The sequence below is a fragment of the Planctomycetota bacterium genome (assembly GCA_016235865.1).
GTDB lineage: Bacteria > Planctomycetota > MHYJ01 > JACQXL01 > JACQXL01 > JACRIK01.
On sequence record JACRIK010000026.1, the window covers coordinates 57,672 to 173,014 of the forward strand.

105 protein-coding genes (2 of these 105 cut by a window edge) are annotated in these 115,343 nt (G+C 49.4%); 54 read left to right on the forward strand and 51 right to left on the reverse strand.

The features are described 5' to 3' along the window. The 13 genes from recO to HZA49_07590 form a co-directional block, all read left to right on the forward strand. Positions 1-469, forward strand: the 3' portion of a protein-coding gene (recO, locus tag HZA49_07530) for a DNA repair protein RecO (GenBank protein ID MBI5779290.1). It extends 314 nt beyond the left edge of the window; the window shows 469 of its 783 coding nt (coding positions 315-783); its start codon lies off the left edge, out of view; it ends in the stop codon at positions 467-469. A gap of 1 nt (position 470) precedes the next feature. After that, positions 471-1,406 (forward strand): outer membrane protein assembly factor BamD, encoded by a 936-nt coding sequence (gene bamD / locus HZA49_07535; protein MBI5779291.1) that lies wholly within the window; start codon positions 471-473, stop codon positions 1,404-1,406. A gap of 37 nt (positions 1,407-1,443) precedes the next feature. Continuing rightward, the gene (locus HZA49_07540; GenBank protein MBI5779292.1) at positions 1,444-1,911 is read left to right on the forward strand and encodes a hypothetical protein; all 468 of its coding nucleotides are present in this window, start codon (positions 1,444-1,446) and stop codon (positions 1,909-1,911) included. Continuing rightward, a complete protein-coding gene (gene hflB, locus HZA49_07545; protein ID MBI5779293.1) occupies positions 1,908-3,809 on the forward strand; it encodes an ATP-dependent zinc metalloprotease FtsH in 1,902 nt (633 codons plus the stop codon). Before HZA49_07540 ends, hflB begins: the two co-directional genes overlap by 4 nt. Continuing rightward, positions 3,763-4,653: a dihydropteroate synthase gene (folP, locus tag HZA49_07550; protein ID MBI5779294.1), complete on the forward strand. Its 891-nt coding sequence runs from the start codon at positions 3,763-3,765 to the stop codon at positions 4,651-4,653. Before hflB ends, folP begins: the two co-directional genes overlap by 47 nt. Further along, positions 4,646-5,404, forward strand: coding sequence for a TIGR00159 family protein (locus HZA49_07555; GenBank protein MBI5779295.1), 759 nt, complete (start codon positions 4,646-4,648; stop codon positions 5,402-5,404). The genes folP and HZA49_07555 overlap by 8 nt, the downstream gene beginning before the upstream one ends. Before the next feature lie 3 nt (positions 5,405-5,407). Then, a complete protein-coding gene (locus HZA49_07560) occupies positions 5,408-6,448 on the forward strand; it encodes a YbbR-like domain-containing protein (protein MBI5779296.1) in 1,041 nt (346 codons plus the stop codon). A gap of 17 nt (positions 6,449-6,465) precedes the next feature. After that, entirely contained in the window at positions 6,466-7,329 is an 864-nt protein-coding gene (locus tag HZA49_07565) for an ABC transporter ATP-binding protein (protein MBI5779297.1), read from the forward strand. Next, positions 7,326-8,657 carry an ABC transporter permease gene (locus tag HZA49_07570; protein ID MBI5779298.1) on the forward strand — a complete coding sequence of 444 codons (1,332 nt, stop codon included), beginning with the start codon at positions 7,326-7,328 and terminating at the stop codon, positions 8,655-8,657. Before HZA49_07565 ends, HZA49_07570 begins: the two co-directional genes overlap by 4 nt. After that, positions 8,654-9,922 carry a hypothetical protein gene (locus tag HZA49_07575; protein MBI5779299.1) on the forward strand — a complete coding sequence of 423 codons (1,269 nt, stop codon included), beginning with the start codon at positions 8,654-8,656 and terminating at the stop codon, positions 9,920-9,922. Before HZA49_07570 ends, HZA49_07575 begins: the two co-directional genes overlap by 4 nt. Before the next feature lie 93 nt (positions 9,923-10,015). Continuing rightward, a complete protein-coding gene (locus HZA49_07580) occupies positions 10,016-12,271 on the forward strand; it encodes a sodium-translocating pyrophosphatase (protein MBI5779300.1) in 2,256 nt (751 codons plus the stop codon). 130 nt (positions 12,272-12,401) lie between these two features. Then, entirely contained in the window at positions 12,402-12,857 is a 456-nt protein-coding gene (gene rsfS / locus HZA49_07585) for a ribosome silencing factor (protein ID MBI5779301.1), read from the forward strand. Positions 12,858-13,068: 211 nt separating this feature from the next. Next, positions 13,069-13,428 carry a hypothetical protein gene (locus HZA49_07590; protein ID MBI5779302.1) on the forward strand — a complete coding sequence of 120 codons (360 nt, stop codon included), beginning with the start codon at positions 13,069-13,071 and terminating at the stop codon, positions 13,426-13,428. Positions 13,429-13,470: 42 nt separating this feature from the next. On the opposite strand, the gene fusA is transcribed toward HZA49_07590, so the two are convergent. Continuing rightward, positions 13,471-15,585, reverse strand: a complete 2,115-nt coding sequence (fusA, locus tag HZA49_07595; GenBank protein MBI5779303.1) for an elongation factor G — start codon at positions 15,583-15,585, stop codon at positions 13,471-13,473. Between the two features lie 673 nt (positions 15,586-16,258). Between fusA and HZA49_07600 the strand changes: the two genes are divergently transcribed. Next, entirely contained in the window at positions 16,259-17,650 is a 1,392-nt protein-coding gene (locus HZA49_07600; GenBank protein MBI5779304.1) for a hypothetical protein, read from the forward strand. Positions 17,651-17,769: 119 nt separating this feature from the next. Here the strand turns inward: HZA49_07600 and HZA49_07605 are convergent, their stop codons facing one another. The 9 genes from HZA49_07605 to preA form a co-directional block, all read right to left on the reverse strand. Continuing rightward, the gene (locus tag HZA49_07605) at positions 17,770-18,126 is read right to left on the reverse strand and encodes a hypothetical protein (protein ID MBI5779305.1); all 357 of its coding nucleotides are present in this window, start codon (positions 18,124-18,126) and stop codon (positions 17,770-17,772) included. A gap of 830 nt (positions 18,127-18,956) precedes the next feature. Next, on the reverse strand, positions 18,957-20,588 hold the full coding sequence (locus HZA49_07610; protein ID MBI5779306.1) for a hypothetical protein: 1,632 nt from the start codon (positions 20,586-20,588) through the stop codon (positions 18,957-18,959). A gap of 8 nt (positions 20,589-20,596) precedes the next feature. After that, a complete protein-coding gene (locus HZA49_07615) occupies positions 20,597-22,180 on the reverse strand; it encodes a hypothetical protein (GenBank protein MBI5779307.1) in 1,584 nt (527 codons plus the stop codon). 236 nt (positions 22,181-22,416) lie between these two features. Next, positions 22,417-23,283, reverse strand: coding sequence for an acyltransferase (locus HZA49_07620; GenBank protein MBI5779308.1), 867 nt, complete (start codon positions 23,281-23,283; stop codon positions 22,417-22,419). 139 nt (positions 23,284-23,422) lie between these two features. Next, the gene (gene cdd, locus HZA49_07625; GenBank protein ID MBI5779309.1) at positions 23,423-23,839 is read right to left on the reverse strand and encodes a cytidine deaminase; all 417 of its coding nucleotides are present in this window, start codon (positions 23,837-23,839) and stop codon (positions 23,423-23,425) included. 2 nt (positions 23,840-23,841) lie between these two features. Beyond that, positions 23,842-24,777 carry a cation transporter gene (locus HZA49_07630; GenBank protein MBI5779310.1) on the reverse strand — a complete coding sequence of 312 codons (936 nt, stop codon included), beginning with the start codon at positions 24,775-24,777 and terminating at the stop codon, positions 23,842-23,844. Positions 24,778-24,806: 29 nt separating this feature from the next. Continuing rightward, a complete protein-coding gene (locus HZA49_07635; GenBank protein MBI5779311.1) occupies positions 24,807-27,170 on the reverse strand; it encodes a fused MFS/spermidine synthase in 2,364 nt (787 codons plus the stop codon). After that, complete coding sequence (locus HZA49_07640) at positions 27,167-27,844, reverse strand: NAD(P)H-hydrate epimerase (protein ID MBI5779312.1); 678 nt, start codon at positions 27,842-27,844, stop codon at positions 27,167-27,169. The genes HZA49_07635 and HZA49_07640 overlap by 4 nt, the downstream gene beginning before the upstream one ends. After that, positions 27,825-29,021, reverse strand: a complete 1,197-nt coding sequence (gene preA / locus HZA49_07645) for an NAD-dependent dihydropyrimidine dehydrogenase subunit PreA (GenBank protein MBI5779313.1) — start codon at positions 29,019-29,021, stop codon at positions 27,825-27,827. Before preA ends, HZA49_07640 begins: the two co-directional genes overlap by 20 nt. Positions 29,022-29,064: 43 nt before the next feature. On the opposite strand from preA, the gene HZA49_07650 reads away from it, so the two are divergent. The 4 genes from HZA49_07650 (at position 29,065) to rho (ending at position 33,774) form a co-directional block, all read left to right on the forward strand. Next, positions 29,065-30,339 carry a hypothetical protein gene (locus HZA49_07650; GenBank protein MBI5779314.1) on the forward strand — a complete coding sequence of 425 codons (1,275 nt, stop codon included), beginning with the start codon at positions 29,065-29,067 and terminating at the stop codon, positions 30,337-30,339. Positions 30,340-30,396: 57 nt separating this feature from the next. Then, entirely contained in the window at positions 30,397-31,482 is a 1,086-nt protein-coding gene (locus tag HZA49_07655) for an ABC transporter substrate-binding protein (protein ID MBI5779315.1), read from the forward strand. A gap of 185 nt (positions 31,483-31,667) precedes the next feature. Then, complete coding sequence (locus tag HZA49_07660; protein MBI5779316.1) at positions 31,668-32,267, forward strand: dephospho-CoA kinase; 600 nt, start codon at positions 31,668-31,670, stop codon at positions 32,265-32,267. Between the two features lie 109 nt (positions 32,268-32,376). After that, a complete protein-coding gene (gene rho / locus HZA49_07665; GenBank protein MBI5779317.1) occupies positions 32,377-33,774 on the forward strand; it encodes a transcription termination factor Rho in 1,398 nt (465 codons plus the stop codon). Positions 33,775-33,806: 32 nt separating this feature from the next. Here the strand turns inward: rho and HZA49_07670 are convergent, their stop codons facing one another. Beyond that, entirely contained in the window at positions 33,807-35,312 is a 1,506-nt protein-coding gene (locus HZA49_07670) for a HEAT repeat domain-containing protein (GenBank protein MBI5779318.1), read from the reverse strand. Between the two features lie 107 nt (positions 35,313-35,419). On the opposite strand from HZA49_07670, the gene pyrR reads away from it, so the two are divergent. From pyrR to HZA49_07700, 6 genes are all read left to right on the forward strand, one after another. Continuing rightward, positions 35,420-35,992: a bifunctional pyr operon transcriptional regulator/uracil phosphoribosyltransferase PyrR gene (pyrR, locus tag HZA49_07675; protein ID MBI5779319.1), complete on the forward strand. Its 573-nt coding sequence runs from the start codon at positions 35,420-35,422 to the stop codon at positions 35,990-35,992. A gap of 5 nt (positions 35,993-35,997) precedes the next feature. Further along, positions 35,998-36,954, forward strand: a complete 957-nt coding sequence (locus HZA49_07680) for an aspartate carbamoyltransferase catalytic subunit (protein ID MBI5779320.1) — start codon at positions 35,998-36,000, stop codon at positions 36,952-36,954. Positions 36,955-36,959: 5 nt separating this feature from the next. Next, complete coding sequence (locus HZA49_07685; GenBank protein MBI5779321.1) at positions 36,960-38,231, forward strand: dihydroorotase; 1,272 nt, start codon at positions 36,960-36,962, stop codon at positions 38,229-38,231. Between the two features lie 42 nt (positions 38,232-38,273). Then, positions 38,274-39,173, forward strand: coding sequence for a hypothetical protein (locus tag HZA49_07690; protein ID MBI5779322.1), 900 nt, complete (start codon positions 38,274-38,276; stop codon positions 39,171-39,173). A 67-nt stretch (positions 39,174-39,240) separates the two neighbouring features. Beyond that, complete coding sequence (locus HZA49_07695; GenBank protein MBI5779323.1) at positions 39,241-40,020, forward strand: rRNA pseudouridine synthase; 780 nt, start codon at positions 39,241-39,243, stop codon at positions 40,018-40,020. Between the two features lie 450 nt (positions 40,021-40,470). After that, positions 40,471-42,033 (forward strand): hypothetical protein, encoded by a 1,563-nt coding sequence (locus tag HZA49_07700; protein ID MBI5779324.1) that lies wholly within the window; start codon positions 40,471-40,473, stop codon positions 42,031-42,033. A 56-nt stretch (positions 42,034-42,089) separates the two neighbouring features. Here HZA49_07700 and HZA49_07705 read toward each other — a convergent pair whose 3' ends face one another. The 5 genes from HZA49_07705 to HZA49_07725 form a co-directional block, all read right to left on the reverse strand. Then, on the reverse strand, positions 42,090-42,755 hold the full coding sequence (locus HZA49_07705; protein MBI5779325.1) for a M48 family metallopeptidase: 666 nt from the start codon (positions 42,753-42,755) through the stop codon (positions 42,090-42,092). A 129-nt stretch (positions 42,756-42,884) separates the two neighbouring features. Further along, positions 42,885-43,640 (reverse strand): YIP1 family protein, encoded by a 756-nt coding sequence (locus HZA49_07710; GenBank protein MBI5779326.1) that lies wholly within the window; start codon positions 43,638-43,640, stop codon positions 42,885-42,887. A 23-nt stretch (positions 43,641-43,663) separates the two neighbouring features. Then, positions 43,664-44,977, reverse strand: a complete 1,314-nt coding sequence (locus HZA49_07715) for a B12-binding domain-containing radical SAM protein (protein MBI5779327.1) — start codon at positions 44,975-44,977, stop codon at positions 43,664-43,666. A 12-nt stretch (positions 44,978-44,989) separates the two neighbouring features. Then, positions 44,990-47,728: a DNA mismatch repair protein MutS gene (gene mutS / locus HZA49_07720; GenBank protein MBI5779328.1), complete on the reverse strand. Its 2,739-nt coding sequence runs from the start codon at positions 47,726-47,728 to the stop codon at positions 44,990-44,992. An 83-nt stretch (positions 47,729-47,811) separates the two neighbouring features. Beyond that, positions 47,812-48,627 carry an SPOR domain-containing protein gene (locus HZA49_07725; GenBank protein MBI5779329.1) on the reverse strand — a complete coding sequence of 272 codons (816 nt, stop codon included), beginning with the start codon at positions 48,625-48,627 and terminating at the stop codon, positions 47,812-47,814. Positions 48,628-48,716: 89 nt separating this feature from the next. On the opposite strand from HZA49_07725, the gene secA reads away from it, so the two are divergent. From secA to HZA49_07740, 3 genes are all read left to right on the forward strand, one after another. Then, on the forward strand, positions 48,717-51,317 hold the full coding sequence (gene secA, locus HZA49_07730) for a preprotein translocase subunit SecA (protein ID MBI5779330.1): 2,601 nt from the start codon (positions 48,717-48,719) through the stop codon (positions 51,315-51,317). Between the two features lie 107 nt (positions 51,318-51,424). Then, positions 51,425-51,979, forward strand: a complete 555-nt coding sequence (locus HZA49_07735; protein ID MBI5779331.1) for a hypothetical protein — start codon at positions 51,425-51,427, stop codon at positions 51,977-51,979. 251 nt (positions 51,980-52,230) lie between these two features. After that, positions 52,231-52,491, forward strand: coding sequence for a transposase (locus tag HZA49_07740; protein ID MBI5779332.1), 261 nt, complete (start codon positions 52,231-52,233; stop codon positions 52,489-52,491). Between the two features lie 54 nt (positions 52,492-52,545). Here the strand turns inward: HZA49_07740 and HZA49_07745 are convergent, their stop codons facing one another. Beyond that, positions 52,546-52,800, reverse strand: a complete 255-nt coding sequence (locus HZA49_07745) for a hypothetical protein (protein MBI5779333.1) — start codon at positions 52,798-52,800, stop codon at positions 52,546-52,548. Between the two features lie 40 nt (positions 52,801-52,840). On the opposite strand from HZA49_07745, the gene HZA49_07750 reads away from it, so the two are divergent. Beyond that, on the forward strand, positions 52,841-52,978 hold the full coding sequence (locus HZA49_07750; GenBank protein ID MBI5779334.1) for a hypothetical protein: 138 nt from the start codon (positions 52,841-52,843) through the stop codon (positions 52,976-52,978). A gap of 303 nt (positions 52,979-53,281) precedes the next feature. Here the strand turns inward: HZA49_07750 and ruvC are convergent, their stop codons facing one another. The 11 genes from ruvC to HZA49_07805 form a co-directional block, all read right to left on the reverse strand. After that, positions 53,282-53,776: a crossover junction endodeoxyribonuclease RuvC gene (gene ruvC, locus HZA49_07755; GenBank protein MBI5779335.1), complete on the reverse strand. Its 495-nt coding sequence runs from the start codon at positions 53,774-53,776 to the stop codon at positions 53,282-53,284. A gap of 91 nt (positions 53,777-53,867) precedes the next feature. Further along, positions 53,868-54,701, reverse strand: a complete 834-nt coding sequence (locus HZA49_07760) for an FAD/NAD(P)-binding protein (GenBank protein MBI5779336.1) — start codon at positions 54,699-54,701, stop codon at positions 53,868-53,870. A gap of 6 nt (positions 54,702-54,707) precedes the next feature. Beyond that, entirely contained in the window at positions 54,708-55,730 is a 1,023-nt protein-coding gene (locus HZA49_07765; GenBank protein MBI5779337.1) for a HEAT repeat domain-containing protein, read from the reverse strand. Then, a complete protein-coding gene (locus HZA49_07770) occupies positions 55,730-56,752 on the reverse strand; it encodes a 4Fe-4S dicluster domain-containing protein (protein MBI5779338.1) in 1,023 nt (340 codons plus the stop codon). Before HZA49_07770 ends, HZA49_07765 begins: the two co-directional genes overlap by 1 nt. A gap of 6 nt (positions 56,753-56,758) precedes the next feature. After that, entirely contained in the window at positions 56,759-57,274 is a 516-nt protein-coding gene (locus HZA49_07775; protein ID MBI5779339.1) for a hypothetical protein, read from the reverse strand. After that, the gene (locus tag HZA49_07780; protein MBI5779340.1) at positions 57,271-58,068 is read right to left on the reverse strand and encodes a 4Fe-4S dicluster domain-containing protein; all 798 of its coding nucleotides are present in this window, start codon (positions 58,066-58,068) and stop codon (positions 57,271-57,273) included. Before HZA49_07780 ends, HZA49_07775 begins: the two co-directional genes overlap by 4 nt. 4 nt (positions 58,069-58,072) lie before the next feature. Continuing rightward, on the reverse strand, positions 58,073-58,489 hold the full coding sequence (locus tag HZA49_07785; GenBank protein MBI5779341.1) for a hydrogenase iron-sulfur subunit: 417 nt from the start codon (positions 58,487-58,489) through the stop codon (positions 58,073-58,075). A gap of 42 nt (positions 58,490-58,531) precedes the next feature. Beyond that, the gene (locus HZA49_07790) at positions 58,532-59,344 is read right to left on the reverse strand and encodes a WYL domain-containing protein (GenBank protein ID MBI5779342.1); all 813 of its coding nucleotides are present in this window, start codon (positions 59,342-59,344) and stop codon (positions 58,532-58,534) included. Continuing rightward, positions 59,341-61,314, reverse strand: a complete 1,974-nt coding sequence (locus HZA49_07795; protein ID MBI5779343.1) for a CoB--CoM heterodisulfide reductase iron-sulfur subunit A family protein — start codon at positions 61,312-61,314, stop codon at positions 59,341-59,343. The genes HZA49_07790 and HZA49_07795 overlap by 4 nt, the downstream gene beginning before the upstream one ends. A gap of 9 nt (positions 61,315-61,323) precedes the next feature. Continuing rightward, entirely contained in the window at positions 61,324-62,181 is an 858-nt protein-coding gene (locus tag HZA49_07800; protein ID MBI5779344.1) for a CoB--CoM heterodisulfide reductase iron-sulfur subunit B family protein, read from the reverse strand. Continuing rightward, a complete protein-coding gene (locus tag HZA49_07805; protein ID MBI5779345.1) occupies positions 62,178-62,729 on the reverse strand; it encodes a 4Fe-4S dicluster domain-containing protein in 552 nt (183 codons plus the stop codon). The genes HZA49_07800 and HZA49_07805 overlap by 4 nt, the downstream gene beginning before the upstream one ends. A 128-nt stretch (positions 62,730-62,857) precedes the next feature. Here HZA49_07805 and HZA49_07810 point away from each other — a divergent pair, with 128 nt between their 5' ends. The 14 genes from HZA49_07810 to HZA49_07875 all read left to right on the forward strand — a co-directional run bounded on the left by HZA49_07810 (position 62,858) and on the right by HZA49_07875 (position 76,328). Next, the gene (locus HZA49_07810; protein MBI5779346.1) at positions 62,858-63,646 is read left to right on the forward strand and encodes an electron transfer flavoprotein subunit beta/FixA family protein; all 789 of its coding nucleotides are present in this window, start codon (positions 62,858-62,860) and stop codon (positions 63,644-63,646) included. Positions 63,647-63,666: 20 nt separating this feature from the next. Next, complete coding sequence (locus HZA49_07815; GenBank protein ID MBI5779347.1) at positions 63,667-64,638, forward strand: electron transfer flavoprotein subunit alpha/FixB family protein; 972 nt, start codon at positions 63,667-63,669, stop codon at positions 64,636-64,638. Positions 64,639-64,660: 22 nt separating this feature from the next. Then, positions 64,661-64,990 (forward strand): DMT family protein, encoded by a 330-nt coding sequence (locus HZA49_07820; protein ID MBI5779348.1) that lies wholly within the window; start codon positions 64,661-64,663, stop codon positions 64,988-64,990. Between the two features lie 98 nt (positions 64,991-65,088). Next, positions 65,089-65,319, forward strand: coding sequence for a type II toxin-antitoxin system HicB family antitoxin (locus HZA49_07825; GenBank protein MBI5779349.1), 231 nt, complete (start codon positions 65,089-65,091; stop codon positions 65,317-65,319). Next, entirely contained in the window at positions 65,312-65,527 is a 216-nt protein-coding gene (locus tag HZA49_07830; protein MBI5779350.1) for a type II toxin-antitoxin system HicA family toxin, read from the forward strand. The genes HZA49_07825 and HZA49_07830 overlap by 8 nt, the downstream gene beginning before the upstream one ends. A 62-nt stretch (positions 65,528-65,589) precedes the next feature. Continuing rightward, the gene (locus tag HZA49_07835; GenBank protein MBI5779351.1) at positions 65,590-66,309 is read left to right on the forward strand and encodes a L,D-transpeptidase family protein; all 720 of its coding nucleotides are present in this window, start codon (positions 65,590-65,592) and stop codon (positions 66,307-66,309) included. 117 nt (positions 66,310-66,426) lie between these two features. Next, positions 66,427-66,828: a response regulator gene (locus tag HZA49_07840; protein ID MBI5779352.1), complete on the forward strand. Its 402-nt coding sequence runs from the start codon at positions 66,427-66,429 to the stop codon at positions 66,826-66,828. Positions 66,829-67,100: 272 nt separating this feature from the next. Further along, positions 67,101-68,333 (forward strand): tetratricopeptide repeat protein, encoded by a 1,233-nt coding sequence (locus HZA49_07845; GenBank protein ID MBI5779353.1) that lies wholly within the window; start codon positions 67,101-67,103, stop codon positions 68,331-68,333. Positions 68,334-68,934: 601 nt separating this feature from the next. Then, complete coding sequence (locus HZA49_07850; GenBank protein MBI5779354.1) at positions 68,935-69,909, forward strand: hypothetical protein; 975 nt, start codon at positions 68,935-68,937, stop codon at positions 69,907-69,909. Between the two features lie 287 nt (positions 69,910-70,196). After that, positions 70,197-71,987, forward strand: a complete 1,791-nt coding sequence (locus HZA49_07855) for a DNA primase (protein MBI5779355.1) — start codon at positions 70,197-70,199, stop codon at positions 71,985-71,987. Beyond that, positions 71,987-73,639: a sigma-70 family RNA polymerase sigma factor gene (locus HZA49_07860; GenBank protein ID MBI5779356.1), complete on the forward strand. Its 1,653-nt coding sequence runs from the start codon at positions 71,987-71,989 to the stop codon at positions 73,637-73,639. The genes HZA49_07855 and HZA49_07860 overlap by 1 nt, the downstream gene beginning before the upstream one ends. Further along, positions 73,639-74,385 (forward strand): hypothetical protein, encoded by a 747-nt coding sequence (locus HZA49_07865; protein MBI5779357.1) that lies wholly within the window; start codon positions 73,639-73,641, stop codon positions 74,383-74,385. The genes HZA49_07860 and HZA49_07865 overlap by 1 nt, the downstream gene beginning before the upstream one ends. A 14-nt stretch (positions 74,386-74,399) precedes the next feature. Continuing rightward, complete coding sequence (locus tag HZA49_07870) at positions 74,400-75,707, forward strand: hypothetical protein (GenBank protein ID MBI5779358.1); 1,308 nt, start codon at positions 74,400-74,402, stop codon at positions 75,705-75,707. A 3-nt stretch (positions 75,708-75,710) separates the two neighbouring features. Further along, a complete protein-coding gene (locus tag HZA49_07875) occupies positions 75,711-76,328 on the forward strand; it encodes a hypothetical protein (protein MBI5779359.1) in 618 nt (205 codons plus the stop codon). On the opposite strand, the gene HZA49_07880 is transcribed toward HZA49_07875, so the two are convergent. Then, a complete protein-coding gene (locus HZA49_07880) occupies positions 76,312-77,856 on the reverse strand; it encodes a 2,3-bisphosphoglycerate-independent phosphoglycerate mutase (GenBank protein MBI5779360.1) in 1,545 nt (514 codons plus the stop codon). The two genes, HZA49_07875 and HZA49_07880, sit on opposite strands and share 17 nt — an antisense overlap. Before the next feature lie 109 nt (positions 77,857-77,965). Here HZA49_07880 and HZA49_07885 point away from each other — a divergent pair, with 109 nt between their 5' ends. Beyond that, positions 77,966-78,709: a hypothetical protein gene (locus HZA49_07885; protein ID MBI5779361.1), complete on the forward strand. Its 744-nt coding sequence runs from the start codon at positions 77,966-77,968 to the stop codon at positions 78,707-78,709. A gap of 38 nt (positions 78,710-78,747) precedes the next feature. Here the strand turns inward: HZA49_07885 and HZA49_07890 are convergent, their stop codons facing one another. The 12 genes from HZA49_07890 to HZA49_07945 form a co-directional block, all read right to left on the reverse strand. Further along, entirely contained in the window at positions 78,748-80,748 is a 2,001-nt protein-coding gene (locus tag HZA49_07890; GenBank protein MBI5779362.1) for a PAS domain S-box protein, read from the reverse strand. Positions 80,749-80,825: 77 nt separating this feature from the next. Further along, positions 80,826-83,669, reverse strand: a complete 2,844-nt coding sequence (gene fdhF, locus HZA49_07895; GenBank protein MBI5779363.1) for a formate dehydrogenase subunit alpha — start codon at positions 83,667-83,669, stop codon at positions 80,826-80,828. Positions 83,670-83,851: 182 nt separating this feature from the next. After that, positions 83,852-85,720 (reverse strand): NADH-quinone oxidoreductase subunit NuoF, encoded by a 1,869-nt coding sequence (locus HZA49_07900; protein ID MBI5779364.1) that lies wholly within the window; start codon positions 85,718-85,720, stop codon positions 83,852-83,854. 21 nt (positions 85,721-85,741) lie between these two features. Further along, on the reverse strand, positions 85,742-86,206 hold the full coding sequence (gene nuoE, locus HZA49_07905; GenBank protein ID MBI5779365.1) for an NADH-quinone oxidoreductase subunit NuoE: 465 nt from the start codon (positions 86,204-86,206) through the stop codon (positions 85,742-85,744). Positions 86,207-86,228: 22 nt separating this feature from the next. Beyond that, positions 86,229-86,648: a bifunctional nuclease family protein gene (locus HZA49_07910; GenBank protein MBI5779366.1), complete on the reverse strand. Its 420-nt coding sequence runs from the start codon at positions 86,646-86,648 to the stop codon at positions 86,229-86,231. A 15-nt stretch (positions 86,649-86,663) separates the two neighbouring features. Further along, entirely contained in the window at positions 86,664-87,233 is a 570-nt protein-coding gene (locus tag HZA49_07915) for a hypothetical protein (GenBank protein MBI5779367.1), read from the reverse strand. Positions 87,234-87,239: 6 nt separating this feature from the next. Next, entirely contained in the window at positions 87,240-87,428 is a 189-nt protein-coding gene (locus HZA49_07920) for a hypothetical protein (GenBank protein MBI5779368.1), read from the reverse strand. Further along, positions 87,421-87,858, reverse strand: coding sequence for a hypothetical protein (locus HZA49_07925; GenBank protein ID MBI5779369.1), 438 nt, complete (start codon positions 87,856-87,858; stop codon positions 87,421-87,423). Before HZA49_07925 ends, HZA49_07920 begins: the two co-directional genes overlap by 8 nt. Continuing rightward, entirely contained in the window at positions 87,855-88,598 is a 744-nt protein-coding gene (lptB, locus tag HZA49_07930) for an LPS export ABC transporter ATP-binding protein (protein ID MBI5779370.1), read from the reverse strand. The genes HZA49_07925 and lptB overlap by 4 nt, the downstream gene beginning before the upstream one ends. A gap of 292 nt (positions 88,599-88,890) precedes the next feature. After that, entirely contained in the window at positions 88,891-90,450 is a 1,560-nt protein-coding gene (lepB, locus tag HZA49_07935) for a signal peptidase I (protein MBI5779371.1), read from the reverse strand. A gap of 3 nt (positions 90,451-90,453) precedes the next feature. Continuing rightward, complete coding sequence (gene lepA, locus HZA49_07940) at positions 90,454-92,259, reverse strand: elongation factor 4 (GenBank protein ID MBI5779372.1); 1,806 nt, start codon at positions 92,257-92,259, stop codon at positions 90,454-90,456. Between the two features lie 167 nt (positions 92,260-92,426). After that, entirely contained in the window at positions 92,427-95,069 is a 2,643-nt protein-coding gene (locus HZA49_07945) for a hypothetical protein (GenBank protein ID MBI5779373.1), read from the reverse strand. Between the two features lie 178 nt (positions 95,070-95,247). Here HZA49_07945 and HZA49_07950 point away from each other — a divergent pair, with 178 nt between their 5' ends. After that, positions 95,248-96,147 carry a zinc ribbon domain-containing protein gene (locus tag HZA49_07950; protein MBI5779374.1) on the forward strand — a complete coding sequence of 300 codons (900 nt, stop codon included), beginning with the start codon at positions 95,248-95,250 and terminating at the stop codon, positions 96,145-96,147. 815 nt (positions 96,148-96,962) lie between these two features. Here the strand turns inward: HZA49_07950 and HZA49_07955 are convergent. The 6 genes from HZA49_07955 to rny form a co-directional block, all read right to left on the reverse strand. Beyond that, positions 96,963-97,268 carry a zinc ribbon domain-containing protein gene (locus HZA49_07955; GenBank protein ID MBI5779375.1) on the reverse strand — a complete coding sequence of 102 codons (306 nt, stop codon included), beginning with the start codon at positions 97,266-97,268 and terminating at the stop codon, positions 96,963-96,965. A gap of 76 nt (positions 97,269-97,344) precedes the next feature. After that, the gene (locus HZA49_07960) at positions 97,345-98,004 is read right to left on the reverse strand and encodes a HEAT repeat domain-containing protein (GenBank protein MBI5779376.1); all 660 of its coding nucleotides are present in this window, start codon (positions 98,002-98,004) and stop codon (positions 97,345-97,347) included. Positions 98,005-98,093: 89 nt separating this feature from the next. Beyond that, on the reverse strand, positions 98,094-98,321 hold the full coding sequence (xseB, locus tag HZA49_07965) for an exodeoxyribonuclease VII small subunit (protein MBI5779377.1): 228 nt from the start codon (positions 98,319-98,321) through the stop codon (positions 98,094-98,096). Between the two features lie 94 nt (positions 98,322-98,415). Continuing rightward, positions 98,416-99,669, reverse strand: coding sequence for an exodeoxyribonuclease VII large subunit (gene xseA, locus HZA49_07970; GenBank protein MBI5779378.1), 1,254 nt, complete (start codon positions 99,667-99,669; stop codon positions 98,416-98,418). A 3-nt stretch (positions 99,670-99,672) separates the two neighbouring features. After that, positions 99,673-100,494 carry a TIGR00282 family metallophosphoesterase gene (locus HZA49_07975; protein MBI5779379.1) on the reverse strand — a complete coding sequence of 274 codons (822 nt, stop codon included), beginning with the start codon at positions 100,492-100,494 and terminating at the stop codon, positions 99,673-99,675. Positions 100,495-100,502: 8 nt separating this feature from the next. Next, positions 100,503-102,053: a ribonuclease Y gene (rny, locus tag HZA49_07980; protein MBI5779380.1), complete on the reverse strand. Its 1,551-nt coding sequence runs from the start codon at positions 102,051-102,053 to the stop codon at positions 100,503-100,505. A 170-nt stretch (positions 102,054-102,223) separates the two neighbouring features. Here rny and HZA49_07985 point away from each other — a divergent pair, with 170 nt between their 5' ends. Further along, complete coding sequence (locus tag HZA49_07985; protein ID MBI5779381.1) at positions 102,224-102,361, forward strand: hypothetical protein; 138 nt, start codon at positions 102,224-102,226, stop codon at positions 102,359-102,361. Positions 102,362-102,516: 155 nt separating this feature from the next. Here HZA49_07985 and HZA49_07990 read toward each other — a convergent pair whose 3' ends face one another. After that, positions 102,517-103,665, reverse strand: coding sequence for an SH3 domain-containing protein (locus tag HZA49_07990; GenBank protein ID MBI5779382.1), 1,149 nt, complete (start codon positions 103,663-103,665; stop codon positions 102,517-102,519). Between the two features lie 179 nt (positions 103,666-103,844). On the opposite strand from HZA49_07990, the gene HZA49_07995 reads away from it, so the two are divergent. Further along, positions 103,845-104,507: an N-acetylmuramoyl-L-alanine amidase gene (locus HZA49_07995; GenBank protein ID MBI5779383.1), complete on the forward strand. Its 663-nt coding sequence runs from the start codon at positions 103,845-103,847 to the stop codon at positions 104,505-104,507. A gap of 22 nt (positions 104,508-104,529) precedes the next feature. Here the strand turns inward: HZA49_07995 and HZA49_08000 are convergent, their stop codons facing one another. The 3 genes from HZA49_08000 to HZA49_08010 form a co-directional block, all read right to left on the reverse strand. After that, positions 104,530-104,736, reverse strand: a complete 207-nt coding sequence (locus tag HZA49_08000; protein ID MBI5779384.1) for a winged helix-turn-helix domain-containing protein — start codon at positions 104,734-104,736, stop codon at positions 104,530-104,532. Between the two features lie 71 nt (positions 104,737-104,807). Then, a complete protein-coding gene (locus tag HZA49_08005) occupies positions 104,808-105,449 on the reverse strand; it encodes a hypothetical protein (GenBank protein MBI5779385.1) in 642 nt (213 codons plus the stop codon). Between the two features lie 149 nt (positions 105,450-105,598). Continuing rightward, on the reverse strand, positions 105,599-109,606 hold the full coding sequence (locus HZA49_08010) for a hypothetical protein (GenBank protein ID MBI5779386.1): 4,008 nt from the start codon (positions 109,604-109,606) through the stop codon (positions 105,599-105,601). A gap of 198 nt (positions 109,607-109,804) precedes the next feature. On the opposite strand from HZA49_08010, the gene HZA49_08015 reads away from it, so the two are divergent. The 8 genes from HZA49_08015 to HZA49_08050 all read left to right on the forward strand — a co-directional run. Next, positions 109,805-110,521 carry a pyridoxine 5'-phosphate synthase gene (locus tag HZA49_08015; protein MBI5779387.1) on the forward strand — a complete coding sequence of 239 codons (717 nt, stop codon included), beginning with the start codon at positions 109,805-109,807 and terminating at the stop codon, positions 110,519-110,521. A gap of 10 nt (positions 110,522-110,531) precedes the next feature. Beyond that, on the forward strand, positions 110,532-111,413 hold the full coding sequence (locus tag HZA49_08020; GenBank protein ID MBI5779388.1) for a 4-hydroxy-tetrahydrodipicolinate synthase: 882 nt from the start codon (positions 110,532-110,534) through the stop codon (positions 111,411-111,413). A 92-nt stretch (positions 111,414-111,505) separates the two neighbouring features. Further along, positions 111,506-112,138 carry a hypothetical protein gene (locus tag HZA49_08025; protein MBI5779389.1) on the forward strand — a complete coding sequence of 211 codons (633 nt, stop codon included), beginning with the start codon at positions 111,506-111,508 and terminating at the stop codon, positions 112,136-112,138. A 242-nt stretch (positions 112,139-112,380) separates the two neighbouring features. Beyond that, the gene (locus HZA49_08030) at positions 112,381-112,908 is read left to right on the forward strand and encodes a hypothetical protein (GenBank protein MBI5779390.1); all 528 of its coding nucleotides are present in this window, start codon (positions 112,381-112,383) and stop codon (positions 112,906-112,908) included. A gap of 552 nt (positions 112,909-113,460) precedes the next feature. Further along, positions 113,461-114,084 (forward strand): fibronectin type III domain-containing protein, encoded by a 624-nt coding sequence (locus tag HZA49_08035; GenBank protein ID MBI5779391.1) that lies wholly within the window; start codon positions 113,461-113,463, stop codon positions 114,082-114,084. A 193-nt stretch (positions 114,085-114,277) separates the two neighbouring features. After that, positions 114,278-114,844, forward strand: a complete 567-nt coding sequence (gene folE / locus HZA49_08040) for a GTP cyclohydrolase I FolE (GenBank protein ID MBI5779392.1) — start codon at positions 114,278-114,280, stop codon at positions 114,842-114,844. 43 nt (positions 114,845-114,887) lie between these two features. Then, entirely contained in the window at positions 114,888-115,217 is a 330-nt protein-coding gene (gene gatC, locus HZA49_08045) for an Asp-tRNA(Asn)/Glu-tRNA(Gln) amidotransferase subunit GatC (GenBank protein MBI5779393.1), read from the forward strand. A 49-nt stretch (positions 115,218-115,266) separates the two neighbouring features. Then, positions 115,267-115,343, forward strand: partial view of a hypothetical protein gene (locus HZA49_08050; protein MBI5779394.1) — the start only. 1,015 nt of this gene lie beyond the right edge of the window; 77 of the gene's 1,092 nt are visible here — the first part of the coding sequence; its start codon is at positions 115,267-115,269; its stop codon lies beyond the right edge, outside the window.

The following is a 115,343-nucleotide window of genomic DNA, read 5'->3' on the forward strand; positions in this document are numbered from 1 at the left end:
CGAGCCGGACGAACCGAATCCGCCGCTGTTTAATCTTGCCTTACGGACGCTCCAACAGCTCGCGTCTGTTCGGCCGGTTTCGGCCCGGATCAAAAAGGCGCGAAAGATAACCGATAATTCTTGCAGTGATATGGAAAAAATGATTATCTTTGCCTTCGAGGCCCAGGCGCTGAAATTCCTGGGTTATATGCCCAATACCCAGAGTTGCCCGGTTTGTAAGAAAACGCTTGCTAAGAGCCGGAAAGTGGTTTTTAGTTTTTATAACGGCAGTATTCTTTGCCCGGCTTGCCGGGGCCGGCAGGCCAGGAAGGACGATTTGATAGAAGTATCGGCCGGCGTGATGAAACTGGTTGACGTGCTGAGCAACCCGTTTCTGCCGGACCTGGAGCGCCTGAAGATTACCGGCCCGATGCGGGCGGAGCTGAGGGGCTTTATAAATAAATATATTACTTATATTGCGAATACCTAAAATGAAATACATATTCCTTGCGCTTTTGTCTTTAACCGGATTGTTCTTTATCGGCTGTTCTTCGGCTCCGGAAGCGGCTGCTCCGGAAAAGGAATACCCGGTGTCTCCTGAAGCGGAGGCGAAATACCAGGACGCCGAAAAGGAGATGGCGGGTAATAATTATAATGCGGCCCGGGGATTGCTCAACGAGGCATTGGAGTTAACCAAAAACCGCGGCCAGCGGGAGAAAATCTCGTTCCTCGTCGGGGAAAGCCTGTTCCGGGCGGAATATTACAATAATGCCTACAAGTGGTTTCAGAAATTCCTGCTCGAATTTCCCAAGACAGAGAGGTTAAATGACGTTATCAACCGTGAGCTGGAGATTGGATTCAAATTCATCAACGGCGCCAAGCGCAGCTTGTGGGGCTTTTACATAGTTCCTTCGTATGATTTGGGCGTAAAGATTGTCCGCGAGACGTTGAAGAGTTATCCCTATACCGAACATTCCGAGGAATACCATTTCATGCTGGCCGGCCATCTTTTCGGATTGGAGTATTATGACGAAGCGCGCACTGAATACGAGAGTTTTATCCGGGTGTATCCTAAAAGCAAGCTTGTTCCCGAGGCAGAATACCGCATGGCCCGGTGCTATGTCCTGATGTATCTGGGGTATGCCTATGAGGTTACGCCGCTGGCCGAGGCATATAAAATTACCGGCAAATTTACCGAGAAGTATCCGGACAGCCCGCTTAACGCCGATGTCAAGAAATTGCACGAGCAGATTACCGGCTCCTTTGCCCAGCGGGATTATGAGGTGGCGATGTTTTATGCCAGGACGGACAAGCCAAAGTCAGCCCGGATTTATCTCGAAAGTGTGATTAAAAATTACCCTGAAACCAAATGGGCCAAGGACGCCGCCGCCGCCCTGAGCGAATTGCCGGATAAGGAACAGAAGTGATATGCTTAGCACTGTACTTCGCGCGAGCGTGTGGTTCATGTTTCTATTGGTAGCCGGCTGCGGTTATCAGCCCAATCTGTATTTGAAAGAGGTGACCGCGGTAGCCGTTCCCATCTTTGATAACAAGACCGCCTGGCGCGAGATGGAGTTTGAATTGACTAACTTGGTTCAGCGCGAAATTAAGGCCAGAACGCCTTTCCGGTTGGTCAGCCATCCCGAGGATGCGGATATCATAATCCAGGGCGAAATCACCGATTATCGAAAGCCGGCGATGGTGGAAGATGTCCAGGATAATGTGATTGTCGCCGGTTCGGTGATGGTCCTTAAGGTCAGCATAAAAGAACAGAAGACCGGCAAAGAAATACTGACAAAAAGCCAGACCGCCCAGAGCGAATTTATCCGGGGGGCCAGCGAGGCCGCCACCGATGCCGAATACCGCGGGCGACAGCAAACATTAGAACAACTCAGCCGCTGGGTGGTATCTTTATTAGAGGAGTCGCAATGAGAAATGCTTTGTTGATAATTCTGTTGGGTTTATTCCTGATCACCGCAGTTTTTTTCGCCTATAATTCCTATAGCGAAAAAAGGGCGAATGTCACCTTTTCCCAGTTTCTGATTGAAGCCAAAGAGAAGAAACTCAAGACCATTCATATTAAGGGGACTAAAATAGATGGCGAATACCTTCCGGGCGGGCAATATAAATATTATTACCTTACGGATAATGTTCCGCCAAATTATATGGGCGATGGCGATCATCTCAAGGAACTACAGTCCTTAGTTGACCCGAAGGAATTTTCCTACGACACCGGAGAGAGCATGTGGACCCAGATATTCATCGCCATCCTGCCGATTTTGTTGCTTATCGGCGTCATCTGGTATTTTGCGGTCCGGCAGGTCAAGAATATCGGCGGGTCGGGCGGGCCGCTTTCCTTCGGCCGGAGCCGCGCCAAACTGGTCACCAAGGACAAACGGAAAACCACCTTTGATGACGTGGCCGGGATTGAAGAAGCCAAAGATGAAGTTAATGAGATAATAAATTTTCTCAAAGACCCGGGTAAATTCAGGAAATTAGGCGCCCGAATCCCGCGTGGCGTTCTGCTGGTCGGGCCTCCGGGCTCCGGCAAGACACTGCTGGCCAAGGCAATTGCCGGCGAAGCCGATGTTCCGTTCTTTACCATGTCCGGCTCTGATTTTGTGGAGATGTTTGTCGGCGTCGGCGCCTCCCGGGTTCGGGATTTATTCAATACCGCCAAGGAAAATTCGCCCTGCATCATCTTCCTTGATGAAATAGATGCGGTGGGCCGGCAGCGCGGCACCGGTTTGGGCGGCGGGCATGATGAACGCGAACAAACGCTTAACGCCATTCTGGTTGAGATGGATGGTTTTGATACCGATAGCAGTGTTATTATAATGGCTGCCACCAATCGGCCGGACGTCCTTGACTCGGCTTTATTGCGCCCGGGCAGGTTTGACCGCCAGATTGTTATTGATATGCCTGATGTAAAAGGCCGGGAGGCGATTCTGAAAGTCCACGCCCGTAAAATTAAATTAAACCCGCAGGTCGACCTGTCATTGTTAGCCAAGACCACGCCGATGTTTTCCGGCGCTGATTTGGAGGCGATTATCAACGAGTCGGCCTTGTTAGCCGTGATGAAGAATAAAACCATGGTAGGTCAGGAAGAGTTGGAAGAATCGCGGGATAAGGTCCGCTGGGGCAGGGAAAAACGCAGCCGCGATATAGATGAAGCCGACCGGAAAATCACGGCCTATCATGAATCAGGCCACGCCTTAGCCGCTTATCTGCTGCCTGAGGTGGAAAACGTCCATAAGGTCACGATTATTTCCCGGGGTAATTATTTGGGCGCGACTATGCGCCTGCCTGAAAAAGACCGGTACCATATGCAGAAGAAATACGTCTTGGGTAATATCACGGTTTTTTACAGCGGCCGGGTGGCCGAAGAATTATTCTGCAGTGATGTCTCGGCCGGCGCGCGTTCGGATATCCAGGAAGCCACCCGTTTGGCCCGGCTGATGGTGTGCGAGTGGGGCATGAGCGAAAAATTAGGCCCGATCAGTTATTCGGAAGGCGAGGAGCATCTATTCCTGGGGCGGGAAATCACCAAGACCAAGACTCATAGCGATGTCACCTCCAATGAAATTGATATGGAAATCAAGGATATTCTGATTTCCTGCTATAACCGCGCCAAGGAATTGATTACCCAGAATAAGGACGCCTGTGACCGGCTGGCCAAGGCATTGCTTAAGCATGAGGTGCTTAATGGGCAGGATGTGGAAAATGTTATCAAGGGTATGGAAATCGAACCGAAGCAAAATAATAATTCCGGAATAAAGGACGATGCTGAAAAGAAGACCGCCGCCGATTCTGATACCAAAACTGCGTAATTTGGGTTTCAAAAATAGCCAGCCGCTGGCCTCATTAAAATTGGACTGCACGTATATTGTCGGCGTATTAAATGTTACCCCGGACTCGTTTTCCGACGGCAATAGATTCCATAAGCTGACTGAGTCTATCCCGCACGCCCTGGAGATGATAGAGCAGGGCGCTGATATCATCGATATCGGAGGCGAATCAACCAGGCCGGGTGCCAAGCCGCTTCCGCTGGATGCGGAGTTAAACAGGGTAATTCCGGTCATAGAGAATCTGGTTCGTATCCGGCCGGATATTATCATTTCAATCGACACCTACAAGGCCCGGGTGGCCGAAGCGGCCATCAAAGCCGGGGCGCGGATTGTCAATGATATTTCAGCGCTTGGTTTCGATCCCGGGATGGCTGCTGTGGTGGCGCGCTATAAGGTGCCTGTGATATTGATGCATATCAAGGGGACGCCGCAAATGATGCAGGTAAACCCGGTCTATAAAAACATTAAACAGGAGATATTTAGCTACTTTATAAAACGGATTAGCTATGCCGTAAAAAATGGTATAAAAAGAAGTCAAATAATTGTTGACCCCGGATTAGGATTTGGTAAAAGATCATATGACAATTATAGGATTCTTGGTTGGTTGGATGATCTGCATAGCTTAGGTCAGCCGATAATGTTCGGGCCTTCAAGGAAATCATTTATCGGAAAGATTTTAGACCTACCGCCTGAGGATAGGTTGGAAGGCACAGCCGCGGTGGTGGCCCATGCGGTTTTTAAAGGCGTTCAATTTGTCAGGGTGCACGATGTCAGGCAGATGAAAAGGGTAATAATAGTTTCCGAGATCATAAATAAATATGACTGATAAGATTAAAATCGCAGTTGAAATCGGAATATTTTTTTTCTTTTTCTATGCGTTGCTGTTAAGTTTTAAGGGTACGCGCGGCGCAGGTATTTTTAAGGGCGTCATTTTTATATCGTTTGCAACGTTCTTTCTGATAGGCGCCGGGGCTAATTATTTTGAATTGAGCAATATATCGTTCGCTTTGTTCCAGTGGTTGTTGCCTTTGTTCGCCTTAGCGCTGATTATCGTGTTCCAGCCGGAATTACGAAGGGTGCTGATGGATTTGGGACAGTCGTCGCGCCTGTTTAATGCGGTATCCACCTCTGTCGGTGCAGAGATGATTGACTCTGTGGCTTCGGCTGCGGTTAATCTGTCCGGCCGGAAGCACGGCGCCTTAATCGCGTTGGAAAAGGAAATTGGTCTAAAGCCATATATTGAGGGCGGAATCAAAATGGACAGCCAGGTGACCAAGGAATTGATCGAGACCATCTTTTATCCCGGTTCTGAATTGCACGATGGCGGTCTGGTGATTAAGGATGAACGCATCATCGCGGCCGGTTGCGTATTCCCCCTGACTGAAAATCCGAACATTCCCAAGTCCCTGGGTACCAGGCACCGCGCGGCCATCGGCCTGACCGAAGAAAGCGATGCCATTACTGTTGTGGTTTCCGAGGAGACCGGCAAGATATCCGTTTCTATCCACGGGCAGATAGAAAGTGATTTGGACAAGGAAAAACTGGTAAGGTTTATTAACGAGAATTACCGTAAGTAAATTATGATTTCGTTTGTCAGGGGATTGTTTCTGAATAACCTGGGTAACAAGATTATAGCCTTGATACTGGCAGTGATATGCTGGTTTTATATCCATAATGTTCGTATAGAGCCGGCAAACAATCAGTCGGTTCCGTTGATTATAGAGACGCCCGGGCAGATTATCAGCCGGGTTGAAAAGGATGGCGAGATTATCAAGAATGTTAAGGTTGACATTGAATACCCCAAGGGCGCGTCGTTTGATGGGTTGGTCTGCAGGCATAAGATAAAGGCGGTGCCCGAATCATTGCCCCAGACTATTATTGTGGAACTGACCTCGTCCGACTTTAATCTCAAGCAGGGGATGACCATAAAGAATTTTTTACCGGACAACAGGATTTCGGTGCTCCTGATGAGAGAAACGGTCAGCCAGATGAAACTCAAGACCGAGGGCGCTATCAAAGGCACGCCGCAAAAGGGCTACCGGGTTACTTTAGTGCAGGCAAAACCGACCGATATACCCATCAAAGGACCCAAGAATATCCTAGATAAGTATAACGAGATTCAGATTGCCAAGATAGACGTAACCAACCGCAATAGTGATTTTTCCATTCCCGGACGAATTGAGACCGTGGAAAATGCGGAACTTACGCCGATGGAATCTTTCGAAGTAGATGTGAGAATTGGAGAGGATATTATTGAGGACGTCCGGACCGTAAAGATAAATCTGCTCCTGCCGCCTGATTTTCCACACTTCCCGATTCAGATAAAACCGCAGGAAAAGGCATTAAAATTCAGGGGGCCGGCTTCGAAAATCAGGGATCTCAAGCCCAGCCATATTAATCTCTTTGTGAATGTCGGTGAGTTATGCCCCAATCCGGCCGAGGTGAAACCTCCGATGACCTTTGCTCCCAAGCTGGAACTTCGTTTTACGCCGGATCTGCCCATCGGTATAGAATTAGCCGAACCATTGGAACAGATAAAACTGGAGATTTTGCCGCCACCGGCACCTCCTGAGCCAACGCCCGAGAAACCGCCGGAGCCGCCTCCTGCGCCGCCGAAATAGCAATAATAAAAGATACTATGGATAAGAATGCTGTAATAGAAACCGAAAATCTGACCAAGATTTATCGGGCGCCTTTCAGTAAATTTCAGGTTAAGGCGCTGGATAATCTGAATATCAAGGTTAACCGGGGCGAGATATTCGGCTTTCTGGGACCGAATGGATCCGGCAAAACCACCACTATGAAAATCCTGCTGGGATTACTGATTCCGACCAGCGGTAATGCCTGGGTTTTAGGCAGGCCAGCCAGCGACGTGGCAGTCAAGGATCGGATTGGGTTCCTGCCCGAGGAATCGTATCTCTACCGTTTCCTGTCCGCGGAAGAAACACTGGATTTCTACGGACGTATTTTTAGGATACCGTCTAAAGAACGCCGGAAACGAATCGGCGAATTGATAGATTTGGTCGGATTAGGTCACGCCCGGACCAGGCAGGTCAAGGAGTATTCCAAGGGCATGGCGCGCCGGCTGGGATTTGCCCAGGCGCTGATTAATGACCCCGAAGTGATATTTCTTGATGAGCCGACCAGCGGACTTGACCCTCTGGTTGCCCGGCAGGTAAAGGATATTGTCCTTGATTTGAAAAAGCAGGGCAAGACCGTGTTTATGTCCAGCCATCTGTTGGCTGACGTTGAAAACATCTGCGACCGGGTTGCCATACTCCACTTGGGCAAATTACAGAAGGTGGGCGCTGTCAAAGAGCTCATCTCCAGCCCGGATGTTTCTGAAATCGGCATTAAAGGACTGAACCAGGCCGCGTTGGAGTCCATAAAAGGATTGGTTGCCAAAAACGGAGGTGAAGTGGTGTCAGTGCAGCCATCCACCGAAACACTGGAAACGCTTTTCCTGAAAACCATTAAACCGGAATCTAAATCTGATGAATGAACGCTCTTTTAGCCATCATCTTATTGACATATCGTGAGTCGCTGCGCAAAAAAATACTCTTGGTGCTGGTTCTGTTCTGTATCGGACTGATAGTGTCATCGGCTTTTTTCCCGGTTGTTTCACCGGCCGCGCGGATTAAACTGGTCCAGACCTGGACATTCCAGAGCGTGACCTTTTTCGGCATTTTGGTGGCGATATTCCTGGCCGCTGTTTCAATCCCGTCGGATATTGAAAACAAGAGGGTTTTTCTGACCCTGACCAAGCCGGTTACCCGGGAGACCATCATAATGGGGCGGCTTATCGGATTTATCCTGACCACCGCAGTTATTACCATTATCATGGCTCTGGTGGGTTTGGGTTATATCCGCCTGGTATCGTTTTTATCGCCTGAAGCCCAGGGCGCGCTTGAGGTGAATCAGCGCATTGAACCCAATAAATTCCACTTTGAGCAATTCCCGTCCCCAGGTTCTCTTAAAGGTTCATTCGACACGGCCGAAAAGGGTATGGAGTTTGAGGTCTCACTGGAAGGTGAAGGCAATAATTTCGTCGCATATGAGTTTAGTAATCTTAATGATTATGCCTTTTCAGATAAGGTCAAGGCGGAGATAAATATTAAGGTAGGCGAAGGGCTTTTCAAGGTTTCTTCTGGCATAATGGTCAATGTCGTTAATCCTACAACCAAGGAAGAATCCTCACAGAAACTGGATATTACCTACCGGCGCTCCGCAGTGGTCCAGTTTGATAGGCGGATGATTGATAAGGTCGGAGATGTCCGTATCTATTTACATCGCACCATTCCCGGAAGTTATATCAGGGTCGGGCCGGCCAGCGTCATGATTCTCTCGCCCAGCAGTTTTGAATGGAATTTCCTGATGGCCTTTGGCATTGTCTTCCTGCAGATTGTTCTGGTGCTGGTCTTCTGCGTCACCTGTTCGTCATTCCTCTCCGGCGCGGTCAATATATTCCTGAACATGTTCCTGTATTTCTGCGGTAGCGGGATGAAATTCCTGCAGGATTCCCTGGCCACAATGAAGCAGACGATGATTGAGCAGATAAAGAGCCAGAATCTGACCGAGGTGGCCAGCCAGGTCCAACGCCATTCTGACAACGGTATGCCTTTATGGCTGATGCAGCTCTCGGATGGCATACTGACTAATGTCCTGAGAATCATACCGGATTTTTCCAGGTTTGACGTCTGGGATAATCTGCTCAAGGGCTATGCCATAAATATTTCAGAATATACGCATCTGCTGGAATATGTTTTTATATATCTGGTGGTAATGCTGGCCATAGGAATTGCAGCGTTTAGATTGCGTGAAATAAAATGAAGATAAACAGGAAATATATCGTTCTCATTGCAGTCATTATTGTTTTTATCGCGCTTCAGCTCTTTTTGAAGAGTTATATCTCGAAACAGCCTGAATACCGCGAGATAATGGTGGCAAACCCATTCAACACCCTGCCGCCGGCCGAGTATCTGGGCACTTATGTATCAACCGTGGCCCTGGGCGGGTTTAAACCGCTCCTGGTGGATTATCTCTGGATGAAACAGGACAAGCTGCAGAAGGATAGGCAATTGGAGGAAATCGTGTTGTTATTAAACATTATTGCCCGGCTCCAGCCGCGATTCACCGAGGTCTGGTCATTCAATGCCTATCACATGATATACAATATCTCGGCCCAGGAAAATACGCCCCAGGCCAGATGGCATTGGGTCAAAAACGGCATTGACTACATCAAGGAAGGCATGCTTCATAATCCCGATAATGTCAACCTTACCCAGTGGTTGGCGTTTTTCTACTACCACCGCATTCCCCAGGATCCATATTTTATGCAACAGGTGGAATCATCTGAGGGGTCGGATAGCTACGATGTAGCCAGCAGATGGTACCAGCAGGCCATAAACCTTTGTAAAAAGCAGGATAATGAAGGTTGGGCTGAATTATACGCCACGATGTATTCGGCCTGCCGTTTCAGGCATTCGTTTGAATTGGTCCGGAAGGACCGTTTTGATGACGCAGTCAGGGAATTGGAATACCTATCCGATTCGACCAGGGAGATTATGGAAAGAGAACGGCTAAAAGACCTTATTCAGGTTGTACAGTATGACAAAGAGGTTAGTAAAATCCGGGTGGACAGTCCGGATTTTGTATCTGCTAATTCATCCCTGATAGGGCAATACGGCGATATCATCAATAAGAATGTTGGCTATGATTTTGCGCCCATAAATGCCCGGGTTGAATTCATATTAAGCCATTTCGTTAGTTATGCCTACCGCCTTATAGATGAGGGCAGGTATAGTGAAGCGGTCGGATTGATAAAATTGTTGCGCCAGGCTACCGATAAAATCATGCCAAAACTTGACAGCCATCCGGCCGGCTGGTATTATCGCTCCCTATTAGAAAGATTTGAAAAGTTGGAGGGTTTGGTTAACGCCGAGAGTTATTTCAGAAGGGAGGGCGTTAAAGATTTTCGAACAGACAAACGTAGCGCGGAATTGAAATCGCTCTATGAAGAATATATCAGAAAATATTCTTCACGTTGGATGCTGGGCGACGAGAAAAAGAGATTTAACAACCTGATGGGTGAGTAGTATGAAAATGTAATCCCTCCGGCACTATGGGACTACGGGAATAAGAGCCAGCAAGTCATTAAGATTATTGCAGGCTCTAAGAAAGGAAAAAGTATGGATCCGATAACTGGGACGATAACAAGTGCAGTGACTAATGTGGTAACTAATCCGATACCCTTGGGGTGGTGGATTGCGCCGATTGGCGCGCTCATAGCGCTGCTGTTTGCTTATATTTTTTATAAGGGGATGAAAAAGCAGGATCCGGGTGAACCGGACATGGTCCGGATTGCCGGCTATGTCAAGGTCGGCGCTATGGCATATCTTAAACAGCAGTATAAAATCGTCGGCATATTCTTTGTCGTTTTGGTTATTCTTCTTTCATTGATGGCTTTTGTATTTAAAACCCAGTCCGCCTGGGTGCCGTTTGCTTTTTTAAGCGGCGGCTTCTTCTCGGGCCTGTGCGGGTTTTTGGGTATGAAAACCGCCACCGAGGCGTCATCCCGGACCGCCTTCGCGGCCAAGACTTCGTTAAATAAAGGTTTGGTCGTGGCCTTCCGTTCCGGCGCGGTCATGGGCTTGATTGTGGTCGGTTTCGGCTTGATAGATATTTCCGCCTGGTTTTATGTTCTTTATAAATGGGTCGGAATGGATTTGCAGCATGTTACGATTACCATGCTTTGCTTCGGGATGGGCGCTTCAACCCAGGCTTTGTTTGCCCGCGTCGGCGGCGGGATATTCACCAAAGCCGCTGATGTCGGCGCTGATTTAGTCGGCAAAGTAGAGGCCAATATTCCGGAAGACGACCCGCGCAACCCGGCCGTGATTGCCGATAATGTCGGCGATAATGTCGGCGATGTCGCCGGAATGGGTGCTGACCTATATGAATCCTACTGCGGCTCCATCTTAGCCGCCGCCGCCCTGGGCGCGGCCGCCGCTTTGTCATTGGGCATAAAAGAAATAGATAAGGTTATTATGTGGATTGTCCTGCCCATGATTATTGCCGGCGTCGGCAATATATTCTCGGTTATCGGCGTATATGCCGTCAGAACCGGGGAAAAAGCGTCTCAAAAGGAACTGATGAAGGCCCTTTTCCGGGGCATTAATCTGACCTCATATGCCACTATTGTTGTCGCCGGGTTGGTTATGTATTTGCTTCTGCCGCAAAACTGGCTGGGGCTCTGGGCATCGATGGTCTGCGGACTTCTGGCCGGTTTGGTTATCGGCAAAGCTACCGAATACTATACCTCGAGCGATTATAAACCAACCCAGGAAATCGGCAACCAGGCGTTGACCGGGCCGGCTACGGTCGTCATCGCCGGTATGTCCGTTGGGATGATTTCAACTGTCATTCCGGTTGTGACCGTTTGCCTTGGTACGATTCTGGCTTATGGTTTATCCGGCGGATTCAGCGACCCGATTCTTGGCCTCTACGGCATCTCCCTGGCCGCTGTCGGTATGCTCAGCAACTTAGGTATCACTTTAGCCACTGACGCCTATGGCCCGATTGCCGACAATGCCGGCGGAAACGCCCAGATGACCAATCAACCGGCTTTTGTCAGGGAACGGACCGATGCCCTGGATTCACTGGGTAACACCACCGCGGCTACCGGAAAGGGCTTTGCTATCGGCTCAGCCGCCTTAACCGCCTTGGCGCTGGTTGCGGCCTATATTGAGGAAATCCGTATGGCGCTGGTCAGGGCCGGCACTGCGTTAGGTTCGGTTCTGCCCAGTGATGCCAGCATCACTTACTTTATGGAATACTACAAGGTTCATTTAATGAACCCGGTGGTTTTGGTGGGTATTTTCCTGGGCGCGATGCTTACCTTTGCCTTTGTGGCCATGACATTAAGGGCGGTCGGCCGGGCCGCCGGCCAGATGGTGGTTGAAGTCCGGCGCCAGTTCAAGGAAATCCCCGGATTGCTCGAAGGCAAAAAAGACGCTCAGGCTGATTATTCCAGCTGCGTGGCCATTGCCACCAAAGGCGCCCAGCATGAAATGATACTGCCATCGGCCATGGCTTTAGCCGCGCCGATTCTGGTTGGCTTGGTACTGGGTGTGCCCGGCGTTATCGGCATGTTGACCGGCGCTATTGCCTGCGGGTTTGTTATGGCTGTTTTTCTGGCCAATTCCGGCGGCGCCTGGGACAACGCCAAGAAATGGATTGAAGGCGGCCAGCACGGCGGCAAGGGCTCTTACGCCCATAAAGCCGGCGTGGTCGGAGATACGGTCGGCGACCCGTTCAAGGATACTTCAGGTCCGTCTCTGAACATCCTGATTAAACTCATGTCCATGGTGGCCATCGTGTTTGCCGGTGTAACCGTAAAATATTCGCCGATTATTGCCCAGTGGCTGGGCATTGGCGGGAAGTAATATAGGAAGATATAAAACACACCCCTAAATCCCCTCTTATTAGAGGGGACTTGAGGGAAAATCCCCTCTTGAGAGGGGTGTCCCGAAGGGACGGGGTGTGTTATCCAGACTTTAGTAGGGGCTTTCTCGAATGAAAAAGACATTGAAGAAGAAATTGTCCGGCAAGAAGAAATCCCCGGTTCGTAAGGTGGCGGTCAAGGCCGCACCGCGCAAGAGACAGATATCAGATTCAGCCCGTGATTTGGCCTTGTTCTGCGCCGATCTGATTGAAGCCAAGCGCGGCTTTGATGTCACTATTCTCAATGTCTCCAAAGACCTCCAGATTACCGACTACTTCGTCATCTGCTCCGGCCGGAACAAGAAACAGAACCAGGCCATTGCCTATACCTTCCTTGACAACTACTCCAAATTGGCTAAATACGGATGCTCCAAGCCGAGTTACAACTCCATGCAGGGCTTTGAAGAAGGGCAGTGGATTGTGGTGGATTTGGGCGCCGTGGTGGTTCACATCTTCTCGGAACAACTCAGGCAGTATTACGATTTGGAGTTCTTATGGTCCTCCGCGCCTAAGGTAAAACGCAAGTAAACGCAACACGGATTATTAATCTCTACTTAATTTGTGAACACTCCATTAGTTGTCATTCCCGTGAAGGCGGGAATCTAGTAATTTCCCGGAGGTCTGGATTCCGTGCCAAGCACGGAATGACGGAACAGGGTTCTTATTATTCATCTTGACAAGTCATTGCCGAAAGATATAATATAATTAAAGGTTGTCCATCCATGAGCAAAGGATGATTATGAAGAGGGTTTTCTTATTGCCAACAGCCAGTCTTATTTGTGGGGTAATTGGATTTATTAGTCCTTTTTTAATGCTAATGATTTTATATGGCTTATGGATAGATAGACCTCTTCCACCAGCGGAGCAGTTAAATTTAAGGTATTTAATTGTATATATATTCTTGATTGCATTTAGTTTATCAGCGTTGGCTGGCATAATATTAGGTATTATCGGTTTGGTGAGATTAGAAAAAAGCGATAATCCTGCGAAAGACAGGGCAAAGGCCATCGCCGGAATAATTCTTGGAAGTTTGATATTGGGTGTATTGGCGGTATTATTGTATTTTGCCTGCACCATTACTTTCGGGTATCGACCATAATCCGCTGACGCTCCGTGCTCTCTGTGCCTAAATTGAATCGTCCTACCCCTGTTCGGCCTTTTTCTTTTCCTTTATCTCTTCGATAATCTTCTCCGCCACCGAATCTGGGACCTGGACGTATTTCTCGAAGTGCATGGTGTAATTGGCCCGGCCGCTGCTTAATGACCGCAGGGTGGAAACATAGCCGAACATCTCGGACAACGGCGCCTCGGCTGAAATCACCTGCAACCCGCCCTTGGATTCGATAGATAGCACCTTGCCGCGCTTGGAACAGATATGGCCGACCACGCTGCCCATATATTCCTCCGGCGTCGAAACCTCCAGCGACATATACGGCTCGAGCAGAATCGGGCTGCACTTGGCAAATGCCTTTTTGAAACACTCCCGGGCCGCTAAGCGGAATGCGATATCCGACGAATCCACCTCGTGGAACGAGCCGTCAGTCAGGTTGACCTTGACATCGACCACCGGGAACCCGGCGATGACGCCTCTTTCCATGGCCTCAATCACGCCCTTTTCCACGGCCGGGATATATTCCTTGGGGATGCTGCCCTGGGTGATGGAGTTTTCAAATTCAAATCCCTCGCCGTGCAGGGCCGGGGCGATTTCCAGTATCACGTGGGCGTATTGCCCGTGCCCGCCGGTCTGCTTGACGTGTTTGTATTCCTGCTCCATCGAACTTAAAATAGTTTCCTTAAACGCCACCTTGGGATGCCCGGTAATGGCGTTGACATTGAATTCGTGTTTCATCCGGTCCACGATGATTTCCAGATGCAGTTCGCCCATGCCGGACAGGATGGTCTCCTCGGTCTCGGAATCCGTATGCATAGTGAATGTCGGGTCTTCCTCGGCCATCCGTACCAGGGCCTTGCCTAATTTATCCTTATCGGACTGGCTGGCCGGCTTGATGCTGATGGACATGACCGGGGTGGGGAATTCGATTGATTCCAGCACAATCGGATGCTCCATATCGCAGAGCGTGTCGCCGGTGGTGGTGTAATCCAGCCCGACCGATGCGGCAATCTCGCCGGCGCAGATTTCGTCCCGGTTCTCGCGCTGGTTGGCGTGCATCTCCAGAATCCGGCTGATGCGTTCCCGCTTGCCCTTGGTGGCGTTAAGCACATAAGAGCCGGCCTGCAGTTTGCCGGAATAGACCCGGAAATAGATAATCTTGCCCATATGCGGGTCGGATTGGACCTTGAAGGCCAGAGCCGCAAACGGCTCGTTCACATCCGGCTTGCGTTCCAGCGCCTTTTCTGAGCTTGCACTGAGCGAAGCGAAGTGTCCGGGTTCAGTGCCTTTTACGGCCGGCAAATCCAGGGGCGAGGGCAGGTAGAGCGTCACCGCGTCTAATAGTTTGCGCACGCCCTTGTTCTTGAATGCCGAGCCGCACAGCGCCGGAATAATCTTGTTAGCGATAGTGCCTTTACGGATAGCGCCGATTAATTCTGTTGGCGTGATATGGTCTTCCGACTCCAGATATTTGCCCATCAGGGAATCATCCATCTCCACGGCCTTTTCCACCATGATGTGATGGTATTTCCGGGCCGTCTCCAGATATTCAGCCGGAATCTCTTCCACATGGAATGTTTCCTTGGCATCGCTGTCATAGATATACGCCTTCATTTCTATCAGGTCAATCACGCCGCTGAATTTGCTCTCAGCGCCGATGGGAATCTGCAGAGGAATTGGATTGACGCCTAATTTCTCCTCCATGGTTTTCAGCACCGCGAAGAAATCCGCGCCCACCCGGTCCATCTTATTGACAAAGGCGATTTTGGGGACATTGTATTTCTCGGACTGGCGCCAGACCGTCTCGGACTGCGGTTCCACGCCGCCCACGCCGCAGAACACCACGACCGCGCCGTCTAAGATGCGTAAACTTCGTTCCACCTCCACGGTGAAATCCACGTGTCCGGGCGTATCAATGATATTGATGTGATGGTCGTTCCAGAAGCAGGTGGTGGCCGCGGCTGTGATGGTGATGCCGCGCTCCTGCTCCTGCTTCATCCAGTCCATCTGGGCTTCGCCGTTATGCACCTCGCCTAGTTTGTGGGACTTGCCGGTGTAGAACAGGATGCGTTCGGATAGAGTGGTCTTGCCCGCGTCGATGTGTGCCACGATTCCGATATTACGTACGGTACTGATATTAAGCATAAATATTCAACTGAAAAACTTAAGAACGGAGGAACGGAAGGACTTGGTTATCCTATAGCTGCTCTTTAGTTCTTTTGTCCTTTAGTACTCGCTGTCTGCTGTATACTGTTTACTGACTACTCCAAAAGGGATGTATATGCAATATATTGCGTTTTATGTCAAATAATGATGGGATAATTATTCATATTTCTGAACTCTACTGAGACCGCGTAGCGAAGTCCCCTCTAATAAGCGGAGTCGCAACGGAGTCCCGATTATTTCGGGGAGGGGCAGGGGGTTGTTGGTAAAGCGACAAATATAAGTTAGAGAAATGTTGACAGTTTCGTTTGATTGCGTATAATTCCTTACAGTAAAAAGGAGTCATATTATATGGTCCTTCAGGAACGCAACGCAACGCAACGCAACGCAACGCAACGCAACGCAACGCAACGCAACGCAACGCAACGCAACGCAACGCAACGCAACGCAACGCAACGCCCCGATATCCATCGGGACTCCCTTCGGTCGCAACGCATAGTTTATCCCGTAGGGACAACGCTATTCTGTCTCTCAATCCCAATCGGATTATTTCTTATATAGTTCATACTTTGGATTCATTACATCGTTTCTTAAATTACATAGATTTATCATTTAACCAAAACATTATCCCATTGGGGATAAAAGGAGGTGTGGTATGACAAAAACAAAACTGGTAATTGTGGCAATGTTATTCATTGCCTTTGTCACCGCCTTTAACTACATCGGCTGCGGAGGCGGCGGCTCAAGCGGCAGCAGCGCGCCAGACCCATGGTCCCGTACCACCGTTGATTCAGCCGGCTGGGTTGGGAGGGACACCTCCATTGTTCTTGACTCTAATTATAAGGCGCATATCAGTTATTATGATGAGACCAATACAAATCTGAAATATGCGACCAATGCCTCCGGTTCCTGGGTTATCACCACCGTTGATTCTGCAGGCATTGTTGGGGAGTGTACCTCCATTGCCCTTGACTCTAATAACAAGGTTCATATCAGTTATTATGATAACACCAATTGGAACCTGAAATATGCCACCAACGTCTCCGGTTTCTGGGTTATCACCACCGTAGATTCTTCAGGCAATGTTGGGGGGAATAACTCCATTGCCATTGCCCCTGATGATAAGATTCATATCAGTTATTATGATGCCACCAATGGTGACTTGAGGTATGCGACCAATGCCTCCGGTTCTTGGATATTGGTCACCGCTGATTCTATAGGAAGTGTTGGGTGGTATAATTCCATTGACGTAGACCCTTCAGGTTCTTTTACCGGGTATAAGGTTTGTATCAGTTATTATGATTCAACAAATGGCGACCTGAAATATGCGACCAATGCCTCCGGCTCAAGTGTAACTTCAACCGTTGACAGCGCAGGCGATGTTGGACAATGGTCCTCTATTGTCATCAATGCTGCTATTACTGTGTATATCAGTTATTTTGATAGCACAAATGGTAACCTGAAATATGCGACTAATGTCACCGGTTCATGGGTAACTTCAACCATTGACAGCGCAGGCAATGTTGGGGAATACACCTCTATTGCCCTTGACTCTACAAATAGGGTGCATATCAGTTATTTTGATTCGACTAATGAAGACCTGAAATATGCCACCAATGCCTCCGTTCCTACCTGGGACCGTACCACCATTGATTCGGCCGGCTGGGTTGGGTTTGAAACCTCCATTGCCATTGACTCTGCGAATAAGGCGCATATCAGCTATTTTGATACCACCAATAGTGACCTGAAATATGCGACCAATAGTACTGGCGCACTTGCCAGGGCCAGCTCGCCTACCCCATCTAACGTAGCGGTAAATGTCATAACCACAACTCAACTTTCTTGGGCATTGATAAGTGATGCGACTTCTTATGATGTCTATTTCGGTGAGACCGGACCGGGAGGATCATTTATTGGCAATCAGACCGGCACGACTTATAACCCGGGCCCGTTGAGTTATAACACTACTTACTTCTGGCGGATTAATTCCAAGAATGCCGTTGGAACAACAACCGGCGCTGCCTGGCGTTTTACTACCCAACCTTAATTTAGGAATTCCGGGAACGCCATCCAGAATAGTTGGCCTGGTGACACCCACCTTGTCCTGTAGTTCAATCCCCAAGCCCGGTTTAAGACGCTGTTTTAGCAAACCAACCCTTTATAGCCTTATTCCGTTCCGGCCAAAAATACGCATCTGTTAAACCGCTTGTCAAGGGGTCTATTATGCCAGGTGATTATGTGGGGTTCCTTAAGAGTTTCAAGGGACATCTTTAGAGTTCCGAGGGACATCTTTAGAGTTCCAAGGGACATCTTTAGAGTTCCGAGGGACATCTTTAGAGTTCCGAGGGACATCTTTAGAGTTCCGAGGGACATCTTTAGAGTTCCGAGGGACATCTTTAGAGTTCCGAGGGACATCTTTAGAGTTCCAAGGGACATCTTTAGAATTCCAAGGGATACCTTTAAACTGATAATGCCAAGGGGGGGGGTGAATTTTAAGGCATTTCCGGCTGATTTATAGGCCAAAAACTGTAGTTTTACAAGCCGGATTCACTGGATTACGGCCAGAAAGCACGGGATTATAACCCGAAAGCACGGGATTATAACTCGAAAGCACGAGATTATAACTCGAAAGCACGGGAATATGAGTCTAAATGAGCTCATTACAACTCTAAATGAGCTCGTTGGGACTCTAAATGAGTTCGTTGGAACTCTAAATGAGTTCGTTGGAACTCTAAATGAGTTCATTGGAACTCTTAATGAGTTCATTGGAACTCTTAATGAATTCATTATAACCCGGATTGAGGTGGATATGAGCTATATTTAACTGCTTTCCCCGACAAAAACTGCCGGGATAAGAGCCAGTAACGCCCCTGCGGGACTAACTGGCTCTAAAATTTTAATGGTTTGTAGCAGAATTTCCCTTTGGAAACGCCAAAAATCCCCCTCTTATCCCCCTTTTGCAAAGGGGGATAAAGGGGGGGTAACAAAAGGGGAGGAAGGGGGATTAGAGGGATTTAGTGTCTTTTGGCGCCATAAGGGCGCCATGGCGCTTCGGCGCCAGTGGCTAATCCTACGGCTTAAGTATATCCCCGTAGGTCTCAGGCCTCCGGTCTTTACGGGTTCTGGTTCATTTCGTGGTCACAGTATTGTTTACTTGACCTGCGCCACTTCGTGTGCTCCGTTTCGCTGGCGCGGTCTCAGTAGAGTTCGCTATACGCGGTCGCTTCGCGGTCACGTGTTCGCGTAGTGCGTGGTATTTTCGAGTTCACTTCGTGGTCTCTTCGAGTTCACTTAACCTGCGCCACTTCGTGTGCTCGGATTCACGCTGGGCTTAGTGCGTGGTCTCTTCGAGTTCACTTCGTGGTCTCTTCGAGTTCTTGCATGACGACGCTGGAAATTTCCATTTTAAGGTTAGTTGCCAAGATACCGAATTTTATCTCCGGGATAGATGAGTCTATTTTAATATTTACGGCATCTTCCGCATCTATCGATATGGCATGAATGTTAGGACCAATAATGTAGTCGTAAGTATGCACTTTTTTCAGCGAATCCTTGTCAATACCGCCTTGAGCTGCGTTCATATGCAGATTACCCAATCCGCTATCAACCAGGCCGCGTAATACGCAAACAAACGCGGCCTTATCTTCATCGATCATTTTATCGGGAAAGAATTTAACGCTTATCATGCAGGTCTCGGGCAATTTCTTATTCCATAAAATCAGGCTGCCATGTTTGCTGTTTTTAGGAATGATTACCATTTTACCGTTCTGGACCGAGAAACAATCTTTGGCCGACACTCCGTCCATGTACATTTGCAGGTACCAGTCAGCCAAATCCTTGCCGTTAAACATTGTTACCGAGGCGCCTTTGGGCTTGAGTTTGAGCTGGGCCAGCACCATCCTTCTGTTCTGATAACTGATGACATCCCGGTCTATTTTTAATAGCAGAGAATCCGCCTCTTTATTCTGCCGGTCGACTTTTAAGATGGCGCACAAGAGAATATAGGCCAGATGCTGGTATTTATTATTGACATAATCCCTGGCGACGATGAGCGCCTTAGCCATGTAGTCCTTCTTGGCCTTGGCAAAAGCCGGTATATTTGGATTGAGTTTTTCCAGGCATTTGGCGGCCTTGGTCAGCAGGGCGTCATCGTCTTTTGAGCGGGGGTTCCGGGTCTGCAGGTAATTATGGCAGAAGCCGTAGTTGACAATGGCTTTTTTAGCGTCCTTGAGTTTTTCATGGCATTCGCCCAGGCTGAAAAATATTTCCGGCGAGGCCTTGCGGTAAGTCAGGGCTTTGGTAAATTTTTCTATGGCTTCGTTAATCTTGTTCTGCTTCGCCAAGTCCAGGCCGGCGTCATAGTAAACCTTGGCCAGATCGACATCGGCGTTGGGTATCTCTTCAACCTCGTTTTTAGCCGACTCCTCTTTGGCGCGGCTCAGGGATTCCGCTGCCCGGGTCAGATTTTCCTCCATGGTCAGGATAAAAGTGAATATCTCGATGGCTTTGAGGCAATCTCCGGCCTCCAGGCTGGCCTGGCCGAGTTCCAGGAGTTTGGTTATGAATTCTTTATTAAGAACTGAGGCTTTTTCCTCGACGGCCTGGAATTTTTTTATTTTCCCGGAGACTTCATCATAAAGTTTGATTATATCTTCGGATGGATTGACGGCGGCATCGACCATGGCTATGAATTTCTTGCGATTCTCATAGCCGAGTTCGTTTTCTTTGAGCAGGATGTAAGCATCGCCCAACTTGGCGTAGGCTTCAGCTAAGCGCTCGTCATAAGAGATAGATTTAAGGAAAAAGTCTCGGGCCGTGTCATACTTCTTGTCTTTCAGGGCGCCCAGCCCGGCATCATAGAATTCTTTGGCGGTTTGCTCTTTTTGTTGGTCCGTCATATCCTGGCTGTAAACCTTAAAGGCGTTGTTCAGGCCGAGGCCCAGTATCAACGCCAGGGTGATGGCGCTCAGATATTTTATGTTCATATAGATTTTTATTCTGTCTCCTGAAGCGTAATGCTGTTAATCACCACTTTAACGTTTTTTATGTATACACCGGCCTTCGGTTCGCCTTTTCCCCTTTTTTCCTGGTGAATTAAATCGTTATTTAAGAAGACGCTATATTGGTTGTCCCGAGTGATTAGTTCCAGCGTGTTCATGTCTTTGGCCAGTACATGATACCGGACAAATCCCCACCAAAAGTAGTCAGCTTCCTTGTCGTAGCTGTAGACGCCCCCGATTTCGGCACCTCCCAATTTTTTGTTTATGACGTTACCGGCCGAAAACCTCATAGTCAGAATGGAATTTTGTGGCGCAGGGCCGGTCCATATTAAAAAGGCAGATACGTCATCGGCGTTAGTGGCGGATGGTCCGCCCTTGATTTTGCCTCCGGCGATGTTCCAGTTTTCTTTCGGGCAGCCTCCGAATAGCCAATCATTTAAGTCAGTTCCGTTAAATATTTTTCTGGGCGGGCTTTTGGCGATTAAGGTAAGCTTGTTGGATTGAGCGTCGTTTTTTTGAGCCTGGGTTATTTTCTCGTCTATCTTTTCCAGCGCTTCGCTGGCCGGCTTATTCACCGGGTCAGCTATTAGAATTCGCTGAATGGCATAATAAGCAAATCGTTGGTAGCGCTTATACATCCACTCGCTGACCAGGGTGTTTAACTTTGAAATATATTCAGTTTTTGATTTCTGGAAACTTTTCCCAATAGTGTCGATTTTATCCATGGCCCTGGAAACCCTGGCTAATAAATCGTTGTGCTCTTTGGAGCGGTTGGGCTCCTGCTGCAAAAGCTTCAGGCTACGCCGGTAGTTTTTAAGAGCCCTGTTATTATCGTTGAGCTTGCTATAGCATTCGCCTAAATTGAATATGGCGTCTATGAAATCAGCTCGATAAGACATGGCCTTCCTGAACTTTTCCGAGGCTTCCGAGTATTTGGATTTTTTAAAGAGTTCTAATCCGTCCTGAAAGTGAGTGTTGGCCAGATCCTTTTCCTCGGCCACCTGGCCGGAGTTTGCTTCTTGAGCGAACTCGGCCCTGGCTTTTTGGAGGCCTTCAGCTGCCTCGGTGTTATCCAGAGCCATACGCAGCACCAGTGAAAAAATCTCGTCGGCCAGCAGGTAATCCGATGTCCCCAAAGACTGATTGCCGGTGGCCATGAATTTTATGATAAATTCCTCAGTGATGGCGGATATTTTATCGTCCAGCGCCTTGAACTTTTTTATCTTTTGCTGGATGTCTTCGGAAAGCTTAAGCATGTCCTCTGAGGGGTTCTCGGTTTTATTAATGATTTGCAGGCATTTCTTATAGCTTTCGTATCCCAGCTCTTCTTCCTTGAGCAATTGATAGGCGTCGCCCAGCTTGGCATGCGCCTCGATAAAGTTGTCGTCATACGAAATCGCCTTGAGCAGCAGGTCCCGGGCCTTTTCGTATTGTTTCTTTTCTAATGCCGACAAGCCGAGGTTATATAAATCCTGGACGACCTCCTTTTTTACAGGTTGTTCCGGTTTATCTTGGGATAGGGCTGGGGCAACGGAAAGAGCGATAATAAAAACGGCCAGCAATTTTATCTTAAACATATCAGAATCTCGAGTATAATTTTACTGTTGGTTTTATGCCATTTTTTTCTATAGTTGTCAAGATTAGTAGGTTATTTGTGCTTAAAATCACAGAGATACAAGCGCCGGCAATTATACGAATAGCGCTTTAGCCGGGGCGTAAATAAATAGGCTGATGATAATAGCCGGCGGCGGCAATCACGGTGCTGGAGATGCCGCTGAGAATCAGGACGGTTCTGGTCATAAGATTCCCTTCCCTACGGCTTCAGTATATCCCCGTAGGTTTCAGGCCGTCTATCACGGTAGAACTGCCAGTTGTCCCGGACCTCGCGGATATAGTCCAAATCCAGGTCTGAGACCAGGACCTCGTCCTTGGTCCGGCTGGCGGTAGCCAGAATCTTGCCCCGGGGATTGGCAAAGTAGCTGGTGCCGTAAAAGTCGCCGGTTTTCCCGTATTCGCGTCCGACACGGTTAATCACGCCGACATAATACTGATTTGTGGCCGCATAGGCCGGCATGGTTAATTTCCAGATGTGTTCGGACAGTCCGCTGACCGTGGCATTGGGATTGAAGACAATCTGGGCGCCGTTGATGCCGAGAATCCGCGCGCCTTCCGGGAAATGCCGGTCATAGCACAGGATGACCCCGATTTTGGCGTACTTGGTCTGGAACACCGGATAGCCCAGGTTGCCGGGCCGGAAATAGAACTTTTCCCAGAATCCCGGCCAGCAGTGGGGCAGGTGGTTCTTGCGGTATTTGCCGATGTATCTGCCGTCCGCGTCTATGATGACCGCGGTGTTGTAATATTCTCCGGGCTGTTCCTCTTCGTATATCGGCACGACCATGACCATCTTGTATTTCCGGGCCAGTGACTGCATCAGTTTGGTGGTCGGGCCGTTCGGCACCTGCTCCGCCAGCTTATACCAGCGGGTGTTCTGCTCGGCCGCGAAATAGGGGCCGTAGAAAATTTCCTGGAGGCAGAGAATCCGGACTTTTTTGGCTGCGGCCTGCCTGATGAGTTTGAGGTGCTTGTCAATCATGGCCTTTTTAATGGCCTGGTCAGTGCATTCCGGGCCTTTGACATTACTGGCTTGGATTAAGCCGACACGAACGATGTTGGTCATAGTAGCTTCCTCTCTGATTGTTGTTACATGAGGTTACACGTTCGCTTTGCTCAGTGCAAGCAACGGTTACAAGGGGTTACATGAGGTTGCGGTAACTTCGTGTAACATTTTGTAACCAACTGTAACTTCTTGTAACTGTCTATAGTCTAAACGCCTTTGGCAGCAATTCTTTAAGTTTCACTATCTTTGTTTTGTTCTTCCCGTTTGATATAATCACGGTCAGATTCGGCGCAAATTCGGCCATGACCTGCAGACAGGCGCCGCAGGGATAGGTTATCGGTCTGTTGGTCTGCCGGTCTGTTGGTCTGCCGGTCTGATGTTGGGCAACGATGGCAATGGCCTTAAACTTCCGATAGCCTTCGGACACGGCTTTGAATATGGCTACTCGCTCGGCGCAGACAGTCAGTCCGTATGAGGCGTTCTCAATATTGCAGCCCAGGGTTATCTTGTTGTCGGTAGTCAATAACGCCGCGCCGACCCGGAATTTGGAAAAGGGGGCGTAGGCGTTTTTCCGCGCCTGCTTGGCTGTCTGGACTAGTAATTTAAGTTCTTTCATTTCTATTTTCCCGTTGTCGCAGTTGCGCAATCTGCTTTTTTACTGCAGGCCGGGCATTTTTCATCACAGGGTTCGATGTGAATCAGCACCTGGGCGCCCTGGAATGCCCCTAACAGGTCTAATTCCAGGTGTTCGGTCAATCTATGACCGTCATCAACAGTGAGTTTCTTGTTGACCACCAGGTGCAGGTCGATAAACCTGGTATTGCCGGCCCGCCGGGTGCGCATCTTGTGGTAGTTGACGAATTCCGTGGTATGCTGTTCCAGGATGTCCTTGACGGCTTTTTCTTCCTCGTCCGTTAATTTGATGTCGACCAGGTCCCGGACTGATTTCCTGGTCAGCCGGTAGGCCGCGATGATGATTAATATAGCCACGACAATGGCGGCCAGCGGGTCGATAATCCGCAGGCCGGTCAGGTGGACCAGGCCTAATCCGGCCATGACGCCCAGCGAGGTGTAGACGTCAGTGGTCAGGTGCAGGGCATCAGCCTCGAGCGCCGCCGAATGGTATTCCTTGGCCACGGCCATGAGTTTGCGCGAGACATACCGGTTTAATACGACCGATACGGCCATGACCAGTAATCCCAGCCAGATGAATTCTATGGGCGGCTTGCGGATGATTTTATCGATGGATTCGTGGATAATCAGTGCCGCGGCAAAGAATATCAGCGTGGCTTCAATATACCCGGACAGGTTTTCTATCTTGCCATGGCCGAATTGGTGCTCCTTATCCGGCGGCACGGCCGCCGCCCGGACGGAAAAGTAGGCGATAATCGCGGCTAAGAGGTCGATGCCGGAATGGATGGCCTCGGAAATCACGCTGACCGAGCCGCTCATAATACCCACGACTAATTTTCCTACCACCAGCAGGGTATTAGATAGGATGGACAGCCGGGCCACCCGGATTTTTTTCTGATTGCCGATAGTATCAGTTGTCATAAGGGTAAATTCTTAATCTAATCACCGGTTTAAGATTGAGTATTATATGAAGAGCGGGATGAGGATACAATAAAAATCATCGTTAAAAGATTAAGCAGGGCGATGAGCAGGCAGGTTTGGGCGATGCCGAAGAGGGGTATCAGTAGGACACCGGTAAACAGTGCGCCCAGGCAGGCGCCCAGATGGTCAAAGGCGTCTATCATGCCGGCGGTCTGGCCGACACTTGCCCCGTTAGAAAACTCGTTCATATCGTTTTGAGAATGACATTTATAGTTTTCGTCATTGCTACAGGTTTTTCTAACGGGGTGAACGCTTGATTGGATGTACGTCTTGCTTAGGATCGGATAGGCCATGCCGGTGAGCGTGCCGCTGATAATAATAAATGACGATATGAAGAATACCGGTAGGGTGATTTCCAAAAGCGCCATGAGATAAACTAATCCGAGCGAGAGAAGCGTTATGGCAATGTGTATCATCCAGTACCTATGCAAGATAGATGTTTTTTGCCTGAGTAGCCGGTTGGAGATGATTGCGCCCAGGGCCAGGCCGGCCATAAACAGGGCAATCATGAATCCGATATACTGGTAGAGATAACCGTAGATGTTTTGGAAGGCCAGGAGCAGAATCAGTTCCAGGGACAGGCCGGAGAGGCCGATGATGAACATGGACAGCAGGGCGTTGGTCCGTTGGCGGGATTCTTGTTTTCTCAGGAATGACATCCCGAACCAGATGGCGGCTATGAACAGTATGGCGCCTATTATCCACCAGAATTTGATTCCAGCCAGCGTCTTGAAGAAGGTTCCGGATTGGTCGGTCATGGTGTCCCAGAGCACCAGATTGAAGAAATAGGTGATGGGTTTGAGGTCGGTATTGAGATAATGTGTCTTGCGTTTGGCCAGCGCCTCCTGGGTGAGTTTTATCTGGGATTCCGGAAGCATAATCTCAAACGAGGCTGGAGAAACAAAGTATTTGGATTCCACTCCGCTGGCGCAGTAACGGTTGTCCAGCGTCTTGATGTCAAAGGTAATTGTGTCAGGTGCGTCCGTGGCAAAGAAATACGCCTCGGTGCCGGGCGTGACCAGCACCTGCTTAAAGACCGAGGCCAGAGAGTCATAGACCGAACCCGTATAATTGCCCACGTCTTCGCCGAAATAGTTCACGGCCGATGAGCATCTGGTGACCAGCACGCCGCTTTTGCTCAGGCATTGCTTGGCTTCCTTAAAGAAGTCCGTGGTATAGAAACGGTTTATGGTGGCGGTGGACGGGTCAGGTAGGCTGATGATAATCAGGTCGTATAACGTAGACGTGTAGTTATACTTGATAAACTGTCGACCGTCTGCGTAGTGTATCCGCAATCGTTTATCTGTCTCAAGGGGTTTACGGTCTTCAGCAGGCAGGTATTCCTTTACTGTTTTTATTATCTTCGGATCGAGTTGGATATAGTCCAGGGATTCAATCGGATACTTGAGCATCTCCTTAATGGTGCCTTCAATGCCACCGCCGATTAACACGACATTATTCGGTTTTGGATGTTGGGTCATCAGCAGATGCGCCAGCGGTGCGTGGGTATATTCGTCAGGGAATGAGGAGACGTACTTACCGTTCTCAACCAAACTATACTGGTTCTGCAGTTCACCCATGGCGATATTGCCATATTTGGAGTTAGTGGATTTGACTAATTGAATCTCTTTGCCGTAGGTGACTTCCCATCGTTTTTGGATAGATTGGTTCTCAAATGATGCGGTAAATTTCAGTGCTATAATTACATATCCGATAATAAGTGCAATGGAAGCCAATCTGACAATGGTCTTGGGGATAAGGGTTATGGCTAACAGTAGTGTAATACCGTTGGATATCAGGATTATCTCAAAGGCAGTAAAGCGTTCCACCAGCCAGAAGGTGAACAGGATTCCGGCCAGGAGCGAGCCCAGCGCCTCCCAGACGTAGACATTACCGATGGATTGGGCTGAATCATTCTTCTCAGCGTATATCTTACAAGCAACCGGGAAGGCAATGCCAATCAGGATGCTGAAAGGCACAACCAGTAGGAAACTCATATAGAGCGTCTGGGAAAAGGGGATATGCTGTCCCAGAGGAATATCCAGCATCAGACGGCTGATGCGGATGAGATAAATCTGGAAGGGAAGTATTATGGTAATCAGCAATAAAATAGCAATCAGGATGGAAACCGAGGATTTGATTCTGTCGGTGATAAATGAGGCGATAAATGCGCCGAGGGTTATGCCGAGCAGCCAGGCCGTAAAGATAATGCCCAGGCAGAGTTCGTTGCCGAAGAATACCACCAGCAGTTCCCGCAGGGCAATGGTCTGGGCAATCAGGGCGATAAATCCCAGCCAGACAAAGGTGATGATAAGAATAATGTCTTTTCTCATATTGGAGGCAATGATATATCCGCTACAACCACTTTACCAGTGTATTTTCTGGTTTCCGGATTATTAAATCCTATTTTAGGATATCCGAAGGTAACGGTTATTTTTGCCCTAACGGCAATGCCCAGGGGTTGACCGGAATTCGTGTCCAGTCCGGAAGGGATGTCAACTGCCAGCACGGGTTTGTTCAGGGAATTTACCTGCGCGATGAGTTCCTTTATCGGGCCCTGGATTTCTCTGGTTAGTCCGATGCCGAAGATGGCATCAACTATGATGTCAGCGGATTTTAATAATCTCAAAGTGGATTTATTCAGCGGATGTATAGTAATTCCCAACTTACGAACGATATTAAGATTTATGTCAGTGGCTTCCCGCCCGAGGCGAGGCTCGCCAGAGGCGGCGGACCTGGATTTACGGTCCTTGATATCGCCCAGATATATAACGCTGACCTTATAGTGGTTATTGTGGAGATGCCGGGCGATAACGAACCCGTCTCCGCCGTTATTGCCCTTGCCGCAGATGACCACGATCCTGGATGATTTCCTTCGGATTAACCTTATAGTTTCCTCAGCCGCGGCCCGGCCGGCGTTTTCCATCAGGAGTAGTGATGGTATGCCGTATTTGGCCGTGGCCAGCCGGTCTATCTGCTGGAGTTGTTTACGGTTGAGGTGTTGCATTTAATTTAATCGCCTGATTCGGGCAGATGTCAATGCACAGCCCGCAGCCGCCGCAGAGATTCCTGATAACCGAGCATCTCTTGCCATTATACGATATGGCCTGGAATCCGCCATCTTTACAGACCGTAAAACACCGGTGGCAGTGCCCGGATAGGTTCAGGATACACTTTTTCTGATTAATCTGTGCAATCGGATTTTGGTGTTTAAGGGCCGAGAGTTTGACCAGTCGTTTATTGGACAAGCCAACCAGGTCTTTGATGTCTTTTATCTTGTGGCTGAGCAGATAATTATTGAGCCCGTGTTTGAGTTGGTGGATGATGGAGTATCCGGACAGCATCACGGCCGTGCAGAGCTGGAGGGTCTGGGCGCCGAGGAGCATAAACTCCACTGCATCTTCCCAGTCAAAGATGCCGCCTCCGGCGCTGATGGGCAGACCGGTGGCTTCAGACATCTCAGCAATACAGCGCAGGGCAATAGGTTTGATGCCTCGGCCGGCATAGCCGCCAAAGGTGCTTTTGCCTTTGACATTTGGTAGGGGAGCTAGGGTGTTGATATTAACCCCGGGCAGTGATTTTACGGTATTTATGCCGGAGAGCGCATCGGCTCCGTTATCAGCGCAGGCCCGGGCAATCACCTTTATGTCCGTGACATTGGGCGTGAGTTTGACCATGACCGGAATCGCCACAGCCTTCTTTACTGCCTTGGTGGCCAGACCGGCTAGTTTCGGGTCTTGGCCTATCAGAGAACCCATGCCTTTTTCCGGCATACCGTGCGGGCAGGAGACATTCAGTTCCAGTGCATCAGCGCCGCTGTCGGCCATCATTCGGGCTAATCTCTGCCAATCCTTAGGTTTATTTGCGGCCATGATGCTGGCGATAATGATTTTATCAGGTGAGGTCCTCTTAATCTGCTTAATCCATTTTATCCACTGATCTGGGCTGTCCGAGGAAATCAGCTCGATATTGACCAAGCTTTTGGTATTATTAATCACCGCCAGGCGCGGTTTGGGGCTTCTGGTTGGGTTCAGCGATACGGTCTTGGTGACCGCGCCGGCCCAGCCCTGTTCTAATCCGCGCAGAATCATCTCGGCATTGCGGGTGGGCGGCCCTGAGGCCAGGATAAAGGGGTTGTCGAACTCCAGGCCGCAGAAACCTACTTTAATATTGGCTGATTTCATAGACAGACTAATTACCAAAATGTATAGGATTAGACAAGTAAAAATGAAACAAGTCCTCTTGACATTGATAATTCTGTCATACACCGGATATTGCCTTATTGGCGAACCGCAGACACAAAAGATGGATGATCTCTACCAGAAGACCAAGGAGATATATTCGGCTATCGAGAAACTGGAATCATCCAGCCTCCCGGAACAGCAGGAGGGGTTTGACAAACTCCGGGCCATGGGTCCGGCAGTGCTGCCATTCTTGTCCGCACACCTCAAGGAAAAGGCGGTATTCCTGGAACTGACCAGGCAGATTATCGAGCAGGGCATAGCCAAAAGCAATTCGGGCGTGGCATTCACCACGCCGCTGCATGACCTGGGCCGGATGCCGACCGATGCGGCTTTTATCGAGAAATATTTCTACGGCCGTTATCTGGCGGCCTTGAAGATGTTTGAACAGGAGAGTTATTACGAGGCCAAGGATTTGGTTGTGGCCATCATGACCATAGAGAAAAACCTGTCTTTTAGGAACCAACTCCAGCTTCTGAAGATCCAGTGCGAGGAGCGGCTTATTCAGAGCGGAGTGTTACGGGCTACGCTGACGGCCAAGCCGAGGGAAGGACTGTCGGCCGGATTATATGAGAGCCCGGACCGGGTCAGCCTGATTTTGAAACTGGAAAATGTCAGCCTGGTGCCGATTGAAATAGATTTCGGCAAGGATAATATTATTGCGCTTAATGCCAGTTTCAATCTCTACGACCCGTTCGGCAGTTTTAATAATAAGGTCAGGACCGAGCAGATACCGCTGAAGCTTGAGGCGCTCAAGCTCAAGCCCAGTGAAAAGATGGAATGGGAATTTGTCCTGGAACTCGGGCGGGACAACCCGGACAGCCCGTTTTACCGAACCTACATGCTTTATGCGGAAATCAGCCCGCGGAATATAAAAAGCGAGGCGCTGGAAAAAAGCATTGGGATAGCACAGACCATCAGGAAAATTGTTTCCACTAATCTCAATTTGAGGGTATTCCCACCGGAAGTCGGGCCGGTCCTGAAGAATCCGCTGGCCAAGCTGGAGGTCGCTATAAAAGGTGGCGTGCCGCTGGATATATTTCTGTGCAGTCTATTGGTGCCGGAGTCGGAGCAGCCCAAGGCCATTGAACTGCTGATTATGGTTTTGGAACAACCGCCGGCCAAGGTGGAAAGCGGGCTGGTCATCTCGCCCCAGGTCTGGGATACGGTAATAATGAATTGCCTGAAACATGTCACCAATCTGCCTTTTGAGATAAATAAAAGCACCTGGCTGGAGTGGTTCCGGCAGAAGAAGAAATAATTTTTATATTGACATCGACTTTAAGATAAGATAAGAAGATTTGAGGAGGACAAAACTATGAAGAAGATTATCATTACGTTGGTTTTATTACTCGCTGGTGTGGCATTTATCACTAACGGATGCAATTGCGGTAATGATACCTCTGGAACAGACGGCGGCAGGAACAGCGTGATTACCGAAACGCCGGTCGCAACGGTTGCGGTCCGGATCGGCTTCCCCAGAAAGGGTCTGATTCTCAACCACTACGGCGAAACCCTGTCTAGGACCAATATCCTCGAGAAAAATTCCCTGGCCGGTTCACTCAGTCCGGTTGAGGACGAAATGGCGTTGAGGACTGCCATAATAAATAAGAGTTTTGATGTAGCCTTCATTTCGGACTTCCAGGCTATTCTGACTCTGGGCGCTGATTTCAACGGGATACTTATTGCCAATCTGGGTTCACTAGGGCGTTCAGACCTGATGGTTCTTCCGGAGTCACCGGTCCAGAAAATCAGCGATTTGAAGGGCCGGAAAATCGGCGTAACCTTTAATACCGCAGAACATTCATTGCTGCTAGGCTGGTTCAGGCGGGAAGGGCTGCAGGAAGGCCGGGATATAGAACTGGTCAATACCAATGACAATGATAAACTGGGCGCTTTACAGGGGTTTAAGATAGATGCCCTGGTAGCCACTGACCCAAAGGTTGAGGAATATCAGCGTAAAACACCGCCGTACCGGAGCGTCTACGATTCCCATAATTACAGCGTGGTTTTGATGTCCAAGGATTTCTATAAACAACAGCCCAAGGCAGCCGCACGCTTTGTTAACGCCTTGAAGGAAGCCACGCTGTTTATCTCCACTCATAAGCCGGATGTCAATAACTGGATTAAGGGTTATTGCGGGATAAGCGAGGACCTGATTTGGGGGGTCTCCAGCATTAATATCGGATATTTCAGCACCCGTAAGATTAATGAGGCCAAAATCTACCTTTCGGATACCTTTACAGGCAATCTTAAGAACCTGGCTGCGTATGCCCTACAGCAGAAGTTAATCTATAAGACGTTGATTATCAGCGACCTAATGGCCCAGGAACTCCAGGACGAGGCCAAGAAGGAGATAGACCCGCTGAAATACGACCCGGCCGGCGTCAAGGCGGTAAAATAATTTCTACGGAAAAATAACGAAAATACTTGACATTTTTATCGCATAGTGTATAAGAATGCCAAATCGGTAAAAATAACATATTAACCAAAGACATAGAGACAATCCAACCCCCTCTGAAAATTGTCCGGATGTTGATTTCCTGACTGTAAATTAACATATCTTATTACATAGGTGCATACTAATCAATGGCGTTAAAACCAGTTATCATCGGGTTAACAGGAGGTATCGGAAGCGGTAAAACCTATGTGGCCGGGATATTCAGAGGACAGGGCGGTAAGGTGATAGACGCCGACCGAATTGCCCATCAGGTGATTGATTGTCCGGCCGTCCGGAGGACGCTTATTAAGTGGTATGGCCGTGATATCCTGGATAAGAACGGTCGAATCATCCGCCGGAAGGTGGCTGAAGTAGTATTCGTCGGACCAGGAAAAATCCGGCGTTTAAACAGGTTAACTCATCCGTATATCAGAAAGGAGATGCTCAACCGGATAAAAAGAGCCGGCAGTTCGGTCATCGTGATTGACGCACCTCTTCTATTGGAATCCCATCTGGATAAACTCTGTGACTATGTGGTATTCATCCGGACCCCTGAGAAACTGAGGTTAAAACGAATCATGGCTTCAAGGGATTGGGATCTTACCGAGTCAAGAAGGCGGGCCAGGCACCAGATGCCTTTATCTAAAAAGAAGTCAATGGCAGATTTTACAATCAACAACAGTACGTCCGCTACAGCGTTGGCGCAGGTAAAACGTATTTTCAAGATGATAAGTAAACAGAAGCAATAATGAATTTCAGTTCTAATGATTATATAATAATTAAGGAAAGTGGCGCCTGTGGCGCCATCTAAGTTACTGTAACGACTAAAGTCTAACAGTAACTAAGAGAGGAATTAATATGCCGAGAATTGCCAAGGAAAAACCCACCAATCCTGTAGAGCCGGTAATTAAGGAAAAGGAAACCAAGGAAAAAGAAATCAAGCCGGCGCCGGTGCTGGAGGATACCAATGCCAAATATGAAGAAATTAAGAAGTCGGAGTTGTATTTGACCAAGCTCCAGAAGATGACCAGCTCGGAACTATTTGCCCTGGCCAAAAAGGAAGGCATGACCGAGTATAGCGGATTGAAGAAACAGGATTTGATATTCCGCATTCTGCAGAATCGGGCCAGCCAGAATGGACTGACCATCGGAGAGGGCGTGCTGGAAGTCCTGCCGGACGGATTCGGATTCCTGCGTTCCCCTGATTATAACTATCTTCCTTCACCGGACGATATTTATGTCTCGCCGTCTCAGATCAAGAGATTTGGGATGCAGACTGGTCTGGTGATTACCGGACAGATTCGGCCGCCCAAAGAAGGCGAGAAATACTTCGCGCTGCTCAAGGTCGAAGCCATCAATCACGAAAATCCCGAACTGCGTCTGAGCCGGGTGTTCTTCTCTGATTTAACGCCGCTCCATCCCAATGAACGGCTTATCTTGGAAACCACGCCGGACGAGATTTCCATGCGCATTATGGACCTGGTTACGCCCATCGGCAAGGGCCAGCGCGGACTGATTGTCGCCTCGCCCCGGACCGGCAAGACCGTGTTGCTTCAGAAGATTGCCAATAGTATCGCCAAAAACCATCCCGAGGTTTATCTGATTGTCCTGCTGATTGACGAGCGGCCTGAAGAAGTGACCGATATGCAGCGTTCGGTCAAAGGCGAGGTAATCAGTTCCTGCTTTGACGAACCGCCCAGCCGGCACATCCAGGTGGCTGAAATGGTCTCCAATAAAGCCAAGCGCCTGGTGGAATACGGTAAGGATGTGGTTATTCTGCTTGATTCCATTACCCGTTTGGGCCGGGCCTATAACACCGAGGCTCCGCACAGCGGTAAGATTTTGACCGGTGGCATTGACGCCACGGCCCTGCAGGGACCCAAGAAGTTCTTCGGCGGCGCCCGCAAGATTGAAGAAGGCGGCTCGCTGACCATCCTGGCCACGGCTCTGGTTGATACCGGCAGTCGGATGGATGAGGTCATCTTCGAGGAATTCAAAGGCACCGGCAATATGGAAATCCATCTGGATAGAGGGCTGGCCGACCGGAGAATTTTCCCGTCCTTTGACATCACCATGTCTGGTACCCGTAAAGAGGAATTGATTGTCGACCCGGACGAGTTGAGGAGGGTTTGGATGCTTCGGAAAGGGTTGCTGGCTGAAAAGCGCAACCCGCTGGAGATTATGTCCTGGCTGATGGAGAATATTTCCAAGACCAAGAGCAACGTTGAATTCCTGATGAAGTTCAAGGTGACATAAGAGATGGCCATCTAGTTTGACGGATAGATGGTTTATTTGGTTTTGTCCACGAATGTCCCGCCGGTGATTTCGGCCAGTTGTTTCAGAAAATCGGTATTGACTTCAAGAGCAGGCAGATCCGGCTTGCCCGCGCCCGGCGAACCTATGGCAATGGTGTTAATCTTGACCTGCCTGATTTCATTAATCTTGCGGATGGCTTCCACGATATCTTTGGTCTCGATTATCTTGCCTTCGGTCGGGTAGCCGTCGGTCAGCAGGTAAAAGGTGTCCGCGCCGTCCACCTCATCCAGCGGTGATTCCGGTTTTTTGGACGAGGTTTCGACCATTATCTTATAGGCATATTCCAGTGCATCGTAAGTCGTGGTGGCGCCGTGCGGTTTTTGGCGGTCAATGGCGTCTATGGCCGAAAGCTTGTTGTCAAAGGTTGCCGGAATCGTCTTAATCTTCCAGGCCCGAATCCCGCTGCTGTAAAATATTATGGAGAAATTCACCCGTTCATCCAGGTTATAGATGGCGTTGACCAGTTCTTTCTTGACCGCATCCAGCCTGGTCTTGACCTGTTTCTTGTCTATATCCTTTTTTCTTTTCTCGAGGTGTTCAGGTATAGGCGGTTTTTTGCCCTCGTCCTCGCCAGTTCCGCTGATAACCACCTTTTCTTTCTTCTTTTCTTCTGCCGGCTTAGGCGTGTCTTTGACCGGCGCTTCCATACTGCCTGAGGTATCCAGCAGGAAGACGATGTTGGATGACTCAATGGGCAGTCCGTAATACTCGCCCAGGATAATAGCTTTGGTGGTCAGCAGCGGGTCATTGCCCTCATTCGGTAGTTTCTTGGTGATTTCCTCGAGCAGTTTCAGGACCGCGGATAAGACCCGCGGTTCCACCTTGTCGCGTTCTTTTAATATGGGCTTGAGAAGTTTAAACACCGAAGCCGGCTCCAGGGCGCGGAAATAATCCAATATCGCCAGTTTTACCTGCCAGTTGGTCTTGCCTTGGAGCAATTCCGAGGCCGGCTCCAATGCCTCCGGCGTTTTCAGTTGTCCCAAAGCCCGGAAGGCCGCCACCTGGATCGTTACCTTCCGGTCGTTGATTAAAGACAGCAGTTCCTTGGTTACTTCAGGTTTATTGATGCTGCCCAAGGCCTTGATGACATAAAACCTGAAACGCCATTCCTCTTTTTGCCGGCTGGCGTTTTCCCGTATCAGCTTGACGGCCTTGTCCTCTTTTATCCGGCCCAACCCGGCAACGCAGGCGTCGATGACCCTGAGGCTGATGGCCTCTTCCTTCTTGCCTTTCCTGCCCTGGTTGAGTTCATTGAAAATCTGGTTGCTCAGTAAAATAACGACCTCGCCTTCCACCGGCGGCGACATATTATCTGTCAGTTTGGAGACGATGCTGATTCTGACCTCTTCGCTATGATTCTTGGATTCGGCCAGGAATTCCTTCTTGGCTTTTTCCCAGTCTGATTCAGCCGGATATAGCGGGGTGGAGAACAGCAACCCGGCAAATGCCATGAGTATATAACGGTATGCTATATGCATAGTTTATACTATAACCGGTTGGGTGTTGGTTGTCAAGCCACTTGATAAATTTATGCAAAATATTTGACTAATCACCGATTCTTGATTATAGTCCCTCCAATGAGATTATGCCGAAAGACAAGCGATTATTAAGCCAGCCGGATATAAACCAGACCCTGGTAAAACTGGCCGGCGATATCATTTCCTGTCATTCCTCACCTAAAGAAAAAGATTCACTGGTATTAATCGGCATCCATCGCCGGGGCGTGTCTCTGGCCAAACGGCTTAAGGCCATCATCGAGAAGAAGATAAAGCGAATTCTGCCTCTGGGCACCCTGGATATTACGCTTTACCGCGATGACTTGGATACCATCGGACACCTGCCCGTGGTTAAGAATACCGATATCCCTGTAGACCTGACTGACAAGAGCGTGGTCCTGGTTGATGATGTGCTGTTCACCGGCCGGACCATCCGCTCGGCCCTGAACGAACTGGCCGAGTTCGGACGTCCTAAGCGCATCCAACTGGCGGTGTTGATAGACCGGGGGCACCGTGAACTGCCCATCTGCGCTGATTATGTCGGCAAGACCGTTCAGACCAAGTCCGATGAAATCGTCATGGTCCGGTTAAAGGAAACAGACGGAACGGATGAAGTGGTGATTACCAAGAAGCCGATGCATAAGGCGGTAAAGGTTAACTAGATATTATGACTCCTGATAAGAAATTTGTCTGGACTCAAACGCATCTCCTGGGGCTGGAGAATCTCTCGGCCCAGGAAATAACCCATATCCTGGATACGGCTGAGTCTTTCAAGGAGATTTCCACCCGCAATATCAAGAAGGTGCCCACCCTGCGCGGCAAGGTAGTGGTTAATATGTTTGTCGAGCCCAGCACCCGGACCAGGATGTCTTTTTCCCTAGCCGCCAAGCGCCTGAGCGCTGACGTGGTGGATTTCTCGCCATCGACCAGCAGTTTATCCAAGGGCGAGACCCTCAAGGACACGGCCCGCAATATCGAGGCCATGGGTATTGATATCGCCATCATCAGGCACACGGCTCCGGGCACGCCTCATATGCTCTCCCGCATCATCGACGCCAGCGTGATTAATGCCGGGGACGGGGCGCACGAGCATCCGACCCAGGGTCTGCTGGATATCTTTACCATGCGCGAGCAAAAGGGCCGGATTAAGGGCCTGAAGGTCGCCGTGGTGGGCGATATCATGCACAGCCGGGTGGCTCGGAGCAATATTTGGGGCCTGACCAAATTGGGCGCTGAAGTGATTGCGGTCGGACCGCCTACCCTTATTCCCCAGCAGATACGGGAACTGGGCGTTAAGATTGCCTACGATATTGATAAAGTAATTCCTGAAGTGGATGTGATAAATATCCTGCGCATCCAGTTGGAGCGTCAGCGCAGTAAGTTCTTCCCGACGGTCCGTGAATACGCCCGGCTGTTCGGCATAAATTCCGAAAGGCTCAGACACGCCAAAAAGGACGTGATGATTATGCATCCGGGCCCGATTAACCGGGGCGTGGAAATTACCCCGGACGTGGCTGATGGCACGCACTCGGTTATCCTGCGCCAGGTCACCAACGGATTATCCGTCCGTATGGCCGTGTTGTATCTGGTATCCGGACAACCGAAAGCAGAAGAAGCAGAGTAATAAATATGACAACGATTCTTATTAAGAACGGTCGTGTAATAGACCCGGCCAATAAAATAGACAAGGTTACTAATGTCTTTATCGAGAACGGTAAGATAAAATCCGTTGGTCCTAAAACGCCTAAGGCAAATAAAACCATTGATGCCAAGGGCCTGATTGTCACCCCGGGGCTGATTGATATGCACGTTCATCTGCGCGAGCCGGGCAAAGAGGATGAGGAAACCATTGCCTCAGGCACAGCCGCGGCTATCAACGGCGGATTCACCTCGGTCGCCTGTATGCCCAATACCGACCCGGCTATTGACAACGAGGCATCGGCTGAGTTCGTCTATCTCCAGGCCAAGCGGGCCGGTAAGGCCAATGTATTTCCCATCGGCGCGGTGACTAAGGGCCGCAAGGGCGAGGAAATCTCCGAGATGGGCCAGCTTTTCAGGGGCGGGGCAGTCGGATTCTCAGACGACGGCGCGCCCATCAAGAGCGCTGAGGTGGTGCGTCGGTCTTTGGAATACAGTAAGATGTTTGACAAGCCCATAATTGACCACTGCGAAGATATGGACTTAATCCGGGACGGCACCATGAGCGAAGGCAGTGTCTCGGTCACGTTGGGCTTAGTCGGAATGCCTCCGGTCTCGGAAGAGATTATGGTCTACCGGGATATTGCTCTGGCCAAACTGACCGATGGCAAACTCCATATAGCCCATATCTCCACCAAGCGGGCCGTAGAATTAGTCAGACAGGCCAAAAAAGGCGGTATTAAGGTCACGGCCGAGGTTACGCCACATCATCTGACCCTGACCGATGATTATGTCAAGACCAGCGATTTCAATACCAATTACAAGGTCAATCCGCCGCTCAGGACAAAATCCGATGTCGAGGCGCTCAAGGCCGGTCTGAAAGATGGCACCATCGACGCCATTGCCTCGGACCACGCGCCGCATGCCGAAGAGGAAAAGGACGTGGAATACAATGTTGCGCCGTTCGGTATCATCGGCATGGAAACCCTCCTGCCGGTGGTCCTGACCGAACTGGTGCACAAAAAAGTCATCACCATCAACCAGTTAGTTGCATCATTGACTGTAAATCCGGCCCGCATACTGGGCATTCCTAAAGGCACGCTCTCTGTAGGCGCTGATGCCGATGTGACGCTCATAGACCTCAATAAGGAATGGGTTATCGACCCGGCTAAATTCAAGTCCAAGAGCCGCAATTGTCCCTTTGCCGGCTGGAAGGTCAAGGGGAAAGCAGTCAGCGTCATAATAGCAGGCCACGTTATATAACCGCAAAAGTGTCATTCCTGCGAAAGCAGGAATCCAGTAAACATGTTAAGGATATTGCCGTCGTTATTACTTCTAATCGTTATCTGTGGTTGCTCCAAGCCCGCCCAGCCAGTTGAGCCAATTACACCAGTTGCGGTTAAAACCGAGCCGAAATTACCTTCGCCGGATTCGGTTATGGCTGAGATGAAAGAAGAATTGGGTGATGGTTATCTCATAGATTATGCTGCGCCGTATGTGATAGCTGGGAATATCCCGAGACCGGAATTAGACCGTATCAGGGATGGCACAATCAAAGGATGTTCGGCTGCGCTTTATCAGGATTACTTTGAGAAGAAGCCGGATTACCTGATAAAGGTATATCTGTTTAAGGATGCGGAGACCTACGAGGACTATTGCGTCCGGATAGGCGGCCGCAAGCCTTCCAGCCCTTACGGATTCTACCAGGATGCTACCCGGAGTCTGATAATGAATATCGGTACCGGAACCGGCACCCTGGTCCACGAAATGGTCCACGCCCTGATTAAGCCGGACTTTCCGGATGCGCCGGCCTGGTTTAACGAGGGTCTGGGCTCGCTCTATGAGCAGTGCAGAATTGAGAGTGGCGGCTCTCTGAGGGGGTTGATTAACTGGCGTTACCAGGGATTGATGGAAGGCAAGGCAGAGAATAAGCTCAGACCGCTCAAAGACCTGCTTAAGTTGACAGAGGATGAATTCTACGGCCAGGGCAAGGGTCTCAATTACGCCCAGGCCCGGTATTTCTGTCTCTATCTGCAGGAGCAAAAGGTACTGTCCAAATTCTATAAACGATTCAGGGATGATTTTAAGGGTGACCAGACTGGCACTAAATTCGTGGAACAACTCCTCAATAAATCAATAGATAGTATTGACAATGATTGGCAAAAATGGGTTATTACGGTGAAGGATATAGAAGAATTACGGTAGAAACCACAGATTGCACCGATTACACCGATTAATCTGCGGAATCTGTGAAATCTGTGGTTGAAATTGTATGTCACAAATTAGATTACACAAGTTTCTGGCTCATTCCGGTCTGGCCTCGCGCCGGCACAGCGAGGTGCTTATCCAGGAAGGCAAGGTTAGGGTCAATAATAAGGTCATCACCGAACTCGGATTCATGATAGACCCGGACCGGGACAAGGTCTATTTCTCCGGCCGGCTCTTAAAGCCCGAACCCAAGGTCTATTACGTCATCAACAAGCCCAAGGGTTATCTCTGCACCAATGCGGTTTTTCCGGCCAAGGGCAACGCGTTGATGACCTATACCGGGCATGAGCCGAGAGTGGTCGATTTAGTTAAGACCCGGGAGCGGCTCTATACGGTCGGGCGGTTGGACAAGGATTCCGAAGGTCTGATTATCGCCACCAATGACGGCGGATTCTGCCAGCGGGCCAGCCATCCCAGTTTTGAGGTGCCCAAGACCTACTTCGTATCGGTCCGGGGCCACTTGGACGGGGCGGTGATGGAAAAGGTCCAGAAGGGCATCTGGCTGTCCGAAGGCCGGACCGCCCGGACCAAGGTAAAAATAATCAAACGGGAACGCGAATTCACCTCGCTCCTGATTACGCTGACCGAAGGCAAGAAACGCGAGGTCCGGCGCCTCTTCGCCCGGTTCTCATACCCGGTCAAGCAACTCAAAAGAATCAGCATCGGTAACCTGCACTTAGGCGACCTCAAACCGGGCCAATACCGCCAGGTGTCATACGAGGAATTGGAAGCCACCATATTCCCCAAAGCAAATCCACCCAGGGCGAAGTTTTCCCCGGTATAGCTATACATATTGATAATAGGGGCTGCATCTTACTATTCAAGGGCATATAGATTACTATTTAAAGGTGTGGTATTTACTATTCCAGTGTATATATCTTACTATTTAAAGGTATGGTATTTACTATGTAAGTATATATAGCTTACTATTTAAGGGTGTGCAGTTTACTATTCAAGTATATGCATCTTACTATTTAAGGGTATGGTATTTACTATACAAGTAGACATATCTTACTATATTAAGGATGTATAGATATTGTCCACAGGGTATTACCCCTGGGGGTATCCCGGGGGAGGGGTAGGGTACCCCCCTCTATTTAGGGGTAAAATATTGGTTTTAAAGGTGGTGCCTAATAATCATCCGGTAATCTACCGGAAAAATATCATTTTCCTTGACTGCCACTATAAAGTAAGCATATTAGACATTTTATTGTAATAAGCAAGGAGGTGTTTTATGCGCGACAAGACAAGACTGACGAGATACGCCATGGCAATATTGCTGGCGGTTTTTGCGGCCATCTTTAATTACGCCGGTTGCGGCGGCGGCAGCAGCGGCAGCAGCGGCGATGGTTCAACGTCCAATCCTCCGGCGCAGGTAGCCTCGCCGGTTCCGGCTAATAGTTCGGTCGATAGGCCGGTTAATCAGCAATTGGGCTGGGCCGCGGCCAGCGGCGCCACCTCTTATGATGTCTATTTCGGAATAACCAGCGCCGGCTGGTCGCCGATTACGACCAGCATTACCGCCCTTAATTATACCTCTCCGACTGCCCTTGCTTATGCCGCCACTTATTACTGGCGGATTGATTCCAAAAATTCAGACGGCACGACTGCCGGGACGGTCTGGAGTTTCCAGACCCGGCCGGCGTCCGGCTCGCTTGATGTCAGTTTTGATTCTGATGGCGTGGTAACCACCACCATCGGCAGCAGCAATGAAGGCGCCCGGGGTATTGCCATTCAGTCCGACAATAAAATCGTGGTGGCCGGCCGGGCTGATACCGGATTTAACTGGGATTTTGCCTTGGCCCGCTACAACGCAAACGGTTCGCCGGATACCACCTTTGGCACAAGCGGCATCACCACGACTGACCTGGGCGGTACGGAATATGTCAACGCCCTGGGCATCCAGTCAGACGGCCGGATTGTAGCCGCCGGGACTAACAGTCCGTTTCTATTAGCGCGTTATACGACCGCCGGAATTCTGGACACGGGCTTTGGCTTATCCGGCACCGGCGTGGTGACGACCACGATACAAAACGGCGCCACGGTCAATGCTCTGGCCATCCAGCCGGACAATACGATTATCGCAGCCGGCAAATCCTGGAACGGCTCTAATGACGACATTGCTGTAGCCCGGTACAGCAGTGACGGTGTTATTGACAACACCTTTGGTTCAAACGGCGTGGTGACTACCGCCATCGGGGCCAATATTGATGTGGCGAATTCCGTGGCCGTTACCGGCACCAAGATTGTGGTGGCTGGAGAATATGTTGACGGGACTTCTTCTTTTGCCCTGGTCCAGTATGGCGCGAATGGCGCACTGGATACCACCTTTGATTCTGATGGCATCGTAACCACGACGATAGAAAGCACTACGGATTATTCATTTGCCGTGGCCATACAGCCGGACAACAAGATTGTGGTGGCCGGTAGCTCGGGGGATGGCAAATTCGCCTTGGCTCGTTACAACACGGATGGTTCTCTTGATGCCACCTTTGATTCAGATGGCATAGTAACCACAACAATAGGAGCCGGGTCTAGCGTTGTTGCTTTGGCCATCCAATCAGACGGCAAGATTGTCGCGGTTGGTACCGAGGGTTCAGGATCTCAGATTGCCTTGGCCCGTTACAACACGGATGGTTCTCTTGATACCGCCTTTGGCACAAACGGCATCGTGACTACAAGGGTAGGGGTTGTTTATAATTATGCCTATGCCGTGGCGATTCAATCAGACGGTAAAATTGTGGTGGCCGGCGGTTCTGATGGCAGCGAGTTTATCGTGCTGCGTTACTGGCCATAAACTCTGATTAGCGCACTCAGCGGTACATCACCTATCCAATTTGGCGGGAGTGGTAATCAAATCGTTATCAGATGATCGTTCTGCTTGAGCCATTTCCGGTGTTGCTGGTATTCCGGGCAGAGGCCGGCGACCTTGTTCCAGAACCGCTGGGAGTGGTTGGGGTGGGCCAGGTGGCAGATTTCGTGCGTCACCAGGTAATCCAGCACCGGCAGCGGCGCCATAATCAGCCGCCAGCTGAAATTAAGATTACCGGCCCGGCTGCAGGAACCCCATCTGGTTTGGGCGTTGTTGATCCTGAGCCGCCGGTATTTCAGGCCGGTTTGCCCCGCATAGAAATCAGCCCGCTCCTGCAGTTTGCCGCGCGCCTGTTCCCAATACCATTTTAGGAATATTCTTTTGGCCTTGCTCTGATAGCTACTGGATAGGAAGAATGCCTGGCTGAAAAACAGGGGCGCGTTTTGGTTATCCACCACGTATAATTTGTATGCCTGTCCTAAGTATAAGAACTTCTCGCCGGTGATAAATTGCTTGGGCGTTGGCTGGGGCCGGCTCTTGAGTTCGGCGATTTTCTTTCTGACCCAGCCGGACTTCCGGCGCACGATGTCTTCAATGTAGGCCAGGGGAGCGGCCAGCGGCGCGCGCACCACCAGGGTGGCATCCGGGGCAATGACCAGCGCCACGCTCCGGCGCCCGGAACGGATGATTTTGCTAATTAATTGCATTCTGTTCGGTTATACCGCAAAGGGTGTTTTTAACGTGGTAATTCAGTTTCTCGTATTTTTTCACCTTTATCTTTACCAGCGCATAATTATTTTCCCTCTTTGAATTCAGCCATCTTCTTCCATACCTGTTTATCTGGACGTCAGAAAGGCCGGGATTAATATGGCCGCTAAAACTGCCAGGCCACAAGTCAGGCAGATGCACAGAATCAATGGGATAAAATACGCCAGGACCGCCTTGCCGGTTGATATCCGGTGGGTTTCCCTGAACCCGATGATGACCAGGACAATGAACCATATTCCGCCCACATAAGCGCCGCAGAACGGAAGGATGTTAAATAATGAAGGGCTGGCCCCTGCATAGACAAAAGACCTGAATGTGGCTTCAAATCCTTTTTTATTACCGCCCAGCACCATTAGGCAGAGATGATAGATACCAGTCATGACAAAAGTCATTATTACAATGAACAGAGGCGATACGATAACCCAGGCGCCTAATAGAAGGTGTAAAGGAAAATTCCGCAGAAACGGTATCTTTTCGATTTCCATTGAAAGGAAAGGAATATGTAGCGCATTGTACAGTAATTGCCAGCTGGCTCCAAAGACAATGCCGATAAATCCCAGAATTAGGATATATATCAGCGGCTTGCCGATGCCAGCCTTGGTCGGCATCTGGTTGAAGAAGCGGGTTGGGTGGAACATGGATTCCCTCCAGGTGTTAAATAAGCGGGTGAGTATTGAGCCCTGGTCATCCCAGGTGATTATCTTGTCGGTTGTTTCCGGTGAGGGGGTGTTTGGCATGGCCATAGTCATCTGGGCTCCGCAATGCGGGCATTTATCCGCGTTGGAAACAAGTCCGGTTTCTCTGGCGCATTTGGGACACAACATACAGAACTCCTTTCGTTAAGTTTTTACCTTGTTTTGAATCCTGGTATTTCTAATACCAATTTTGGCAATCTCTCGGTATCTTTCTTGACGTTTTTCCGGCTGGCAAGGTTCAGCGCTAAATGTAACAGCGGATGGTCCAGGTTTCCGGATAACCTTCGTAAGATTGATGATATCTTGGTGAATTCCTTCTTGACCCAGATTTCTCCGGCCTGGAGCTCATAGGGGGTCATATTTTTCGGTTTGAATACCACCGTGGAATGGTCATAATACTTCCAGTCCGTGGTCAGCAGACGGCCTTCCCGTTTCAATTGTTCGTATATCCGTGTTCCGGGATAAGGCGTCAGGACATTTAAAGAGGCCGTGCCGACCTGGTTCTTTTGCAGAAAGGCCAGGGTTTCCGGGAATGTATCCTTGGTGTCGCCGTCAAAGCCGAAAACCATCGAGGCGTGGAAATGGATGCCCAAATCCTTGACCATTTTTATGGCGTCTTCGATGCCCCGGATTTCCTTGATGGATTTGCGCATGGTTTTCAACTGCGCTTCAGCCACGCTTTCCAGTCCGAAGAAGAGCGCGGCGCAGCCGCTGTCCGCCGCCAGTTTCATCAGTTCCGCATCGTGGACGAATGAGATAGATGCCTGGCCCACCCACTTGATTTTATAAGCGGTGATGGCCTTGAACAGTTCCTTGGCGTAATTTGGTTTGCCGATGATATTATCATCCAGGAATATGAATATCTTGCCCCGCGAGTCTTCGATATCGCGGACCACATTGCTGATAGGAGCGTGGCGGATTTCCTTGCCGAATATGTCGGAGACGCAGCAGAACTCGCAGCTATACGGGCATCCGCGGGTGGTCATGACCGGAATGACATTGAATAATCTTTTCTTGGTCTCTTTCCTGAACTTCAAGGGGATGTATCTTTCCAGCGAGGGTTTGGGATGATGATATGTTCTTTGCAGTGTGCCTTTTTTGAAATCCTCCAGCACCCGTTCCCAGACGCCCTCGGCCTCGCCCACCACCACTGAATCAGCGTATTTGAGGGCTTCATCAGGCAGGAGTGTTGGATGCACCCCGCCCAGGACCACCTTCTTGCCGCGCTTCTTGAATTCAGTAGCCAGATAATAGGCGCGCGGGGCATTGGCCGTCATGCAGCTTATCCCGACCAGGCCGTAGTCATCATCAAGGTTTATCCGTTCGGTCTCTTCCTCTACTGTCTTCACCTCGTATTCCGGAGGCGTCAGACCTTCTAAGATATGCAGGGCCAATTGGGGAATCATCAGCCCCTTAGGGGTTTTGATGTCCGGGGCAATACTTGGTGAAATCAATAATACCTTCATGCATTCCGCCATTTAGAGTTCGTTCTGTTTTATTTCCTTGTCCAGTAATTTCTTTATCTCAGCCAGTTTTTCCAGTGCCTGAATAGGCGTGAGTGAGTTGACATCTAAATCCTTGAGCGCCTCGGCCACCGGGTGGGGCAGGGCGCTGAACAGTGCCAGCTGGTTCAGGTCAGCTGGTTTTAACTTATGCGCGCCGCCGTCTAATAACGGTTTGCCCTGGACATCAAATCCCTGCTTTTCCAGTTGGCCAAGTATCTGTCGGGACCGCTTGATGGTTTCTTTGGGCAGTCCGGCCAGACGGGCCACGTGGATGCCGTAACTCTTGTCCGTACCGCCGATGATAATCTGGCGAGTGAATATTATCTTGTCGCCCCATTCCTTGACCGCAATATGGTAGTTCTTTATGGCCGGCAGAATCAGGGCCAGTTCGGTCAGTTCGTGATAATGCGTGGCAAAGAGCGTCCGGCTGCCCAAGCGGTCGTGGATGTATTCGGTCACGGCCCAGGCAATGCTGACGCCGTCAAAGGTCGAGGTGCCCCGGCCGATTTCATCCAGGATAATCAAACTCCGGGTGGTGGCGTTATTGAGGATATTGGCGGTTTCGTTCATCTCAACCATAAAGGTGCTGGCGCCTCGGGTGAGTTCATCCGATGCTCCGACCCGGGTAAAGATGCGGTCTACCACGCCGATAATGGCTTCCCTGGCCGGCACAAAGCCGCCCATCTGGGCCATCAACACTATCAGCGCCACCTGCCTTATATAGGTGGATTTGCCGGCCATGTTCGGGCCGGTCAGGATGATGATGCGCTGTTGTTCATTGTCTAATAGGATATCGTTAGGTATAAATTTCTCGTCTAATATCTTTTCCAGGACCGGATGGCGCCCTTCGGTAATCTTGATGACCAGAGAGTCGTCAATTGTCGGAGCGCAGTAGTTGTTTTCACTGGCTACAGTGGCCAGTGACAGCAGGCAATCCAATTGGGCAATGCCGGATGCGATATTCTGGAGTTGGGTGATATATTGTTCAGCGTCCTGGCGCACCTGGATAAATATTTCGTATTCCATCTTCTGGCTGCGTTCCCGGGCGTGCAGGACCTGGGTTTCGTAGTCCTTGAGTTCCGGGGTGATATAGCGCTCGCAGTTCTTAAGGGTCTGCTTGCGGATATAATTGTCCGGTATCTTGGTCTGGTGCACGTTGGTGATTTCGATGTAGTAGCCGAAGACCTGATTATAGCCGACCTTGAGCGAGTTGATGCCGGTGCGTTTGATTTCCTCGGCCTGGAATCTGGCGATGAAGTCCATGCCTTCCTTGCACATACCACGGAGTTTATCGAGTTCGGCGTTATAGTCCTCGCGGATAAATCCGCCTTCGGTGATTTCCAGAGGCGGGTCATCAACCAGCGCGGTGGCAATGAGTTTCTGCAACGGCTCTAACGGATCCAGCCGACTGAATATATCCTTGATAATGTCGTAGGTCTTATCTTGTAAAACAAGCCGGCTTTTGATAAGCGGGATTCTCTGCAATGTTCTTTTGAGGGCCACCATATCGCGCGGATTGGCCCGGCCCGAGCCGATCTTGGCCGTGATGCGTTCGATATCCACGCAATCCTTGAGTTCTTTCTGAAGTTCCCGGCGCCTGGTCATATCACGGACGAACACCCCGACGCCGTCCTGGCGCTGTTTGATCCGGCTGATGTCGGTCAGGGGAGACAGCAGCCAATCCCTGAGCAGACGCGCGCCCATGGCGCTCTGGGTCTTGTCTAGCACCCAGAGCAACGAGCCGTAGGAAATATCTTCCGGCACAGCGTTTGTTTGTAATCCATAGCGCTGGGATGAGATAGTGCCCAGCAATTCCAGCGAGACCTGGGTAGTCCGGTCTATGTAAAGCCGGTTGTCAGCCGAATAGCGTTCCAACTTGGTGATGTATTTAAGCGCGCCGCTTATAAGCTCTAATTTGGTTGTGCCGGGTTGGAGATTATGGCTGGGCTGGGTATGGTAGAGATACTGCATGATGGCGCCGGCAGACGAGATTCCACTCTTCAGGCCTTCACAGCCGAATCCGGCCAGGTTGGCGGTATGAAAATGTTCCAGCAGGGTCTTATAGGCGCTGGTGAACTCAAATGTCCAGTCGCTGACCGGCGTAAAGGTGGCGTTGAGGCTGGCCTTGAGTCCGCTGAGGATTTCAGGTTTCTGGTCAGCCAGGTATTCCGGAATCAGGCACTCAGCCGGGTTTATCCGGCGCAGTTCGTCTATGAGGCGGTTGAGGTTGTAGGGAAATTCTTGGGTTTTGAATTCGCCGGTAGACAGGTCAATCCAGGCCAGACCAATAGCGTTTTCCGGCGTAGAGCGTTGAGCGTTGAGCGTTCCGAAAGCAATAGCGCACAGGAAGTTGGGCGCCTTGCTGTTAAGAATGTTGTCTTCCAGGATGGTGCCGGGCGTGATGACCCTGATGACCGAGCGGTCCACCAGTCCTTCGGCTGATTCGGCCGGTTCGGTCTGTTCGCAGATAGCCACCTTGAATCCGGACTTGAGCAGTCGGTTGATATAGTTGGTAGCCGAGTGGTAGGGCACGCCGGCCATGGGCACGGTTTTTTCATCCTTGAAGCGCGAGGTCAGGGTGATACCCAGCACCCGGGATGCGGTCTTGGCATCGTCATAGAACATCTCGTAGAAATCGCCCAGCCGGAAAAACAGTATCTCCCCGGGATATTTGGTCTTGATGGCCTGGTATTGTTCCATTAATGGGGTCATAGTTCAAATTACAACGGAGAAACTAAAGAACTGATAAACGAAATAACAAGTTCTTCCGTTCTTTAGTCCTTTCGTTCTTCAGTTTATGGAATAACAATCGCCTCGGTGCCGGTTTCGTTTATTCGGTCCGCCTCTTTCTTGGCCTCTTCAAAGGTCTCGTACCGGCCGGACCAGACATAATAGAATTCCTTGCCGGCTATCAGGATAATATTAACCGTGGCATCGATGCCTTTTTCCTGGGCCAGCTCTGCCTGGTAACTCAGGGCATTTTCCTTGACGCTGTATTTGCCCAGCTGGACCGTGAAGATATCCGGCGGTATGGACAGCCGTTCCTGGATATGTTCGCGGAGTTTTTCGTCCGGCTCGTTTTCTGGCTGGAGCGCCTCCAGCGCTGACTGGAGATGCTCTTTTCCCTGGGCATATTGTTCGTTACGCATCAGGCAGATGCCGATGTTGTAATGGAGCTCGGGTAGTGACAATTCATTATTATTGTTCTTGATGGCCCGCTGGTAATAACTGACCGAGGCCTTATATTTATGTTGAGATTGGTAGAGCTGGGCCAGTGCATTATAAGTGAGCACTTCAAATGACAAGCGGTTATTACGGGGCGGGTTATTCAGCGCCTTAAGCAGATTCCTTTCCGCCTCCGGATAGTTGGTCAGGGCCAGATAGGATACGCCCATCCGGTAATACGCCTCCGGGATATAATCAGACTTCTTTTCGGTCGCGATAAACTGCTGGTAATAGCCGATGGCCTCGGCGTAGTTGCCGTTCAGGAAGTTGTCCTCGGCCTGGCGGAACGCCTCATTGTTGGGAAATACCGCCGGTGGCAGGGAAGGGCATCCGGCCAGGGCCGCGACGAGAATGGCTAATGACAAAGGCCAAATGGCAAATTTCATACCAATAATCTACTAAACATCTACCTCAGGGTCAAGAATTATGGATAGCACTTCTTGACAAGCAGTGTTCATCTGTGTAATCTGTGGCTATGTTAGGTTTTATCAGAAAGTTATTCCCGTCCCGGAACGAGCGGCTGGTCAATGCGCTCTCCCGGGTGGTGGAACGGGTGAACAGTTTTGACAGGGTGATGCAGTTACTTTCCGACGAGCAACTCCGCGCCAAGACCGCGGAATTCCGCCAGCGCCTGAAGGACGGCCTGACCCTGGATGACCTGTTGCCTGAGGCCTTTGCCGTGGTTCGTGAGGCCAGCAAGCGCACCACCAAGATGCGCCACTTTGACGTCCAGCTTATCGGTGGCATGGTGCTCCATCAAGGCAAGATTGCCGAGATGGCCACCGGCGAGGGCAAGACCCTGGTGGCTACGCTTCCGGCCTATCTTAATGCGCTGCCCGGCAAGGGCGTGCATATCGTGACCGTCAACGACTATCTGGCCAAGCGCGACCGCGAGTGGATGGGTCCGATTTACGAGATGCTCGGCTTAACCGTCGGCGTCATCCAGAACCATATGGACAATCCGGAACGTAAGGCGGCCTATGGCTGCGACATCACCTATGGCACTAATAACGAATTCGGATTCGACTACCTGCGCGATAATATGAAGGTCAGGTTCGATTCCCAGGTCCAGCGCGGGTATTATTTTGGCATCGTTGACGAAGTGGACAGCATCCTGATTGACGAGGCCCGGACGCCGCTGATTATTTCCGGTCCGGCTGAGGAATCGACCGACAAATATTACGTGGCCGAACGGGTGGCCAAGCAGATGAAGAAGGACATTGATTACGCAGTCAAGGAGAAAGAGAATTCGGTTATCCTGACCGAGACCGGCATAGAAAAGGCCCAGAAGCTGGTTGGCGTGGACACCTTTTATACCGGCCAGAATATGGAATGGCCCCACCATATCGAGCAGGCCTTGCGCGCCAAGGAATTGTATAAAAAGGATAAGGAATATATCGTCAAGGACAACGAGGTTATTATCGTGGATGAATTCACCGGGCGCTTGATGCCGGGCCGGCGCTGGAGCGACGGGCTGCACCAGGCGGTCGAGGCGCACGAGAACCTGAAAATCCGCGAGGAGAACCAGACCCTGGCCACCATTACCCTCCAGAACTATTTCCGGATGTATGAGAAACTGTCCGGCATGACCGGCACGGCCATCACCGAGGCCATGGAATTCTTTAGCATCTATAAATTAGAAGTGGTGACCATCCCGACCAATAAAACACTGACCCGGCATAGTTATCCGGATTTGGTCTTCCGGGTGGAGGATGAGAAATTCGAGGCCATTGTTGAGGAGATAGTCCAGACAAGTTCTACCGGACGGCCCATCCTGGTCGGCACTACGTCCATTGAGAATTCAGAACGCATTAGCGATATGCTCAAGCGCCGGGGCACCAAGCACGATGTGCTTAATGCCAAACAGCACGAACGCGAGGCCCAGATAGTGGCCAATGCCGGACAGCGCGGGGCAGTCACCATCGCCACCAACATGGCTGGGAGAGGCACGGATATTGTATTGGGCGAGGGTGTGGCCAAATTGGGAGGCCTGCATATCCTGGGTACCGAGCGTCACGAGGCGCGCCGGATTGACAACCAGTTACGCGGCCGGGCCGGACGCCAGGGCGACCCGGGCTCGTCACAATTCATTCTCTCCCTGGAAGACCATATCCTGCGGCTCTTTGCGCCCCAGTGGGTATCCGCACTGCTCCTGAAACTGGGTATGGAAAAGGGACAGCCCATAGCCAGCCGGCTGGTTTCCAACGCCATAGAAAAGGCCCAGAAACGGATGGAGTCCCACAACTTTGATATCCGCAAGAATCTACTGGATTATGATAAGGTCATGAACGAACAGCGCCTGATTGTCTATGGCCAGCGCCAGAAGATACTCAAGGGTGAAAACCTCAAGGAAATGGTTATGGAGATGATTAAGGAATCCATCTACGAGAAGATAGACAAATTCCTGCCCGAGGATTCCAAGGAGTGGGACTTCCAGGGACTGTCCGACCTGCTAAAGCAGAAAATCGGCGTCAATGTCCCGGCCCCGGACCTGACTGCCTTGAAGAGCGATATGGAAGGGTTGGAGGAGCGGATAATCAAGGAGGCGGAGAAATCATATACCGAGCGGGAGCAGAAACTGGGCACGGAATATATGCGTAATGTCGAGCGTTTTATCCTGCTGGAAAAGATAGACGAGCGGTGGAAGAACCATCTCTATGCCATGGATTATTTGCGGAGCGGTATTGGGCTACGCAGTTATGCCCAGACCGACCCGAAGATGGAATACAAGCGCGAGGGCTACCGGATGTTTGACGAGATGCTGGCCGGCGTCAAGAATGAGGTGACCGAACTGATATTCAAGGTTCAGCCCATTAAGGAATTGGAAGAGGAGTTGGCCCGGATCTGGAAAATCAGCGACACCTCGCACAAGGAATTAGGCAGTTTTGAAACGGTCTCCGCCAAAGGCGGATCCGCCTCAGGCGGAAAGCCAGCATCTCCGGATAGCGCCGGGTTACAACCCCCCGTAGAACGACCGAAACCTATCATCGGTAGTAGCAAAGAAACCGGACGCAACGACCCGTGTCCTTGTGGAAGTGGAAAGAAGTTCAAGAAGTGCTGCGGAGTAGGAAGATAATAATCTGATTAAACAAATCTATCTATAGCGTAATTCTCTTGCCTTGCCGTGGAAAGGGTGGTAATTAAGCAGGGTATTTCCGGAATTCCAGGATAAAGGAATACAAAATGACAAAAGAAGAAGATTTTGCTATTCATACTCTACATTGGGCTGAAATAGAACCTCGATATTATGCCGAGTATACAGGGAAAGATAATAGTCTGTATGCTATCTGGCCCGCACCTGTTGATGCGGATGCATGTTTTAATAAAGCTGGATTTAACGATTTTTCTGATTTAGATACCAGTAATGAATTTGAAGGGATTCTATCTAATTTAGTTCAATCCTTTACAAAACTGGGAACCCCTAGGGTTATTAATAAATATTACCCCTCTCTGTATCATAGGTTTTTTAAAAGAATTGATATAATGGGTCAGCTTTTAGGTCCAGTATATGACGATAGAATACCGGCGTGTATTGTTGAATTCGGTAATCCTAAAGTCGCAGCAATCAAAACAGAAGCTGGGCACCCTATATTATTAGTTACCGTAAAAAAAGATCGGAATGAGTTATTTCAAAGTATACTGATAAAAATAGCTAATGGACGAAATTTAAAGAATACCATATTGAAATGGGAGCATATTATTTCGAATTCCGGGGACGCCATACCTAATAAGCCATAACGAATAATCTTTCCAATCCCTTTGGAGCGAATTGTGGCGCCTTCCTACTGGGAACCCTGCGGGTTGACGCCACGAGCTGGGAGCGTATGCCTACGAGCCGGGAGCATATGCCTACGGGTTGTAGACTGGTGCGTGGGACACATTAGACCGGGCAAATTCTGGGGACACAGAGCTTGTCCAAAAACCAGTTCTATCTTTCTATGTAAATCATATATTTTTGTTATGATGAGGTCAAGGAAGGAGATTAAATCATGCCAACACGTCCTTATGACCAGAATCAGCAATTCCTGTTACCGCCTCGCCTTGATGAATGGATAAATAAAGATACTCCGGCTCGTATATTTTCAGAGATAATAGACCAATTAGATATATCCGGATTCCAGGAGATTAAAATGGAGGGCCGTCCGCGATTTAATACCAAAATGATGCTGAAAATACTTATCTGGGGCTATGCTAATGGTATCCGGGCCAGCCGTAAGATAGCCAAGAAAGTTCATTCTTGGTTCTGGTGACACACACCTTCGGAGGTAAGCATTTAAATCACTGCGTTCTAAGGCGCTGTTTTTCTAATCCGGCAGGACATACCTGATTAATATTCTGGCTCCACGAAAAACCTGCACAATACCGCTGGTGGGAAAGAAATCCGCCATATTGGGGAGGAAATCCGCTTGAGCGGGGAAGAAATCCGCTTGAGCGGGAAAGAAATCCGCTTTAGCGGAGAAGAAATCCGCCTTGGCGGGGAAGGTTTCCGCCTGAGGGATGAACGGTGTACCCGGTGCGCTCCAGCCGCCGGCTGGATGCTCCCGACCAGTGCTTCGCACAGGGCAGACCGAGGGATGAAAGATTCATCCCCAAGGATGAATGCTGGGACTGAGGGATGACTGTTTCAGCCCAAGGGATGAAAGATTCAGCCCCAGGGATGAAAGGTTCAGTCCCAGAGATGAAGGATTCAGCCCAAGGGATGAAAGGTTCATCCCCAAGGATGAGCGCTTGGACTGAGGGATGAACGGTTCAGTCCCAGGGATGAAAGGTTCAGACCCAGGGATGAAAGATTCAGCCCCAGGGATGAAAGTTTCCGCCCCAAGGGATATTTATTCGCATAACGCCTTAACTTTAATAACTACAGCAAATATTGATAGAATCCCCCTTCCCGATGGGGTGGGGTAAACTCCGAACCATGCCAGAGGTAACAACAACCCCCCGGCCCCCTTTTCTGGCGCTAAAGACGCCATGGCGCTTCGGAGCCATAAGGGGGAGTAATAGAGGCATTCCCTCCGTACGGAGGGATTAAAGGGGTTGTCCCTACCCAATCCTATGGGTATGGCAAATGGCAATAGCCAGGGCATCTGAGGCGTCGTAGGGTTTGGGGATTTTGTCTAAGGACAGGATGTTCTTGACCATTTCAGCCACTTGGACCTTGTCAGCCCGGCCGTTGCCGGTGACGCTTTTCTTGACCTCAGCCGGTGAATATTCATAGACCGGGGTGCTGGTGGCGGCGGCCGCCAGCAGTGCCACTCCGCGTGCTTCGCCTATCTTGATTGTGGCCTGAGCATCCATAGAGAAGAACACGGTCTCTATGGCCATCTGGTCCGGCTGGAATTCCTTGATTATCTTGAGGATTTGCTGGTAACTGCGCAGCAGGCGGGTGGATAGGGTGGTGGCGTCGCACTTGGAATCTTTGGGCAGGGCGTCCTGGGTCTTGATGACCCCGTAGGTGATGACCTTTATTTTAGGTTCGGTGGAGACGATGCCGTAGCCGATGATGCGCGTGCCGGGGTCAATGCCGAGAATTAGCATAGATTATAACTAAAGAACTAATAAACTGAAGGACTCTTACAGGGTAAACTCCAGAACAATAAGTTTTTTAGTTCTTCAGTCCTTTCGTTCTTTAGTATTCGGCGGGTAGCTCTTTCATCTGCGCGGCGCTGAAGACCGGGCCTTCCTTACAGACATAGACCGAGCCCACATTGCACCGGCCGCATTTGCCCAGCCCGCACTTCATCCGGTTTTCCAAAGTAGTATAAATATTCTCCGGCCCAAAACCCAGTTTATCCAGGACCGGCAGTGTAAACTTTATCATGATAGGCGGCCCGCAGATTAGTGCTACGCCATTGGAGCTATTCGGATTGGCCTGTTCCAATATCACCGGCACTAAGCCGACCTTGCCGGTCCAGTCTTTTGTTTCACCGCCCGGGTCAACGGCCTGAACCACTGTGGTATCCGGATATTTAGCCCATTCAGGCAGTTCGCGTTTATAAACCAAATCAGCCACGGTCCGGGCGCCGTAGACAATGGTAATCTTGCCGAATTGTTGCCGCAGGTCCAGGCAGTTCCAGATGACCGAACGGATAGGCGCCAGGCCGATGCCGCCGGCGATAAAGACGATGTCCTTGCCCTGGAATTTATCCAGCGGGAAGGAGTTGCCGTAGGGGCCGCGGAATCCGATGGTGTCGCCGACCTCTGAATTAAACAGCGCCTTGGTCACCCGGCCGGACTTGCGGAAACAACATTCAATATAACCCTGTTTGGTCGGGGCTGAGGCAATACAGAAGGTGGATTCACCCTCGCCGAATGCCGAATACAGGCCGAATTGCCCGGCCTTGAAGGCAAACGCCTTGGCCACTGCCTCGTCCTGGAAGAGGAGTTTCATGGTCTTGGTGTCGTAGGTTTCTTCGATTATCTCGGCCACGGTCATTAAATAGGGGGTATAGATATTAGTCATAGTATATTACTCTGATTTCTGAGATTTCCATTTATTAAAGGTTTCTATTGCCTGATTCCTGACCCACGAATCGCCATCATTGATTAATTTCTCTATTTCCTGGGTATATTCTCTGGCATCAAGTTTATCAAGCGCCCTGATGGCTTGGATACGGGTTAAGTAATTATCATCCTTAAGAAGTTTCGCTATGTCTTTAGTGTATTGTTTTGCTCCATATTTGGCTAACATCTCGGCAACGTCACCACGAATATGGGGATAAGAGTTGTCATCACTAAGTAGTTTTGCGATAGTATCAATATAGGTTTCAACAACCCCAAACTTATCAAGTGCTTTAATAACTTCCTTGCGAACAGAAAGGTCTTTATCGTTAAGACATTTAGCAATCTCAGGGGCAAATTTCTTATTCTCAGGATTCTTTGCTAATAAACGTATAGCGCGCTCCTTAGCCCATCCATCTAATTCATCAAGCGATTTAACCAATTTATCAGGATATTGGGCAATTATGGGAGCAGCAGGGGATGATGGCTGGCCGTTTTTGAATTGTAATAAGAGACCTTCATAAGTGCGTAAATAGACGAAGAGAGATATTCCGACACTGATAATCAAAAATATGGTTATACTGTGTAACCAGATGAATATATGACCTTTTTTATGCGGAGATTTGGTTGTATACCACCTTATTATCTGTTTTATCAGATACCACCCCCAGATAAAAGAGAGGGCTAATCCGGAAGCAAAAAAACTTCCACAAGTCAGTATAGAGATTAGAATACAAAGGAGAAAGAGAATCCATCCTTTTCGTATGTCGCGACTCTCAGGATAGGCTGTGTAAACTCCTTCACCAGTATCCGATTTGTGGATAAATATTCTTGATACGGTCAGGGTAAGAAGCCATAAGAGGTAAAGTGGCACTACAAGTATTGCAAATGGGAAATACCACACAACTTGTTCATCAATACACATACCGCAGGCATAAACCGGTGAAGAGATGCCTAATATAAATAAGATAGATAAGAGATATTTAAGCATTATTTACTCTGTGTGCTCTGTGCCTCTGTGGCTAATTTATTTATCTGTATTAACACGTTCAGTAAGCTCATATCAGCCGGGCAGTGGCGGACACACCGCCCGCAACCGACACAGAGCGTCCGGTCGAATTTATCGGGATAATAATTGAATTTGTGTTCGATGCGCTGCCGGAATCGCTTTGACTGCATATCGCGCGGGTTATGGCCCGAGGCGTGGACCGTGAACATGCCAAACTGGCAGGCATCCCAGTTCTTGCAGCGCTGGCCACCCTTGGGCGTGCCTTCGTCAATGATATCAAAGCAGTGGCAGGTCGGGCAGAGATAGGTGCAGGCACCGCAGCCGATGCAGGGCAGGGTGATTTTGGCCCAGATCGGATGCTCGAAGTTCTTGGCCAGCCAGGGCTTAATTTTGGACAGGTCGAACTTCTGGTCCGGCCCTTTGTATTCGATAGGAGTTTCGTTAGTATCAGTAAAGAGTGTTTTATATTGGTTAGCCAGATTCTTGCCTTTATCGCTGATGGGTTTAACCAGATAGTTTCCTTTGGTAGTTTTCTGTAGAAAGATATCGCTGCCTTCGGTGGTCTGGGGCGTGATACCCACGCTGGTGCAGAAGCAGAATTCGTCGCACTTCTCGCAGGCCAAGGTGATGATAATATTCTTCTGGCGGCGCTTGAGATAGAATTCGTCGTTATAGTCCCAGGTAAAGACCTTGTCCATAATCGGATAGGAGACGGCCTCGCAGGGCCGCATGCCGAACAGGATTAGTTCCTTGGGTTCGGGCGGCTCGGTTATGCTAATCTTGCCTTTTTTAGGGAATGAATAGTTCAGAATCGGCTCGCTGTCCGCGAAGAAGTATTCCTTGGTGGATTTGGTCGGGAAGGGCATGTCCAGATTGACTTCGGCAAATGAGGTGATGGCCTTATAGGCCGAATCCTTGCCTTCTTTTACCGGGGCAATAACAGTTCGCTTGTCCTTTATCAGCGCTTCAATTAACGCCTTCAGATTATTCTGGCTTATCAACATATTTGCTTATTCGCTAAATCCGGCCACCCAATGGCCGACATAATGGGTTATGATTATCACGGCGATTACTATGACCAGATGTTCGAATACCACCTGGCTGATTTTGTTGCCTTGTTTGTGGGCCATCCTGATGCTGACGGTCAATATCAGGAACAGCCCCCAGGCAATGGCTACGACAATGGCGATGGGGAATTCGGCCGCGACCACCGGAATATGTATCGTGCTGGAGAACTCCCATAACAGGACCGGGATGGTAAATGTCAGCGCCACGACAAACTTGGCGACAAAGGTGGAGACCGTGGCCATCCAGATTTCCGCGGTGGTATGTTTGTTCTCCGCTTCCTCGGAGATATGGATGCCCAGGGCGTCCGAAAAAGCGTCGGCAATGGCAATGGTGATGATGCCGCCTAAGACCGCCCATTTGGAATGGGTGCCGGAATGCAGTCCGACCATCAGACCCAGGGTGGTAATTACGCCTGAGGTAGAGCCGAAACTAAAACCGGTGGTTAGAGCATGGTTCATATGATAAAGTTTTCCTTGTCTTCCGGATTATAGGTGGCCAACGGCGGCGGCACGGTCGCATCAAAGCCGGCCTCGTATCCGAAATTGGATTTAACGTTATTATAAATCATCTTATTCATAAGCATCAAGGGGATGCCGACCGGGCAGGACCGCTCGCATTCTCCGCAATCGACACAGCGTCCGGCCAGATGGTAAGCCCGGGTCAGGTTCCACATAAAGTCGCCGGCCGGATTAGGCGAGGTGGGTATCCACTGGGGCTGGTTCTTGTCGGCAATACAGCGGTTGCAATAACACAGCGGGCAGATCTGCCGGCAGGCGTAGCACTTGATGCACTTGGAGAATTCCTTGTTCCAGAAGGCCCGGCGTTCGGCCGGGGATAGTTTCATCATTTCGGTTATTTTCTTATCCAAGTCGTCTGATTTATAGTCCTTGATTGACATCTCGATTACTTCGTCATAAAGATTCGTTATCTTATCATTGGTTGAAGTAGAGATGATATAGACATCGTTTCTGGTGAGTTGGTGTTCCTGAATCAGTCCGGTAATGGCCCGCAGGTTTGAGTAGGAGGCAATGACGCCGCGCCGGTCCAATGCCTTGACCTCCGGCTTGAGCAGATATTTGCTGAGCATCGCCACACAGGTATCGTCGTATATCAGGCGGCTGGCTTCGTCAGGAGCGGTAATCATCACCGGCCGGGCCAGTGCCGGGTTATCGCCTTTTTCATAGCCGATAAAGACACCGATGGTCTTGGCTTCCAGCAATTCCTTCACCCGTGACTTGAGTTTGTCTATCATAATATTATTTGCCCAGTTTGCCGAACGGCCCCAATGCCTTTACGGCATCGGTCACTTTATTAACCACCTCAACGAATCTGGCACCTTCGGCGGCCGAGACCCAGGAGAAATGGATTCGGCCTGGTTCGATTCCGGCATATTCCAGCATATCCTTGAATACCATCCAGCGCCTCCGGGCCAGGAAATTACCGCTCCGGTAATGGCAGTCATTCGGGTGGCAGCCTGAGACCAGGATGCCGTCCGCGCCGACCTCAAACGCCTTCATCAGGAAGAGCGGGTCCAGCCGTCCTGTACAGGGCACCTTGATAACCCGGATATTGGGCGCATACTTCAGGCGGCTGGTGCCGGCCAGGTCCGCGCCGGCATAACTGCACCAGTTGCACAGAAAGGCGATTATCTTGGGTTCAAAATTACTTGGCATAATAGATTCGCTAAGTTTACCTTGTAAGGGCTCACTGCAAGTTTATTTTATACTCACCTCAAAAATACGGTCTAAGCGAAACTGCCGGTCCTCGGAACAGTTATGGCAATAGGCCGAGACATAGGTCTTACCGGAAAAGGAATAGATATTAAACGGCGTTATCTCCCGCTGGGTCTCGTCGCCCTTGTTATTGCGGTATTTAATCTCAACGGATCGGCCTTTGTCTATGGCCTGTTTTAGTCCGATTTTATCATCCGGAAGTTCTATCTTATCAAAGATATAGTCCGAGAATTTCAGGCCGCTGGTGGTCCGGTTAGCGATATCCTGGACGGTCATCTTATTGTCCAGCCGGGTTAGGCACATCTTATAGAGCTTCATCACCACCATGGCATCGGCCAGGGCCCGGTGGTAGCCGTTCTGTTCGATATTCAGGCACTTGCCCAGCGTGGATAACTTGTGATTCTCCACATTCTTAAAACATATCCGGGACAGTTCGCAGGAGTCAAGAAGCATATTAACCGGCGGTTTAATCTTATACATAGAAACGGCCGCCATAAAGAATCCCACGTCAAAGGCCACATTATGGGCCATCAGCGGCGCATCGCCGATATAGTCCAGAAACGACAGCAGGGCATCCTTTTCATGGGGCGCGTTCTTGACCATCTCGTCGGTAATGCCGTGAATATTGATAACCACCTGGGGAATCGGCATCCCGGGATTGACAAAGGTCTTGAATGTGTCAATCTCGCGGTTATCCTCGGGATTGAACCGGACCGCTCCGATTTCTACTATCTTGTCCTTTATCGGATACAGGCCCGTGGTCTCGAAGTCGAACGCAATTAAAGTATTTGTCATGATAGCGATAATATTTCAGCGTAAACCTGTTCTTCGGTTATGCCAGCTAAATCCGGACACTTGGAAGGGCAGGTGGCGACGCAGACTCCGCAACCCTGGCAGAGTCCTTCATTTACCTTGGCGACCTGCCGGATTAACTGCCCCTGTTTATTCTTGATATCCTTTAGTTCCATGGCCTTATACGGACAGGCGTTGATGCACATCTGGCAGCCGGTGCAGAGCGTCTCATTAATCCGGGCCACCGTGCCTTCCTTGTTGAGGGTGTCTTTGGAGAATAATGCCAGGACCTTGCTGGCCGCGCCGGACGCCTGTGAAACCGCGTCCGGTATATCCTTGGGCGCCTGGCAGGCCCCGGCCAGGAAAATACCGGCATTGGTCGTCTCGACCGGCCGCAGTTTCGGATGCGCCTCGGTCAACCAGTGATATTTGTCGTATGAGGCGCCTAATTTCTGATAAAGCGTTTCTATGTTCTTATTGGGCATCATGGCCGAGGCCAGAACCACCAAATCGGTTTCTATTTCCACTTTGTTCCCGCTCAGGGTGTCCATTCCGCGGACAATGAGCTTGTCTTTCTTGCGGTAGATGCGGCTGACCCGGCCGCGTAAGTAAACCGCTCCGTCTTCCTCAATGGCCCGCATGACAAATTCCTCGTAGCCCTTGCCGCCGGCCCGGATATCGATATAAAATACATAGGCCTTGCCGTGGTGGACCTTGTGTTTGTAGAGCATGGTCTGCTTGGCCGTATACATGCAGCAAATCTTGGAGCAGAATGAGATGCCTTTGGCCGGGTCGCGCGAGCCGACGCACTGGATAAAGACCACGCTCTCCGGCACCTTGCCGTCCGAGGGCCGTTTGATTTCGCCTTTGGTTGGGCCTGAGGCGCTGATAATCCGCTCGAATTGCAAGCCATTAATTACGTCCTTGTATTTGCCATGGCCGTATTCGCCATAGAAATTATTAGGCAGCATTTCATAGCCGACGGCCACGACGATAGAGCCAATCTTCTCGGTGATGATTTCATCCTGCTGGGTGTAATCAATAGCCCCGGGCGGGCAGACCTTTTCGCACAGCCCGCAGCGGTCCTTTAATAGTTTCAGGCAGGTGTTCTTATCTATGACCGGGATGTTGGGCACGGCCTGAGGGAAGGGCACGTAAATGGCGGTCCGGAATCCGGTGCCCTGGTCAAACTCTGAAGGAATCTTCTTCTGCGGGCATTTCTGGTAGCACAGGCCGCAGCCGGTGCAGACGCTCTCTTTGACGAACCGGGCCTTCTTGCGAATGGTCACCTCAAAGTTGCCCAGATAACCTTTGATGGATTCTATTTCGCTATAGGTATATAACTTGATATTCTTATGCCGGGCGCAATCAACCATTTTGGGCGTCAGGATGCACTGTGAGCAATCCAGGGTCGGGAAGGTCTCTGATAATCCGGCCATCTTGCCGCCGATAGAGGGGGTTTGTTCCACTAAAATAACCTGATGCCCGCCTTCGGCAATATCCAGTGCGGCCTGGATTCCGGCCACGCCGCCGCCGATGACCAGGGCTTTTTTGGTAATAGGCACCTTGATATCGCCCAGCGGTGAATTTTGCTTGACCTTTTCAATCATTAATCCGGTCAGTTCTATGGCCTTGGGGGTGGCTATGGCCTTGTCCTCATGCACCCAGGAGCATTGTTCCCGGATATTGGCAATCTCACAGAGATAGGGATTCAGTCCGGCCTCGGCCGAGGCGTTCCGGAAGGTCGGTTCGTGCATCTTGGGCGAGCAACAGGCCACTACCACGCCGGTCAGTTTCTTTGACTTGATGGCGTCCTTTATCATATTTTGCCCGACCGAGGAGCACATGTACTTGTAGTCCTGTGCATCAACCACGCCTTTTACCAGCATAGACGCATCGCGAACCTTTTCTACATCTACGGTCCGGGCAATGTTCTCGCCGCAGTGACAAACAAATACGCCGATTCTTGACATAGTTATTTCTTATACAGGATTATTCTGCGCCTGTACGGTGACACCTTCCGTCGGCACAAAGTGCATGTTCAATCCCAGTTCCTTGGGTTCAATGCCCATGGCCAATCCGATTAACTGGGGCAGATATATAATGGGCATATTATAACTGACGTTGTATTTCTTCTCGATCGCTGTTTGCCTCATATCCAGGTTAATCTGGCACATCTGGCAGGCCACGATGATGGCCTGGGCTCCGTTCTCCTGGGCGTCTTCCAGAATCTTATTGCTTAATTCCAGCACCGCATCCTCGTTGCAGACCGTGAATCCGCCGCCGCAGCATTCTATCTTGAATTCCCAATCCACGGTTTGAGCGCCTAATTTCTTAACCACCTCATCCATAGAGGTCGGCTGTTCCGGGTCGTCGTATTTGAGGAGCTTGGGCGGGCGGACCAGCAGGCATCCGTAATAGCAGGCGACCTTGAGGTCTTTGAGCCGCTCCTGATTTACCTTGGGTTGAATCTTATCCATCAGCCGGGTGAAGATGTCCACGCTGTTGATGACCTTAATTTTACCGTCATAGTTTCCGTTTTCCACCTTATATTTGTTATCCAGTATATCCTGGTTTGTATTGATAAGCGTTTTGGAACAGAACGGACACGGTGCAAATAGTTCGGTTAGTTCCTGCTCCTTAGCAAGGGCCAGGTTTCGGGCGGGCAGGGCCAGGGCCAGTTTATGGTTGGTAGAATGGGCCGCCGAGGCGCCGCAGCAGTTCCAGTCCTGAATCGGCTCCAACTCCACGCCGATTTCCTTGAATACACGTTCTAAGGACATCGAATAGTCCTTGGAACTGCCTTCCAGCGCGCAACCGGGATAATAACCTAATTTCATTTATCGCATTCCTCGAATATCTTATTTATCGCTTCGACATTCTCTATCTTATGCGGCAACAGTTTGAGTTTGCCGGTTAATAGCATCTTGGGGGTCTTGGCAACGTCCTGGAATAGGGCCAATGCGCGCAATTTATATTTGGCTATCAACATCACCTCATATAACCGACCGTTGGAGCGGATGGTCTCCAGGAATGACTTATGGAACTGCTGAATCTTGCGCTGTTCCCTGGTGGCCAGGCCTTCCTTGATGGATAATTCCCGGCAGACATCCATCAGACCGGCAATCTCGACATCTTTAGGACAGCGGGTAGAACAGGTCAGGCAACTGACGCAGACCCAGATGGTTGACGAGGTCAAGACCTGTTCCCGTTCGCCTAATTGGATATGGCGGATGAGTTTACTGGGCGGGTAGTCCATCTGCATGACCATCGGGCAACCGGCCGAGCATTTACCGCACTGGTAGCAGTCCCGCAGGTTGATACCTGATATCTTGTCAATCTCATCAACAAACTGCTGGAGATTATTTTTAAGTCGCAACGTCTTCATTTAACGCGTTATGTTACCAGCGATTCCTAAAACGGTCAAATAAAAGAGCTAAAATAAGTTGACGCCATTTGCTGAAGAGTGATATAAGTATACACTTCTCGTAAGAGATTTAGAATGTGAGGTGCTTAGTGAATATCATCACTTGCATAAAGCGGGTCCCATCCACCGAAACCAATGTCCGGGTCGGCTCAGACGGTAAATCATTAGAGACCAGCGGCGTGGAATATATTCTCAGTCCGTTTGACGAGATTGCTTTGGAAGAGTCGCTCCGGGTAAAGGAAAAACTGATTGCCGCGGAGCAAAGCGGAGTCCCGGCGAATGTCGGGAGCGATGTCACGGCAATTACCGTGGGCACTCCGGATGCGGCCACAACCCTGCGCACCTGTCTGGCTATGGGGGCTGATAAGGCCGTGCATATCAAGGATGCAGACGCATATAAGAGAGACCCGTTTGCCGTTGCCTCAGCGTTGGCTTCAGTGATTAAGACCATGCCTTATAACCTGATTCTCTGCGGCAAGCAGGCCGTGGATGATGATAATTCCCAGGTCGGCGCCATGCTGGCCCGGTTATTGAATATTCCGTTCGTCAGCTTGATTACCAAGCTGGAAATCTCAGGTACAAATGCTTTGGTCCAGCGCGAGATTAGCGGCGGCTACGAGGTTTTAGAGGTGACTCTGCCGGCCGTGCTGACGGCCCAAAAGGGACTGAATGAGCCGCGTTATCCGTCACTCAAGGGTATTATGGGCGCCAAGAAGAAACCGCTGGAGGAAAAGACCGCCACATTTGACAGTGCCACCATTGAAACAATCAAGATGGAATACCCGCCTTCCCGGCCGGCCGGCCGGGTGGTCGGAAAGGGTGTTGAGGCGGTTCCGGAGTTGGTTAAGTTACTCAAAGAAGAAGCAAAAATCATTTAGTGTATAGCAAGGAGTTGAAGATGCAACCGATATTAGTTTTTGTAGAGCAGGCCAATGGTCAGATAAAGAAGACATCATTGGAAGCGGTTTCAGAGGCCAGGCGTCAGGCAGATGTTATCAAGACCGAGGTTGTTGCTCTGGTTATCGCCGAGAAGGCAGATGCGTTTATCAAGGATGCTGGTTCATACGGCGCTAATAAGGTCGTAGCAGTGGAAGGCGCTGATTTCAAGGAATATCTGACCGCCTCTTATACCCGGGCGACATTGGCTGTGGTCAATTCGGTAAATCCCATGGCTGTTTTATTCTCTGCCACGCCTAATGGCAAGGACCTGGCCGCAAGTGTCGGCGCAGAACTTAAGATATCGGTGATTCAGGATTGTATTTCACTCAATTATGACAATGGCGCATTTGTCGCCCGGCGGCCCATCTATGCCGGCAAGTCCATTATCACGGTCAAGGCGCTGAAGACACCGGTACTGGTGACACTCAGGCCCAAGGTATTCCCGTTGGGCGCAACGGCCAGCCAGACGCCGTCCGTGGAGAAATTGGCGGTTTCTTTAACGGCCGATGATAAGCGGGTCAAACTCAAGGAAGTGGTGCAGAGCGGTCAGAAGAAGATGGAACTGACCGAGGCGGATATCATTGTTTCCGGCGGCCGGGGTATGAAGGCGCCTGAGAATTTCAAGGTAATAGAAGAATTAGCCGGGGTGCTCAATGCGGCCGTAGGCGCATCGCGCGCGGCTGTGGATTCCGGCTGGAGACCGCATACAGACCAGGTCGGCCAGACCGGCAAAACCGTGTGTCCGACCCTCTATGTGGCCTGCGGGATTTCCGGCGCCATACAGCACCTGGCCGGGATGTCATCCTCAAAGTGCATTGTGGCTATCAACAAAGACCCGGAAGCGCCGATATTCAAGGTGGCTAATTACGGCGTGGTCGGGGATTTGTTTGAGGTGGTTCCGGCCCTGTGCACCGAGTTAAAGAAGAACTGATTTCCTGCCGATAGTATTCGGTATGCAAACAGTTATTCTCCTGACTATCTCCAACGTCTTTATGACCTTTGCCTGGTACGGGCATCTTAAGTATAAGACCTCTCCGCTCTGGATAGCCATTTGCGTAAGCTGGCTGATTGCCTTTGTGGAGTATTGTTTCATGGTGCCGGCCAACCGCTTTGGGCACGGACAATTCACCGCCGCCCAGTTAAAGACCATCCAGGAGGTGATTACCCTGGCGGCCTTCTGCGTATTCTCTATCCTCTATCTCAAAGAGGAATTCAGATGGAACTACCTGGTCGGGTTCCTGATGATTATTGCCGCGGTCTTTGTCATATTTCGGAAGTGGTAGGATATTCTTTTGGGCGCATCCTGACTAAATGTGGAATTATCATTGACATTGTTTAATGGGAATGGTAATAAATATCGATATAAAGGAGGTTTAATAAGATGCGAAAACTATCATACCGAATTTTGTTAAGGCCGGAGCCGGAGGGTGGCTATACCGTAATGGTTCCTGCGCTGGCCGGCTGTATTACTTATGGCAAGAATGTGGCCGAGGCAAAGAAGATGGCGCTTGATGCCATAAAAGCATATCTGCATAGTTTAAGAAAACATAGCGAACCAATCATAGACGATTCTGATGTGTTAGAGGGAACCCTGAATATCCAGTATGTCTAAACTTCCGGCCCTGACCCCGCAAAAGGTCATTAAAGTTCTGACCCAACGTGGTTTCATCCTTGACCATTCATCCGGCAGTCATCAGGTTTACTACCAGCCCGAAACCAAAAAGAGGGCGGTGGTGCCATTCCATCACAGGGATATTCCGGTTGGGACGTTATTATCAATTCTTAAACAGGCCGGGATTAGCCGTGACGAGTTGAGATAGTGTATGGTTCCTGATGATTATCGCCGCGGTCTTTGTCATCTTCAAGAAGTGGTAATTATTCCATGAAGCGATTAATTATTTTTTTGGCATTCCTTATCGCAGTTATAGGGCTGTTGATATTCTACAGGTATGGCAGGTCTATATGGGGTCCGGTTGTTGTTAAGATAAAAGGTAAGCTTAAGGTTGAGGATGTCATACAAAGAATTGGCACGTCTGTTGATTCGAGATTGCAGGCGTATTTTGACAAGTCAGGTGCTAATTATCCGCCTCGTAAAATATCGTTTCTTGCATTTAAGACGGAAAAGCAATTAGAGCTGTGGTCAGAACAAGACGGCAAATGGATTTATATCAAATCATATCCCATCCTCGGCGCCAGCGGCAAGATTGGTCCCAAATTACAGGAAGGGGATTGGCAGGTGCCCGAGGGAATTTATGGCGTTGTTGGTCTTAATCCAAACAGCAGTTATTACCTTTCAATAAAGATAAATTATCCCAATGACTATGATATCCAAAAGGCAGCACAGGATGGTCGTCAAAATCTAGGCGGGAATATATTTATGCACGGCAAGACAAACTCAATCGGATGTTTGGCAATGGGAGACGAGGCGATAGAAGAATTGTTCGTGCTTTCTTACCGGGTTGGTTATCCTAATATTAAGGTGATTATTGCTCCGTATGACTTACGAATTCCGCAATCTATGCCTCAGCTGTCTTTAAGTATATTATGGTTTCCTGAACTATGTGACAATATTAAAAAGGAATTGTTGTATTTCAAGCGATAAGCACGCTGATTATCCCGCGTCGTTAATTTTCATCATATTCAAGAAGTGGTAAACGCTTTTCCGGTGTAATTTTCTTGATATAATCGATTAGGCTGGTATGGTAACATTCGATATCATATGAGCGGCAAAAGAGCGAAAATATTGGTGGTCGATGATGACCAGTCATTCGGCGAGATGATGGTAAAATTTCTGGCCGAACTAAACTACGCGCCCGTCCATTTCATTGGCGGTGTAGAAGCCCTGAAGCATCTGAATGACAATCCGGTTAATCTGATGATTCTGGATATCCGGATGCCCGGGATGGATGGCCTTGAGGTCATCCGGCAGGCGCAGTTGATAAATGCCGGCCTGCCGATAATCGTGGTTTCCGGTTTTCTTACCCAGCCCGTGATAGATGATATGACCAGGTTAAATGTGGCTGACTATTTCACCAAGCCGGTTCAATTGAGCGACTTGAGGGACCGGGTGGCATTCAAACTCGCCTGCACCATGCTTAGCCGGGGATTTCCGGACCGGTAAGCCGGTTATCGTCGCAGTCTTTGTCATATTTAGGAAGTGGTAAGGCATTCCATAAAAGGGCTTGACTTTTAAGGAATAGTTTCGTATATTTCCAGCATCTCAAGATTGATTAACCTTAATGCTTTAGGTTTTTCTTAACTGTAATTTTAGGGCAATGTTGCCCGGTAAAACAGGAAAATAGCCGAGAAGGAAATGTGTCCATACGGGAAAACTCCGTGGTTTGATGCAGTTTTTAGGGTGGATCAAACATTCATATATATGGAGGAAAGATTATGAAAAAAGTAATTATTCCTATTCTGACCATAATATTCCTAATCGGCCTCATTACTTCGTCTCAGCAGGCTAAAACAGACACCAAGGAAGATTTACGCGGCAAATTGGCCCAGGGCAAGCAGCTTTGCAAGCCGGTCATCAAAAATGACCCTGATGGCACAGCCAGATGTTACCGGGATTATGAGGGCGCCCTGAAACTATTTCGGGAGATTGTGTCCTATGGCCTGGGTCAAGATGTTTACGGGGAGGCCCAGCTCAATGTGGCCAAGACCTTGGGCAAGCTCGGAAGAACTGAAGAAGCTGTCGAAGAATACAGAAAACTAATAAGGGCCGTCGGGGCCCTGACGAGCACTAGAGATTCATCCCCCGCTAGTATGCGCTTAAAAGATTACCGCTCTCAAGCGCAAAAAGAGATTGCTTATCTTTACTTTAACAACAAGCAGTATAAGGAGGCATTGGAGGCCATTGTTGAAGCTCAAAAGTATCCGTTTGGAACGGGATGTGGGACTTGTGACATAGAAATCTATTTGGAAGATGCAGAATTCACAGGCCGTTGTTATGAAAAATTGGGCGAAACCGATAAAGCCGTGGACTTGTATTGGAAGGCGACTCGCAAATCAAGTTTTAATATGGTCCGCGATATACCGTTAGCTTTAACCGATATTTATATTGCGCGCGGTAAGGTTGACGAGATTAAGGCTTTAGCCGAAGCCGAGGCCCAGAAGAGTAAAACTAGCGCCACAAAGGTTATTTTGGAATATCTGGAAATAGTGGCATTAAAGGATAAAGGTGATGTGGAGGGCCTTTTTAAATTAATAGTAGAAACGGTGAATAAAAGGGATAGATATTTGAACATGCTGTATTACCGAAAGGATTTATCTTGGAAAGTTGTCAAGGCGGCTGAAGCCTTGGGCAGCTTGGATGATAAGGCGGTAGGGTTTATCAGCAAGAAACTACTCGAACCTGAAAATCGTTGTGCTGTGTTTTGCGCGGGTTTTATTCAAAATAAACTTATTCTGCAGCCGATGTTAGACTCTTGCCCGACTGCTAATAGCAGGCAAACAATGAGGAGCTCTTCTTTTTTGGAATATAGCGAAACCTTTTATTCGCTAAAATCCCTGGCTTTACCGTTTTTTGAAGAGGTTCTCAAGACCAGTAAGAACGAGCAAGAGCGTGCAAAGGTCGCGCAAATAATGGGATGTTTTCCGAGAATAGAAGCAGGTTTGGAATAACTATAATCAGTGGTAATTCGTGGAACGTCTGTCTACTGGCAGACAGGGGTAATGAACGGTTCACTGATGCCCCTGAATGGTTAGCCTCAATTCGTGGGACCGCATACCTAATTATGAAGTGAGTGGTGTCTCCAGATTTGTGCAGATTTGTCGGATTATGTGATACAGGGTGTGGGATTATGCTTTACCGGGTATGGGATTGTGCGATACCGGGTATGGGACGGTGTGATACCTGGTATGGGACTGTGTGATACCTGGTATGGGACTGTGTGATACCTGGTATGGGACTGTGCGATACGGGGTATGGGATTGTGCGATACCTGGTATGGGACTGTGCGATACGGGGTATGGGACTATGCGATACCGGATATGGGATTGTGCGATACCGGGTATGGGACTGTGCGATACCGGGTATGGGATTGTGTGATACGGGGTATGGGATTGTGCGATACCGGGTATGGGATTGTGTGATACGGGGTATGGGATTGTATGATACCAGGGGTGGGATTATACGATACCGGGGGTGGGACTGTATGATAGGGGGCGGGCTACCCCACCCCCCTGTGTTTTGGTGATATAACTCTCTATTAAATATCAGGTTATGGATGTCAATATTATAACACACCTAAAAGCATTTATTCCGGCCTTTAATGTCTATCCGTTTGAAAAAGCGATTGACTGGGCTGAGAAATATTATGCCAGTATCAAGAATTTCAAAAGGAGATGGCAGAGGGCAGTGCCGGACGAAAAGACGTTCCGTAAAAAGGTGGCCAGGCCGGTTATTAGGGTTACCGAGGAGATGATAAACCCTGAATTTGTAAACCGGAGCGGATTGCACGTTGATGATATTATCAGTAAGATGAAGTATGAATTGCGCCGTGATATTACGGCCAGGAAATACATTGAAAGGATTAAACGCGCCTATAGCACGGTCAAAGGAGTGCCGGCTAAGAGGGTTAAGGATGCCCTTGATATCGGCGAGGTCAGATACTGCCTGGATATGACCTTTGGCGGATGGCGTTTTACCGGCCCTCTGGACGGTAAAGGCCGGGGCCCTTTTGCGCTGGCTGAATCCTGGCTCAGTAACAGTCCAAAGGCGCCGGGTCTGTTGAGGAAACAGGATGAGGTTGTGCTGGGCGGGCCGGTTCTTATTGCCACCCCTAAAAATACGCCCCGGCTTAAGGAAAAACTCCATAACCAACTAATGCGCTCCGGTTCTTTTATCGTGGAAGCACACTACGACTCCGCGGTGATAACGGAAGAAAATGATAAGATTAACGGGCTGGTTAATAAATTCATCAGCAAGAAATTCGTGCCGTTTGGCAGTAGTGGCGCCTCGCATCTTGATTTCGTCCTGCATCCCGAATCGGTTATACCGGCTGATTCGCCGGCTATCAGGCAGATTCATTACAACGCCTATGCCTTTTTTCAGGGCCGGCAAACGGCTGATGACCTCAGAAAGAGGTGTATAGAAACGCACCGGGTTGCTCCGGTCAATCCGCAGGATTATATCGGCTGGAGGACTGAAAAGGCATATTTTGATATGCATCTGGATATCCAGGTGACGGCTAAATAGGCGCCTCAATATCTCACGAAAATATCAGATTTTTCTTGCTATTGTCCATATTAGTGGTATATTTCCCTACCCTTAATTTGTAGCTGTTTAGTGTGGCTCGCCTTGGGCGGGCCAACTATAACTCGCAGTATGGAATCAACCGCGAGTAATAACCTGATAATTTGAAAAAATCCCGATAGGCGTCGGGATAACCCTTGCCCCGAATGCTTTCGGGGTGGAGGTAACCCCGATATACATCGGGATAACTCGCTGTAACGACCAAGGGTCTAGCAGCGAGTAAAGGTCGAATGGACCGATTAATACCGCATTCTCAAATAGTTGAAATCCAGCAGGCGACTGACATTGTAGAGTTAATCTCTAGCTACATCCCACTCAAGAAGGCCGGCGCTAATTACCGGGCCCTCTGCCCGTTCCACGAGGAAAAGACGGCTTCTTTCTCCGTTAATCAGGCCAAACAAATATTCCACTGCTTCGGCTGCCACAAGGGCGGCAATGTCTATGGTTTTGTCATGGCCTACGAAAAGGTGGCGTTCCCCCAGGCCGTGAAGATACTGGCTGAACGGGCCGGTATCAGATTGGCCAATACCCAGCCCAAGGACGATGCCTCAAGGGAAAAGCGGGCCGACTTTCTGAAGGCCAACCGGCTGGTGACCAATTATTACCACGAGTGTTTGTTGAAGTCCAAAGCGGCCGAGCCGGCCCGGGCCTATCTGGCCAAGCGGGGATTTAACCAGGCGATGATTGCCAAGTTCCTGCTGGGCGTTGCCTTGCCTGGTTGGAGTAATCTGGTCGGCTATGCCCGGGAAAAGAATATCCCGCTCAAGCATCTTGAGGAGCTCGGGCTGATTTTACCGCGCAAGGAGAACAACGGATACTACGACCGTTTCCGCAACCGGCTGATGTTCCCGATATTTAATCCGCGCGACGGCGTGGTCGGATTCGGCGGCCGGGCGCTGGACGATGCCGAGCCGGTCTATCTTAATTCGCCGGAGAATCTTCTGTTTAACAAGGGCAAGTCGCTCTACGGGCTTAATTTCGCCAAGGACGCCTGTGAAAAGGCCGGTCAACTCTGCATTATGGAGGGTTATACGGACGTGATTATGGCCTACCAGCACGGGTTTGAATATGTCGTGGCTACGCTGGGCACGGCCATGACCACCGACCATATCAAATCCATCCGGCGCTATGTCAATAAAGTCGTCGTGGTTTATGACGCGGACGCGGCCGGCAAGATGGCCTCGGCCCGTTCGCTGGATTTATTCCTGGCTGAAGAGATGGATTTATTCGTGGCCCGCCTGCCCGAGGGGCTGGACCCGTATGACTGCCTGATACGTAAGGACGGCAAACAGGTCTTCCAGAAGTGCATTGACGAGGCCGTGGAACTCTTTGCCTACCGGCTGGAGGTGGCGACTCGCAAGTATAACCTGAATAACATCGAGGAAAAGAGCAAGGCGGTGGATGAGATACTGGATACCATCGGCGCCGTGCCCAATCCGGTGAAACGCAATCTTTATATGAAGCAACTGGGCGAGGCCGTGGGTATCGGAGAGGACGTTCTGCGGGGCCGGCTGAAGTTAAAGGCCAACCGACCCAGTGGTGAGCAGAAGACAGTGTCAGTGGCGCTGCCGCCGTTACCGGTGCAACAACAGGATGTCCGGGCCGGAGAGCAAATCATTGAAATAATGTTAACCAAGAACGAGTTTATACCGATAATCAGGGAATCCGTCGGGCTGGAAGATTACCCGACCGACTCAAGCAGAAAGATAGCCGAGAAGATATTCGAAAACTATGACACCGACGGCAAGGTGACAGCAGAGAGTTTGCTGAACTTTATTGCCGATAACCTCGAGTTGTCCGGCATGACCAGCCGCATTACCGAAGAGGCGTCACAGAAGAATATCTCCGATTACGATAAATATCTCAGGGAATGGCTGTCCTTTATTGAGAAGCGGCGCAAACGGACCAAGGAAAACCCGGCCTTGAAACTGCAGCTTAAGGAGGCACAGTTAAAAGGGGACCAGGCAGCCATAAACCTGATTCTTTCTAAACTTCAAGGAGCAGTAAACTCAAGACAATAATGAAAAGTATAAAGAATGCCTTAAATCTCCTGATTTTACAGGGGAAACGCAAGGGTAAGCTCACCTACGATGAACTCAATAAGATAATCCCGCCGGATATGGTTTCGCCTGAGGAGCTGGACAAGTTATTAGTCCGCCTGTCAGACGCCGGTATTGAGCTGGTGGATGAAGAGACCTCAGCCGCAGACGAGGTGCCGCGCGAGGATGCCGAGACCGAAAAGGAAGAAGCCGAAGAAGAGGTGGAGTTAAAACCGGCTGAAGAGGTGGAGAAGACCGACGACCCGGTCCGGATGTATCTCAAGCAGATGGGCGAAATCCCGCTGCTGTCACGGGTCGAGGAACTGCATCTGGCCAAGAAGATTGAGCAGGCGCGCCATCGCTTCCGCGAGAAGGTGGAGGAGTCGCCGGTGGCGGTTTTAGAGGCCATCAATCTCCTGGAAGACGTGCGCAACGGCAATATCGCCCTGGACCGGACCCTGCGCGGCGACAGCGAAATAGACCTTTCCAAGCGCAAGACCTTTGTCCGCCTGCCCCGGATTATCATGCAGCTCAAACGCCTGCTCAATAAGAGTAAGGAAGAGTATTCATTTGTCGCCGGCAACCGCATGCCGGCCAAGACCAGGGAAAAAGTAAACCGCAAGATCGCCGCCCGCCAGAGAAAGTGGGTGGGTATCCTGGAATCGCTCAATATCCAGGTCCGGCGCATCAAACCGATTTCCGTCCGCCTGAAGGAACTGTGCAAACAGTGGACCCTGGCAGATAAGGATCGGCTGATATTGAAGAAGACCGCAGCCAACCGCCTGAAGTTAAAGGAACTGGAAAACAAGTTTGCGGATTGGAAACTGCTCCTGATGGAAGACCTTAATTCCCTACGGAACCGGGTCAAGGAGCTGGAGCGCCGCTATAACGAATACGAGAAATACAAGAGGAAATTGTCGGCCAGCAATCTTCGGCTGGTGGTGAGCATTGCCAAGCAGTACCGTAACCGCGGGATGAGCTTCCTGGATCTGGTCCAGGAAGGCAACACCGGTCTGATGCGGGCCGTGGAGAAATACGATTATACCCGGGGCTATAGGTTTTCCACCTATGCTACCTGGTGGATTCGGCAGGCGATAACCAGGTCGATTGCCGACCAGTCGCGCACCATCAGGATTCCGGTCCATATGGTGGAGACGATGCGCCGGTTGAAATCCGCGGCCAAGGAAATCATGCAGAATAAGGGCCGCAAACCCTCGATTGAGGAAATCGCCCAGCTTTCTGACGTGCCGCTGGATGAAGCCAAGCGGATTTACCGGATTATCAAGCAGCCGGTTTCTATCGACCGGCCGGTTAAGACCGGAGAGGATACCGAATTCAGCGATTTTATTGAGGATACATCGGTTCAGTCGCCGGTTAAGCTGGCCACCCACGAGATGCTCAAGGAGAAACTGGATGCGATTCTCAAGTCCCTGCCTTTCCGGGAAAGGGAAATCGTGAAGCTTCGTTTCGGCATCGGGGCCGGTTATTCCTGCACCCTGGAAGAGGTGGGCAAGATATTTAAGGTAACCAGAGAAAGGGTCAGGCAAATAGAGGAAAAAGCGCTGAGAAAATTACAACATCCGACCAGAATCAGAAAACTTGAGAGCTTTATGGAGGGAGTGAAGAAAGTGTGATGAATAACCAGATTATTGAAAAATTGAAGGAGCTGCAGGCGATAGATATCAGGATAGGGTCGCTCAATAAGTTATGCGTCGACAAGTCGTCCGGCTTGGATTGCAAAAAGGAGAGTATTAAGGAATTACAAAAACGGCTTGAGGAAGTCAAACAAAAGGCAAAACAGGTGAAGATAGAGATAGACAAGAAGGATTTGGAACTCAAGACTAACGAGGATAAGGTGAATAAGCTGAACGTTCAGTTGAATACGGTCAAAACCAATAAGGAATATTCGGCCCTGACCAACGAAATCAAGTCGGCCAAGGCGGACAATGATGTGATTGAGGACGTGATTCTTAATCTTTTCAACCAGAATGAGATCGTCCAAAAGGAAGCCCGGGATGTTGAAGCCAGGATAAAAGAGGAGACTAATCAGTTGGATGCAATGTCGGCTCAGGTGGGTGAGGAGATTGGTCGCATTAAGACCGAGATAGAAGCCGTCTGCCAGGAGAGGCAGAAGAATGTAGGTGCGGTTGATTCCGAGGTGTTGAACAAATACGAAAAGATTATCAGTAACAAGGCCGACCGGACCGCTCTAGCCTGCGTAGTTGAACCTTATAAGGGTAATTACACCTGTCAGGGATGCCATATGGATGTGCCGCCGCAGCAGGTTAACGAACTTATGAAGAAGAAGGAGATAATTTGTTGTAAATCCTGTCTGAGGATTCTTTATATTGATCCGGTTAGCGCCCCAAGCGACAAATAGATAAGCAGGTAAAAATGGTAAAGTTTTCTGATATTTCTAAATTATGGAAGGACCCGGAAGAAGAGCCGAAGAAAGACAGCAAAGCCAAAAAGCCCGTCCCGGTTGCCGATACGAAAGATCCCCGCAGGGATATCCTGCAGGGCCAATTAAAAACACCTGAGGTTCCCCAAGCCAGATTAGTAAAGATTAACGATGCCGATGAAAAGCCGGCGCCAGTTGGGCTTCGGCCCCAACTCGGTGGTGAACCCCGTGAAACGGTTAAATATTCCGCTGGCAGTATTAAGCCCAAGGGCGATGCCATTGGTGCGCCCAGGGAAGAGATATCGTTTCGTAACATTGGCGCGTCCGAAAATAAAACCGCACCCCGGGAAGAGGCGAAACTTAATATTGCAGAGGTGGCCAAACAGGATGATAAGATTGAGCAGGCCGCCTCGGCATTTTACGATAGATTATACAGCGCAAACCAGAATGTGGTTCACCTCCTTAACAGCAATCTGCCGGCCCGGATTGATATCAGGGAGTTGATTCAACTTGTCAAGGAAATAGTTTCCTTTATGGATAATAACGGCGCTGCCTTGGTGGGGTTTGCCTATCGCGAGCCAAAGCCGGATTATTTCATATCGCACCAGGTTAATTTAGTGCTCTTTTCGATTTCCATCGGCTCGGGGCTGGGCTACAATCAAAATCAGCTGGAGGAATTGGGGCTGACTGCCTTTGTGCATGATGTGGCGATGAAGGAATTGCTTAATGTGGTTGAAGATAATGAGCAGAGGCGCTCGGTTGTCGGCAATGAAGTTATCAGGAATTATATCAAGTCGGGGTTGCAGATCCTAAGACAGATACCGTTATTGCCCGCGGTGATATTGGAGGTTTGCCGCCAGTATCACGAAAGTTACCACGGCGGCAGCGAGAGTGGCGTGGTTCACGAATACGCTCAGATAATGATGGTGGCTGATAATTTTGAGAGTCTGACCCATTATCGTCCGAATCGCGTGACCCGGACCGCCCAAGCCGCCTTGCGTGAGTTGATCGAAACAGCCGATACGGATTTTGCCCGGAAGGCGCTAAAAATACTGATTAAACAGGTTGGTATTTATCCGGTCGGAACGTTCGTCCTGCTTAATACCCAGGAGATTGCCGAGGTGGCCAGGCATAACGATAATTTTCCGCTAAGGCCGGTGGTAAATGTGCTTTATGTGTCAGAGGGGAAACTGTCTCTATTAAGGACGGTTGACCTCTTGAGTAATCCGAGTTTATATGTGACCGGTACGCTGACCAGGGAAGAGGTAGCAGACAGGGCGAAGCCGGAACAGAATAGTTAGTCTATGGAACATGTTTTAGTTGTTGAACGTAATAAATTACTGGATGGCAAAGAGATTCCCTATGGGTTTCATAAGGATAATATCGAGGTATTGCTTCAGAATATCCATAAATCCGCCTATTTCATCAACCGGCCTGATGCCGAGAATAATCCGGCATTGAAACAGATTATACCGTATCTGGTGATTACCGGGCGTGAAGGAGAGATATTCCTGGTCCAGCGCCTGGCCGGCCAGACCGAGAAACGCCTGCATAATAAATATTCCATCGGCATCGGCGGGCATATTAATCCGGTCCTTGATGCGCAAGGCAATGAAGTTTCATCCGTGCCCGAAATCATCAAAAGTGGCCTGGAGCGGGAATTGCACGAAGAATTACAGGTTAAGACTTCATACCATTATAAATTGGTTGGTTATTTAAATGACGATAGCAATTCAGTAGGGCAGGTGCATCTGGGATTAGTTCATCAGGTTTTGGTTGGCGATACCGATGGTGTTAGCGTGCTGGAAAAGGACTTGATGATTGGTAAATTCGAAACTATCAGGGAAATTGAAAAACAATTAGAGCTATTGGAAACCTGGTCGCAAATAGTGTTCAGAGATTTTGTTAAGACAGTAAGCTGATTCCGTCCATTTCAGATGGTTTTTGGATATTAATAATCTCAAGTATGGTCGGGGAGATGTCACATAGTCTTCCTCCGCTCCTAAGCTTTCTGTCCTTAAATTGTTCGCCTACCAGAATAAATGGTACGATGTTAGTAGTGTGATAGGTGTGTGGTTGGTTGCTGTTGTGGTGGTCAATCATTTCTTCGGCATTGCCGTGGTCTGAAGTGATGAGCACCACGCCGTTTTGCTTCAGGATTGCCTCGGTAATTCGACCTACCCCTTCATCCACGGTCTCAACGGCCTTGATGGCCGATTCTAAAACGCCGGTATGCCCGACCATATCGCAATTGGCGTAATTCATGATAATTACGGAATGTCCGCTTTTTGCGATGTCCTCTAAAACCTCACGAGTGACCTCCGGCGCGCTCATCTCCGGTTGCATATCATAGGTGGCCACTCTTGGCGATGGGATAAGTTTTCGGTCCTCAAGCGGGAATGGCTTTTCTTCACCGCCGTTGAAGAAATAGGTGACGTGGGCATATTTTTCGGTCTCGGCAATACGCAGTTGCCCGATATTATTCCTGGAAAGTATCTCGCCCAGGATATTCTTCATTGTTATGGGTTTGAATGCTACGGGCAGGGTGAGTTTCTCGTCATACTGGGTCAGTGTGGTAAACAAGACCTTGGGAAATGCCTTACGCGGGAATTCTTGGAAATCCGGTTTAGTGAGGGCGTTGGTAATCTCCCGAGCCCGGTCAGCACGGAAGTTGAAGAAGATTACGGAGTCGTTGTTCTTGATTAAGCCGACCGGATTGTTATTTCGGGTGATAATAATGGGTTTAATGAATTCGTCGGTTTCTCCTCTGTTATAGGCGTTTTTGACGGCGTCTATTGCCGATGTTTCCTTGACGCCTTCGCCGATGGTTAGGGCATTATATGCCTTGGCCACCCGGTCCCAACGTTTGTCACGGTCCATCAGGAAATAGCGGCCGCAGATGGTAGAGACCTGTCCGATGCTGAGTGAATTCATCTTGTCCTGAAGTTTTTCTAGATGATGAATACCGCTGGTGGGGGGGGTATCGCGGCCGTCCATCACCGCGTGGAAGAAGAGGTTATCCTTAGGAAATCCGCTTTTCTTTGCCATTTCCAGCAGGGTAGAGTAGTGGCGGTCTGAACTATGTACGCCTCCGTCCGAGACCAGGCCGATGAAATGAAGACCGCCCTTATTTTTACGGCAATGCGTCATTGCATTTGTTAATTCGGAGTTGGTGAAGAATGAGCCGTCTTTGATGGCGTTGTCAATACGGGTGATTTCCTGCCAGACCACGCGTCCGGCGCCGATATTAAGATGTCCGACCTCGGAATTGCCCATCAATCCATCAGGCAGTCCGACCGCATTGCCAGAGCTGAGGAGTTCGGTATACGGATATTCATTTTCCAGGCGGCTTAGGTTCGGGGTGCGAGATAGCTTTATGGCATTGCCTTCTTTATGTTTGTTGACGCCCCAGCCGTCCATTATTATTAATGCGAGCACAGGGATGTTCATATATTTTGATTGTATCATACGTCTCAAAAGGGGTCAAGTTTCACCCCGAAAAAGCCGATAATATATACATTCAACCGGTGAAAATGAGGGCTTGCAACGAGGAGTTTTTATGCCGAATATATTGATAGTTGACCAGTTACAACAAACCGGCGCTTTGATGAAAAGCATGCTTAATAATTATTACGGCGTTTCCCTTTCCGATGATTTTTCCGGAGCGATGAAGAAATTGGAGACTGCCTTGTTTGATATGGTCTTAATGGAGGTGGAACGGCTCAATTCGGACACGCAGAGTTTTCTTAAGCAGGCAAAAGAAATTCTGCCTAATCTGCCGGTTCTTATTCTGACAGAACATCAGGATAACCTGCAATCAATCCAATCAGTTAGGATGATACCAAGACCTTTCAGATGCGCCAGTTTTATGGGAATAGTTTATGATGCGTTATCAACGCCGAATACAAATACCGAGAGTGTTACCTTCCATCGGGCCCTGACATATGCAGTCGAGATATCTGCTTCTGCGCGCGCCTTGGGAAGCGGGCTGAAATGTTCTTTGACGGATCTGAGCAGGCAGGGTTTTATGATTGAGCCGGCCGTGCCTTCCCCGGGGCGTTCTGCAGAGAACGATAAGATAGAATTCCAGAATTTCTTTAAGGGTATCTGCCCTGACGGCATGGTTACATCCAAGCCGTTGCACGCCAATATAATCATAAAGGAACAGGAGCCGATATCGCTCAATTCAAGGGTTGCCTTTGTGGAAAGAGGGGCCGATGAGATATTTAAAAGGGCGGGCTTGAGTTTTTTCGGAGCCGAGAAGCAGAATAACAGATTGCTGGAGTTGTTAAAGCAGAATTAATTCCAGTCGACGGAACAGTTTCATTTTCGCACGCCGGTTCACTTGTAAGATGTGATGTCTTTCCCGATGTGAACAAATTGGGTTATCTCGCCATTACTGTCTTTTATCGGATAGGCCGTAACTTCAATTATTTTCTTATGGCCCAGTTTGTCAAAGTGGGTGTGTTTTTTGACCACTGGTTTGTTGGTTCGCACCATTTCTGAAACCGGGCAGATATCAAGAGGCGCCTGGCAGGGTGTATTACTATTATGGGTTACCTTATAGCAGAAGCTTCCGATGAGTTCTTTCCGGCTGCAGCCGGTTTCTTTAAGGGCGGCGTTGTTAGCCCAGATGATACGCAAGTCCCTTGAGAGCAGGAATATTGAATCCGAGATGCCTTCAAGTATGTTTTCCAGCGTCTGCTTTGACCTGATGATTTCCTCGTCCTGTTTTTTCATCAGGGTGATATCGCGGGCAATGCCCATAACCGACGTAACTTTGTTATTAGTCGAGTCCATAATGGGCGCCAGCCAGGTTTCAATCCAAAGTTCTCGTTTAGGATATGGCGTTTTACTGCTGACACAAAGCGGTTTGTTGGTATCGAAGACCTGCAGAATATTCTTTTGCATCCGGTCCGCCGTGGCCGGGAATAATTCTGCCAATAACTTGCCGACGATATCTGATGGTTGTGCGTCAAACTGTTTGGCGCCGAAACCGTTTGCATACTGGACGCGGAAATCCCGGCCAACGATGAAAATCATATCGTGGGCTGCTTCAGTCAATGTTCGGTAACGTTTTTCGCTTTCGTGCAATGCCTCTTCCATTAATTTGCGGGTTCCGATATCGACGCCAAAACCCACGCCGCCTACGATAACGCCTTCTTTATAAACAGGCGCCAAGGTAAACAGCATGGTGAACAGAGTCCCATCGGCTTTATAGATTCTCATGGTGTTCTGCTGTGGTTTGCCGGCCATGGTATTCTGGAATGCCTCTTTGGCTATTTCCAGGTCTTCGGCATAAATGTACGGCGCAAAAGATTTACCCTGGACATCTTCCATCTTGTGGCCGGTTATGGCCATCGTTTGCTGGTTGAGGAAGGTAAAACTGCCGTTGGTGTCAAAGGTCCATATCATATCGTATGAGTTCTCGATTATCGTGCGGTATTTTTCTTCGGATTCCCTGATTAATTCTTCTGAACGGCGTTCTTTCGAAATGTCGTGGACATACTCAATAACTCCGGTTTGCCGGTTTGTTTTGGTGTCAACAAAGGGGTGGGAATATAAACCCAACCAGCCGATTTGGTTATAATCTTTTCCTGCTTTGGGGACAACTTCATAGGCAGGTTTGCCTGTTTTGATGGTCTGTTGGCTTGGACATATCTCGCAAGGGTATTTTCTGCCGTGATACGCTTCGTAGCATTTTTTGCCAACCAGAGGCATGACGTGCGTGTACCATCGTTCCATGGTGGGGTTAACACGGATTATATTGAGGTCGTTATCAAGAATGCTGATGCCATCCTTGATGCTGGAAAAAATGTCTGAAAGAAACTTCTCACTGGCCCGGATTGATTCCAGGGCTTCGCGTCTTTCGGTGATATCAATGCCGGTCCCGATGATAAACTCCACGGAATTGTTGTCATCTAGGAGGACCGAATTGGACCAGGCAATGAGTCGGCGATTACCATCCTTGGTAATCCAGTAGTTTTCGAAGCTATTCGGCAATTTAGTGCCGACCAATTTACCGAAAATATCCCTGATTTGCTTCACTTCCTCGGGGATGATGAAAACGTCCCAGATACATTTGCTGAAAACTTCTTTTAAAGCGTACCCGGTTATATTTTCACAGGCCTTATTGAAGGATACGATTCTGCCTTGGCGATCAAAAACCACAACTAAGGCGCCTACAGTTTCAATAACTGCGGAAGAAAAATCACGCTCTTTCTTGAGCGTCTCCACCATTTTATTCCTATCTTTTTCCGTCTTTTCCAGGTCGCCAATCTGCTTGCGCAGAGATGCTATCTCACTTATAAGTTGATCAGATATATTGTCTGTCGGATTCATAATTAAGCTCTGTAGAGATTATTTCAATATGATATTATAATACACCGGTTTATTAAAACATTATTACAGTTAATTAACTATACTGTTATATTTACTGCGCAAACTTTGTATTCCGGTATCTTGGCCACTGGGTCTATCGCCGGGTTAGTAAGTATATTCGCCGGGCCTTCGGCAAAGTGGAACGGGATAAAAACTGTACCTTGAGGAACGCAGTCGGTAATGGTAGCCTTTATCTTGATAGAGCCGCGCCGCGAGGCAATACTGATTTTCTCGCCGTCAGATATGCCGAGTTTACCGGCATCGCCAGGATTTATTTCCACATACGGCTCGGACACTAAAAAGACCGGGCCAGCGGAGCGCCTGGTCATTGAGCCGGTATGATAATGGTAAAGGGTTCGGCCGGTAGTCAGTGTAAATGGATAGTTGTTGTCCGGTTCCTCGGCCGGCGGCTTGTAATCAATCGGGAAGAACTTGCCCAGCCCGCAGGTGAATTTGTCCTTGTGCAGGAATCCGGTGCCCGGGTGGTCTTCAGAAGGGCAGGGCCATTGTATGGATTCGCAGGTGAAATAACCGCCTTTTGGGTTCAGACGGCGGTATTTTATTCCGCAATAGATAGGCGCAACAGAGGCGAGCTCATCAGTGAGTTCGGCCGGCGATTTATATTCAAACCCTGAGTTGATATTCAGTTCCTTGGCCAGACGGGTGGCGATTTCAGAGAGTATCTGCCAGTCCGGGCGGCTTTGGCCGACAGGTTTTAATGCGGCCGGCGAGAGCTGGACGCGACGTTCAGTATTGGTATAAGTCCCTTCTTTCTCGGCAAAACTCGTGGCGGGCAGTACTACAGTTGCGCGCTGGGCTGTTTCGGTCAGGAAAATATCTTGAACAACCAGGAAATCCAATGCCTTTAGGCCGTCATCCACGTGACTGATATTCGGGTCAGAAAGCATGGGGTTTTCGCCCATAATATAGAGCCCCTTGATTTTACCTGAGGAAGCGGCGTCGATTATTTCAGTTACGGTCAGGCCGGGCTTGTCGCTTAACCGGGTATTCCACGCCTTTTCGAACTTCGATTTGATATCGGGGTTGTTCACGGACTGGTAACCAGGATAGACATTGGGTAGGCACCCGGCATCGCAGGCGCCCTGGACATTGTTCTGGCCTCTTAACGGATTCAGGCCTGAAGACGGCTTGCCAATCTGGCCGCAGAGCATTACAAAATTAGCCAGGGACATCGTGTTATCCGTGCCGGTGGTATGCTGGGTGATGCCCATAGAATAAATTACCATGGCGTTTTTGGCCTTGGCATAAGCCTTGGCAGCTTTACGGATATCCTCAACTGGAACGCCGGTAATTTCAGAGGCTTTTTCAGGTGGATAATTATCCACGACCTTTTTGACCGCCTCAAAGCCTTCGGTGCGGGTCCTGATGAATTCCTTGTTTTCCAGCCCTTCGCTGATGATAACATTCATCAGGCCGTTAATCAGGGCAACGTCAGTGCCGCATTTATGCCTGAGCCAGAGTTCTGAGAACTCGGTTAATTCTATGGCCCTGGGGTCGCAGACAATGAGTTTGGCGCCCTTGTTGACCGCTCGCTTTATAGCATAACCGATAATCGGGTGCGCCTCGGTGGTATTAGAGCCAATCACCAGAATAACTTCGGCGTTTTCGACTTCATCTATGGAGTTGGTCATGGCGGCCGAGCCGAATGATTTGGCCAGTCCGGCCACGGTTGAAGCGTGGCAGAGCCGGGCGCAGTGGTCAATATTATTGGTGCCGAATAATACCCGGCATAATTTCTGCATCAGGTAGTTTTCCTCATTGGAGCACTTGGCAGAGGCCAATGCTGCCAGTGCCTCAGGGCCGTGTTCCTTCTTAATCCGGGTGAATTTTTCGACCACAAGGTCAATGGCTTCTTCCCATGTGGCTTCGCAGAGAATGCCGTCCCTGCGGATAAGGGGTTTCTGGAGACGCTTCCGGCTCTGGTTGAGTGATTCATCTAAGGCAGACGATGGATAAATAGGTGGATTCGTTGAGGGTTGAGCGTTGAGCGTTGAGCACTCTTTGTTTTGACGCACGACGCAAGACGCTAATCTGTCCTGATGACCCACAAAGTCCATCCCGAAATGCCCTTTGATGCACAGCCAGCCGTGATTGGCCGGTCCGTGAGGGTTGCCTCTGGAGCGGACAATCCTATTGTCCTTTATGTCCAATAAAATACTGCATCCGCATCCGCAATAAGGGCAGATGACCGATGCCTTTTCACATTCAGAGATGCGTCCTTTGAACCGGGCGGTTGAGTCGGTCAGGGCGCCGACCGGGCAGACGTCCACGCAGGCGCCGCAGAAGACGCAGTCCGAGTCCTTCCTGGGCACATCAAGCGGAGTGGTAATTTTGGTGGCAAACCCGCGCCTGGTAAAATCAATCGCTTCGTTCACGACCGTCTCATTGCAGGCAATGACGCAGCGTCCGCACATAATGCAGGTCTGGTATGACATTTCTATGAGCGGATTACCTGTTTCGTTCGGATACGAAGTTGTTTCACCTGTATAAGATGTTTTTTCCAGTCCGAATTCGTAGGCATACTTTTGCAGGTCGCAGACGCCATTCTTCTCGCAGGTCAGGCAATTCAGCGGATGGTCAGAGAGAATCAGGTCTAAGGCGGTCTTTCGTAAGGAGTGTAGTTTGTCGTTTTGAGCAGTAACCTCTATTCCTTCCTTGACCGGCAGGGCACAGGAAGCAATGGGCGCTTTTCCGCCTTTGATTTCAATGATACACAACCGACAGCCGGCAAAGGGAGTAAGCGCCGGATGATAGCACAGGTGCGGGATATGGATGCCATTATCCAGGGCGGCTTGGAGGACTGTTTGGCTTGGCTTGGCCAAGATCTCCTTGCCGTCAATCGTAAATCGTATATCAGTCATATTCAGTCCTTTTTGGGTCTTCCGAGGTGGCAAAAGCCACTTTTTAGGTGCCAATTGGGTCCTCTGAGGTGCCAATTGGGTCTTCCGAGGTGCCAATTGGGTCCTCGGAGGTGCCTATTGCCACCTCCGAGGTGGCTATAACACCATTTCTACCAAAAACTGTCCTAAAATCGGACAGTTGGTTACTTTTTAACCTGATTTAGCTGTTTATTTGGCATCGGAGCAATAGCGTTAAATCTACACTTCTCAACACAAATCCCGCACACTTCGCATTTGATTGTGTCTATAGTATGGGGTTTTTTCTTTTCACCGGCAATGGCCTTAACCGGACAATTCTTGGCGCAGAGAGTGCAGCCGGTGCATTTTTCAGTGGCTATTTCATACCTGAAAAGTCCTTTGCATACGCCGGACGGGCAGAATTTGTCGTGCAGGTGCGTTTCGTATTCTTTGCGGAAATAGCGGAGCGTTGAGATGACCGGATTGGGTGCGGTCTGGCCTAAGCCACAAAGAGAACTATCGCGCACTGACTCGGCTAAGGCGTGCAGTTTTTCTATGTCTCCGGTTTCCGCCTTGCCCTGGGTAAATCGGGTTACCAGCTCCAGCATCCGCTTGGTGCCGATTCGGCACGGGACGCACTTGCCGCAGGATTCCTTCTGACAGAAGTCCAGGAAGTAGCGGGCGATGTCCACCATGCAGTTTCTCTCATCAAGGACAATCATTCCGCCTGAGCCCATGATGGCGCCGGCTTGCTTGATGCTTTCGTAATCAATAGAGGTATCCAGATGTTCTGCAGGCAGGCAGCCGCCTGAGGGTCCGCCCATCTGGACCGCCTTGAATGTCCGGCCGTGCGGAATGCCGCCGCCGACATCAAATATTATCTGGCGCAGGGTGATGCCCATCGGGACTTCCACCAGTCCGGTGTTGTTAATCTTGCCGGCCAAGGCAAAGACCTTGGTGCCTTTGGAGCCGGCGGTGCCTAATTGGGCATAGGCGCCGCCGCCATCCAGTATAATCTGAGGAATGCTGGCCAGGGTTTCCACGTTATTGATGACCGTGGGCCTGCCCCAGAGACCAGATTCAGCCGGGAAGGGCGGGCGGGGTTTGGGCATCCCGCGTCTGCCTTCAATAGAAGCGATTAGGGCGGTTTCCTCGCCGCAGACAAAGGCGCCGGCGCCTTGTTTTATAGTGATGTCAAAACTAAATCCGGTTCCAAAGATGTTTTCACCGAGTAGTCCCATCTCGCGGGCTTGCTTGACAGCCAGAGTTGAATATTCCACGGCAATCGGGTATTCAGCTCGGACATAGATATAACCGTGGGTGGCGCCGATGGCATAAGCGCCGATGAGCATGCCTTCTATGACCGAATGTGGGTCGCCTTCCAGAACCGCCCGGTCCATAAATGCGCCCGGATCACCTTCATCTCCATTACAAATAAAATATTTAGTATCGCTTTTGTAACCGTTAGCGAATTTCCATTTTAACCCGGTCGGGAATCCGGCGCCGCCTCGGCCCCTGATGCCTGATTTTGTTACCTCATCTATGACATCGGTGGGCTTCATTTCCCCCAGCGCCTTGGCAATCGCCATATATCCGTTGCGGTTGATGTAATCAGCGATGCTGGTGGGTCTGATGTAACCGCAGTTCCTCAAGACAATCTTTTTTTGCGACTTGAAGAACGGGATTTCACTAAGATGCGGATAGAACTTACCTTTTTCAGAATAAACGTGGTTGTTGAGCGCTGCGCCTTGAGCGGCAATCTGCGCAACGACCATCGGGATGTCTTTTTCTGATAACTTTCCGTAGAAGATACCGAGCGGGTCGATGGATACAACCGGTGCATAGGCGCAGAGCCCCTGGCAGCCGGTTTCCACTAATTCAATCTGCGCTTTCTGCTTTTTGATTTCAGAGTGGAAGGCATCCCTGATTTTAAGAGCTCCCTTGGCGCGGCAGCCGGTGCTGCAAATCCGGATGCGGGTTTTGGAGCTGTCCGCCTTTTTTGTCAAGTCTGACTTAAATGCGAGCAGTTCATTTACCGAAGAAAAATGTATCATCTGTCACTCCCGTTATAAGCGTTAAGTGCATTCCTTTAATGCTTCGTCTATTCGTTTCTCGTCTAGGTTGCCGTAATAGTCCTGATTTACCATCATTGCCGGGGCCAGGAAACAGGTGCCCAGGCAGGCGACGGTTTCAAGAGAGAATTTATAGTCCGGGGTGGTTTGTCCGTCTTCAATATTGAGTTTTGACTTTATATGATTGATGACGTTATTGGCGCCCCGCACATGGCAGGCCGTGCCCCGGCAGGGTTTTACGATGTATTTCCCGCGCGGTATCGTGGTGAATTGGGCGTAAAAAGTCAGGATGCCGTAGATTTTATTGCGGCCGACACCGGTGTGTCGGCTTATTGCCTTGAGCGACTCCGGCGGGACATAGCCGAACTTTTCCTGGATTGCCTGGAGGATGGGAATAACCAGGCTGGCGCTATTATGGGCAAAGCCATTGATAACCCCTTTGATTTGGGAGGCGGTTGGCGGCTTCATAAAAACTCTCCTGTTTTAATGGTTATCCCTGTGGTTGCGTTTCGTCTGGTGTTGTGCCTATTTCGTCCAGTATCTTATTCTCCACAAAGATAGGAGTTTTGAGATGGACCGCCAGGACAATCGCATCGCTTGGCCTGGAATCAATCTCTGTTTCTTTGCCGTTGGTGCTGATAAAAACCTTGGCATAAAAGGTGTTTTTCTTAAGGTCGCTGATTATGATCTTGCTGATGGTGTAGTTAAGCTCCTTGAGGATGTTAATAATCAGGTCGTGGGTCAATGGGCGAACTGTTTTAGAGTTTTTTATCTTGCGGTCAATGGCTGCGGCCTCGTAAATACCGATAACGATGGGGAAAACACGCTCGCCCTTGACTTCCTTTAGTATAATAAGCTGTTCTTCGCGGTTTTCGTCGATAATCAGGCGGGATAGCTCTACTTGTATCATCAATGGAATCTTTCGTTACCTGAAACAGGAAATCTGCCGGCCCATCTCCTTAAAGTGGTAGGAATTTTCCTTGAGCGTATTGAGCAGGTCAATAAACACGGCTGACGATTGCGGCTGGCAGATTCCGCTGGTCAGTCTTTCTTCATGTTCCTGGGCAAAGTTAGTTGAGGTATTTTCCAACGCATTGGCGGTGTCAATGATGTATTTGGCAAGAACATCGTTTTTTGTTACAGCCACATCCTTAAGGCATCGAGATAGGTGTTTGATGGTTCCGATAAGATACTCCAGTTCCCTGAGCGCTTTATCGCTGAAAAGGATATGTTTATCTATCTTGCTCTTAAAGATATTTACTAACCGGGAAAGATTGACAGTTATTTTATCTATACGGCCTCCGACATCTTTTCTGGTGGTGTCGTTGCATCCATTGTCGTATAATTGATAGCTTTTTGCTTGAGCGGATATCTTAGTGATGATTAATTCGGCGGAATTCAGCTGGGGCAGGTTTTCGGTGCGGATTGAATCAAATATAAGCTTGAGCACTTCCTCAATGCTTTGGAAAAACTCGCCAATGGAAATATTATTCATAATAGATTAGAAAGTGTTTATAATACTAACTATAATGCAAATGACAAGAATAATCAGGCATAAGAGATTAAAATTCTTCATTGTGGTCTGGAGGATGGCTCTGGGGTTTTCCTCAGACGTAGCTAGGCTTAAAGTCAGCGAGACAATAAAGGCTATCAGGAGGAAAAGCCCGACCATTATAATAAGGTTAAGCATAATTTGTTGGATTTATCTGGGTTGTCGCAGGCTGTTCAGTAGCCGTTGGTTCCTTGGTTGCGGCTGGCTTCCGGGCAAGCAACTGCGAACATAAGTTTAATAGGATTACCAAATTGAGGATGCCTCCGACGCAGATATAAAGCAGGCCGACTTCAAAATAAGACATTGACACGATTCCTCTGGGCGCCTCGGATGTCAGGAGCGTTTTCAGCATGAGAGTTAACCCGCTGCCGAATTGCCCGACATAATAAAAAGGGTTGTCCGCAAATCTGACAAATCTAAAGTCGGCGATTATTACACCTATGGCAGAGCAGGTCAGGACGATCCCGAAAAATACCAAGGCTTTATACCGCTTTCCGTAAAACCAATGCGCAAAACCGGGGAGAATCCAGCCGGCAAGAAGCACCAGTGGCAATATAAGTTTTTTCATATCGTGAAATCCTTGCCCAGATATTTCTCTCGGGCTAAGGGGTTATTCATTATTTCTGCAGGGGTTCCGGCGCAGAGTATCTGTCCTTCATCTATGATATAGGAACGGTTTGTAACCGCTAGTGTCTCACGGACATTATGGTCGGTCAGAAGGATACTGATGCCCCGGGTCTTGAGTTGTTTGATGATTCCCTGAATCTCGGCAACAGAGATTGGGTCAACCCCGGAAAATGGTTCATCAAGCAATAACAATGTCGGTTCAGTAATAAGCGCCCGGGCGATTTCCAGGCGTCTGGTTTCTCCGCCGGAAAGAGTGGTCGTTTTCTGGTTCGCCAGCTTGGCCAATCCGAATTCATTGAGAAGCCGTTTGGCTTCGGACAGTCGCCGGCCGCGGCTGATGGGCCGGGTTTCCAGTATTGCCAGAAGGTTATTTTCCACGCTCAGATTCTGGAATACGGACGGTTCTTGGGGCAGGTAACCCATTCCGTATAATGCTCTTTTATACATCGGGAGTCCGGCCACATTTGTTTGTTTCTTCTCCCCGTTAATATTTGCCCTGAATATTATTTCACCGGAAGAGGGTGGAATCAATCCCGTAACCATCCGGAAGGTGGTGGTTTTACCGGCACCATTCCTTCCCAGGATACCCACAATTTCGCCTTCAGAGATATTAAACCCCACGCCATCAACTACCCGGCGCGAACCGTATATCTTTACCAGCTGTTTTACTTCAAGTAGCATATCTTTTTAATATAAATGGGTTACATTAACCGCCTCTAAAGCTATTGTTGATAATATGTTGATAACTTATCTGGGGCTTCTTAACTCCTTTATTATTAATGGTTTGTTTTATTCCCTCTCTTATTTTGCGCCCCCTTAGGTACTTTACCTAACATATTATAGAGTATAGTGTTATAGTATAGGAGCATATTTGTTTTCTATTTAGATAGCTCTTATAATTATACCTATAAATACCCTAATTTATCTACATTTCCTAACCCTTTACGTTGTATAAAATTGTATACAACTGTTTTTATCGTATCAATTTAAGCCTTTTTATAGGCCAGTATACGAATAAAGCCCGGCCAAAGATTTCGTCGGCATCGATAAACGGGGCGTTATCCACATCGTTAGATACTATATCGGCTTGATTGATAACCCGGTCCATTCCCCATATATCTCCACCCCGGTTATTTTGCCTGTTTCGTTTTATTCTGATAATATCTCCGTTTTCCTGATAAATATCAGCGGATGACGGTTCGGCATCGCATTTGATTATCGTTCCATCCTTAAGAGTGATTTTTCTCATCCGCCACAGGCGGCTGTCTTTACTATTGGGGATATTATCCCCGATGGCAAAGTATTTACCCTCAGGTATTGCCAGGGGTTTGTTTTCCCTTAAGATGCCGCTGGTGTCATAATAATATAAATCACGCCAGATGGTGATATCCCTGATGACAGCCGGATGCTTTTTTGCCCCCAGTTCAATCTGAAAGGGATGAATATCTTCATCCAATTGGCCATCTTCAAGCGAGCTGATGTAATCATACTTCACGGCCTCCTTGTTGTCGATCTTTATATAAATTGTGCCGTCAAAATTCAGTATTTCGATAAGATGTTCTTTATTAGGTTCGATTTTTATCTTTTCATCGATGGGTAACGATTTTATTGAGCTATCTGAAGGGATATAGCGTTCTAATGTATTGGGATAGGCTAAAAGGTCATACGGCGGTGAGCGAAAATGCCGTGTCATATTTGGTAAATCACTGTTCTCTTCCTGGAGCGGTTGGGGGTATAGATGGAGTGAAAAATTACCTGCGTGAGTTCTGATAGTTGCATAGATTTCCCCGCCTCTTCTATCCGTCCGGACCTTGAATGACAATTTCATGTCGCTGACCGGGTATCGGCCCGGGCTTTTACCGTATTCATCCCGGATGGTTTCCTTGTAGCCGATTGTTCCGCCGCCCTGGAGTTCCAACAGACCATTTTCTATCTTGTATAAACTGTCCTGCGGTGTATTCCAGGATTCCGTAAACTCATCCTGATTACCATTCCACCGATATGTATTTAACCAGATGGACTCCTGGGTTTTCAGGGCTTTCTTGGCGATAAGGAATTTATCTGTGCCTTTCGGTCGGTAATAAAGATTGCCGCGGTTTATCATTAGTTCCTCATTGGGTAGTCCCACCACCCGCTTTATGAAGCTGGTGCTCTTATCAAGCGGGAACTTGAAAAGAAAGACATCGTATCTTTGGATGGGGTTAAAAAGGATGCCGAATTTATTGGCGATGATTCTATCGCCGTCATTATAGTCGCCGTGTAAGGTGGGTTCCATTGAGCCGGTTGGAATCTTATAGACCTCGATGCAGAAACACCTGATAATCATCGCCAGGATAAAAGCCACCAGGAATACCTCGGCATTGCCCTGGGTCAAGAACAGCAGGATTACCGCCATTATCGCCGCATTTCCTAATGATATGGTTTTAGTGAGATAGAGCACGAATAAGATTATGCCCATCACGACCAAAATGATGCCTCTGAGATAGGAAAGGCCAAAACCCGGGATGTCAACGGTCGAATCTCTTTTTAGCATTTTCTATCTTTTCTCTTCTCCGGACAGAACCGCAACGAAAGCCGACTGGGGGATTTCCACCGAGCCGATGCTTTTCATCTTCTTTTTGCCTTCCTTCTGCTTGTTCCAAAGCTTCCGCTTGCGGGTGATGTCGCCTCCGTAACACTTGCCGGTTACGTTTTTGGCCAGGGCGCTGATATTTTCCCGGGCCACGATTCTTTTGCCAACTGCGGCCTGCAGGGCAACCTGGAAAAGGTGGCGCGGAATTTGCTGCCGCAATATGTGGATAATCTTCCGGCCCTTTGATTCCGCGACATTCTGATGGACTATCGCGGAAAACGCATCCACCTCGACATTGGCTACGAATATTCGCAATTTTACCAAATCGCCCGGTTTGTATCCAATAAAAACATAGTCCATCGTGCCGAATCCATGCGTGGCGGATTTAAGCTTGTCATAGAAATCATAGATAATCTCGCCCATCGGCATATTGTAATGGAGTATCACCCTGGTCGGTGAGATATATTCGGTCTTGATATGTTCGCCCCGTTTATTCTCGCACAAGGCCATGATATTGCCGATGTTTTCAGACGGGATGATTATGGATATCTTGACAATCGGCTCTTTAACCTCCCGGATGGTGGCTTCATCGGGGAACATCGCCGGGTTATCGATGCGCAGGGTTTTGGACAATCCGCCTTCGGTAATCGTCACCTCATATGGGACGTTAGGCGCGGTCTGGACCACGTCGGCTTTTTGCTCGCGCCTCAGGCGTTCCTTGATAACATCCATATGCAGCAATCCCAGGAACCCGCATCGGAAACCCATGCCCAGCGCTTCTGATGTTTCCGGCTCAAAGGTAAATGACGAGTCATTGAGCGACAGTTTTTCCAGGGCCTTTTTGAGGATAGTAAAGTCGCTGTCCTGGGTGGGGTAGAATCCGGCAAAGACCATGGGTAGTGGTTCGCGGTAACCGGGCAGGGGCGCCACCCCGGTCGCATTTTTCATGGTTACCGTATCGCCGATTTTAATCTCGCGGCTGTTGCGGATGCCGCTGATGATATAACCCACTTCGCCGGCTGACAATTTCGGGACTTTCAGCATCTTGGGCGTGAATATGCCAACTTCCTCGACATTAAAGGAGCGGTTATTTCTTATCATGATGATTTCGTCATCGGCTTTGACCGAGCCGTCTATCATCCGGACAAATATCACCACCCCGCGGAAGTCGTCATAGACCGCATCGAATATCAGGGCTTTGAGCGGTTTGTTGATATCGCCGGTGGGCGGCGGAATACGCTCAACCACTGCCTCGAGAATCTTATCGGCATTGGTTCCCTGCTTGGCGCTGACGTTGATTATCTCATCCGGCGAAATGCCCAGGATATTCTGGATTTCATCCCGGACCATCTCAATATTGGCCGCCGGCATGTCTATTTTATTGATGACCGGTATGATTTTTAGGTTGGCTTCCATGGCTACCAGGGCATTGGCCACGGTCTGGGCCTGGACGCCCTGGGAAGCGTCAACCAGCAGCAGGGCGCCTTCGCAGGCCTTCAGGCTCCTTAACACCTCGTAGCTGAAATCCACGTGTCCGGGCGTATCAATCAGGTTCAGGATATAATTCTGGTTATTAAGCCGGTATTTGAGCAGGACCGCCTTGGCTTTGATGGTAATCCCGCGTTCCCTTTCTATCTCGCCGTTATCCATGAACTGGTTACGCAATTCCCGGGCTGAGACCGCACCGGTCAACTCCAGCAGGCGGTCGGCCAGGGTCGATTTGCCGTGGTCAATGTGGGCGATGATACAAAAGTTGCGGATATTCTGCATAAAGAATTACAGTCAGCGGATTAAGCTGATTTATCAGGCTAATGCACTACTTATAAAGATATTCATTATAGTATAACTAATTGGTTAGGCAAGAAAAAGATGATAAAGTAAGGATTGATTTGTCGGCTTAATCGGCAAAATCAGCGCGACCAGCCTGACTGATTTACTTATCTTAATTCCCGTTCCAGCTCATCCAGTTCGATAATCTTGGCCCGGACGATAATAAATTGGTGGCGTTTTTCCTCCACCTTGATTTTACGCTTAAAGAAGGCGGATAGAATCGGGATTTTATCCAGCAGGGGTGTGGAAGCGGTGATATCCTGCTGAAAGACCGTTTCAAACCCGCCTAAGACCAGGGCGCCGCTGTCCGGTACCTCGGCGCTGGTCCGGCAACGCTGTAAACTTAACCAGGGCTTTTCGATCGTAATTTGCGTTCTTATTGTTCCTGCTTCATATTCTAATGTGGATTCCCTGCTGTCGACTAGCTCTAACAAGGTCGGGAATATATTCAGTGTGATAAACTTGCGGTCATAACTCATCACCGGCTTGACATCGAGCACCACGCCGGTGGAATAGGTATTTATCACCGGCTCATAGGCTACGGCGCCGGCCTGGATGTCTCCATCCTGGATATACTGGCGCTGTTTCAGGAATGACACGTTGACCCGTTGGCCGTTAAGGGCCGTGATTCTGGGCGAATCCAGGATGATTCCTTGGCCGGTTTTTTCCAGCGCCGTCATGAGCATATTGATGCGCGGCGAGCCCAAGACGGCAAATTGCAGCCCCAGACCGCCGATGGCCGATGCCGGCAGGGCGTTTTCCACCTGGTTATTCTGGTCCCGGAATGTGTAGGCGGTCCTGAATCTGGTATCCCGGGTGCCGCCCAGCAGTAACCCGGCGGTGGGATTGGCCTGTCCGGGTATATCCGGCGCATTAGGTATGGATTCACGGGGTATATTTCTTAGCTCCACGCCTAAACTCTCCAGGATATTATCGCTGGTGTTCAGAAAGGTGGCTTCTACCGAAATCATCGCGCTTCGGAATGACCTGATGATTTGCAGGAATTCCGTTATTTCATCCTGGACCGAGGCGGTATGCACCACCATCAGTTTATTGCTTTCTCCTATCCGGCGTATGATTACGCCCGGGGTATTGCCCTCCCAGGTGCTTTGTTCCCGGCGGTCTTTGCCGGTGTTCTTTTTGATTAAATCCATCAGTTCATCGGTGGTTATCTTGGCCACCGCGGGCAGGTCTGTCTGCGGCATCTGCCAGCCCGGAGCTCCGCCCGGCGTCAGCGGTAACTCGATAGTCGGACCGGGAAATTCCGGTATGTCCCTGACCAGGTCGTCCACATTGTGCATCCGCCATTCTAAATCTTCTTCTAATGCCGTTGACTTGGTTATTTTCACGCTCTTAAAATCCTTATCAAACCCATATGCCAGGCCATATTGCTCCAGCAGGCTCTTTAACCCGATATCCAGGGGCAGTCCGGTTAAGGACAGCGTCTTTTTCTCGTTCGGAATCCCTTCCTGTTTGACGTCAGCGGCGTAGATAATGGGTATTTTATACTGCTGCTGGATGTAATCCGTCACGTTGTATAGGGTGTCATTGCCTTCCAGCTTGAAATCGTGCCTGATGGTCTTGAGTTTCCGCTTTACCTCGACGATATCCTGGTCGTCTTCTAACCGGCTGGTAACTATTCCGGGCGGCTTCCGCCGGCTGGCTGTCTTCCAAACCCCAGGGTCGTAGCGCACGATTCTATCATCCGCATAGGATATTTTCGTTTCCTTGAATTCGTCATACATCGCCTTAAACCGTTCCGAGCGCAGTTTGATGTATTTTTCCGATACCTCATAGTGCCGGGCTCGGATGGCCTCTTTTCTTAATTCATCGGCGGTCTTGAAACTGGGCGCTGATTCCAGTATGGTCTGGGCCAGCCGCTCCACCTCTTCAAACCGCCGCTCCTCAAAAAGAATCAACGCCTGCTTAAAGAGCGACTTGATTCTCTCGTTATACTCCTGTTGGCGCTTTAATTCTTCTTCCTGGGACAGCTGGGCGGCCGCATCACGCATCTGCCGGTTGTTTTCTTTTTCCTGATCGGCTCTCAAATCCTGTATGGCCTCTAACCGCGCCTGGGCCTTGCCCAGGTACTCATTCAGCCCGATATCATATGGCAGCCATTTCAGGGTATTTATCACCTGTTCAAATTCCGACTCGGCCTGGCTGTATTTCCTTTCGGCCGCCAGCTTCTCGCCCTGCAGAAAATGGTTCCGGACCACCACCTCGGTCTCCTGTAGTTTGACCGACAGTTGGTTCTGCAGGAATTCCTTTATCACCTTGATTTCATCCGGCCGGGTGACCAGGATCATCTGTATCTCAATCTGGAGCTTCTTGGCCTCCGGATGTTGGGGATTGAGTTGGAGGGCTTTGGTCACCTCGTCGCCGGCCTGGACGTAATTAAACTCCTTGAATAGTTTCAGTCCCGACTCGTAGTATTTCTGGGCCAGGAACTCATTCTCCTGCATCTTGACGCCCTTGGATTTCTCCAATTCGGACATAACGTCATCGGTGTCAACCACCTCGCCTTTGTCATTGCGAGCCCGTACGGGCGAAGCAATCTCCTTATCCCTCCGTACGGAGGGAGGCAGGGGGATTAGAGAGTCATTTTCCGGCGCCAAGTTCTCTGTAATACCGGGGGATGCAGGGGGTTGTAAGGGGGTTGCCTTTTTCGTCCCGGTCACCTGCGTCCCGGTGCACCGGATGCACAGCAGGGTAGCCAAAACGGCTAAGATGATGAATAATCTTCTCATTGTTTTACTTAGGGCAATACGTCTTAGATACCATTATTTCCTGGGCGGAGTCAAGAAAAATTGGCCACAAAGGTTAGGTCGTTTAATTGCGTGTAACAATTCCTTGCTTCATGGCTCAGAGTTTAGTTTAATGCCATTAAGCCGGGCGGGGCGGGGGCGGAATTTAGAAAGGAAAAATATGAAAAAGAAAATATATTTGGTAATCGGTGCGGCGATTCTGACGGCCATTGGGGTACTCCCTTTCTTGTTAAATGCGGCAGAGGACGATAATACGTCTCTAAGTGTTGGTACCCGATATCTTAAGGCGCTGAGGGATGGCGATATTAAAGCGGCTTATAATCTTACCAGCCAGGCATTTAAGTATGCAATACCAGAGTCTGATTTTCGCCGCTGTTTAGTTGGTATTCGTAAATTGTTAATAGAAATGGAAAATGAAAAAGATGTAGATAAGGATCTTTTGGTAAAGTTCAAGGAGGCGATGAAGGAGAATTACGAGATCTTATACATTGATGATGTGGCATACAAGATCAATGAAAATCGTTCCGCGTTGTTGTTCGTGCAAAGGTCTCCAGAATACCCTTTAAATTTGATATCGGACAAAGATGAAGCAAAAAAAATTCGTGACCGATATGTGAAAGAGCTTAGCGATGAGTTGGCAAGAGCCCGGGCCAATAAAAATATTAAAAAAGAGGCGATGGCTGTTTTTGAATCCGCCGTAATGGATTTTGAGAAGGAGAAGAGTTTCCGATTCCCGTCAATCGCCTATTTGCAGATTTGGAGGAATTATAATTCTGGCAAGTGGGAAGTCTGTCCAAACTTTAATTGGACAGGGAAACGAGATGCGTCTTTAGACTTGAATTTAAGAAAAGATGCCGGAACCGTCAACCTGAACCATTCTTTTCGCGATTGCCCGAGTAGGTACGAAAAAGATATAAGAAAAATAAGCTATTGGAATTTATGCATATTAGAGACTAATCCACCGGAATGTTCCAAGTGCGGCAATCAGCTTTTTGACAATTGGGCATACTGTCCGAAATGCGGGACCAAGACGTCGGATGATAATGCTGATAAGAAGTAAATAGAGAGCTCGTGGGACAGAGTTCGACGGATAGCATACCGAACTAAGCGAAGCCCCGTTAGAAAGACCTGTAGTAGGGTAATAAACTTGAGGCATATTTATAACCATCACGGGTAATCCGGGGACACGTACCAATTTCTGGCCAATCCGAGTATTATCTCAATAATTGTTAGACGTCTAACATTAAAGTTCTCTCTAATCCCGACAAAGACTGTCGGAATAAGAGCTCCTATGTAGCTATCTAGTTCTAAAAATGTGTGACGTCACACATTAAATAGGCAATTAAGGGGGGTATATACAGGGATGTGAGGGTGGTATTATAGGGGGGTGTGGGGGAGGGAGGGGGGTAGTTACCCACACCTCCCCTAGTAGTGACCTACACCTCCATCGGTAGTGGCCTACACCTCCACTGGTAGTGACCTACACCTCCATCGGCAGTGACCTACACCTCCACTGATTATTGCCTACCCCTCTATTGGTTATTACCTACACATCTACCGGTTATTACCTATACATCTACCTGCCAATAGGGTCAAATGTGCGACGTCGCACATTTGTTAGACGTCTAACAATTAAAGCCCCTTAGGAATGTGTGACGTCACACAATTGTTGGACGTCCAACGTTTTATAATACACCTTATTTTAACCTAACTATCGTAATTAAATGGGTTGTGGTATGAAGTTTGAGACCAAGGCCATACATTCAGGCGATAAGTCGGATAGCGCGTGCGGCGTATGCCTTTACCGATGTCAGCGGGAATGTTAGCACTACTTTTAACCAATACGTGATAGGATATGTGGTGTAGGCAATGGGTTTAATACTGGGTATATTGCCCTATGTCGCGATAGAGGTCTTTGAGGACTTTGATGGATTCGATCGTTCCCAGTATCATATAATATCCGGCTACCAGGAAGATGATGGTCAGGGTGATTTTCAGCCACTTTTTGTAATTCGGGTTGAGCCAGATTAGGGGGATGATAAACGGCCCGACGCACAGGAACCCGATTATCAGGGTGGTGGTCTTGAAATACCACTTGGGCTTATTGAGGAACTCATTGCAGTAGCGGCACTTGACCGCGTCGGACTGTATTTCCTCAGCGCAGAATGGGCATTTTTTCATATCAGGGTAGTTGATAAGTTTATAGGTTTATAAGTTGATAAGTAATAATAGCGCACTTACTATCTTATCATCTTATTTACTTATTATCTGTCTTACTCTCCTTGGTTTCTTTTATCTCCGCTTCTGGCACGCCGAGTTGTTTCAGGGCTTGTTCGGCATCATAACGTACTTGTTCGTCTTTATCTTTGAGTAGTTCTTTTATCTGAGGAATAGAATCTTTGTCGTCTAAATTAACAAGTGCCTTGATAGCTGTAGCACGGATAAGCCAAAATTCGTCATTCAGCTGTTTTCTTATTTTAGGTATTGATTCTTTGTCGCCCAACTTACCAAGAGCTTCTGCAGCAATACTGTATACAGCTGAATCATCTAAAAGATTCCGTATTTCAGGGATAGATTCTTTATCTCCCATATTCATTAAACCGTTAAGTGTTGCCATGCGTACAACAATGTCTTTATCCCTAAGTAATTTTCTTAATTCGGGTAACGATTTCTTGTCTTTTAAGTCATAAAAAAGAACGCCTGATGCCGACAGGCGCACCATTCTGTTCTTATCATTGAGTAATTCCCTGACTTCAGCGATAGATTTTTGTCCAGTTGCAACCTCATTTTTAAGGCGGGCGCAAAGCTTCACCATCCCGTCAAACCTGTCTCTAGTATGTTGAATTTGGTACATAATCCCGGTGGCGGTAAGCAGGGCGCAGGCGATGCCGATTACGATTAATATTGTCTTGGACATATAATGCCTTTTACCACAGAGGCACTGAGGCACACATTCGCTTCGCTCAGTGTAAACTCCGAATTCTTAGTGTCTTGGTGCCTTTGTGGCTACGAATTCTTCTTCGTTGGCTTCGTGGTCAAGTTGCCCTCGGCATCCTTGGTCAGGAGCTCAATCTTCTTTTCCATCCCGGACAGTATCTCATAGCATTTCTTGAGCGCCTTGATGCCGGTTTCGTACTTCTCCAGTGATTTCTCCAGGTCCACCTCGCCTTCCTCTAATTCGGCCACCACCTGCTCCACCTCGGCTAAGTAATCCTCGAATCTTTCTTTCTTCATAATAAATACAATTGCGTACACGGATTTAGCGGATTTAACCGATTAAGCCGATTAAATTTCCGTTCAATCTGTCTTATCCGCTTAATCTGCTTACTCAATTAACCGTGGATTTGATTTCTCCATCGGCCAGTTTGGTTAGTATATCATCTCCTGCTTTTATTTGTTTGACGGATTTCAGTATTTGTTTGTTCCCAGTATATGTAATAGAATAGCCCCTGGCAAGTATATTCAGCGGAGAAAGGGCATTGAGCCGGGCGACCTTTTCGGCCAGCGCCAGCCCGGATTTTTCCATGTTCTGTTTAATGTATCCGGACAGCCGGGTGGTCAGTTCGTCCATGCGCTGGTAATATTCCCGGATGCGGTTTATGGGCGCCTGCCAGCCAAAGCTCTTACGCAGCGCGTCCAGCTTGCCTTGGGCCATCTCGGTCTGGTGTTGTAATGAGATAACCAGTTTCTGGCGCAGATGTGCCAGCGTGTCGGTCAGTTCCTCTTTTATCGGCAGGACAATCTCAGCCGCGGCTGATGGCGTGGGCGCGCGCCGGTCAGCCACCAAATCCGCAATGGTGTAGTCAATCTCGTGGCCGACCGCGGAGATGATGGGTATCTGGGAATGGCTGATGGCCCGGGCGACAATCTCTTCATTAAATGCCCAGAGGTCTTCGATACTGCCGCCGCCTCTGCCGACAATCAGGACATCGGGCGGAAAGGGCAGTTGCGAGAAATCATCTATGGCTTGGGCAATTTCCTCCTTGGCGCCGGCGCCCTGGACCTTGACCGGATAGACGATGATATGCACGGTCGGGAACCGGCGGTCGATGATATTGAGGATATCCTGCAGTGCCGCGCCGGACAAGGATGTCACGATTCCGATGGTGCCGGGCAGGAATGGCAAAGGCTTTTTGCGTGAGGCGTCAAACAGGCCTTCGGACTCCAGCTTGCGTTTGAGCTGCTCGAATGCCACCTGCAGGGCTCCAATGCCCTTGGGCTCGGCCGCGTCCACGATTATCTGGTAGTCGCCGGATTTCTTGTAGACGCTGACCTTGCCCAGGATGATGGTTTCCATTCCGTTTTCTATTTGGAACTTCAGGACCCGGCGGGTGGAGTCAAAGAGCACGCAGCGAATCTGGCTGGATTCATCTTTAAGCGAGAAGTAGAGATGTCCGGAGACCGGCTGGCGCAGGTTCGAGACCTCGCCGGTGACCCAGACCGAGCCAATGGCGTTTTCCAGCATGGTCTTGATACGCTCGGTCAGTTCCGAGACCGAGAGCGGTTTCTTGGGGATTAACGACGGCGTGGGAGTCTCGGCCTTGTTGGAGAATAAGGATAGGTTTTTGTTGTCCAGTTTCATTAATTATTCCTGTCCGTCGGACAGGTCGCTGGTTGGTGCGAGTTTTTCGCAGACCCTTTTTATCCTGAGTGCCTTACCGGTCTTGGAATCCACGGTCACGATAATAGCGCTCAGCCGGATATCGTTCTTGGCCACGTCAAATGCCGCTGGCATGCCGGTGATAAAGGCCGATAGCACCCGGTCGGTCTGCCGGCCGATGACCGAGTCATAAGGACCGCACATGCCGACGTCGGTGATGTAACCCGTGCCTCTGGGCAGGATGGTTTCATCAGCCGTCTGGATATGGGTATGCGAGCCGAACAGGCAACTGACCTGGCCATCCAGATGCCAGCCCATGGCGATTTTTTCCGATGTCGCCTCGCAATGCAGGTCGACAATGATTAGCTTGGTTTGCTGGCCGACATTGGACAGGATATTATTAATGGCGTGGAAAGGGCAGTCGGAATTGGGCTGCATAAATACCCGGCCCTGAAGATTGACGACCGCTATTTTGATGTCCGGATTAATCTTGAGCGGGAAGACTCCGTATCCGTTGCCGGGCGATTCCGGCGGGTAATTGGCCGGCCTGAGCAGGGCAGTGGTGTTCTTTATGTATTCCACCACGTCCTTTTGTTTCCAGATATGGTCGCCCGAGGTCAGGACATTCAGCCCGTAGGAGAACAGTTCGTCGGCGATTTTGGCGGTGATGCCCGATCCGCCGGCCGCGTTTTCGGCATTGGCAACGCAGAAATGGAGCTTTTCTTTCTCCCGCAACTGCGGCACCAGCTCGCGGACGGCCATCCGGCCCGGACGGCCGACAATGTCACCGATGATTAGGATGTTCAGTTCCATAATTATCTGGCGTATTCCACGGCTCTGGTTTCCCGGATGACCGTGACCTTGATTTCGCCCGGGTATTTAAGTTCCTTTTCGATATCCTGGGCGATATTCCGGCTGAGAATGGTGGCCTGGCTGTCATCGACCTTAGAGGCGCTGACAAAGACCCTGATTTCACGGCCGGCCTGGATAGCGTAAGAGGTTTCCACGCCCTGATAGGCGTTGGCAATGTCTTCCAGCTGTTTGATTCGCTGGAGGTATTTTTCCACGCTGTCGCGCCGGGCGCCGGGCCTCGATGCGGATATGGCGTCAGCCGCGGCAATCAGGACCGTGTAAGGCGAATCCGGGTGGACCATCTCGTGGTGTTTTTCTATGGCGTCAATCACCTCCGGCCGCTCGTCGCAGCGCCGGGCTAAATCGGCCCCTAATGCCGGATGGGTGCCTTCTTCCACTTGGTCAATGGATTTGCCGATGTCGTGCAACAGGCCGGCCCGCTTGGCCAGCGTGGCGTCGAGTTTCAGCTCCGCAGCCATGGCCGAGGCCAGATGCGCCACCTCAACCGAGTGCTGCAGGACGTTCTGGCCGTAGCTGGTTCGGAATTTCAGCCGGCCGATCAGGGCTACAATCTTTGGATTGATATTGGGGATATTCATTTCATAGCAGGTGGCTTTACCGGCCTGGTTGATGGCTTCGTTGACCTCTTTCTTGGCGATTTCCACAACCTCTTCAATCCGCCCGGGCTGGATGCGCCCGTCGCTGACCAGTTTTTCCAGCGCCTTGCGGGCTACCTCGCGCCGGACCGGGTCGAAACTGGAGATAACCACCACGCCGGGCGTGTCGTCGACAATCAGTTCCACGCCCGAGGCCTTTTCAAAAGCCCGGATGTTCCGGCCTTCACGGCCGATAATCCGGCCTTTCATATCATCGTTGACAATGTCCACCGTCGAGACGGATGATTGCCCGCTCTGGTCGGCCGCGTATTTCTGGATGGCCATGGTGATGAGCCGCCGGGCTTCGCCTTCGGCCATCTCCTTGGCGCGTTCCTGTGATTTCTTGACCAGGTCGGCTTCTTCTTTCTGCAGGTCGGTTTCCATCTTGCTCAGGAGCAGCTTGGTGGCCTCTTCCTTGCTCAGCCCGGAAATCTGGTGCAGGGTCTGCTTCTCGTTGTCAATGATAGTTTGCAGTTCTTTGTTCTTGGTGTCAATCAGCCGGTTTTTATCCTCGATGGATTTTTCGATTCCTTCTATCTGGCGTTCCCGGCGCTGGAGCGTATCGGCCTTGCGGTCAATGGCGTCCTCGCGTTTGAGAAGCCGGCGTTCGAATTCCTTTAGTTCCCGCTTGGTTTCCTGGGTGTCGCGGTTGGCTTGTTCCTTAAGGCGGTAGGTTTCCTCTTTAGCCGCGAAAGACGCTTCTTTTCTTACCCGTTCGGCCTCGAGCTGTGCCTGGTTGATGATATCGGCTGCTTTCTGTTTGCCTTTTCGTTGCTGGAGGAACAGGAACAGATAGACCGCCACAGCACCGAGGATAAAAGCCGCCACGATCAAAATGATATATATCTGGCTGGACATATGGCTTTCCTCTCTTAGTTACTGTTAGTGGCGGGTCGCCGCAGGCGGCACGACACGTTACAGTAAGTTAGATGGCCTCGAACCCATTCGGGGCCATTGTTAAAATTCGGTTATCGGTTATATAGGAATAAGCAGAATGATTACGGACGGATAGGGGAGTCCAGGACGGGATGAATCAAAACACTAACAACCAGAATGGTCCGGAACAGGCAAAATATCAGGCCAAAAGCCCAGCGGCCTTTGGATATTACAGTCAACAGGCCAGATTCGTGTCCGGGGATGGTTCCGCCGGGGGATTTTTCCGTTGACGATAAGTATTAGCGTTAGGAAATACAATATTATGTTCATGCTATAATTTTGCCGTCTGATTCCGGTTATTAAGTTGATATTCGATTCATTTTCCCATATCGGTCAGTTCAATGATTCTGTTTACTCCTTTATATGATTATTTCTAATCTAAACGTTATTGGTCTTCTTCCGTTAGTAAGTCTATTTTTTCGATTATGATGGTTTCAGCTACGCCTGATTTATTGGCGACTTTTTTGCCTTTTACGCCCACGTATTGACCGTAGTAGTCGTCCAGATTGGTTGAGGAGCTCGGGCTCTTGAGGAAGAACAGGGTCTTGCCGCCCATGGTTAGTTTGTGCGCGGCCGGCCGGCCGATATACTTGCCTTCTGATTCCATCCAGCCCCTGGCATCATAAGGTTCCGGGGCTTCTTTCATCCGGTATAATTCCGCCATTCTCTCCTGGTATTTTTTCTCTATCGTTATTTTATCAGTGGTGGCCTTGTTTATCGCATCGGTATATTCAATGAGGATTTGCTGTTTGGGCTCAATTTGTCCAACGCGTTCGCGGCTCTTTTTCATTAATTCATTATCGGATGTGGTGTTTATGACCTCTTTATAGAGACGAAGCACTTCGGTATAGTTCTGCTGCAGAGGCGGTTTTTGAAGCTCCGCATCGTATAGTTTTTCCGCTTGGTTGAATATTGCGGTAAGCGACTGCTTGTTTTTTTCTTCCTGGATGGTCTTATTCTTGAGATCATCGTAAATCTTGCGATTACCCCAATAACGGGTATATTTCTTGTTTACCCAGCCGGTCAGGTTTTCGGTCGGGGCGATTTGATACCATTCACCTTTCTCGGATTTAACTTTAATTGTTTGCCCCTCGGTGATATGGCCGATGATGTTTTCGCCTGATTCCGGCCGGCTGCGGACATTGATGCGGCCGACCTTAACCACGCCCAGCGATTTTTCCTTGTTGGTAATCTCCACGTATTTTTTGGTTATCCAGCACTTGGTGTCATCCGGGAGTTGCACTTCCAGCCAGCCGCTTTTGTCGTTGACCACGACCAGTTTTTCGCCTTTGGTCAGCGATTGGACCACCGGGTAATTGATGCCGTTGCCGGCGCGCAGATTGAGTTTTGGGACGGTTACTTCCACCACCTCTTCGGGTCCTGACGCCTTGGCGTTTTCAGTCGCTTCAGGGGCTGCTTTCGGCTCGGCTACTTTTGGTTCCGCTGACTTTACCTGGGAGAACAAGCTCCCGATACTCAAAACAGCCAGGGCAATCGCCCAGCCACTAATAGCCCATATCTTTTTTTCTACCATTTTATACCTCCTCCCCTAATTATATTATTTTAGGGTGTCTTTTTATATATCGGTTTATTGCCGTATTTTGTTTAGCAGATTATCACATATCGCCAACCGGGTCAAGAAAAATGCAAAAATTCGTGCAAATTGGCAGATAACCACTAAAGTCACTCAACGCCCTGGCCGATAGATAGGGTATGAAAGCAGTAGACCTCTTGCTCACGGCCGCCACCTTCATCGCCTTTGTGCTGGCTGTGTATCTGTTTTCCAGCGATCCGGTTTTAAGCGGCTCGGTTAACTGGGCTGAAGACCGCGCGCCGGAAGGTAAGGCGTCAGCAAAGCCGGCCGACATTAAACAGAATACCGGGGCAGTGTCAAGCCTGCCGGTCCCGATTAGCGCGCCGGCTCAGGGATTGGCGATTAATTATCCGCCGGCCACGCAGTGGAAGTATATCGTGATTCATAATAGCGGCACCAGGCAGGGGAATGCGAAAATGTTTGATACTTACCATCGTAATGAAAAGGGTATGAAAGACGGGCTGGCCTATCATTTTGTCATCGGCAACGGCAAGAAGTCAAAGGATGGCGGGATTGAGGTTGGCAAGCGTTGGGACCGGCAGATAGCCGGGGCTCACTGTTATGATAGCCGGATGAATTGTGAATCTGTCGGCATCTGTTTGGTGGGTGATTTTAATGAATCAAAGCCGACTGCCCGCCAGATGGAATCGCTGCTCAAGCTTATTGCCGACCTGCAGACCCAATACCGCATTCCCAAGGCGAATATCCTGCTTCATAAGGAAGTGGACAAAAGGCAGACCGATTGTCCGGGCAGGAAATTCCCCGCCAATAAGATTCGCTGATGCTGATTAACTATAGATGCTGCTAACTCTTCTTGGAAAGCGTTGTTGGCTTGGCAGCCGTATTGATGTCAACCTTATTCTCCCGCGCCAGCCAGCCCAGTGCCTGTTGGAATAAATCCTTGGAGATATTTTTCAGATCTTTCTGGACTTTTTCCAGTGGCGTGTTGCCGTGTTTGTCCAGGTAGCGCCAGACCTCCCCGGCGGCCTTGCCGATTTCGTGCTGGTACATAGTCTTACCTCCTGGTCTTAATGTAGATAAATAACACATTTTGTCAAGGACAATCTGTGATTTATGATAAATTACTCCTCAAACTGGCTGATCATATGGTGCTGCCAGGTGGGAATGGTGCTGTCAGATCCGGCGTATTCCTGCCACTCCTTGTAGGAAATAAACGGCTTGGTCTTTTCTATCGGATGAATATCGGTTCTGAGCACGCCCTCTATCTTATTGACCTTTTCGGTCAGGTATTTTTGCAGGGTCTGCTCGCTGTCAGCCAGCAGAGAATACTGCAGGGTTTCATCATAGAGGTGGAAGGTAAAGGCATAATAAACCTTTTTCAAGCCCTCAGGCAGATTGGGGTCCGCCAGTTTGCCGTAAACCTCCGATAAATATTTAGGTTTGACCTTGGCCGTGATGGTAAATCGTTTCATATTGGTGGTGTCCGCCGGCAGAGGGAAGAATCTCGGTTTGTAGAGATGAATCAGCCAAATAGCCGAGACCGATTCTATTTTATTTAAATAGTTAGAAATTAACTCGTTGATGACGGTGGAATCCTTGGCGTGGACGAATAAACTTGCCTCATTATGTCCCTTGCGTTTGGAGAGATAAAGAAGCCGTCCGCGGTTCTGCAGGACCTTTTGCAAATCATCTTTCCGGGTGGTAATCTCATTCCAAAGATTCCTGCCCGCATCATCCGTGAGCATGCGGATAATTACTATCATCTTATTCGTCTCCTTTTCCCTGGTATGATTATAAATGATGGCAGCAACCTTGTCAATATATTCTGGCTATATTGATGTCGGCAAAGTGCGTGGGAGCGCCTATGTGGCGCCAGGCAGGCGTTGCATCATATTGGACCTACGGCAGTTGCTTACTGTTCATATCCCCAACTGATTATCTTGGGTGTGGTATAATAATAGAATGTGATATCGTCGAATATTATTGTATCGTTTGCTGGCTGATTAATCCTTGTATTTGGTTTGAATAAGAGCTCGTATCTTATTCGGTTTTTACTCAGGGTTAATGGTCCGTTCTCAGCCGGCGCGGCGCCGCCTCCGTCAGTCGGGATGGCCAATGTCCGGTTGTTTAATAAATCAGTGGTTTCGTTTTTCAGTCCGACTTCAACCTTCCCGTCAGGCATAGAGCCATTATCGATTTTGGTTTTTGTATCATACACGGTCCAGTGGACCATAAAGATATTAATCTGGTTCGGATTTTCTGCGCCAATGTTTTCGGTTTTGCCAAGGTCAATCTCACGCGAGATGAATTTGGCGTCGTCGCCGGTGTAATATCTGCCTAAGCTCCAGAGACCGTCAATATTGGGCGGTGGAGGTGGCGGCGGTGGCGGCGGAGGAGGCGGTGGCGGTGGAGGCGGCGGAGGTGGTGGAGGAGGCGGCGGAGGTGGAGGAGGCGGCGGTGGAGGAGGCGGTGGCGGTGGTGGCGGCGGCGGAGGCGGTGGAGGAGGAGGTGGCCAATCACCATCTCTTTTCCTGCGCGGACAACCTGCCCAGATCACCTTTTCTTTGTTGATATAGGTTGTTTTGGTATTGTTTAAACTACAGAGTTTGACATTTTCGTCAACGATAAAGGTGTTGTTGTCAACTGATTGCCTGTCAGGAAAGGAAGGCGCAGAACCATTTGAACCTCCAGATGGAGGCGGAATCATCCTTTCGTCTGATTTTTCACTATTACCTGAATCACCTTCCTGACTAACTGGTATTAACTCAAAAACCAGAACCTCGTCAATAGTTGCGTCAGGGGCTCCGTTCAATCGCAGGGCGCTCATAACCTCGCCTAATCTTAAATAATTGTCGATACTGTTGTATTTGCCGGTCAGAGCATTCTGCTGGTCCTGGAAGGTGCCTCTTTTCCACGCCTGACCATTGATATAGAGCACGTCATTAGCCTCTTGCTTGGTTGTCGGCGGTATTACCGCTGGTGGTTTGGATTCATCCGGTGGTGTGGTCTCGCCAGTCGGTTCAGGCGGTTTAATGGTCGGTTCAGGCTGTTTTGTCCACTCGGGAATAACAGGTGGTACTTTGTTATGCACCAAGACACCATTAGCAAAGTAGTTATGAGTGTCACTCACTTCCAGGTTATAAACCAGGGGGGATTCCGGTATAAATTCAATCCTGACAATTTCCATCAATCCACATTCAGTAAACAGGGCATGATTTACTTTCAATTCATCTGCTCTTTTACAGATATCAGAAGCGATATATACGGGATGGTTACCTGTAATCTCTAACTGCGTTCCGTTTTTCAAGGAGATGCGATAATATCCTGATTTATTTTCGTGTTCGAACACCTCGGCAACTTTAACTAATTTAGTTTGAGATGTCTTTTCATCAAGACCGAATACTTCATATCCTACTTTAATATCCTCGATATTCACTAAAACATTGTTCCTGGTTAATATCTTAGTTCCGGCAAGCAGGCAGCCACCCATACCCGGACAAGACGCTAAATCAACATCTTCCTTCTGATAACTGCCGCCATCCGCAAACACACATAATTTATTGCCGGAAAAGGCATATTTGAGTTGTTTGGTGTCATCTATCATCGCCATGACTTCCTGGACCCTTCTGACCCAGGTAATATTAATCCATTTGCCGGCCCGGAAGCTGGTGTTGCTCCAATCAGGAGGATTACTGATACCGCTGCAATTCGGATGATTGATATGATTAAGGCAGGGGGTTCCGGCGCCCTTAAACCCGATGGTATTGGATGTCCCGTATCCGCCGGCCAGGAAACTATTGTGATTCCATCCGTCTCCATCGTCCCGGTAAGACATTATATCGGCGCGGGGTATGCGGGCGATACTGTATATCCCAAACGGGATTCCGTACCTGCCGTATGTCTCATTACGAGCGGTTGTGTTCATCCAGGAGAAATAGGTCCTGATTTTGCCTGTTTCCTCCGGATAGAAGTGCGGTTTTACCCACATAGAAACCACGATTAGTTGGTCGTTGAAATCTCCCGGCCTTAGAAAGTAGGCCGGAATTGCCTTGCTGTCCGAATATACGCCGTCCGGGTAAAGGCGTCCGGATAATTCATCTGAGGGAGGGATTAATCTGCCTGCGCCGGGAACAGGTTCGGTGCGGAACTGCTTTATTTCCTGCCCGGTATTGGCATCCAATCCGTTTGTGAAACTGGCCCGGAACCTGAGCGTGCCGCCGTTGATTGTCGGATTGGGTTGTTCGGTCGTGGCTAGGGCAATATAGCCGTCATAATCAGCGTTTGCGCCGGCGTCCTTATTATTCATTTCAGGCAGGACCTGAAGAGTTAAATCATTATGGGTCGGCTTGTTTGGATTGGTGTTTTCCGCAATGATATTATTTTTAATCGGTTTATCCTTGAGGTCGGCCAGGAATTGCGCTTCCGTGGTCTCGCGGTAGATATCAAATAATTTGACCACGCTCTTGATTTCCGCCTGCGCCAGCACCTTGTTGGCATTGTTTAATATCCGGCCTAATGAGGTTATTTCATAATAGCCGGTCGGGTAGAAGGTGAATTCGGTAGTGTAGTAAGTTAAATCTGTTTTGTCCGACCTGAGCAACCGGTTGTAATCGGGATTGAAATCGTTCAGGTTGGTATTGGGGTTAAAATTAGCTTTAAGGATGTCGGCTTCTGTTTTGGTCAGGTTGATGCTGGCAGTCAACGAATCGCAGAAATCGTGGAATTGTTCCCAGTTCCTGAACGGCCCGGCGGTTTTTATCCGGTTGGCAATCTGTTCCGTGATCTTTACGGCGGTCTCGCGAGAGAACGCGGTGGTTTCTTTTAATTTAAAGGTGGCGCCGGAAAACTGCGGAAATTGGTGCAAGGCATAATTTTGGCTGGTGCGGCCCGCGGCGTTTGCCCATTCACTGTCGGTGACATAGTTATCAGCGGGAGAATTGTCGCTGTCAAGCGCCGCCAGATAAAAGCCCTTAAGGTCCCTGATGAGCGCGATGAGAAGTTGTTTCGGGGCGGTATTGATATTGACCGGCGCCCGGCCGACTATCTTGTCATTCTTCTTGGGGAATTTCACCGGTTCGGCAATGCGCATTTCGCTCCAGGATTCAATGTCGCTGTTTAGGGTGGGCGGTTTTCCGTTTCTGCCCAGACGTCCGGTTAGCGGAGTCGGGCTGACTACCGTGGTATCGCACCAGGCGTAAAAGGTAATATAGGGCGCTAATCTCCGGGCGTCAGTATCGCTCAGTTTTATTCTTGATTTGAGGTCATCTATGGAGGTATATGGCCCGTTTTTAGTCTTTTCGTCAAATATCTTGGCGCCAGGTTCCCGGCCCAGGTCGATTTCTTCGGCCAGATTCTCCAGTATTTGTTTGAGATGCGAGTGGTCTTCCATATTGACATAGAGCCGGGCGGACAGGTCGTCTATCTTAAGCGCGAAATAGTCGCCGTCCTTATTCTTTTGAGACGGCACCCGGCCGGATACGCCGACCTTGTATGGCTTGAGGCCCTTTTTTATTTCCAGTAAATCTTTTGCATTTATATCTCCGTCATTATTTGCATCCTTCATCAATGAAGGACGCACGGCGCGACTCAGAGGGCAGTCAAAGGTCTGGAGAATGCCGTCGCCATCCTGGTCTTCTTCGGCGGTGGCCGGATTATCGCCGTCGTTTGGGTCAAGGTCTTCGCCGTAATATTTTAGCCCGTCAATCCTGGCCGGGGTGAGATACGTTTTGGCATTGGAGATGGCATAGTGAATGCCGCTCTGGGCCACTAATTTGGCCTGGACATAATCCACGTGGCTCTTTGAGGTGGCACGTTCCATCGTGGTCAGCATTGAAAATAGTATGCCCAGGATCACCAGCAGGGTCAGGATGCCCAGTATGACAATCAGGACCACCCCGGATTTGGTGCTTTTTGAGCTCATAGGTTATTTCCTTCTCTGTATATATGAATGTTTGAGAGGCATGAAAAACTGCAATCCGTTATAAAATTATTTGACAACAGGATTTAGCGGAGTAACAATTCCCTCAGTCCCCCTTAACAAAGGGGGAATAAAAGGGGGTTGTTTAATTCGGTTGTCGTTTTTCTTGACCCGGTTGGAAGTATTTGATTTACTGCGGTTATGAAATTAGGAGTTAATATAGACCACGTTGCCACGGTCAGGCAGGCCCGTAAGACCTTTGAGCCGGACCCGGTCCGGGCCGCGGTTCTGGCTGAACTGGCCGGGGCGGATAGTATTGTCGTTCACCTGCGCGAAGACCGCCGGCATATCCAGGAACGCGACGTGCGTATCCTTAAGGATACGGTCAGCACCAAACTCAACCTGGAGATGGGCCTGGCTGATGAGATAATCAAGATTGCTATTGCCATCAAACCGTATCAGGTCACTCTGGTGCCGGAGCGCCGGGAGGAATTGACCACCGAAGGCGGATTGGATATCGTCAAGGAGCGCAAACGGATTGAGGAAGCCGTTAAACTATTCAAGAAGAGCGGCATTATCGTCTCGGTCTTTATTGACCCGGACCGGGAGCAGCTCCAGGCCGCCAAATTAGTCGGCGCCAATATGGTGGAACTGCATACCGGACTGTACGCCAATGCCCAGGGTATTGAGGCCCAGCGGATTGCCCTGCATAAATTAGCCGAGTCAGCCGTGACGGCCCGCAATACCCGCCTGGCTGTGTCTGCCGGACACGGACTGAATTACACCAATGTCCACGAGATTACCCATATTATGGAGATAGAAGAACTCAATATCGGACACAGCATCATCGCCCGGGCTGTTCTGGTCGGTATGGAACGGGCCGTCAGGGAAATGAAAGAGGCTATTGGGAAAAGATGAGAGATAATAGATGAAAGTGGAAAGATGTCAATTCAGCGGTTGCATTACCGCAATAGTTACGCCATTTAACAAGGGGCGTGTGGACTACAAGAAACTACTGGATTTGATTGACTTCCAGATTAGTAATGGTGTCACCGGTATCGTTCTCTGCGGCACGACCGGCGAGGGCCCGACCGTTATCGACGACGAGAAGAAACGGATTTTTAAGGCCGCGGTAAAACATAACCACGGCAGGGTCCAGATGATTGCCGGCACCGGAACCAATGACACGGTCACAACTATAAAGCGAACACAAATGGCCCAGAAGTGCGGGATGGATGCGGCGCTGATTGTCACGCCTTACTATAATAAACCCACCCAGCAGGGGATGTTCCTGCATTTCACTGCCGTGGCGAAGAAAACCAAGCTCCCGATAATCCTTTATAACGTCCCGGGCCGGACCGGGGTTTCTATGGCGCCTGAGACAGTGGCACGCCTGTCTAAGGTGAAAAATATCGTAGCCATAAAGGAAGCCAGCGGCAATCTCAAAAATATAGCCCGGATTAAGAATCTGTGTGGCATCACCATTCTCTCAGGCGATGACGGGCTGACATATCCCATCCTTTGCCTGGGCGGCAAGGGCGTGATTTCGGTTGCTTCTAACATCGTCCCGGCTGATGTGGTTCGGATGATAGACCTATTCAATGATAAGAATTTTAAAGAAGCCAAGAACCTGCATCTCAAACTCCAGCCGTTATTCAACGCGCTGTTCGTAGAATCAAATCCTATCCCGGTCAAGACCGCGATGAAGATGCTCGGTATGATTAACGATGAGATGCGTCTTCCACTCTGCGGAATGGCCAAGCCCAATGCCGATAAGTTAAAGACGGCGTTAAAGAATTACGGAATATAATCAGGGACAAATACAAACGTGTCTCCGGTTTTGTGCCGGATTACGGATTATGAGAAACGGAATTTCTTATGCGTAACTATTTTATGAATTGTATGATATTGTTGATTGGATTGTCTCTGGTGAATTGTCTATTGGGATGTGGCCTCGGGAGGGATGAGGTTGTTATAGAAGATCCTAAAGTTTTGTCCCAAATAAATAGCTTGCCAATAGACGAACGCCTATTTGAAGCGGTGAAGCAAAATTATCCCAGCATCATTAGGGGGTTATTAGCAACGAGAGAAGAGCTTTACCTTAGAATGGGGGGAGGTGTTTCTTTCCCTGGAGGATTGCCTGAGAAAGAGAACATGCAGGGTTTTATGAGAACGCCAGGAAGTTTAAGTGAAAATCCGGAGGAGGCGGTCAAAAAACAAAAAGAAGAGAGGAGAAGGGAAAATGAGGGCAGAAACAGATTTAATAGGGCAGTTGCAGATCTGAGAAGTTTATGTGAAAGGAAAGGATTGATCTGGTGTAATTCTTTTTTGGTGAAAACTACTTATCGAAAAGGTATTGACAAAAAGGATGAAAGTTTTAACCCAAAGAAACTGCCCGCTGGAATTATATGCTTGCATATTTCAGATGGTAAGGCCTCTGTTGTAATACTTGCAAAAATCTATTATGTTGATAGGGCTGAAGAAAAACTAAGATTATGGGGACATTTAGAATTGGACCCATCTATGGGCCGGTGACACCACAGCACATAAATTATGTGCTGGGCAGGCACACCTTCCGGGGAAACCTCCTCCAGAGGCGGACAGGCGCTAAATAGTTGACTCGCCCCGAAATAATTGGGACTTCGCTCACGCTACGCAAGGCATCGTTTTTGCAAAGTAACCTGTCCGCGTACTTGATAAGAAGAATAGTCGAGCAGTAATAAGGATAGCGTAATTTTGCTTGACTATTCGTTATTTCCTGATATAGTTCTGTTACTATGACACATAAGGAGTTCATTAACAAGGTGACCAATTCACATAAGGATTTTATATCAGAGTTTATTAATATTCTAAAGTTTAACCGGATGCCTTTTTGTGTTATCGGCGGATTAGCGGTTAATGCTTATGTGGAACCGGTGGTGAGTTTGGATTTAGACGTGGTGGTCGTGGTCCAGGGGATAAATAATCTGATTAAACTCCTCAGGAAAAGATATAAGGTTTCCCGATACCCGCATAGTATTAATGTGGCTTATTCCCAATCTGACTTACGGATTCAAATCCAGATTGACCCGAGATATCAGTCGTTCATAGAAAAGGCCAGGGTGAAGAATGTTCTGGGTTATCGCTTGCCTGTAGCGCTGATAGGGGATGTGTTTCAGGGGAAAATCTGGGCGGCTCAGGACCCGAAGCGCCGGCCCAGCAAACGGCAAAAGGATTTATCAGACATCCAGAGAATGCTGGAAGTAAAGCCAGCCCTGGCTAAATTGTTACCTCAATCACTCAAGAACCGGTTAATCACGAAATAACGCTCCGATGCTCATCAGCCCGAGGTCCGGTGACAACAGCGCCCCGAATGCTTTCGGGGCGATAGACAGGCCAGTATCGGAGTTAGGCAGCCGTGTATAGGAGTTGGACAGGCTTGCACAGGAGTTGGACAGGCCTGTATAGGAGTAAGACGGGCTTGTCTAAGAGTTAGACGGGCTTGAATAGGAGCTGGACAGGTCTGTATAGGAGTTGGACAGACCTGTCTAAGAGTTAGACGGGCTTGCCTAAGAGTTAGACGGGCTTGCATAAGAGCTGGACGGGCTTGTCTAAGAGTTAGACAAGTCCGTATCAGAGCTATTCAATGGGGGTTAAGAACGAGAGCAGGTGCTATAACAGTCATAAAATATGGAGTTATGGTAAACCCACACACCAATGCATTGGTGTGCGGGTAAATCCTCCTCACCATACCCTCTTCCCGACGTGATGTCTGGGGAGAGGGTTTAGGAGAGGGTGGTAAGCCCCGCCATTCGGCGGGGTCTAAGAGGCTGTAACGCCCCGTACGGGCTAACCGCCTCTAAGAAAAGGATAAAACTATGGGAAAAGTAAAGTTAGAGCTCAGGAAACTGCACATTCTGGACAAGATTAGGCTGGCCAACACAATTGTCACCATGATGACCGGTAATCCGAATTTCACCACGCCGGTGCCGGCCCTGGCTGACCTTACTAATGAAACGATTGCTTCGGGAGCCGCTTATAATGATGCGATGATTAAGCGCCAGGATTCCAAACTCGCCACTCAAGTGTTGGACGATAGGGAAGATGCGCTGGACCTGAAATTGACGCAGATAGCGCTTTATGTAGAAAACGTCTCGGCTGGCAATGAGACGAAGATATCCTCAGCCGGAATGAGCGTCAGGGATAGAGCCACGCCGATTGGGGAACTGATGCCGCCCTCGGCTTTGAGCGCTATGGCCGGCAATAAGGACGGCGAGATTGACCTTAACTGGGAGCCGGTGCGCGGCGCCAATAGTTACGTCATTCAGATGACCAGCGACCCGAATGTGCCGAGCAGTTGGGCTAATAAAGCCAATGCCACTGAGTCCTATGCTGTTATCCTGGGCCTGACCAGCGGCAATAAATACTGGTTCCGGGTGGCCGGCCTCGGCGCGGCCGGACAGGGGCCGTTCAGCGGCGCCGAATCAAAATACGCGCCATAGGAGAATACCTAACCACAAAGGTCACAAAGGACACAACCCCCCCGGCCCCCTTTGCTAAGGGGGAGTGGGCAGTAAATTCCCCCTTACGAAAGGGGGATAAAGGGGGTTGTTTTCTCTTTACGGTAAATATTCCTTGACACTAATCTGCTAAATCCTGTTTAATCCTGTTGTAAAAGGAGTTTCCTATATAATTATGATAAACAAGAAGAAGATTGTCAAGGCCATTAAACTGTTCCTGGAGGGCATCGGCGAGAATCCGAACCGGAAAGGCCTGCTGGAGACCCCGGACCGGGTGGCCCGGATGTGCGATGAGATTTACGCCGGGCTGGATAAGTCCATTGTCCCGACCAGAATCATCAAGCCGCTGATTTCCGAGGAGCACGATGAGATTATTCTGCTAAAGGATATCCCGTTCTATTCCATCTGCGAGCATCACCTGTTGCCGTTTATCGGCAAGGCGCACGTGGCTTATCTGCCCAGCAAGGGCCGGATCAGCGGGGTGAGCAAGCTGGCCCGGGTAGTGGACACGTTCTCCAAGCGGCCCCAATTGCAGGAGCGGCTGACGGTCGGGATTGCCGAGACGATTATGAAGGCCTTGAGGCCCAAGGGCGTGATGGTGATTGTCGAGGCCGAGCATCTGTGCATGACCATGCGCGGCATCAAGAAACCCGGCTCGCGCATGACCACATCAGTGGTGCGCGGCGTGTTCCGCAATAACCCGGCCACCCGGGCCGAGGCGATGAATCTGATATACAAGTAAGTAGGCAGTAAACAGTAGTCAGTAGACAGTAAGATAAATCAATATGGATATAAACGATAAATTAATAGACCATCTTTGTTTCCTTTCCCGGCTTTCTTTGTCAACTGGTGAGAAGAATTCCCTGAAAGCCGACTTGTCAAAGATACTGGCTTATGTCGAGACCGTTAAGCAGGTGGATGTGACCGGGATTGAGCCGATGGTCCACCCAGCCCCTGTGCACAGGGGCGGGGTCCATTCCGGCGGAGCGGCCGCGCCGGCGGGTATTTTTCGGGATGACCAGACCCGTCACAATTCGCTGGGAAACGATAAGGCACTCCAAAACGCGCCGAAACGCAGGGCAAATTTCTTCGAGGTCCCGCGGGTGATAGAATAATTATTTTTTATTGTTGACACCGGCGTTCCTCTGGGGTATACTTATATATATGCTGAAGATGTATTACATAGTGTTGGTGGTCATCGTCGGCCTGGTTATCTGGCTGGTGGCTGATTTTGCCCGGAA

Excerpts from the sequence above, each read along its gene's own strand:
- bamD (MBI5779291.1), top strand. The coding sequence starts at position 471 with ATGAAATACATATTCCTTGCGCTTTTGTCTTTAACCGGATTGTTCTTT.
- HZA49_07540 (MBI5779292.1), top strand. The coding sequence starts at position 1,444 with ATGTTTCTATTGGTAGCCGGCTGCGGTTATCAGCCCAATCTGTATTTG.
- hflB (MBI5779293.1), top strand. The coding sequence starts at position 1,908 with ATGAGAAATGCTTTGTTGATAATTCTGTTGGGTTTATTCCTGATCACC.
- folP (MBI5779294.1), top strand. The coding sequence starts at position 3,763 with ATGCTGAAAAGAAGACCGCCGCCGATTCTGATACCAAAACTGCGTAAT.
- HZA49_07555 (MBI5779295.1), top strand. The coding sequence starts at position 4,646 with ATGACTGATAAGATTAAAATCGCAGTTGAAATCGGAATATTTTTTTTC.
- HZA49_07560 (MBI5779296.1), top strand. The coding sequence starts at position 5,408 with ATGATTTCGTTTGTCAGGGGATTGTTTCTGAATAACCTGGGTAACAAG.
- HZA49_07565 (MBI5779297.1), top strand. The coding sequence starts at position 6,466 with ATGGATAAGAATGCTGTAATAGAAACCGAAAATCTGACCAAGATTTAT.
- HZA49_07570 (MBI5779298.1), top strand. The coding sequence starts at position 7,326 with ATGAACGCTCTTTTAGCCATCATCTTATTGACATATCGTGAGTCGCTG.
- HZA49_07575 (MBI5779299.1), top strand. The coding sequence starts at position 8,654 with ATGAAGATAAACAGGAAATATATCGTTCTCATTGCAGTCATTATTGTT.
- HZA49_07580 (MBI5779300.1), top strand. The coding sequence starts at position 10,016 with ATGGATCCGATAACTGGGACGATAACAAGTGCAGTGACTAATGTGGTA.
- rsfS (MBI5779301.1), top strand. The coding sequence starts at position 12,402 with ATGAAAAAGACATTGAAGAAGAAATTGTCCGGCAAGAAGAAATCCCCG.
- HZA49_07590 (MBI5779302.1), top strand. The coding sequence starts at position 13,069 with ATGAAGAGGGTTTTCTTATTGCCAACAGCCAGTCTTATTTGTGGGGTA.
- fusA (MBI5779303.1), bottom strand. The coding sequence starts at position 15,585 with ATGCTTAATATCAGTACCGTACGTAATATCGGAATCGTGGCACACATC.
- HZA49_07600 (MBI5779304.1), top strand. The coding sequence starts at position 16,259 with ATGACAAAAACAAAACTGGTAATTGTGGCAATGTTATTCATTGCCTTT.
- HZA49_07610 (MBI5779306.1), bottom strand. The coding sequence starts at position 20,588 with ATGAACATAAAATATCTGAGCGCCATCACCCTGGCGTTGATACTGGGC.
- HZA49_07615 (MBI5779307.1), bottom strand. The coding sequence starts at position 22,180 with ATGTTTAAGATAAAATTGCTGGCCGTTTTTATTATCGCTCTTTCCGTT.
- HZA49_07620 (MBI5779308.1), bottom strand. The coding sequence starts at position 23,283 with ATGACCAACATCGTTCGTGTCGGCTTAATCCAAGCCAGTAATGTCAAA.
- cdd (MBI5779309.1), bottom strand. The coding sequence starts at position 23,839 with ATGAAAGAACTTAAATTACTAGTCCAGACAGCCAAGCAGGCGCGGAAA.
- HZA49_07630 (MBI5779310.1), bottom strand. The coding sequence starts at position 24,777 with ATGACAACTGATACTATCGGCAATCAGAAAAAAATCCGGGTGGCCCGG.
- HZA49_07635 (MBI5779311.1), bottom strand. The coding sequence starts at position 27,170 with ATGAGAAAAGACATTATTCTTATCATCACCTTTGTCTGGCTGGGATTT.
- HZA49_07640 (MBI5779312.1), bottom strand. The coding sequence starts at position 27,844 with ATGCAACACCTCAACCGTAAACAACTCCAGCAGATAGACCGGCTGGCC.
- preA (MBI5779313.1), bottom strand. The coding sequence starts at position 29,021 with ATGAAATCAGCCAATATTAAAGTAGGTTTCTGCGGCCTGGAGTTCGAC.
- HZA49_07650 (MBI5779314.1), top strand. The coding sequence starts at position 29,065 with ATGAAACAAGTCCTCTTGACATTGATAATTCTGTCATACACCGGATAT.
- HZA49_07655 (MBI5779315.1), top strand. The coding sequence starts at position 30,397 with ATGAAGAAGATTATCATTACGTTGGTTTTATTACTCGCTGGTGTGGCA.
- HZA49_07660 (MBI5779316.1), top strand. The coding sequence starts at position 31,668 with ATGGCGTTAAAACCAGTTATCATCGGGTTAACAGGAGGTATCGGAAGC.
- rho (MBI5779317.1), top strand. The coding sequence starts at position 32,377 with ATGCCGAGAATTGCCAAGGAAAAACCCACCAATCCTGTAGAGCCGGTA.
- HZA49_07670 (MBI5779318.1), bottom strand. The coding sequence starts at position 35,312 with ATGCATATAGCATACCGTTATATACTCATGGCATTTGCCGGGTTGCTG.
- pyrR (MBI5779319.1), top strand. The coding sequence starts at position 35,420 with ATGCCGAAAGACAAGCGATTATTAAGCCAGCCGGATATAAACCAGACC.
- HZA49_07680 (MBI5779320.1), top strand. The coding sequence starts at position 35,998 with ATGACTCCTGATAAGAAATTTGTCTGGACTCAAACGCATCTCCTGGGG.
- HZA49_07685 (MBI5779321.1), top strand. The coding sequence starts at position 36,960 with ATGACAACGATTCTTATTAAGAACGGTCGTGTAATAGACCCGGCCAAT.
- HZA49_07690 (MBI5779322.1), top strand. The coding sequence starts at position 38,274 with ATGTTAAGGATATTGCCGTCGTTATTACTTCTAATCGTTATCTGTGGT.
- HZA49_07695 (MBI5779323.1), top strand. The coding sequence starts at position 39,241 with ATGTCACAAATTAGATTACACAAGTTTCTGGCTCATTCCGGTCTGGCC.
- HZA49_07700 (MBI5779324.1), top strand. The coding sequence starts at position 40,471 with ATGCGCGACAAGACAAGACTGACGAGATACGCCATGGCAATATTGCTG.
- HZA49_07705 (MBI5779325.1), bottom strand. The coding sequence starts at position 42,755 with ATGCAATTAATTAGCAAAATCATCCGTTCCGGGCGCCGGAGCGTGGCG.
- HZA49_07710 (MBI5779326.1), bottom strand. The coding sequence starts at position 43,640 with ATGTTGTGTCCCAAATGCGCCAGAGAAACCGGACTTGTTTCCAACGCG.
- HZA49_07715 (MBI5779327.1), bottom strand. The coding sequence starts at position 44,977 with ATGAAGGTATTATTGATTTCACCAAGTATTGCCCCGGACATCAAAACC.
- mutS (MBI5779328.1), bottom strand. The coding sequence starts at position 47,728 with ATGACCCCATTAATGGAACAATACCAGGCCATCAAGACCAAATATCCC.
- HZA49_07725 (MBI5779329.1), bottom strand. The coding sequence starts at position 48,627 with ATGAAATTTGCCATTTGGCCTTTGTCATTAGCCATTCTCGTCGCGGCC.
- secA (MBI5779330.1), top strand. The coding sequence starts at position 48,717 with ATGTTAGGTTTTATCAGAAAGTTATTCCCGTCCCGGAACGAGCGGCTG.
- HZA49_07735 (MBI5779331.1), top strand. The coding sequence starts at position 51,425 with ATGACAAAAGAAGAAGATTTTGCTATTCATACTCTACATTGGGCTGAA.
- HZA49_07740 (MBI5779332.1), top strand. The coding sequence starts at position 52,231 with ATGCCAACACGTCCTTATGACCAGAATCAGCAATTCCTGTTACCGCCT.
- HZA49_07750 (MBI5779334.1), top strand. The coding sequence starts at position 52,841 with ATGCTGGGACTGAGGGATGACTGTTTCAGCCCAAGGGATGAAAGATTC.
- ruvC (MBI5779335.1), bottom strand. The coding sequence starts at position 53,776 with ATGCTAATTCTCGGCATTGACCCCGGCACGCGCATCATCGGCTACGGC.
- HZA49_07760 (MBI5779336.1), bottom strand. The coding sequence starts at position 54,701 with ATGACTAATATCTATACCCCCTATTTAATGACCGTGGCCGAGATAATC.
- HZA49_07765 (MBI5779337.1), bottom strand. The coding sequence starts at position 55,730 with ATGCTTAAATATCTCTTATCTATCTTATTTATATTAGGCATCTCTTCA.
- HZA49_07770 (MBI5779338.1), bottom strand. The coding sequence starts at position 56,752 with ATGTTGATAAGCCAGAATAATCTGAAGGCGTTAATTGAAGCGCTGATA.
- HZA49_07775 (MBI5779339.1), bottom strand. The coding sequence starts at position 57,274 with ATGAACCATGCTCTAACCACCGGTTTTAGTTTCGGCTCTACCTCAGGC.
- HZA49_07780 (MBI5779340.1), bottom strand. The coding sequence starts at position 58,068 with ATGATAGACAAACTCAAGTCACGGGTGAAGGAATTGCTGGAAGCCAAG.
- HZA49_07785 (MBI5779341.1), bottom strand. The coding sequence starts at position 58,489 with ATGCCAAGTAATTTTGAACCCAAGATAATCGCCTTTCTGTGCAACTGG.
- HZA49_07790 (MBI5779342.1), bottom strand. The coding sequence starts at position 59,344 with ATGACAAATACTTTAATTGCGTTCGACTTCGAGACCACGGGCCTGTAT.
- HZA49_07795 (MBI5779343.1), bottom strand. The coding sequence starts at position 61,314 with ATGTCAAGAATCGGCGTATTTGTTTGTCACTGCGGCGAGAACATTGCC.
- HZA49_07800 (MBI5779344.1), bottom strand. The coding sequence starts at position 62,181 with ATGAAATTAGGTTATTATCCCGGTTGCGCGCTGGAAGGCAGTTCCAAG.
- HZA49_07805 (MBI5779345.1), bottom strand. The coding sequence starts at position 62,729 with ATGAAGACGTTGCGACTTAAAAATAATCTCCAGCAGTTTGTTGATGAG.
- HZA49_07815 (MBI5779347.1), top strand. The coding sequence starts at position 63,667 with ATGCAACCGATATTAGTTTTTGTAGAGCAGGCCAATGGTCAGATAAAG.
- HZA49_07820 (MBI5779348.1), top strand. The coding sequence starts at position 64,661 with ATGCAAACAGTTATTCTCCTGACTATCTCCAACGTCTTTATGACCTTT.
- HZA49_07825 (MBI5779349.1), top strand. The coding sequence starts at position 65,089 with ATGCGAAAACTATCATACCGAATTTTGTTAAGGCCGGAGCCGGAGGGT.
- HZA49_07830 (MBI5779350.1), top strand. The coding sequence starts at position 65,312 with ATGTCTAAACTTCCGGCCCTGACCCCGCAAAAGGTCATTAAAGTTCTG.
- HZA49_07835 (MBI5779351.1), top strand. The coding sequence starts at position 65,590 with ATGAAGCGATTAATTATTTTTTTGGCATTCCTTATCGCAGTTATAGGG.
- HZA49_07840 (MBI5779352.1), top strand. The coding sequence starts at position 66,427 with ATGAGCGGCAAAAGAGCGAAAATATTGGTGGTCGATGATGACCAGTCA.
- HZA49_07845 (MBI5779353.1), top strand. The coding sequence starts at position 67,101 with ATGAAAAAAGTAATTATTCCTATTCTGACCATAATATTCCTAATCGGC.
- HZA49_07850 (MBI5779354.1), top strand. The coding sequence starts at position 68,935 with ATGGATGTCAATATTATAACACACCTAAAAGCATTTATTCCGGCCTTT.
- HZA49_07855 (MBI5779355.1), top strand. The coding sequence starts at position 70,197 with ATGGACCGATTAATACCGCATTCTCAAATAGTTGAAATCCAGCAGGCG.
- HZA49_07860 (MBI5779356.1), top strand. The coding sequence starts at position 71,987 with ATGAAAAGTATAAAGAATGCCTTAAATCTCCTGATTTTACAGGGGAAA.
- HZA49_07865 (MBI5779357.1), top strand. The coding sequence starts at position 73,639 with ATGAATAACCAGATTATTGAAAAATTGAAGGAGCTGCAGGCGATAGAT.
- HZA49_07870 (MBI5779358.1), top strand. The coding sequence starts at position 74,400 with ATGGTAAAGTTTTCTGATATTTCTAAATTATGGAAGGACCCGGAAGAA.
- HZA49_07875 (MBI5779359.1), top strand. The coding sequence starts at position 75,711 with ATGGAACATGTTTTAGTTGTTGAACGTAATAAATTACTGGATGGCAAA.
- HZA49_07880 (MBI5779360.1), bottom strand. The coding sequence starts at position 77,856 with ATGAACATCCCTGTGCTCGCATTAATAATAATGGACGGCTGGGGCGTC.
- HZA49_07885 (MBI5779361.1), top strand. The coding sequence starts at position 77,966 with ATGCCGAATATATTGATAGTTGACCAGTTACAACAAACCGGCGCTTTG.
- HZA49_07890 (MBI5779362.1), bottom strand. The coding sequence starts at position 80,748 with ATGAATCCGACAGACAATATATCTGATCAACTTATAAGTGAGATAGCA.
- fdhF (MBI5779363.1), bottom strand. The coding sequence starts at position 83,669 with ATGACTGATATACGATTTACGATTGACGGCAAGGAGATCTTGGCCAAG.
- HZA49_07900 (MBI5779364.1), bottom strand. The coding sequence starts at position 85,720 with ATGATACATTTTTCTTCGGTAAATGAACTGCTCGCATTTAAGTCAGAC.
- nuoE (MBI5779365.1), bottom strand. The coding sequence starts at position 86,206 with ATGAAGCCGCCAACCGCCTCCCAAATCAAAGGGGTTATCAATGGCTTT.
- HZA49_07910 (MBI5779366.1), bottom strand. The coding sequence starts at position 86,648 with ATGATACAAGTAGAGCTATCCCGCCTGATTATCGACGAAAACCGCGAA.
- HZA49_07915 (MBI5779367.1), bottom strand. The coding sequence starts at position 87,233 with ATGAATAATATTTCCATTGGCGAGTTTTTCCAAAGCATTGAGGAAGTG.
- HZA49_07920 (MBI5779368.1), bottom strand. The coding sequence starts at position 87,428 with ATGCTTAACCTTATTATAATGGTCGGGCTTTTCCTCCTGATAGCCTTT.
- HZA49_07925 (MBI5779369.1), bottom strand. The coding sequence starts at position 87,858 with ATGAAAAAACTTATATTGCCACTGGTGCTTCTTGCCGGCTGGATTCTC.
- lptB (MBI5779370.1), bottom strand. The coding sequence starts at position 88,598 with ATGCTACTTGAAGTAAAACAGCTGGTAAAGATATACGGTTCGCGCCGG.
- lepB (MBI5779371.1), bottom strand. The coding sequence starts at position 90,450 with ATGCTAAAAAGAGATTCGACCGTTGACATCCCGGGTTTTGGCCTTTCC.
- lepA (MBI5779372.1), bottom strand. The coding sequence starts at position 92,259 with ATGCAGAATATCCGCAACTTTTGTATCATCGCCCACATTGACCACGGC.
- HZA49_07945 (MBI5779373.1), bottom strand. The coding sequence starts at position 95,069 with ATGAGAAGATTATTCATCATCTTAGCCGTTTTGGCTACCCTGCTGTGC.
- HZA49_07950 (MBI5779374.1), top strand. The coding sequence starts at position 95,248 with ATGAAAAAGAAAATATATTTGGTAATCGGTGCGGCGATTCTGACGGCC.
- HZA49_07955 (MBI5779375.1), bottom strand. The coding sequence starts at position 97,268 with ATGAAAAAATGCCCATTCTGCGCTGAGGAAATACAGTCCGACGCGGTC.
- HZA49_07960 (MBI5779376.1), bottom strand. The coding sequence starts at position 98,004 with ATGTCCAAGACAATATTAATCGTAATCGGCATCGCCTGCGCCCTGCTT.
- xseB (MBI5779377.1), bottom strand. The coding sequence starts at position 98,321 with ATGAAGAAAGAAAGATTCGAGGATTACTTAGCCGAGGTGGAGCAGGTG.
- xseA (MBI5779378.1), bottom strand. The coding sequence starts at position 99,669 with ATGAAACTGGACAACAAAAACCTATCCTTATTCTCCAACAAGGCCGAG.
- rny (MBI5779380.1), bottom strand. The coding sequence starts at position 102,053 with ATGTCCAGCCAGATATATATCATTTTGATCGTGGCGGCTTTTATCCTC.
- HZA49_07985 (MBI5779381.1), top strand. The coding sequence starts at position 102,224 with ATGAATCAAAACACTAACAACCAGAATGGTCCGGAACAGGCAAAATAT.
- HZA49_07990 (MBI5779382.1), bottom strand. The coding sequence starts at position 103,665 with ATGGTAGAAAAAAAGATATGGGCTATTAGTGGCTGGGCGATTGCCCTG.
- HZA49_07995 (MBI5779383.1), top strand. The coding sequence starts at position 103,845 with ATGAAAGCAGTAGACCTCTTGCTCACGGCCGCCACCTTCATCGCCTTT.
- HZA49_08000 (MBI5779384.1), bottom strand. The coding sequence starts at position 104,736 with ATGTACCAGCACGAAATCGGCAAGGCCGCCGGGGAGGTCTGGCGCTAC.
- HZA49_08005 (MBI5779385.1), bottom strand. The coding sequence starts at position 105,449 with ATGATAGTAATTATCCGCATGCTCACGGATGATGCGGGCAGGAATCTT.
- HZA49_08010 (MBI5779386.1), bottom strand. The coding sequence starts at position 109,606 with ATGAGCTCAAAAAGCACCAAATCCGGGGTGGTCCTGATTGTCATACTG.
- HZA49_08015 (MBI5779387.1), top strand. The coding sequence starts at position 109,805 with ATGAAATTAGGAGTTAATATAGACCACGTTGCCACGGTCAGGCAGGCC.
- HZA49_08020 (MBI5779388.1), top strand. The coding sequence starts at position 110,532 with ATGAAAGTGGAAAGATGTCAATTCAGCGGTTGCATTACCGCAATAGTT.
- HZA49_08025 (MBI5779389.1), top strand. The coding sequence starts at position 111,506 with ATGATATTGTTGATTGGATTGTCTCTGGTGAATTGTCTATTGGGATGT.
- HZA49_08030 (MBI5779390.1), top strand. The coding sequence starts at position 112,381 with ATGACACATAAGGAGTTCATTAACAAGGTGACCAATTCACATAAGGAT.
- HZA49_08035 (MBI5779391.1), top strand. The coding sequence starts at position 113,461 with ATGGGAAAAGTAAAGTTAGAGCTCAGGAAACTGCACATTCTGGACAAG.
- folE (MBI5779392.1), top strand. The coding sequence starts at position 114,278 with ATGATAAACAAGAAGAAGATTGTCAAGGCCATTAAACTGTTCCTGGAG.
- gatC (MBI5779393.1), top strand. The coding sequence starts at position 114,888 with ATGGATATAAACGATAAATTAATAGACCATCTTTGTTTCCTTTCCCGG.